This window comes from Rhodoferax sp. PAMC 29310 (assembly GCF_017948265.1).
Classification (GTDB): Bacteria; Pseudomonadota; Gammaproteobacteria; order Burkholderiales; family Burkholderiaceae_C; genus Rhodoferax.
The window spans coordinates 2,459,372-2,574,439 of sequence record NZ_CP072852.1 but is presented as its reverse complement, the minus strand read 5'-3'; the positions used below and the strand labels follow the sequence as shown (position 1 = coordinate 2,574,439).

The 115,068-nt window shown below is 59.6% G+C and carries 108 protein-coding genes, 1 other RNA gene and 1 pseudogene (2 of these 110 only partly in view); 78 read left to right on the top strand and 32 right to left on the bottom strand.

Features of this window, described 5'->3' with window-relative positions:
• The 8 genes from J8G15_RS11810 to J8G15_RS11775 form a co-directional block, all read left to right on the top strand.
• Positions 1-196 carry the 3' portion of an isovaleryl-CoA dehydrogenase gene (locus J8G15_RS11810; protein WP_210542209.1) on the top strand. The gene continues 986 nt to the left of window position 1, outside the view, so the window shows 196 of its 1,182 coding nt (coding positions 987-1,182); the start codon falls outside the window, past its left edge; it ends in the stop codon at positions 194-196.
• A gap of 313 nt (positions 197-509) precedes the next feature.
• Positions 510-1,451, top strand: a complete 942-nt coding sequence (locus tag J8G15_RS11805) for a sodium-dependent bicarbonate transport family permease (RefSeq protein WP_240538255.1) — start codon at positions 510-512, stop codon at positions 1,449-1,451.
• Positions 1,448-1,756, top strand: a complete 309-nt coding sequence (locus J8G15_RS11800; protein WP_210542208.1) for a transcriptional regulator — start codon at positions 1,448-1,450, stop codon at positions 1,754-1,756. Before J8G15_RS11805 ends, J8G15_RS11800 begins: the two co-directional genes overlap by 4 nt.
• An 80-nt stretch (positions 1,757-1,836) precedes the next feature.
• Positions 1,837-2,484 (top strand): carbonate dehydratase, encoded by a 648-nt coding sequence (can, locus tag J8G15_RS11795; RefSeq protein WP_210542207.1) that lies wholly within the window; start codon positions 1,837-1,839, stop codon positions 2,482-2,484.
• Between the two features lie 26 nt (positions 2,485-2,510).
• Positions 2,511-4,337, top strand: coding sequence for a bifunctional isocitrate dehydrogenase kinase/phosphatase (aceK, locus tag J8G15_RS11790; protein ID WP_210542206.1), 1,827 nt, complete (start codon positions 2,511-2,513; stop codon positions 4,335-4,337).
• 49 nt (positions 4,338-4,386) lie between these two features.
• A complete protein-coding gene (locus J8G15_RS11785; protein WP_210542205.1) occupies positions 4,387-5,568 on the top strand; it encodes an acetyl-CoA C-acyltransferase in 1,182 nt (393 codons plus the stop codon).
• Between the two features lie 64 nt (positions 5,569-5,632).
• Positions 5,633-6,301, top strand: coding sequence for an SDR family oxidoreductase (locus J8G15_RS11780; RefSeq protein WP_210542204.1), 669 nt, complete (start codon positions 5,633-5,635; stop codon positions 6,299-6,301).
• A 38-nt stretch (positions 6,302-6,339) separates the two neighbouring features.
• Entirely contained in the window at positions 6,340-7,470 is a 1,131-nt protein-coding gene (locus J8G15_RS11775) for an acyl-CoA dehydrogenase family protein (protein WP_210542202.1), read from the top strand.
• A 1,323-nt stretch (positions 7,471-8,793) separates the two neighbouring features.
• On the opposite strand, the gene J8G15_RS11770 is transcribed toward J8G15_RS11775, so the two are convergent.
• The 3 genes from J8G15_RS11770 to J8G15_RS11760 form a co-directional block, all read right to left on the bottom strand.
• A complete protein-coding gene (locus tag J8G15_RS11770) occupies positions 8,794-9,252 on the bottom strand; it encodes a hypothetical protein (protein WP_210542200.1) in 459 nt (152 codons plus the stop codon).
• A gap of 416 nt (positions 9,253-9,668) precedes the next feature.
• A complete protein-coding gene (locus J8G15_RS11765) occupies positions 9,669-11,063 on the bottom strand; it encodes a YihY/virulence factor BrkB family protein (RefSeq protein ID WP_210542198.1) in 1,395 nt (464 codons plus the stop codon).
• Positions 11,060-15,445, bottom strand: coding sequence for a DUF748 domain-containing protein (locus J8G15_RS11760; protein ID WP_210542196.1), 4,386 nt, complete (start codon positions 15,443-15,445; stop codon positions 11,060-11,062). The genes J8G15_RS11765 and J8G15_RS11760 overlap by 4 nt, the downstream gene beginning before the upstream one ends.
• Positions 15,446-15,601: 156 nt before the next feature.
• Between J8G15_RS11760 and trkA the strand changes: the two genes are divergently transcribed.
• From trkA to J8G15_RS11735, 5 genes are all read left to right on the top strand, one after another.
• On the top strand, positions 15,602-16,990 hold the full coding sequence (trkA, locus tag J8G15_RS11755) for a Trk system potassium transporter TrkA (RefSeq protein WP_210542195.1): 1,389 nt from the start codon (positions 15,602-15,604) through the stop codon (positions 16,988-16,990).
• Positions 16,991-17,002: 12 nt separating this feature from the next.
• Positions 17,003-18,463 (top strand): TrkH family potassium uptake protein, encoded by a 1,461-nt coding sequence (locus tag J8G15_RS11750; protein ID WP_210542194.1) that lies wholly within the window; start codon positions 17,003-17,005, stop codon positions 18,461-18,463.
• Between the two features lie 39 nt (positions 18,464-18,502).
• Positions 18,503-18,928 carry a rhodanese-like domain-containing protein gene (locus J8G15_RS11745; protein WP_210542193.1) on the top strand — a complete coding sequence of 142 codons (426 nt, stop codon included), beginning with the start codon at positions 18,503-18,505 and terminating at the stop codon, positions 18,926-18,928.
• 52 nt (positions 18,929-18,980) lie between these two features.
• Positions 18,981-19,643 (top strand): HAD family phosphatase, encoded by a 663-nt coding sequence (locus J8G15_RS11740; protein WP_210542192.1) that lies wholly within the window; start codon positions 18,981-18,983, stop codon positions 19,641-19,643.
• Positions 19,644-20,290: 647 nt separating this feature from the next.
• A complete protein-coding gene (locus tag J8G15_RS11735; RefSeq protein ID WP_210542191.1) occupies positions 20,291-20,698 on the top strand; it encodes a hypothetical protein in 408 nt (135 codons plus the stop codon).
• Positions 20,699-21,287: 589 nt separating this feature from the next.
• Here J8G15_RS11735 and J8G15_RS22130 read toward each other — a convergent pair.
• Together J8G15_RS22130 and J8G15_RS11725 are read right to left on the bottom strand one after the other, a co-directional pair.
• Positions 21,288-21,380, bottom strand: coding sequence for a PEP-CTERM sorting domain-containing protein (locus J8G15_RS22130; RefSeq protein WP_210542190.1), 93 nt, complete (start codon positions 21,378-21,380; stop codon positions 21,288-21,290).
• A complete protein-coding gene (locus tag J8G15_RS11725; RefSeq protein WP_210542189.1) occupies positions 21,381-21,944 on the bottom strand; it encodes a CHRD domain-containing protein in 564 nt (187 codons plus the stop codon). It lies immediately after the preceding gene.
• Between the two features lie 473 nt (positions 21,945-22,417).
• On the opposite strand from J8G15_RS11725, the gene J8G15_RS11720 reads away from it, so the two are divergent.
• Positions 22,418-22,702, top strand: coding sequence for a hypothetical protein (locus tag J8G15_RS11720; RefSeq protein ID WP_210542188.1), 285 nt, complete (start codon positions 22,418-22,420; stop codon positions 22,700-22,702).
• Positions 22,703-22,766: 64 nt separating this feature from the next.
• On the opposite strand, the gene J8G15_RS11715 is transcribed toward J8G15_RS11720, so the two are convergent.
• The 4 genes from J8G15_RS11715 to J8G15_RS11700 form a co-directional block, all read right to left on the bottom strand.
• Positions 22,767-23,639, bottom strand: coding sequence for a transglutaminase family protein (locus tag J8G15_RS11715; protein ID WP_210542187.1), 873 nt, complete (start codon positions 23,637-23,639; stop codon positions 22,767-22,769).
• 161 nt (positions 23,640-23,800) lie between these two features.
• A complete protein-coding gene (locus J8G15_RS11710; protein WP_210542185.1) occupies positions 23,801-24,460 on the bottom strand; it encodes a TetR/AcrR family transcriptional regulator in 660 nt (219 codons plus the stop codon).
• 11 nt (positions 24,461-24,471) lie between these two features.
• Positions 24,472-25,707 carry a patatin-like phospholipase family protein gene (locus J8G15_RS11705; protein ID WP_210542183.1) on the bottom strand — a complete coding sequence of 412 codons (1,236 nt, stop codon included), beginning with the start codon at positions 25,705-25,707 and terminating at the stop codon, positions 24,472-24,474.
• A gap of 169 nt (positions 25,708-25,876) precedes the next feature.
• Positions 25,877-26,500: a phasin family protein gene (locus J8G15_RS11700; RefSeq protein ID WP_210542181.1), complete on the bottom strand. Its 624-nt coding sequence runs from the start codon at positions 26,498-26,500 to the stop codon at positions 25,877-25,879.
• A 214-nt stretch (positions 26,501-26,714) separates the two neighbouring features.
• Between J8G15_RS11700 and J8G15_RS11695 the strand changes: the two genes are divergently transcribed.
• Positions 26,715-28,712, top strand: a complete 1,998-nt coding sequence (locus J8G15_RS11695; RefSeq protein WP_210542180.1) for an SDR family oxidoreductase — start codon at positions 26,715-26,717, stop codon at positions 28,710-28,712.
• 106 nt (positions 28,713-28,818) lie between these two features.
• Here the strand turns inward: J8G15_RS11695 and J8G15_RS11690 are convergent, their stop codons facing one another.
• Positions 28,819-29,130, bottom strand: coding sequence for an H-NS family nucleoid-associated regulatory protein (locus J8G15_RS11690; protein WP_210542177.1), 312 nt, complete (start codon positions 29,128-29,130; stop codon positions 28,819-28,821).
• A gap of 312 nt (positions 29,131-29,442) precedes the next feature.
• Here J8G15_RS11690 and argB point away from each other — a divergent pair, with 312 nt between their 5' ends.
• From argB to J8G15_RS11615, 15 genes are all read left to right on the top strand, one after another.
• Positions 29,443-30,333, top strand: a complete 891-nt coding sequence (argB, locus tag J8G15_RS11685; protein WP_210542176.1) for an acetylglutamate kinase — start codon at positions 29,443-29,445, stop codon at positions 30,331-30,333.
• Between the two features lie 4 nt (positions 30,334-30,337).
• Complete coding sequence (locus tag J8G15_RS11680; RefSeq protein ID WP_210542174.1) at positions 30,338-31,024, top strand: response regulator transcription factor; 687 nt, start codon at positions 30,338-30,340, stop codon at positions 31,022-31,024.
• Positions 31,025-31,036: 12 nt separating this feature from the next.
• On the top strand, positions 31,037-32,494 hold the full coding sequence (locus J8G15_RS11675) for a sensor histidine kinase (protein ID WP_240538254.1): 1,458 nt from the start codon (positions 31,037-31,039) through the stop codon (positions 32,492-32,494).
• A 61-nt stretch (positions 32,495-32,555) separates the two neighbouring features.
• Positions 32,556-33,245: a nucleoid occlusion factor SlmA gene (gene slmA, locus J8G15_RS11670; RefSeq protein WP_210542172.1), complete on the top strand. Its 690-nt coding sequence runs from the start codon at positions 32,556-32,558 to the stop codon at positions 33,243-33,245.
• Between the two features lie 3 nt (positions 33,246-33,248).
• A complete protein-coding gene (locus J8G15_RS11665; protein ID WP_210542171.1) occupies positions 33,249-34,097 on the top strand; it encodes a fumarylacetoacetate hydrolase family protein in 849 nt (282 codons plus the stop codon).
• A gap of 111 nt (positions 34,098-34,208) precedes the next feature.
• Positions 34,209-34,922 carry a TetR/AcrR family transcriptional regulator gene (locus J8G15_RS11660; RefSeq protein ID WP_210542169.1) on the top strand — a complete coding sequence of 238 codons (714 nt, stop codon included), beginning with the start codon at positions 34,209-34,211 and terminating at the stop codon, positions 34,920-34,922.
• A 5-nt stretch (positions 34,923-34,927) separates the two neighbouring features.
• Complete coding sequence (locus tag J8G15_RS11655; RefSeq protein WP_210542167.1) at positions 34,928-36,724, top strand: acyl-CoA dehydrogenase C-terminal domain-containing protein; 1,797 nt, start codon at positions 34,928-34,930, stop codon at positions 36,722-36,724.
• Between the two features lie 54 nt (positions 36,725-36,778).
• Entirely contained in the window at positions 36,779-37,210 is a 432-nt protein-coding gene (locus J8G15_RS11650) for a DUF2147 domain-containing protein (protein ID WP_210542165.1), read from the top strand.
• 19 nt (positions 37,211-37,229) lie between these two features.
• A complete protein-coding gene (locus J8G15_RS11645; protein ID WP_210542163.1) occupies positions 37,230-39,629 on the top strand; it encodes a 3-hydroxyacyl-CoA dehydrogenase/enoyl-CoA hydratase family protein in 2,400 nt (799 codons plus the stop codon).
• Between the two features lies 1 nt (position 39,630).
• Positions 39,631-40,164 (top strand): DUF4442 domain-containing protein, encoded by a 534-nt coding sequence (locus J8G15_RS11640; RefSeq protein ID WP_210542161.1) that lies wholly within the window; start codon positions 39,631-39,633, stop codon positions 40,162-40,164.
• Positions 40,161-41,357 (top strand): acetyl-CoA C-acyltransferase, encoded by a 1,197-nt coding sequence (locus J8G15_RS11635; protein ID WP_210542159.1) that lies wholly within the window; start codon positions 40,161-40,163, stop codon positions 41,355-41,357. Before J8G15_RS11640 ends, J8G15_RS11635 begins: the two co-directional genes overlap by 4 nt.
• A gap of 107 nt (positions 41,358-41,464) precedes the next feature.
• Entirely contained in the window at positions 41,465-42,286 is an 822-nt protein-coding gene (locus tag J8G15_RS11630; RefSeq protein ID WP_210542157.1) for an acyl-CoA thioesterase II, read from the top strand.
• A gap of 61 nt (positions 42,287-42,347) precedes the next feature.
• Positions 42,348-42,884, top strand: a complete 537-nt coding sequence (locus tag J8G15_RS11625; protein ID WP_370627417.1) for a 2-hydroxychromene-2-carboxylate isomerase — start codon at positions 42,348-42,350, stop codon at positions 42,882-42,884.
• Positions 42,885-42,902: 18 nt separating this feature from the next.
• On the top strand, positions 42,903-43,667 hold the full coding sequence (locus tag J8G15_RS11620; protein ID WP_210542156.1) for an enoyl-CoA hydratase: 765 nt from the start codon (positions 42,903-42,905) through the stop codon (positions 43,665-43,667).
• 221 nt (positions 43,668-43,888) lie between these two features.
• On the top strand, positions 43,889-44,374 hold the full coding sequence (locus J8G15_RS11615; protein WP_210542155.1) for a thioesterase family protein: 486 nt from the start codon (positions 43,889-43,891) through the stop codon (positions 44,372-44,374).
• An 82-nt stretch (positions 44,375-44,456) separates the two neighbouring features.
• Here the strand turns inward: J8G15_RS11615 and J8G15_RS11610 are convergent, their stop codons facing one another.
• Positions 44,457-46,157 carry a M14 family zinc carboxypeptidase gene (locus J8G15_RS11610; protein ID WP_210542154.1) on the bottom strand — a complete coding sequence of 567 codons (1,701 nt, stop codon included), beginning with the start codon at positions 46,155-46,157 and terminating at the stop codon, positions 44,457-44,459.
• A gap of 63 nt (positions 46,158-46,220) precedes the next feature.
• Positions 46,221-46,691: an acyl-CoA thioesterase gene (locus J8G15_RS11605; RefSeq protein WP_210542153.1), complete on the bottom strand. Its 471-nt coding sequence runs from the start codon at positions 46,689-46,691 to the stop codon at positions 46,221-46,223.
• Between the two features lie 40 nt (positions 46,692-46,731).
• On the opposite strand from J8G15_RS11605, the gene J8G15_RS11600 reads away from it, so the two are divergent.
• From J8G15_RS11600 to J8G15_RS11575, 6 genes are all read left to right on the top strand, one after another.
• A complete protein-coding gene (locus J8G15_RS11600) occupies positions 46,732-48,555 on the top strand; it encodes an ABC transporter ATP-binding protein/permease (RefSeq protein ID WP_210542152.1) in 1,824 nt (607 codons plus the stop codon).
• 33 nt (positions 48,556-48,588) lie between these two features.
• The gene (locus J8G15_RS11595; RefSeq protein WP_210542150.1) at positions 48,589-48,807 is read left to right on the top strand and encodes a hypothetical protein; all 219 of its coding nucleotides are present in this window, start codon (positions 48,589-48,591) and stop codon (positions 48,805-48,807) included.
• A 134-nt stretch (positions 48,808-48,941) separates the two neighbouring features.
• Positions 48,942-49,820, top strand: a complete 879-nt coding sequence (locus tag J8G15_RS11590; RefSeq protein WP_240538252.1) for a creatininase family protein — start codon at positions 48,942-48,944, stop codon at positions 49,818-49,820.
• A gap of 90 nt (positions 49,821-49,910) precedes the next feature.
• Complete coding sequence (locus J8G15_RS11585; RefSeq protein WP_240538561.1) at positions 49,911-51,107, top strand: YncE family protein; 1,197 nt, start codon at positions 49,911-49,913, stop codon at positions 51,105-51,107.
• Positions 51,108-51,158: 51 nt separating this feature from the next.
• Complete coding sequence (locus J8G15_RS11580; protein WP_210542149.1) at positions 51,159-51,560, top strand: hypothetical protein; 402 nt, start codon at positions 51,159-51,161, stop codon at positions 51,558-51,560.
• 72 nt (positions 51,561-51,632) lie between these two features.
• Positions 51,633-52,628, top strand: coding sequence for an aldo/keto reductase (locus J8G15_RS11575; RefSeq protein WP_210542147.1), 996 nt, complete (start codon positions 51,633-51,635; stop codon positions 52,626-52,628).
• 28 nt (positions 52,629-52,656) lie between these two features.
• On the opposite strand, the gene J8G15_RS11570 is transcribed toward J8G15_RS11575, so the two are convergent.
• From J8G15_RS11570 to J8G15_RS11555, 5 genes and pseudogenes are all read right to left on the bottom strand, one after another.
• Entirely contained in the window at positions 52,657-53,955 is a 1,299-nt protein-coding gene (locus tag J8G15_RS11570; RefSeq protein WP_210542146.1) for a diguanylate cyclase, read from the bottom strand.
• Between the two features lie 12 nt (positions 53,956-53,967).
• Positions 53,968-54,093 (bottom strand): 7TM-DISM domain-containing protein, encoded by a 126-nt coding sequence (locus J8G15_RS21880; RefSeq protein ID WP_255555766.1) that lies wholly within the window; start codon positions 54,091-54,093, stop codon positions 53,968-53,970.
• A gap of 64 nt (positions 54,094-54,157) precedes the next feature.
• Positions 54,158-54,352: pseudogene (locus J8G15_RS21875) on the bottom strand (7TM-DISM domain-containing protein); the annotation flags it as partial.
• A gap of 657 nt (positions 54,353-55,009) precedes the next feature.
• Positions 55,010-55,381, bottom strand: coding sequence for an oxygenase MpaB family protein (locus tag J8G15_RS11560; RefSeq protein ID WP_210542142.1), 372 nt, complete (start codon positions 55,379-55,381; stop codon positions 55,010-55,012).
• A complete protein-coding gene (locus tag J8G15_RS11555; protein WP_210542139.1) occupies positions 55,378-56,238 on the bottom strand; it encodes a carotenoid biosynthesis protein in 861 nt (286 codons plus the stop codon). The genes J8G15_RS11560 and J8G15_RS11555 overlap by 4 nt, the downstream gene beginning before the upstream one ends.
• Positions 56,239-56,392: 154 nt before the next feature.
• On the opposite strand from J8G15_RS11555, the gene J8G15_RS11550 reads away from it, so the two are divergent.
• From J8G15_RS11550 to J8G15_RS11515, 8 genes are all read left to right on the top strand, one after another.
• Positions 56,393-57,367 (top strand): LysR substrate-binding domain-containing protein, encoded by a 975-nt coding sequence (locus J8G15_RS11550; protein WP_210542137.1) that lies wholly within the window; start codon positions 56,393-56,395, stop codon positions 57,365-57,367.
• A 37-nt stretch (positions 57,368-57,404) separates the two neighbouring features.
• Positions 57,405-58,439, top strand: coding sequence for a dihydroorotase (pyrC, locus tag J8G15_RS11545; RefSeq protein ID WP_210542135.1), 1,035 nt, complete (start codon positions 57,405-57,407; stop codon positions 58,437-58,439).
• Between the two features lie 47 nt (positions 58,440-58,486).
• Positions 58,487-59,311 (top strand): NYN domain-containing protein, encoded by an 825-nt coding sequence (locus J8G15_RS11540; RefSeq protein WP_210542133.1) that lies wholly within the window; start codon positions 58,487-58,489, stop codon positions 59,309-59,311.
• Positions 59,308-60,102 carry a DUF3025 domain-containing protein gene (locus J8G15_RS11535; RefSeq protein WP_240538251.1) on the top strand — a complete coding sequence of 265 codons (795 nt, stop codon included), beginning with the start codon at positions 59,308-59,310 and terminating at the stop codon, positions 60,100-60,102. Before J8G15_RS11540 ends, J8G15_RS11535 begins: the two co-directional genes overlap by 4 nt.
• A gap of 69 nt (positions 60,103-60,171) precedes the next feature.
• Positions 60,172-61,047 (top strand): protease HtpX, encoded by an 876-nt coding sequence (htpX, locus tag J8G15_RS11530; RefSeq protein ID WP_210542131.1) that lies wholly within the window; start codon positions 60,172-60,174, stop codon positions 61,045-61,047.
• A gap of 9 nt (positions 61,048-61,056) precedes the next feature.
• Positions 61,057-61,680: a LysE family transporter gene (locus tag J8G15_RS11525; RefSeq protein ID WP_210542129.1), complete on the top strand. Its 624-nt coding sequence runs from the start codon at positions 61,057-61,059 to the stop codon at positions 61,678-61,680.
• Positions 61,681-61,812: 132 nt separating this feature from the next.
• On the top strand, positions 61,813-63,150 hold the full coding sequence (locus J8G15_RS11520) for a bifunctional diguanylate cyclase/phosphodiesterase (protein WP_210542127.1): 1,338 nt from the start codon (positions 61,813-61,815) through the stop codon (positions 63,148-63,150).
• Positions 63,074-64,240, top strand: a complete 1,167-nt coding sequence (locus J8G15_RS11515) for a bifunctional diguanylate cyclase/phosphodiesterase (protein WP_210542125.1) — start codon at positions 63,074-63,076, stop codon at positions 64,238-64,240. The genes J8G15_RS11520 and J8G15_RS11515 overlap by 77 nt, the downstream gene beginning before the upstream one ends.
• A 75-nt stretch (positions 64,241-64,315) precedes the next feature.
• Here the strand turns inward: J8G15_RS11515 and J8G15_RS11510 are convergent, their stop codons facing one another.
• Together J8G15_RS11510 and cysK are read right to left on the bottom strand one after the other, a co-directional pair.
• Positions 64,316-66,088 carry an NAD(P)/FAD-dependent oxidoreductase gene (locus tag J8G15_RS11510; protein WP_210542123.1) on the bottom strand — a complete coding sequence of 591 codons (1,773 nt, stop codon included), beginning with the start codon at positions 66,086-66,088 and terminating at the stop codon, positions 64,316-64,318.
• Between the two features lie 103 nt (positions 66,089-66,191).
• The gene (gene cysK / locus J8G15_RS11505; protein ID WP_210542121.1) at positions 66,192-67,109 is read right to left on the bottom strand and encodes a cysteine synthase A; all 918 of its coding nucleotides are present in this window, start codon (positions 67,107-67,109) and stop codon (positions 66,192-66,194) included.
• Positions 67,110-67,201: 92 nt separating this feature from the next.
• On the opposite strand from cysK, the gene rnpB reads away from it, so the two are divergent.
• Positions 67,202-67,557: RNase P RNA component class A (gene rnpB / locus J8G15_RS11500), an RNA gene on the top strand.
• Positions 67,558-67,596: 39 nt separating this feature from the next.
• On the opposite strand, the gene J8G15_RS11495 is transcribed toward rnpB, so the two are convergent.
• On the bottom strand, positions 67,597-68,136 hold the full coding sequence (locus J8G15_RS11495; RefSeq protein ID WP_210542119.1) for an Rrf2 family transcriptional regulator: 540 nt from the start codon (positions 68,134-68,136) through the stop codon (positions 67,597-67,599).
• Positions 68,137-68,274: 138 nt separating this feature from the next.
• On the opposite strand from J8G15_RS11495, the gene nhaR reads away from it, so the two are divergent.
• Positions 68,275-69,210 (top strand): transcriptional activator NhaR, encoded by a 936-nt coding sequence (nhaR, locus tag J8G15_RS11490; RefSeq protein WP_210542117.1) that lies wholly within the window; start codon positions 68,275-68,277, stop codon positions 69,208-69,210.
• Here nhaR and J8G15_RS11485 read toward each other — a convergent pair.
• The 3 genes from J8G15_RS11485 to J8G15_RS11475 form a co-directional block, all read right to left on the bottom strand.
• Complete coding sequence (locus J8G15_RS11485) at positions 69,207-69,995, bottom strand: RNA pseudouridine synthase (RefSeq protein ID WP_210542115.1); 789 nt, start codon at positions 69,993-69,995, stop codon at positions 69,207-69,209. The two genes, nhaR and J8G15_RS11485, sit on opposite strands and share 4 nt — an antisense overlap.
• Before the next feature lie 26 nt (positions 69,996-70,021).
• Positions 70,022-70,840, bottom strand: a complete 819-nt coding sequence (locus J8G15_RS11480) for a zinc-dependent peptidase (RefSeq protein WP_210542113.1) — start codon at positions 70,838-70,840, stop codon at positions 70,022-70,024.
• 82 nt (positions 70,841-70,922) lie between these two features.
• The gene (locus J8G15_RS11475; protein ID WP_210542111.1) at positions 70,923-72,578 is read right to left on the bottom strand and encodes an MBL fold metallo-hydrolase; all 1,656 of its coding nucleotides are present in this window, start codon (positions 72,576-72,578) and stop codon (positions 70,923-70,925) included.
• Positions 72,579-72,643: 65 nt separating this feature from the next.
• On the opposite strand from J8G15_RS11475, the gene dapF reads away from it, so the two are divergent.
• The 28 genes from dapF (at position 72,644) to J8G15_RS11335 (ending at position 102,409) form a co-directional block, all read left to right on the top strand.
• Positions 72,644-73,519 (top strand): diaminopimelate epimerase, encoded by an 876-nt coding sequence (gene dapF, locus J8G15_RS11470; protein WP_210542109.1) that lies wholly within the window; start codon positions 72,644-72,646, stop codon positions 73,517-73,519.
• Positions 73,516-74,202: a DUF484 family protein gene (locus tag J8G15_RS11465; RefSeq protein WP_210542108.1), complete on the top strand. Its 687-nt coding sequence runs from the start codon at positions 73,516-73,518 to the stop codon at positions 74,200-74,202. Before dapF ends, J8G15_RS11465 begins: the two co-directional genes overlap by 4 nt.
• A 35-nt stretch (positions 74,203-74,237) precedes the next feature.
• Positions 74,238-75,215 (top strand): tyrosine recombinase XerC, encoded by a 978-nt coding sequence (locus J8G15_RS11460; protein ID WP_210542106.1) that lies wholly within the window; start codon positions 74,238-74,240, stop codon positions 75,213-75,215.
• Positions 75,216-75,252: 37 nt separating this feature from the next.
• Positions 75,253-75,564, top strand: a complete 312-nt coding sequence (locus J8G15_RS11455; RefSeq protein WP_210542104.1) for a hypothetical protein — start codon at positions 75,253-75,255, stop codon at positions 75,562-75,564.
• Between the two features lie 57 nt (positions 75,565-75,621).
• Positions 75,622-76,803 (top strand): class I SAM-dependent rRNA methyltransferase, encoded by a 1,182-nt coding sequence (locus tag J8G15_RS11450; protein WP_210542102.1) that lies wholly within the window; start codon positions 75,622-75,624, stop codon positions 76,801-76,803.
• A gap of 120 nt (positions 76,804-76,923) precedes the next feature.
• Positions 76,924-77,973, top strand: a complete 1,050-nt coding sequence (locus tag J8G15_RS11445) for a GTP-binding protein (RefSeq protein WP_210542100.1) — start codon at positions 76,924-76,926, stop codon at positions 77,971-77,973.
• Positions 77,974-78,204: 231 nt separating this feature from the next.
• Positions 78,205-79,221, top strand: a complete 1,017-nt coding sequence (gene dksA, locus J8G15_RS11440) for an RNA polymerase-binding protein DksA (RefSeq protein WP_370627416.1) — start codon at positions 78,205-78,207, stop codon at positions 79,219-79,221.
• 37 nt (positions 79,222-79,258) lie between these two features.
• Positions 79,259-80,995, top strand: coding sequence for an STAS domain-containing protein (locus tag J8G15_RS11435; RefSeq protein WP_210542098.1), 1,737 nt, complete (start codon positions 79,259-79,261; stop codon positions 80,993-80,995).
• Between the two features lie 63 nt (positions 80,996-81,058).
• A complete protein-coding gene (gene hslV, locus J8G15_RS11430; protein ID WP_210542097.1) occupies positions 81,059-81,604 on the top strand; it encodes an ATP-dependent protease subunit HslV in 546 nt (181 codons plus the stop codon).
• A gap of 63 nt (positions 81,605-81,667) precedes the next feature.
• A complete protein-coding gene (gene hslU / locus J8G15_RS11425) occupies positions 81,668-82,999 on the top strand; it encodes an ATP-dependent protease ATPase subunit HslU (protein WP_210542095.1) in 1,332 nt (443 codons plus the stop codon).
• A gap of 257 nt (positions 83,000-83,256) precedes the next feature.
• Positions 83,257-83,685 carry a division/cell wall cluster transcriptional repressor MraZ gene (gene mraZ, locus J8G15_RS11420; RefSeq protein WP_210542092.1) on the top strand — a complete coding sequence of 143 codons (429 nt, stop codon included), beginning with the start codon at positions 83,257-83,259 and terminating at the stop codon, positions 83,683-83,685.
• Between the two features lie 6 nt (positions 83,686-83,691).
• Positions 83,692-84,636, top strand: a complete 945-nt coding sequence (rsmH, locus tag J8G15_RS11415; protein ID WP_210542091.1) for a 16S rRNA (cytosine(1402)-N(4))-methyltransferase RsmH — start codon at positions 83,692-83,694, stop codon at positions 84,634-84,636.
• On the top strand, positions 84,633-84,965 hold the full coding sequence (ftsL, locus tag J8G15_RS11410) for a cell division protein FtsL (protein WP_210542089.1): 333 nt from the start codon (positions 84,633-84,635) through the stop codon (positions 84,963-84,965). The genes rsmH and ftsL overlap by 4 nt, the downstream gene beginning before the upstream one ends.
• Complete coding sequence (locus J8G15_RS11405) at positions 84,962-86,695, top strand: penicillin-binding protein 2 (RefSeq protein WP_210542087.1); 1,734 nt, start codon at positions 84,962-84,964, stop codon at positions 86,693-86,695. Before ftsL ends, J8G15_RS11405 begins: the two co-directional genes overlap by 4 nt.
• On the top strand, positions 86,695-88,263 hold the full coding sequence (locus J8G15_RS11400) for a UDP-N-acetylmuramoyl-L-alanyl-D-glutamate--2,6-diaminopimelate ligase (protein WP_210542085.1): 1,569 nt from the start codon (positions 86,695-86,697) through the stop codon (positions 88,261-88,263). Before J8G15_RS11405 ends, J8G15_RS11400 begins: the two co-directional genes overlap by 1 nt.
• Before the next feature lies 1 nt (position 88,264).
• A complete protein-coding gene (gene murF, locus J8G15_RS11395) occupies positions 88,265-89,716 on the top strand; it encodes a UDP-N-acetylmuramoyl-tripeptide--D-alanyl-D-alanine ligase (RefSeq protein WP_210547558.1) in 1,452 nt (483 codons plus the stop codon).
• The gene (mraY, locus tag J8G15_RS11390) at positions 89,707-90,885 is read left to right on the top strand and encodes a phospho-N-acetylmuramoyl-pentapeptide-transferase (RefSeq protein WP_210542083.1); all 1,179 of its coding nucleotides are present in this window, start codon (positions 89,707-89,709) and stop codon (positions 90,883-90,885) included. The genes murF and mraY overlap by 10 nt, the downstream gene beginning before the upstream one ends.
• A 7-nt stretch (positions 90,886-90,892) precedes the next feature.
• Complete coding sequence (gene murD / locus J8G15_RS11385; RefSeq protein ID WP_210542081.1) at positions 90,893-92,410, top strand: UDP-N-acetylmuramoyl-L-alanine--D-glutamate ligase; 1,518 nt, start codon at positions 90,893-90,895, stop codon at positions 92,408-92,410.
• Positions 92,407-93,663, top strand: coding sequence for a putative lipid II flippase FtsW (ftsW, locus tag J8G15_RS11380; RefSeq protein WP_210542079.1), 1,257 nt, complete (start codon positions 92,407-92,409; stop codon positions 93,661-93,663). Before murD ends, ftsW begins: the two co-directional genes overlap by 4 nt.
• Positions 93,660-94,754: an undecaprenyldiphospho-muramoylpentapeptide beta-N-acetylglucosaminyltransferase gene (murG, locus tag J8G15_RS11375; RefSeq protein ID WP_210542077.1), complete on the top strand. Its 1,095-nt coding sequence runs from the start codon at positions 93,660-93,662 to the stop codon at positions 94,752-94,754. Before ftsW ends, murG begins: the two co-directional genes overlap by 4 nt.
• Positions 94,751-96,184, top strand: a complete 1,434-nt coding sequence (murC, locus tag J8G15_RS11370; protein WP_210542075.1) for a UDP-N-acetylmuramate--L-alanine ligase — start codon at positions 94,751-94,753, stop codon at positions 96,182-96,184. Before murG ends, murC begins: the two co-directional genes overlap by 4 nt.
• Positions 96,181-97,146 (top strand): D-alanine--D-alanine ligase, encoded by a 966-nt coding sequence (locus J8G15_RS11365; protein WP_210542073.1) that lies wholly within the window; start codon positions 96,181-96,183, stop codon positions 97,144-97,146. Before murC ends, J8G15_RS11365 begins: the two co-directional genes overlap by 4 nt.
• Positions 97,143-97,937: a cell division protein FtsQ/DivIB gene (locus J8G15_RS11360; RefSeq protein ID WP_210542072.1), complete on the top strand. Its 795-nt coding sequence runs from the start codon at positions 97,143-97,145 to the stop codon at positions 97,935-97,937. The genes J8G15_RS11365 and J8G15_RS11360 overlap by 4 nt, the downstream gene beginning before the upstream one ends.
• A 26-nt stretch (positions 97,938-97,963) precedes the next feature.
• A complete protein-coding gene (gene ftsA, locus J8G15_RS11355) occupies positions 97,964-99,193 on the top strand; it encodes a cell division protein FtsA (RefSeq protein WP_210542070.1) in 1,230 nt (409 codons plus the stop codon).
• A 141-nt stretch (positions 99,194-99,334) separates the two neighbouring features.
• A complete protein-coding gene (gene ftsZ / locus J8G15_RS11350) occupies positions 99,335-100,591 on the top strand; it encodes a cell division protein FtsZ (protein ID WP_210542068.1) in 1,257 nt (418 codons plus the stop codon).
• Positions 100,592-100,673: 82 nt separating this feature from the next.
• Positions 100,674-101,597, top strand: coding sequence for a UDP-3-O-acyl-N-acetylglucosamine deacetylase (gene lpxC, locus J8G15_RS11345; protein ID WP_210542066.1), 924 nt, complete (start codon positions 100,674-100,676; stop codon positions 101,595-101,597).
• 20 nt (positions 101,598-101,617) lie between these two features.
• Positions 101,618-101,794 (top strand): hypothetical protein, encoded by a 177-nt coding sequence (locus J8G15_RS11340; RefSeq protein ID WP_210542065.1) that lies wholly within the window; start codon positions 101,618-101,620, stop codon positions 101,792-101,794.
• A gap of 87 nt (positions 101,795-101,881) precedes the next feature.
• On the top strand, positions 101,882-102,409 hold the full coding sequence (locus tag J8G15_RS11335) for an SRPBCC family protein (RefSeq protein WP_210542063.1): 528 nt from the start codon (positions 101,882-101,884) through the stop codon (positions 102,407-102,409).
• A 53-nt stretch (positions 102,410-102,462) separates the two neighbouring features.
• On the opposite strand, the gene J8G15_RS11330 is transcribed toward J8G15_RS11335, so the two are convergent.
• From J8G15_RS11330 to J8G15_RS11290, 9 genes are all read right to left on the bottom strand, one after another.
• Positions 102,463-103,266, bottom strand: a complete 804-nt coding sequence (locus J8G15_RS11330; RefSeq protein ID WP_210542061.1) for a class III extradiol ring-cleavage dioxygenase — start codon at positions 103,264-103,266, stop codon at positions 102,463-102,465.
• 124 nt (positions 103,267-103,390) lie between these two features.
• Entirely contained in the window at positions 103,391-103,951 is a 561-nt protein-coding gene (gene ruvC, locus J8G15_RS11325) for a crossover junction endodeoxyribonuclease RuvC (RefSeq protein WP_210542059.1), read from the bottom strand.
• Positions 103,952-103,993: 42 nt separating this feature from the next.
• Complete coding sequence (locus tag J8G15_RS11320; protein WP_210542057.1) at positions 103,994-104,983, bottom strand: phosphatidate cytidylyltransferase; 990 nt, start codon at positions 104,981-104,983, stop codon at positions 103,994-103,996.
• A 2-nt stretch (positions 104,984-104,985) separates the two neighbouring features.
• Positions 104,986-105,597 carry a 1-acyl-sn-glycerol-3-phosphate acyltransferase gene (locus tag J8G15_RS11315; protein WP_210542055.1) on the bottom strand — a complete coding sequence of 204 codons (612 nt, stop codon included), beginning with the start codon at positions 105,595-105,597 and terminating at the stop codon, positions 104,986-104,988.
• A gap of 46 nt (positions 105,598-105,643) precedes the next feature.
• Complete coding sequence (locus J8G15_RS11310; RefSeq protein WP_210542053.1) at positions 105,644-106,387, bottom strand: transglycosylase domain-containing protein; 744 nt, start codon at positions 106,385-106,387, stop codon at positions 105,644-105,646.
• 14 nt (positions 106,388-106,401) lie between these two features.
• Positions 106,402-107,229 (bottom strand): shikimate dehydrogenase, encoded by an 828-nt coding sequence (gene aroE, locus J8G15_RS11305; RefSeq protein ID WP_210542051.1) that lies wholly within the window; start codon positions 107,227-107,229, stop codon positions 106,402-106,404.
• A 31-nt stretch (positions 107,230-107,260) separates the two neighbouring features.
• Positions 107,261-108,118, bottom strand: a complete 858-nt coding sequence (locus J8G15_RS11300) for an energy transducer TonB (protein ID WP_210542049.1) — start codon at positions 108,116-108,118, stop codon at positions 107,261-107,263.
• Positions 108,115-110,193, bottom strand: coding sequence for a ribonuclease catalytic domain-containing protein (locus tag J8G15_RS11295; RefSeq protein WP_210542048.1), 2,079 nt, complete (start codon positions 110,191-110,193; stop codon positions 108,115-108,117). The genes J8G15_RS11300 and J8G15_RS11295 overlap by 4 nt, the downstream gene beginning before the upstream one ends.
• A 47-nt stretch (positions 110,194-110,240) precedes the next feature.
• Complete coding sequence (locus tag J8G15_RS11290) at positions 110,241-110,864, bottom strand: YqiA/YcfP family alpha/beta fold hydrolase (protein ID WP_210542047.1); 624 nt, start codon at positions 110,862-110,864, stop codon at positions 110,241-110,243.
• Between the two features lie 68 nt (positions 110,865-110,932).
• Here J8G15_RS11290 and rodA point away from each other — a divergent pair, with 68 nt between their 5' ends.
• The 4 genes from rodA to J8G15_RS11270 form a co-directional block, all read left to right on the top strand.
• Positions 110,933-112,087: a rod shape-determining protein RodA gene (gene rodA / locus J8G15_RS11285; RefSeq protein WP_210542046.1), complete on the top strand. Its 1,155-nt coding sequence runs from the start codon at positions 110,933-110,935 to the stop codon at positions 112,085-112,087.
• Positions 112,084-112,977, top strand: coding sequence for an NAD(P)-dependent oxidoreductase (locus J8G15_RS11280; RefSeq protein WP_210542045.1), 894 nt, complete (start codon positions 112,084-112,086; stop codon positions 112,975-112,977). Before rodA ends, J8G15_RS11280 begins: the two co-directional genes overlap by 4 nt.
• A 9-nt stretch (positions 112,978-112,986) precedes the next feature.
• Positions 112,987-114,447, top strand: a complete 1,461-nt coding sequence (gene tldD, locus J8G15_RS11275) for a metalloprotease TldD (protein ID WP_210542044.1) — start codon at positions 112,987-112,989, stop codon at positions 114,445-114,447.
• 218 nt (positions 114,448-114,665) lie between these two features.
• Positions 114,666-115,068, top strand: the beginning of a protein-coding gene (locus J8G15_RS11270; protein WP_210542043.1) for a 3-deoxy-7-phosphoheptulonate synthase. The gene runs 737 nt beyond the window's last position; 403 of the gene's 1,140 nt are visible here — the first part of the coding sequence; its start codon is at positions 114,666-114,668; its stop codon lies off the right edge, out of view.

The following is a 115,068-nucleotide window of genomic DNA, read 5'->3' as shown; positions in this document are numbered from 1 at the left end:
CGTCATTTTGTGGACGGCCGAGAAAGCCACCTGGATGGCAGGCGAGGGCGTGCAGATTTTTGGCGGCAATGGGTACATCAACGAGTACCCGCTGGGCCGCCTGTGGCGCGACGCCAAGCTGTACGAAATTGGCGCTGGCACCAGCGAGATTCGCCGCATGCTGATTGGCCGGGAGTTGTTCGCGGAAACCATGTAAGCCCAGAGCGTCACAACTTTGACGCAGGGGATGGGGCGGGCCAGCAGCCCTTTTTGCCCTCTGGGCACGGCATGGCCGCGTGCAGGTTTGATTATGATGGGCTTCCCGAGCCGCTTTCATCGATTTCTCAAGCGCTGCCGCCATTCCGGCGGCGGGCTGATGAGCCGTGAGCGCTTGGGTTTCGTGACGACACCAAAAACTAAAAAAGCCCCAACCGGTGGATGGACTGTGCCAGCATCTGGTTCGTGGTCAGGCTGATCCCCGCGTTGGTCTCTCGCATGTATTCGCAGACCGATGGACGGAACTTCTCATCATGATTGACGCTGTCATTCTCTTTTTCTTGTTGGGCTTGGCCGGCGGACTCGTCCGCTCGGAACTCAAGCTTCCCCCCAGTCTGTATGAGGCCTTGACGGTTTTCCTGCTGCTCAGCATCGGACTCAAGGGTGGCGAAGGCTTGGCCAAGCAAGCCCTTGTACCGCTGTTGCCCCAGCTGGGCGCCGTGATGGTGCTGGGCGTGTTGCAAACGCTGATTGCGTTTGGTCTTTTGCGCCTGGCCGGGCGCCTTGGGCGGGCGGATGCTGCTTCCATGGCGGCCCACTATGGCTCGGTCAGCGTCGCCACCTTTGCGGTGGGCGCCAACTGGCTGGTGACGCGAAATATCGAATTTGAGCCTCAGTTGGCCATTTTTCTGGCGGTCATGGAAGTGCCCGCCATCATGGTGGGCATTGTGCTCGTGCGCGGTGTCAGCAAAGAAACAAACTGGCGCGCACTCGGGCATGAGACCTTGCTTGGCAAGGGGGTCACGCTGTTGCTGGGCGGCATGGCGATTGGCTGGGCCGCCGGCCCCGAAGGACTCGCGCCACTGAAACCCTTTTTCTATGACCTGTTCAAAGGCGCGCTGGCACTCTTCATGCTGGAGATGGGGCTGATCGTCAGTCGCCAGACCGATGAGCTGCGCCAGCGCGGGGTGTTGTTGGTCTCGTTTGGCGTGCTCATGCCGTTGCTGTCCGGCTTGCTGGGCTTGGGCTGCGGCCTGCTCTTGAATTTGTCGGTGGGCGGCATGACACTGTTGGCCACACTGGCTGCCAGCGCCTCCTACATTGCGGTGCCCGCCACCATGCGTCTCGCCGTGCCAGAAGCCAATCCGAGCCTGTCGCTGGCGGCGGTCCTCGGCGTGACATTTCCCTTCAATATTTTGGTCGGCATTCCGGTTTACCATTGGCTGGCCATGCAACTTGCCGGAGTTACACCATGACATTACAGACGGAAAAACGCACCGTACTCACGGTGATTACCGAGTCCGCCATTGAAAAAAACCTGTTGCGCGACCTGAAGCAAATGGGGGTTCGCGGCTACACCATCGTGGATGCCCGTGGTCAGGGTAGTCGAGGTGTGCGCACGGCGGCGATGGACGAGTCGGCCAATATCCGCATCGAGGTGATCTGCACGCGGGCCATGGCCGAAAAGGTGCTGGAGGACTTTTTGGCGCGCTACTACGACAACTTTGCGATGGTTGCCTATTTGCAGGACGTCGAAATCATCCGGCCGCATAAGTTTTGAGCGAGGCTGAATTGACTGCCAGAGGCCCCCAAGTCATCGACGGGGGTGTTTTTCAAGGGTTCTTCCAATGACACATCGCCATGCCACATAAGCTCTTTGCCCACAACCGTGCCTGGGCCGCGCAAATGGAGGCCGAGCGCCCCGGCTTCTTCACGGACCTCATGAGCCAGCAAAAGCCACGCTTCATGTGGATTGGCTGCTCTGACAGTCGTGTGCCCGCCAACCAGATCACCGGGCTGGAGCCGGGTGAGGTGTTTGTGCACCGCAATGTGGCCAATGTGGTAGTGCCCACCGACCTGAATTGCCTGTCCACCGTGCAATTTGCAGTGGACCAGCTCAAGGTGGAGCACCTCATGGTGGTGGGCCACTACGGCTGCGGTGGAGTGCGTGCGGCGTTGGAAAACGTGCGCGTGGGCTTGGCCGACAACTGGCTGCGCCACATCAAAGACGTGCGCGACCGCCACAGCGCCATTTTGGACCCCGCGCCCGAGTCTGCCCGGCTGGACATTTTGTGCGAGTTGAATGTCATTGAGCAGGTGATGAACGTCGCCCAAACCACCGTCATGCAAGACGCCTGGGGGCGCGGCCAAAAAGTGAGTTTGCACGGCTGGGTGTATGGCCTGAAAGATGGCTTGCTGAAGGATCTGAACATCACGATTGATGGCCTGGACGGCATGGCCCCGCTGCACCGTGCGGCCATCGCTGGCGTCGCCAGTGCCAGCCGCTAACCGCCCTCTTTACGCAACAGACCACCATGTTTCCCCAACGCCTTGACTCCACGGTAGCCTACCAAATTGCCAAGGCGATGATGGATGGCTTCAATCGTCACTACCGGCTGTTTCGCACCGAGTCCGCGCGCGCCAAACACCGTTTTGAGACTTGCGATTGGCATGGCCAGCAGCGCGCGCAGCGTGAGCGGATTGAGTTCTATGACCTGAGGGTGCGCGAGTGCTCGCGCCGGTTGGAGCGCGAGTTCAAGGCCGGCGAGCAGGCGATGGACATCTGGCAGCAAATCAAGCTGCACTACATCGGCCTGCTGGTGAACCACCACCAGCCCGAGCTGGCGGAAACCTTTTTCAACTCGGTCACCACCAAGATCCTGCACCGCAGCTACTTCCAGAACGACTTCATCTTTGTGCGCCCGGCGGTCAGCACCGAGTACATCGAAAACGGCGAGCCCGAGTCCCGCCCCACCTACCGCCCTTATTACCCCATCCGGGAAACCATGGGCGACGCGCTGGTGCGCATGGTGAATGACTTTGACCTCCGGGCTCAATTTGACGATCTGGCCGGCGACGTGGACCTGGTGGTGGCCTCCATGCTGGAGCGCTTGGGTGACGCCACGTTGCGCGCTAATTTTCAGGTGCAGGTGCTCACCGGCCTGTTCTTTCGCAACAAGGGTTGCTACATCGTCGGCAAGCTGATCAACGGCTTCAATGAATTTCCGTTTGCGCTGCCGGTGTTGTACGGCCCATCCGGCAAGCTGGTGATTGATGCCGCCTTGTTTGGCGAAGACGACCTATTGATGCTGTTCAGCTTTGCGCGGGCTTACTTTATGGTCGACATGGAGATTCCCAGCGCCTACGTGCAGTACCTGCGCAGCATGATGCCGCGCAAACCCCGCAACGAAATCTACAATGCCCTGGGGCTGGCCAAGCAGGGCAAGACCCTGTTTTACCGCGACTTTCTGCACCACCTGCGCCACTCCAGCGACAAGTTTCGCATCGCCCCCGGCATCAAGGGTATGGTCATGCTGGTGTTTGACCTGCCGTCTTTCCCCTATGTGTTCAAGGTCATCAAAGACTATTACCCGCCGCAAAAAGACACCACCCGCGAGCAGATCAAGGGCAAGTACCTGCTGGTCAAGCAGCACGACCGCGTGGGCCGTATGGCCGACACGCTGGAATACAGCGGCGTGGGCTTTCCGCGCAGCCGCTTCAGCGACGAGTTGATTGCCGAGATCGAAAAGTTTGCCCCCAGCCAGTTGGAGATCGTGGACCAAGACGGCGACGGCGAGCTGGAAGTCATCATCAAGCACGTCTATATTGAACGGCGCATGATTCCGCTCAACATCTACCTGCAAGAGGCGTTCGACGCCGGCGGCGCCAACCCCAACGACATCAGCCCGGCGGCGGCCAAGGCGCGTGAGCAGATTGAGCGCGGCGTGGTTGAGTACGGCAACGCCATCAAAGACCTGGTGGCCGCCAACATCTTCCCCGGCGACATGCTGTGGAAAAACTTTGGCATCACCCGCAACGGCAAGGTGGTGTTTTACGACTACGACGAAATCGAGTACATCACCGACTGCAACTTCCGCAAGGTGCCTGAACCCCGCAACGAAGAAGAAGAAATGTCGGGCGAGGTCTGGTACAGCGTCGGCCCCAAAGACGTGTTCCCTGAGACCTTTGGCCCCTTTTTGCTGGGCAACCCGGCGGTGCGCCAGATTTTCATGAAACACCACGCCGATTTGCTGGAGGCCGCCTTCTGGCAAGCCCACAAAGACCGGGTGCAGGCCGGCCATGTTTTCGACGTTTTTCCCTACGATCAGGACAAACGTTTTCACCGCGAACGGATCGAGTGATCCTCATCTTCGTTGGCGCTTTTTTGACTCATTGATAGGAGATTTTGCTATGACCGATTCCATCGTGATTGTGGGCGCCGCGCGCACCCCCATGGGCAGCTTCCAGGGCGAGTTGTCGTCTCTGGCCGCGCATGACCTGGGTGGCGCCGCCATCAAGGCCGCTGTGGAGCGCGCCGGCGTCGCGCCCGAGCAGGTCAACGAAGTGTTGTTTGGCAACTGCCTCATGGCCGGCCAAGGCCAGGCACCGGCCCGTCAGGCAGGCTTCAAAGGCGGCTTGCCCATCAGCGCCGGGGCTGTCACCCTGTCCAAAATGTGTGGCTCCGGCATGCGCGCGGCCATGTTTGGTTATGACCTGTTGATGGCCGGCAGTGCCGACGTGGTGGTGGCCGGCGGCATGGAAAGCATGACCAACGCCCCCTACCTGTTGCAAAAAGCGCGCGGGGGCTACCGCATTGGCCATGACCGCATGTTCGACCACATGATGCTTGACGGCCTGGAAGACGCCTACGAGGCCGGCCGCTCCATGGGCACCTTTGTCGAAGACTGCGCCGCCAAATACGGATTCACCCGCGAGCAGCAAGACGCTTTTGCCATCACCAGCGTCACCCGCGCGCAAGCCGCCACAAAATCTGGCGCATTTGCCGCCGAGATCACGCCGGTGACCATCAAGGGCCGCGCCGGCGACACCGTGTTGGCCACCGACGAAGCTCCGGGCCGCGTCAAGCTGGACAAAATCCCCAGCCTCAAACCCGCGTTCAAAAAAGACGGCACCATCACGGCCGCCAGCAGCTCCAGCATCAGCGACGGTGCGGCGGCTTTGGTGATGATGCGCGCGTCGACTGCCGAGGCCAAAGGCTTGAAACCCTTGGCCCGCATCGTCAGCCACGCTGTGTACGCCCAGGAGCCCAACTGGTTTGCCACCGCCCCCATGGGCGCGGTCACCAAGGCGCTGGAAAAAGCCGGCTGGTCGGTGGACGACGTGCAGCTGTGGGAGGTGAACGAAGCCTTTGCCGTGGTGCCCATGGCGCTGATGCACGAGCTGGGCCTGAGCCACGACATCGTCAACGTGAATGGCGGCGCCTGCGCGCTGGGCCACCCCATTGGCGCGTCCGGCGCCCGCATCATGGTCACGCTGATGTACGCGCTGCAAGCCCGCGGCCTCAAGCGTGGCCTAGCCACACTGTGTATTGGCGGCGGCGAAGCCACCGCCGTGACGATTGAGATGCTATGAAAAAAATAGCTGCTTGCGCAGGCTGCACTAGCGCTAGAGGCCTAAAAAGCTTGAAGGTTGGCTTGTGAGCACCGTACTCGTCATGGGCGCCTCACGCGGCATTGGGCTGGAGCTGGTGCGCCAGTACCGGGACGCGGGTGAGCGCGTCATTGCCACCGCGCGGGACACCGCAGGGCTGGACCGCTTGAAAGCGCTGGGTGCGCAGGCCCTGCGTTTGGACGTGACCGATCCCACCAGCTTGATCAGCCTGAGCGGGCGTCTGGAGGGCGAAAACATCGACCTGGCTCTGTACGTGGCGGGGGTGATGGACCGCGGCGACTCCCTGACGCCGCCCACGCGCCAGGCCTTTGACCACGTGATGCACGCCAATGTGCTGGGGCTGATGCAGGCCCTGCCGCAAGTGATGCCCAGGGTGCAAGCCGCTGGCGGTGTGTTTGGTGCGCTGTCCAGCGCCATGAGTCAGATTGGCAGCGTACCCAACAGCAGCGCTTGGCTGTACCGTGTGAGCAAAGCGGCTCTCAATATGGCGATCTGTAGCGCCCGTTTTGATTACCCCGGCGCCCGCTTGGTGGCGCTGGACCCTGGCTGGGTGCAAACCGACATGGGCGGCGCTGCGGCGGCGCTCACGCTGGAGAGCAGCGTGCACGGCCTGCGCACCACACTGGCCAGCGTTTCTGATGCTGACAATGGCCGCCTGCTGCACCACGACGGCCGCCGCGCCGAGCACTGGTAGGCCGCCCTCCCTCCGATTGAACTGATTCAGGACCCCCCATGCTGTTAACCCAAGACCAGGAAATGATTCGCGACGCCGTGCGCGACTTCGCCCAAGCCGAACTCTGGCCCCACGCCGCCCGCTGGGACAAAGAACACTACTTCCCCAAAGAGGCCCACAAAGGCCTGGCTGCCCTGGGCGCCTACGGCATTTGTGTGCCCGAAGAGTTCGGCGGCGCCAACCTCGACTACGTCACCCTGGCCCTGGTACTAGAAGAAATTGCCGCCGGCGACGGCGGCACCAGCACCGTTATCTCCGTTACCAACTGCCCGGTTAACGCCATCCTCATGCGCTACGGCAACGCCGCGCAAAAGAGGCAATGGCTGGTGCCGCTGGCCCAGGGTGAAATGCTGGGTGCGTTTTGCCTGACCGAGCCGCATGTGGGCTCCGACGCCTCCGCCCTGCGCACCACCGCCGTCAAGCAGGGTGACGAGTACATCATCAACGGCGTCAAACAGTTCATCACCAGCGGCAAATACGGCGACGTCGCCATCGTGCTGGCCGTCACCGACAAGAGCATGGGCAAAAAGGGCATGAGCGCCTTCCTGGTGCCCACCACCGCGCCCGGCTACGTCGTGGCCCGCCTGGAAGACAAACTCGGCCAGCACAGCAGTGACACGGCCCAGATCAACTTTGATAACTGCCGCATCCCGGTGGAGAACCTGATTGGTGCCGAGGGCGAGGGCTACAAAATTGCCCTGGGCGGGTTGGAGGGAGGCCGCATCGGCATTGCCGCGCAAAGCGTGGGCATGGCCCGCAGCGCTTTTGAAGTGGCCCTGGCCTACGCCAAAGAGCGTGAAAGCTTCGGCAGCCCCATCTTCAACCACCAGGCAGTGGGTTTTCGCCTGGCCGAGTGCGCCACCCAAATCGAAGCCGCTCGCCAACTCATCTGGCACGCCGCCGCCCTGCGCGACGCCAGCCGCCCTTGCTTGAAAGAAGCCGCCATGGCCAAGCTGTTTGCCAGCGAAATGGCAGAGAATGTATGCAGCGCTGCCATTCAAACCTTGGGTGGCTACGGCTATGTGAGCGACTTTCCGGTGGAGCGCATTTACCGGGACGTGCGGGTTTGCCAGATTTACGAAGGCACGTCTGACGTGCAGAAGATCATTATTCAGCGGGCGTTGGCGTAGGCCGGCTTGGTCATTTTTAAGTGACTTTTAGGGCTCTAGACTTTGCCTGTCATGCGCAGCTAGCTATTGAATATGTAGCTATTTTTGCGCTATAACCCCCACTCTCTCCCCTAACCCTCTCTCGCCCCGCCGGGCGAGAGAGGGAGCTCAACAGCCACATTTGGCCTCGTGTTGGAAGATTCGCAGTGCTTTGTCGGGTGAGTGTTGGTAGCCAGCGCTCGGCGGGCACACAGGGTTCTCTGTCGACAGAGTCGGAGGCCGCAGGCCCATTGCCGTCATTCACGCAGAACTGTCGTAAGTCAAGTGTGCAGCGTCAGGAGTCATTCTGGGTTTAGCCGTAAGCGACTCCAAGAGGTTGGGTCCTGTCATCCGACCTTTCGATTTGCCAGCTCCATAGCGGTCTTTGAAAGTACAGGTTTACGGTCGGAAATCTGGCGAAGAAATCGATGAGCGGAGCACCCCCATCCGGCCATAAGTTGCCCGCCGCCAGGAAAAGCCGATAGCGTGAGCGTGGCCGCCGTGTTTGCTGCGAATGCACACTGCCAATTTGGTGGGTCGCCCGATGGGCGCGTGCCAGTACGTTGGGCGGACTTGTCGAACATTTTGGATTGTGCGTTCCCGCCGCACTGGTGTTTGCGGTCATGATGCCGGGCGAACAAGGCGCATTGCCGCCGACGACTTATGGCTCGGTGCCTTCCGGCACGCGAGCATAGAGCACCTCGCGGCGGCGCACCCGGTCGATCCCGATAAATTCAGTGCGGCAGGGAAACCGGATCTCGAAGGTCGCAAAAGGCACGATGGGGGCAACCGTCGGTTTGCCGTTTATCAAGCGTTAGTGCCGCTTGAGGTTGGTGCCGTCAAACAGTCAAACACCCGATCCGTTGGCCAGCGACTTCGGTAGCAGCAGATCGGCGGGCTGCATCGACGACGCTTCCAGAAGCGTGTGCCGTTGTCGTTCATCACCAGCACCCGCCGCACGCGCACATCCTGCTCGTTGTAAGCGCGCAACCAAGTGCCCACCAGTCGCCGGCGGGTCGATTCGTCCGGATTGTCGGGTGGGGTGCTTTCACAGCCAGCAGAGTGCCTTGGTAGAATCCACCCAGCGCCGATATTTGCCCAGCTTGCGGGCGCTCAACAAGTACAGCTAAATACCGGCCGATGTCTTGTACATCTGATTCACGGCAATTCCTCATCCCATAAGCTGCCTGTCGTAAGCACCCGCTAACGTTGCGTTGCTGCCGATCACAGCGCCGGCGCCGGTCAAGCAATACGACCCCAGCAATGCGCCATAGGCCGGTGCCACGCCTCCTCGGCAGCTTCACATCAAACAACGATCAGACACCCCTTCAACGAACGCCCAGCATTTGTTATGCGCATGACCATAGAGTTTGAAAATGCATTGCCCTCGATGCAAATGACCTTCAGACTGGTTACCCGCGACATGAACTGCAAAATTGCATCGCCCGCCTCATCGTTTAGCGCGCATCCCACCATTCCAAATTCGGTTAAGTCGCTCGGCATGGAGGCCAAAATAGCGGCGGCGCCAGCCGCTCCCATCTCAGAGTTGTAACTTGCGCTAAATAAACGCAGTTGAAAATCGGTTTTCTTTGTGGCGAAAACAATGGCATTTGCCAGCGCGATGGCGTTTTCACCATCAAGTTTGGCGCTGCGCAGCTCAAGATCAAATACACGCGTATGCGCAACCGTATCGGCAAGACGTCCCGCTACCGCGACACACACTGGCAGATGGGTTTCCCTTAGGGCGGTAATGAGCGATTGCATGGCGTGAACACTTTCGTCCGCTGGCACATTTGAGGCAAACGACGAACGAATAGAAAAAAAAGCACCCAATAGCGCGACAGTGCTACCACTTACTAACTTTCGACGCATGCGATTTGGCATTCCCAAAAATCCCTAGATATATTTTCAGCGCAGTTTGACACTGCCGCTCGAACCCATGGGGTCTGAGCGGATCATAAAGCTGGTCAATCCACGGAACCGAGTCAACTCCATTACTGAGTTCCTCAGTGCATGCAAATGGGTTGCCAGGAAGCGGGCGTTAGCGACTGTCCGGTTTCGCTGCGTACATGACTTACGAAATTTCTCCGTGACCGGCGGCTATGTGTCTTCTAGAGTCGTTCAAGTCCAAAGCCCCACTGACTCCTAACGCCCGCATTGCAGACGCTCACCCTCGCCATTTAATGAGGCAGCAACGTCGGCTCAGTTCTCTCCTCTGCTCCATCGTCCAACACATCAACACTCTCCTCAGGCAGTCCCGCTAGATCGCGCAGGCTGACGGAGCCGGCGGCGGTTTCTACGGCGGTGCGGATTTGGGCGAGCACCTGGTCCACAGGGGCTGGGGTGGGGAGTTTGTCGGGGGAAAAGAAGCGGGCTTCGCCGGCGCTGCGAACGGCGTCCAGCACCTGGGTCACGCTAATCATCGAGGGGTCGCGGGCGGGCAGGTACAGGGGCGGGTCGTCGCCGGTTTGCTGCAACAGTTCGTTGTCTTGCAAGGCGGTCACCACGGCGCTGAGCACATGCATGGGCACGCGCATTTGCTGGGTGAACTGCTCTAGCGAGATGGCGGGCTGGCCAGCTAAAAAGCGGCTGGCTACGCGGCTCATGAGGGACAGGGCCAGGCGCTCGCGCACGCGGTTGCTCAGGCGCGGTTCGCCGCTGCCCAGGTACAGGTATTCGGGGTGCTGGGTGTAAAACGCCACGCTGGCGCCAAACAGCAGCACGAGCCAGCTCACATACAGCCAGATCATGAACAGCACCAGAATGGCAAAGCTCGAATAGATGGCCGCGTATTGGCCGGACGACGCCACAAACACCGCAAACAGCCAGCCCGAGGTCTGCCAGACGATGCCGCCGATGGTGCCGCCAAGTAGCGCGGCACCCAGCCGCACCCGCGTGTTCGGAATAAAGAGGTAGACAAAGGTGAAGGCGGCAATGATGAGCAGGTAGGGCACCAGGCGGCTGGCCACCTCAACGACCTGGCCCAGCGCGTCCACGGCCAGCAACTGGCGCACGGTGTCGATGTTCAGCACCGTGGCGGTGAGCCCGAGGGCGGAGAACACCAGAGTGGGGCCAATGATGAGCACGCTGAGGTAGCGGCTGAAGCGCTCGCCCAGACGGCGGGGCTGGGGAATGTGCCAGATGTAGTTGAGCGACTCTTCAATCTTTTGCACCAGCGAGACGGCGGTGTACAGCAGCAGCGCCAAGCCCACGGCGCCCAGCACGCCCACGTTCATGTTCTGGATGAATTCGCCAATGTGTTGGGCCACCTCCACACCTTTGTCGCCCAGCGGCTCCAGCAGGCTGCGCAGCATGGGTTGAATCTGGTTGTTAACCCCAAAGGCTTTGAGCACCGAGAAGCTCAGCGCCAGCAGCGGCACGATGGACAGCAGCGTGGTGTAAACCAGGCTCATGGCGCGCAGCGTGAGCTGGCCCATGGCCAGGTCACGCCCCAGAATCAGCACCGTGCGCACCAGACGCAGCGCGCCTTGTTGCCAGCGGGGCCGCTCCAACACCTGTTTGTCCCAGATCAGGGCTTCCAGGCGACTCAGAAGGTCGGCGTGGGCAGGTGTCATTTGGCGACCTCAAGTTGCAATTTCAGGGTGACGGATTGGGGGTCGGCGGCAGCGGCCGTTTCGGCCTTGCCCACAGACGTACGCGCGCCAGAAACACCAAGGGTTTGGGTGAGTTCTGTCACGATGGCGTCGCTGCGCTGGGTGGCCAGTTGAGCCAGCGCCTCGTCAGAAACGGGTTGCTCGCTCAGCAGGCGATCCAGCAAGCCTTGGTAGAAGGCGGTCGGGGGCTGGGGCGGTGCGTTGGCCGCAATGGGAGCCCCTGTTGCGGCATTGGTGGTGGGGGGCTGCGGCGCATCAGCGGGGCCGTTGACGGCCTGCATGGCCCGTGCCTTCAGGGCGGCCAGCACCTCAGGGGCGTAGCGGGTGCTGAACACCGCTTCAACCGCTTTTTGCGTGCGGGCGTTGGCCACATCCACCGGCCCGGGGTCTTCGCCGGGCGCCAGGGTGATGCCCATGGCGGTGATGATGTCGCGGCGCACGGCCAATGACTTCAGCACGGGCGTATCGAAGTCATCCGAGCGGGTGGGCGGCACCACCAGTTTCAGCGTGGGCCGCTCTTTCAGCGCCCGAGCGACGGCGGCGAGTTTCTGCCGCTCAGGCGGCGCCAGGGTGGCTGTTCCGGGCTCGAAAATCACGGTGTCCAATGTTTTCTCGCCACCGCCAAACAGGGCGGCCAGCGCTCTGAAAGGGTCGGTGACGATGCCGCCCAGCAGGTTACCAATGGCTTTGCCAATGACGGTGCCGTAGTCGAATTTCGGGTCGTTCAGGTCACCGCTCACCGGCAGGCCAATGTCAATCACGCCGTCCGAGTCGGACAGGATGGCAATGGCCAATTCCAGCGGCAGGTTCAGGGCGTTGGGGCTTTCCACCTTTTCGCCCAGCGCCACTTTCTTGAGCACCACCTTGTTTTCGCCCAGCAGCTTGCCGTCTTTGATGCGGTATTGAAGGTCCAGCCACAGACGCCCGGCGGCAATCCGGTAGCCGGCGAACTTGACGACGTAGGGGGACAGGGAGGTCATTTCCAGGTTGCGAAAAGAGATGTCAATCTCAGTCAGTTTTTCGGGGCTCATCAGGCCGATTTGCCCGCCAATTTTGGCCGAGCCGTATTGATCAACACGAGCATCCAGCTGCAATTTGGCACTCTGGTTGGGGTCGTTGCTGAGGCCGGTGACCACGCCTTTGAGCTCATGCATGCGGGCGGCAAACTGGGGGCGCAGGCTGGCGTCCGAAAACTCCAGCGTGCCGTCAGCGACGCGAACCCGCGCGATGCTGACCGGGAAGGGATCGGATGCCGCTGGGACGGCTTCGCTTGGGGTACTTTCCTTCGCTGGAGCTGGCTCGGACTCCGTTTTCTTCAGCACGTCGGTCAAGTTGATGGATTGGTCGGCGGCAATGATGAGGCGGCCCGAGGGCTGGTCGATGCGCAGCTCGGCCATGTCCAGCCGGTTGGGGTTCAGGGTCAGCACGATGTCGTCCGAGCCCAAGCCCGTCCAACCCAGGAACGGGCGCTGGGGTTCGACCTCGTTGAGCAAGAATTGGTTCACCGCCGCTTTGCCTTCGAAGATGAGTTGTGCACCCGCCCCCTGCGGGTCGCCGTAGCGCAACCGACCGCTGCTGCTTGCGGTGCCGCTGGCAAGTTGTAACTCGGCAAATTTGGAGAGATAGCCCTGTACTGGCGCCAGCGCGATGTTGTTCAAGGTGAGTTGCAGGTCGGCCGCGCCGGTGGTGGCGTGCGCCGTGCCAACTGCCTGAATCTCGCCGCCGCTGGCCAGCTTCGTGTTCAGGTCCAACTGAAGGGGTGCGCTTGCCCCGGTGTCCAGGTTCTTAACCTGTGCGCGGATAGGGTCCAACCGCAACGCCAAGGGCGGCTGCACCTGACGATCCTCAAACCCTAATACAAACGCATCCAGCGTGGTTTGCTTCACGGCAATGCGCCAAGGCGCGGCTGCGGCTGCCTTGCCGACGGCTGGTGCTGGAGCAGGTGAGGGCGTCGCGCCGGCTTTGGCGGGGCCGACCGTGTCAAACAGCTTGATGAGGCTGAACTGCCCATTGGCATCCAGCCAGGTATGGGCTTGGCCGTCGGCCAGCGTGAGGGTGTCCGCGGTGAACTGCTGCTGAGGCAGGCGCAGCACGCCACCGGCCAGCGCCGCTCGGCCCAGCTTGATCAGCTCCGTACCGTCGGCCGGGCTGTTCAACACGGTTTGGGTCAGCTCGGCGCTCAAGCCGTCGCCGGTGAGTTCAAGCGGGCCCTCGGGCAGGGTCAGTTGCAGCGACTGGGCGCTCATCGTCGCTTGGGCCACCTGGCCTAACTCACCCGGCGCGCCCAGCGCTTTGACAGACATGGTGCTCAAACTCAAAGCGGTGTCGCTCAAACGGGCTTGAAGAGCGCCCGTGGTGTCCAATGTGAGCTGGCGGGTAGCGAGCCCGCCGCTTGCCAGCGAGAGTCGGTTCTCACCTTGTTGGGCGTTGAGGCCAGTCAAATCCAGCGCGGCAGAGGTGCCGTTCAGCTGGACTTGCCCCTTGTCCAGCGTCAAGGCCAGTTGCTCGGCTTTGAGGTCAGCGCTGACAAGGGCGAGCGCATCATCGCCCTGCTTCAGTGCCGCGCCGCGACTGCCCACGGCGGTGGTCTGCAGGGTAGCGGAAAGAGATGTGTTGGCGCCTTGCTTCACCAAGGCCTTCGCGCCTTGAACGGTCAATTGGTCGAGTGCTGCGGACTCGGTGCCGCGCTGGGCTTTGAGCTGCGACAGCGTGCTGCCCCATTGGCTGATGTTGATATCCGTCTGGCCTGGCGCCAGGTTCAAGGTCAGCTCCTGGCCACGAACGGCGCCCTCTCCCAACGACGCGTCTTGCCCGTCCTGGCGAAACGTGGCGCCAGTCAAGGCCAGTTGAGTGCCGCTGAGCGAGGCTTGTGTGCTGGCACCTGATTGAGTCAGGGTGGCCCGGTCGGCTTGCAGCGAGGTGCTGGCCAGGGTGACGCGGTTGGTGGCGTCTTGGGCGCTCAGGCCTTTTGCGAGACCGATGTAGGGGGCGTCCAGGGACACTTTGAGTGCGTCAACGCCCTGGTTCAGGTTGGCCTGAGTCGCTTTGACCTCCAGCGCGGGCAGGGTGAGTTGTTGTCCGGGGCTTTCCAGCTGCACGCCAGTCACGGCCAGTTTGACGGGGCCAAGCTGCAAGGCCAGAGTCGAGGGGCCAAACTCGCCACGGGGTGCGGCGCTGAGCGCCACGGAGTCGATCTTGGCGCGCTGCCCTTGCTTCACATCTTGAAAGTTGACGGCCACTGAACTGATGGACGCGTTGGCAATGGACACCTGCCACGGGGGGGCTGCAGGCGGCTCGGGCGGGGTGTCAGGGCGGGCGCGAACCAGCGTTGCCCAGTCGAGTTGACCTTGCGCGTTGGTGGCGGCGTTGACCTGACCGTTGTTGAGCGCGAATCGCGCGACATGGATTTGCTGATTGACAAGGTCCACGCGGCCGTCCGTCAGGCTCATCTTTTCAAGCGCCAGCAAGGGCGCCGCGCCGCCGGGCGCAGAGATGGACAGGCCGGCTGCGTCCAGGCCCAGGTTTTGTAAAATGCCCGCCAGTTGATTTTGGGCGTTCACTGCCAGGTCAAAGTGGGCGTTGGCGGCGAGTAGACCGGCCGGAGCGTCGATGGCCACCCAGCGCGACAGGGCCCGCACCAGCGTGTTGACTTGAATGCCTTTGAGTGCCAGTTGGCCCTGCACCGCGATGGGCTTCAGGCTCAGGCTGCCTTCGCTGGTCAAGGATTCGCCCTGAGCGGTGGGCATCGTCAATTGGTAGCGGGTGGTTGGCTTGGCCCCTGTTGACAAGCCCTCGATGGACAAGGCCAGCGGGGCGATGCGTGAAATCAGGGGCTGGTCCAGCTGCTCGTCAGACACCTCCACGACACCGTCGGAGAGGGTCAGTCGCTGCACCGCCAGTCGTGGCAAGGGGCTGGACTCTTGCGGCGCCGTGTCGTCGCCTTGCAGTTTGGCCAGCAGGGCGCTGAAGTTGTGCTGGCCGTTCTTTAGTTGCGTGAATTGGAGCTGGGGGGCGTCAAGGGCGGCCTCGGAGAAGGTCCAGGTCTGGTCCACCAGGCTGCGCCACAACTCAAAATCAACCCACAGGCGTTGAAACCCCAGCAAGGCTTTTCCCTGCTCGTCAGCCAGAGCCAGGTCGCGCACTTCCAGTTGAAACACCAACGGGTTGAAGTGAATCTCGGCCACGCTCAGGTTTTGCCCCAGCTTCTCTCGCACCAGCTTTTCACCTTGCCATTTGACCAGCGCCGGCAGCCCCCAGAATCCGCCCGCCAGATAGAGCGAGCACAAGCCCGCTACCGATAATACGGGCAGGCTGAGCAGGAAGCGGCGTAGTTTCTGGAGCATGAGGGCAGTAGGTGCGGCACTCACAACGGGGGGTGAACAGCGGGGGCCGCTGTCGTACGCCGCGTTGGGTGGGGCGCTGCTGTTGTCTTGCCCCATCTTAAGCGTTGGCCGGGTTTTGTGCCCCCGCTATGATCCAAGTCCTTAGAAGGTTCACACATGCGCATCATCATCCTGGGTGCCGGACGGGTTGGCGAAAGCGTCGCCGAGAGTCTGGTTTCCGAGCAAAACGACATCACCCTGATTGACCCCGATCCCGAGCGGCTTCGCGTGCTGGAAGACCGGCTCGACCTGCGTGGTGTGGCCGGCAACGGTATTCAGCCGTCTGTACTTCGCAGTGCAGGCGCTGACGACGCTGACCTCTTTATTGCCTGCGCCTCGCTGGACGAAACCAATTTGGCCGCCTGCAAGGTGGCGCGCAGCGTCTTTGGCATTCAAACCACCATTGCCCGCCTGCGTTCGCCCGAGTTTGAAGAGGGCGACGAGTTGCTCAGCAACGCCGGCTTTGCGGTGGACCATGTGATCTGCCCTGAAGAGTCGGTGATGCGCTATATCAATCAACTCATAGATTTCCCCGAGGCACTGCAGGTGCTGGAGTTCTCACAAGGGCAGGCCAATCTGATTGCGGTGCGGGTGGCCGAGGGCAGCATTTTGGTGAATCACACCATTGGCGAATTCCGCGAGCTGTTTCCCGAGGCGCCCATGCGGGTCGTGGCGGTGTACCGTCAAGACGCCGAATTGCCGGTGGCGCCCGGCACCCGCGTGTTGCCGGGTGACGAGGTGTTTGTGCTGGCCGCCAAGAGCAAGATTCGCAAGGTGCTGGGCGCGATCCATAAAGACGACCGCCCGGTGCGGCGGATCATGATTGCCGGTGGCGGCAAAGTGGGGCTGCGACTGGCTCGCAACCTGGCCGCCAACTACCAGGTCAAGATCATTGAGTCCAACCGCAAGCGATGCGATTACCTGGCCGCCCAGTTGCCCTCGCAGGTGCTGGTGCTGGCGGGCGACTCGACTGACGAGGAATTGCTGATAGAGGAAAACGTCGGTGAGATGGATCTCTTCATTGCCCTGACCAGCGATGACGAGGACAACATCTTGTCCGCCATGCTGGCCAAGCGGCTGGGGGCACGCCGGGTGATGTCACTCATCAACCGCCGGGTGTATGCCGAGATGATGCAGGGCAGCGCGATTGACATTGCCCTGTCTCCCGCGCAAACCGTCATTGGTGAGTTGCTGGTGCATGTGCGCCGGGGCGATGTGGCCGCGGTGCACAGTCTGCGCCGGGGCGCGGCAGAGGCGATTGAGGGCGTGGCACGCGGCGATGAGCGAACCTCCAAACTGGTGGGGCGTCGCATTGAGGAAATTGTGCTGCCCACTGGCGCCCGCTTTGGCGCCATTGTGCGGGGCAAGGAAAGTGCCGCCGAAGTGCTCATGCCGTACCACGACCTCATTGTGCAGGAGGGCGATCACGTCATCATCTTCATCCCCAATAAACGCCTGATGCGTGCCGTGGAAAAGCTGTTCCAGGTCAGCGCCACCTTCTTCTAGTTTCAAGGCGCTATGTCCGGATTTCTTCCTGTTCTCAATGTGCTGGCCCGCATCATCCTGGGCTTTTCGTTGCTTTTTCTGGTGCCGCTGGGCTGGGCCACGATGTTGGACCATGAGCGCCTGAGTGATATCTGGCTGCAGGGCATGGGCCTGACTTTGGGGGCGGGCATGCTGCTCTTGCTGGTGACCCGGCACTACCGCCAGGAATTAATGCCGCGCGACGGTTTTTTGCTGGTCAATCTGGTTTGGCTGGTGCTGCCGGCGTTTGCCGCAGTGCCATTGATGCTGTCCATTGAAGGTTTGAGCTGGACCGACGCCTACTTTGAGGCCATGAGTGCGCTGACGGCCACCGGCGCCACGGTGCTGACGGGGCTGGACGCCTTGCCGGTGTCGGTGAACGTATGGCGTTGCTTTTTGCAGCTCATGGGCGGTCTGGGCATCATGCTGCTGGTGGTGGCAGTGCTGCCGTTGCTGGGGCTGGGCGGAGTCCAGCTGTACAAGGCAGAAACACCCGGCCCGATGAAAGACGCCCGCCTGACGCCGCGCATTGCCGAGACGGCACGGGGCTTGTGGGGGGTGTACTTTGCGTTTTCAGTGTTGTGCATGCTGGCTTACCGCTGGGTGGGCATGTCCTGGCCGGACGCCTTCATGCACATGTGCACCACCATGGGCCTGGGGGGCTTTTCTTCGCATGACGCGAGTTTTGGCTACTGGAATTCAGCGAAGGTCGAGGGCGTGGCCATTGTCTTTATGGCACTGGCCGGGGTGAGTTTTGCACGCTACTTTATTGTCTGGCGGGCGCGCTCGCTGATGTCTTTGCTGCGCGACGTGGAGGTGCGTACCTATGCTTTTGTGCTGGTGGCCTCCGTGGCTGGCTTGAGCATGGTGCTGGTCGCGCACGGCACTTACCCGGACTACCTGAGCGCCTTGCGAGCGTCAGCTTTTCACGTGGTGTCGTTGGCCACAACCACGGGTTATGCCTCGGCCGACTACGCCTTGTGGCCGGTGTTTGCCCCGGTACTGTTGTTATTTTTGGGCAGTTTTGTGTCGTGCGCGGGCTCCACGGGCGGTGGCATCAAGATGGTTCGCATGGTGCTCTTGATCAAACAGGCGCGCCGGGAGTTGGTGCGGGCGATTCACCCCCGGGTGGTCAACCCCGTCATCATGGGCCGCGCGCCCATCTCGGCCACCGTGATTGCCTCTGTGATGGCCTATATGCTGATTTACGGCGCCACCATTTTGGGACTGACCATGCTGATGCTGATCTCGGGGTTGGACATCGTCACCGCGTTCTCAGCGGTGGTGGCCACGGTGAACAATATCGGCCCCGGCCTGGGGCAGGTGGGTCCGTCCACCAGCTTTGGTGTGCTGACTGATTTTCAGACCTGGATTTGCACCGTTGGCATGCTGATGGGGCGTCTGGAACTGCTTGGCGTTATGGTGCTGTTTCTGCCCCAGTTCTGGCGCAAATAGGTTCTTTGTTTTTTGCTCACTCATCACAGGAGAGGTCACATGCCCATCACCAAAGGTTACCAACAGCTCGTCAATGAGGCCATGGCCGAGGTCAAAACCTATTCGGTGCCGCAGGCGCTGGCCAAGCTTAACGACGCCAAAGTGCAAATTGTTGACATTCGCGATATTCGCGAACTGGCGGAGGGCACGGTCGTGGGGGCATACCACGCGCCGCGCGGCATGCTGGAGTTTTGGGTGGACCCGGCCTCGCCGTATCACAAGCCGATGTTTGCCGACGAGTCCAAGGAATTCATCTTGTTCTGCGGCGCCGGTTGGCGCAGCGCGCTGGCCGCCAAGTCCTTGCAGGACATGGGCATGACTAATGTCGCCCATATTGATGGCGGTTACGCGGAATGGCTTAAGCAGGGTGCCCCCACGGAAACACTCGATGAGCAAAAAGCCCACCGTCAAGCCAAGAGTGGATGAATTTTTTGTATGAAATTGAGCTCTAGCCCAGGTGGGATAAGCGGAAGTAGCTATGAAATTTGATGCAGTTTTGTTTGATTGTGATGGGGTGTTGGTCGACAGCGAGGGACTCACCAACGCCGTGTTGCGCGATGCCTTGCAGGAACGGGGCTGGACGCTCTCAGCGGAAGAGTGCATGGCGCTTTTCGTGGGGAAAACCGTGCGCGAAGAGCGCGCCGCGATCGAGGCCCATACCGGCAAACCCTTCTCACAGGAATGGCTGGAAGAGTTTTACCAGCGGCGCAACCGCGCGCTTGAGGCCAGCCTGGAGATTGTTCCCGGCGCCCGAGAGGCCGTGGCCGCCGCCCAGGCCCATGCCGCGCTGGGCATTGCCTGCGCTTCAGGGGCAGACCGCTTCAAGGTGGAAATGCAGCTCGCCAAGGTTGGCTTGATGCCGTATTTTGAGGGCCACGTCTTCAGCGGCCATGAGATGCCCCGCTCCAAACCAGCGCCCGACGTGTATTTGGCTGCGGCACGCCACCTGAACGCGCAGCCCCAGCGCTGTCTGGTCATTGAAGACTCGGTGGCAGGAATTACCGCCGGTGTGGCCGCAGGCGCCACCGTCTGGGCGTATTGCCCTGCAATGGGCCATCAATCGGCAGACCTGCTGAGGCAGGCCGGAGCGCAGGCCGTGTTTGCGAACATGGGTGACTTGCCGGGATTGCTCGCCGCCTGAGTCCTGTTGTGCCACTTTGGCAGGCATCGCCCGCCAAGCCCCGCCAGTGCTGGCTTGGCGGGGCTTGTCCCGGGTGCTTTCCACAAAGTTGTCCACAGAAGTTGTGCATGACTGGTGGCGTTGGTGCTGCCGTGAGATCGTGGCACTCAGGCGAAAATTGGATGTGATGTTGGGGCTAAAATGCTCCTCCGGAAGTGCTCTCAAGATCAATTGAGGCAAGTTTGTGTGTTAGCCAAAAGGGTGGGAAAACCCAGATCAGACAGAGTTATTCTTTTTGCCTATATATTGGGCATCACGTCAGAGGCCGCATCAAATAAGGGTTTGATCGACTTCTCCACGCCCGGTCAACAAAGTTATCCACAAAAAATGTGGAAGGCTTTTTCCAAACCTGTTTTGTTGCACCATGTCCGCCGACATCTTGTTCGAATTGACGTCCGCGGTCGGATGGCGAGGCGCTGATCTCAGCGGTTGTCGCCCAATCGCTCGGACGTCTTGCCCCCGCGCAGGCCGCAGAGTGCAAGTTTTACACACACCAGCCGCCTTGCTTGCGTTCAGCTCAACTCGGCGACTGACGCGCAGGGCGTCCCGAGTCTGACTATGATCGCTCCCACCGCGTCTCAGTCCAGAAACGCGAGTTGGCTTCCCTCATGACTACTGCATCGCCCATTTTTCCCATCCGAACCGAATGCCCGCCCGGGGCCTGCATCTGCGGGCGGGACGCCTTGCTGGCGCAAACAGACGCTGACTTGCGGGTGTTGCGCTTGACTCGTGACGATGAGAAGCGCTTGTTGGAACGGCTGGAAAACCTGGGCAGCCTGAGCGATCTGAGACGCATGGAAGCGCGCATTGAGCAGCAGTTGGGCGTGCGACTTGAAATCAGCATCAGTCCCAATGTCGTGCGAACGCTGCGCGGCATCACCATTCTGGTGGTCGAACAACCGGGCCTGTGCCGCAAGACTCGTCAGGCTATTCCGGCCGCTATCAAACGCAGCCTGGAGCAACGCCCGGAGATTGCCTACGAGTTATTGAACGTGGGTGGTCTGTTCGAGGCTTAATAAGAGAGCCGCACAATGCGTTTTTGCATTCTCATGTGTTGCTGCTCGTTTAACAGGCATCGTCTTGAAAGCCGCGCCAACTGGCGCTTTGGCGGGCTTTTTCTGGGGGCTGTCCCCAAAGTTATGCACAGAAATTGTGGGGCGTAAAAATTAAATCCATCTGCAAGTCTCTCACCTTGACGCTGGAGTGAGGGCCCCGAATTTGCATTCAATTTTTATGACGACGCGCTGAATTGTCAAGGAATGTATGTTAGTCAACAGACAAATAATTTGTCTATTTTGAGAAGTTATGCGCAGTGCCTATTTAATGGGCAATGTGTTGAAACCCGCATGAAATATAGGCCTTCCGGCATCGGTTGCACCAGGATGCAAAAGTTATCCCCAAAAAATGTGGATCACTCAGAAACTCGTTTCTCATGGTGGAATGTCGGCGAATGGTGCTGGATGAGTCTGTGCAAATGAGCGGGCTGTCCGTCCACAGAAAGAGGCATCAAGTGCTTCGCAGGCCGCACCACGCCACGCTGGCGCCATCAACTTCAGGAGCAGTCAGTAAAGTTATCCACAAAAATGGCAGAGGCGTAAAAGGGGCTTAGGCCAAAAGGTTCGCATGGCCAAGGCGCCGGCACAAGGCCAAGCCCACCAGTCCCAACCCCTGCAGGGCTAGGCTGCCCGGTTCTGGCACTTATTGCTGAAGAAAGCCGCGGATCTCTCCACCGGGGAAGCGGCTGGTGTGGATGTTGAGGTAACTCGTACCATTGGAAAGCCCCGCGAAAATGGCTTGGCCGGCGTTTGCCACACCGCCTTGTGCGGTAACAAACGAGGGGTTGTAGAAACTGGGCAGAGCCATATCAAAAGTGAGATCGCCGACGCCGGCGTCGACACCCAAAGGAAAGCCGAGCAAGCTGGGAACGGCGGTTGCAGCGCCTGCGGTTCCGATGTCTGCGACGGCTGTGCAGCAGTGGATGTGTGCTGCCGTGGTTGACCCACTCAATCCCGAAAAGTTAAGATGGATTTCCATCGTCAGCGCGACGGTGTCGATTGTCACAGTGGCGGTGCCGACGCCCGTTGAACTGCTGGCGGGTGATTCATTGGCCCCGTTAAGCACTGCGTTGTAGGTTAGCACGTTGGCTTGTGCAGCCGTTGCGCCCCAAAGCAGCGCGACAAGTGAAAAAATCGCCCTTAAGGGTTTCATGGCAGGTCTCCGGTTGCTGTAGATTCCGTTCAGTTTGAGCGTCAGGAGGCGCAAATCGGGACACCAAGCAAATCGCGCGCCATGGCTCGCGTGGTTCAGGCCAACCCTTGCTGGCCCTGGCCCTGGCTTTGCGAGGGGGAGGGGCGCCTGCCCATATTGACCGGGTGAAAGTGTGTCAACTATGCCGACACAGTGAACCGGTTCATTCCGGCTGCTTGGGTGGCGTCCCAGATACTGCCATCTTGATAGGACGTAGCTCTGAAACCCTGCCTATGATTGGTGCTTGGCATGACTTTTCCTTGATGATTTCCACAAAGTTATCCACAGAATGGTCCGGCAGGTGAAATCCACCGGAGTTGCGGATGGGGAGGGTTTTTCCTAGTGCTATTGCACACCAAATCAATGAGATTTTTGGCGTAAACCCTCTAGTTCTTGCCTCAGTTCATGTTAGCCGTTGGCACTCGAAATTGGTTTTTCGCGGCAGTGGTTCGCGTTGCTTATTTTGGTGGAAAGCTGTTGCAACCCGCATGGATAAACAGTTTCATGAGAAATTGATGCTCATCATGGTGGAGTTGTCCACAAAAAATGTGGATACCTTCAAAGCGGGAGTTCGGGCGCGACTGTGCAGCGTGGATTCAAGTGTCATTGCGCCGGTCTTGGGTCTCGTTTCGGCCATATGTCTCAGGCCCAATCCTTGTGCAGCCCGCATCAAATCGGGCTTTGAGGTGCATTTTTCAGGAGCAGGCAGAAAAGTTATCCACAGATTCGGCGCGGAGTCGCGCCATGATCGATTAGCGAACGGGAAAACGTGACACCTGTTGGGATGCGGGTACCCCGAGGTCGCCCGACCTTTCCAAGGCGGCGCGATCAAGCCCGCTATCTCAACTGCTCCGGGCTCAGGTTGACCTCATCGGCCCAGACGTTGAAGCGTTGAAGCGTGTTGGAGCCAAAGGTGTTGGTGAGCGCCACATCGCAAGCGTCTCTGCCGCGAGCCATCAGGACCCTGCCAATGCGGGGCGTGTTGTTGCGCGGATCAAAGGTGTACCACCGATCGCCGAGGTAGGCTTCGAACCAGCCGGCAAAATCCATGGGGCCCGGCACCGCCGGGATGCGAATGTCACCGAGATAGCCCGTGCAATACCGGGCCGGAATGTTCAAGCTGCGGCAAAGGGCTATTCCAAGGTGCGCAAAGTCGCGACAAACGCCTTGCCGCTCGTTGAAAGCCTCAAGGGCCGATCGTGTTCGACGTGCATGGTGGTAGCCAAACTCAATGTGCTGGTTCACGAAGTCGCAAACAGCTTGAACACGTTCCCCGCCAGTCGGCCCGTTGCCAAACTGCGCCCACGCAAAGTCTGACAAGTGGTCGGTTTCGCAATAGCGGCTGCCCAACAAAAAGGTCAGGGCCGATTCGGGAAGGTATTCCACCGGCGTCTGGGGCACGCCAAACGCAGGCGTGTCCACCAGTCCTGGGTCTCTGAGTAGCGCAGTGGTGCTGATGACGAACCGCCCCGCGGGCGCGACCAAGCGGCTGCACCAATTGCCAAAGGGGTCTCGGTAGGCCGACATGGGCACGCTGGGTGTGGTGTGCAACTGGTCGGGTTGCACGAGGTCGGAGGCGCGTGAGTAATGAATGTTCAGCGCCAGCAACATGGGCGTCGGGCGGGGGCATTCATATTCCATTTCGAAGCCGACGCGCAGATGGAGCGCAGGATTCAGGGGTTGGCCTTGTAACGGCTGAGAGAGGGTCATGTGCCGGGCTCCTTAAACCATGCAGGTGGTGCCCAATGAAGGGATGTCAGCCCAGTCTATACCCATTGTTTTAAAACGGCGGTTCTTTCATGGGTCAGGGCGAGGTGCTTCAAGCCTTGCTCCGCCACTTGTGCCCCTCGCGTTAGCGTGGCGGCAGAGCGCTAAGAGGCGCTGTTGTAGGCCTCAACCAGCTGGAGCAGGTGGCTGCGCTGACTTTGTTCCAGGTAGGGCGCCAAGAGATTCAACACGTGGTGCGCGCCGCGCAGCAAGGCCAATTGGACGTTCTCTGCTTCCAATGCATGGCGAGGGTCCCGCACATATTCATAGCTGAGCCAGTAGGTCAGCACCACCACCATGCTGGTAGCGGTGGATTCGATTTCACGGGAGTCAATCTGAATAGCGCCAGACCGGCTCATGCCGCCCAGCATGGCCTTCACTGCACGGGTCTTGTTTTTCAGGATCAGCTGGAAGTGAGTTTCCAGGCGCCGGTTTTTGCTAAGCAAGTCATTCAGGTCGCGGTACAGGAAGCGGGACTGCCAGATGATTTCAAACAGCGTGTGCATGAAGAACCATGCGTCCTCAACATTGCGCACGTCTTCACCTGCATTGAGCAACTCGTTCAATGCTTGTTCATGCCGGTCAAACAAGGAGTTGATGAGCTCGTCCTTGGCCGGGTAGTGGTAGTAGAGGTTGCCAGGGCTGATGCCTAGTTCAGCCGAAATCAGGGTGGTGGAGACATTGGGCTCGCCAAACCGGTTGAACAGTGCGAGCGTGACCTCCAGAATCCGCTCTGCTGTCCTGCGCGGTGCCTTTTTTACCATGTCTCTCCCTTTCAATGCGCTGCTGATCTGACCACGTGGCTCAGGTCGTCCATGATTTCCTGCAGGCTGGCAATTGACCGCCCGATCCGGGTCGGTGATTGTGCCGGCGCACTCAGGTGCCGCTTGGGATCGTCCAGTGCCTGATGGTGCAGGGTAATGCCATGCTGCCACAGTTTGGCGGAAAGCCCGGTCTTGCGTGATCGCAACATATGCCGGGTTTGTTGATAGGCGTGTTCAGCCAACTCGCGGCGACGCGAATAACTGAAGGTATTCGCCAGGTAAAGCTCAGGGTCTCTTTGGTCGGGTTCAAACAGGATGATGTCTGTGTTGGGAAACAGATGCTCATACTGCTTCATGCCAAGCACCATTCGCGAATGGATCATGGAGCGAAAAGTCTGGCTGAGAACGGCTGGCAAGCCTCCGTCAACGATTCTCGGGATGTGGTGCTTCTCAGCAGGCAATCCACGTTGCATGACTTTGGCCACTTTGGGGGCTGTCGCATCAAAGGGGACCAGCGGGTTCAGGCACAGCATCAGGTCCACGCAGTCGTCCAGCGCGACGGAGGCGTGCATGGTCTTGATCAGAGCGCCATCCACAAAGTAGCTGTCCTCTATCTCTACAGGTGGGAACAAGCCGGGAAGTGCAGAGCTGGCTTGAACCGCCTGCGATATAGGAATGTGGTCCCAGCCCGGGCGGCCAAAAGGAATCGCCTCGCCGCTGTCCAGATTGGTGGCAACCAAAGTGAGTTGGGTCTTGAGTTTGCGAAAGTCGTTGGTGCGGCCATTTTTTGAGAACAGCCGGGTCAATTCAGAGTGAATTCGGGCGTTCGAGAAAATGCCGGTTGGCAGCATCGGGCCCAAGCGTTCCAGCGCGTGAGTCAGCGATTGGCCCCTGGCGCCAAGGTGCCATAAAGACGATAGCAACAGGCCCGGCACCATGATGGCCCGCCGCGCAAATTCGCCATAAGCCGGGGTCATCAACCATGATGGGTCAAAGCTGTCCTCGGACTCCGCGCCGTTCTCAATGAACAGGGCACACAGCTGCCGGGGTGTGAACCCGTTGGCAAGTCCGGCTGCGATAAAGCCGCCGGCCGACACGCCGACATAGTGCTGCAATTTGGTGAAGTCAATGCCGTTGAGAGACTCTTCCAGCGCGCACAAGGCCCCAATTTCATAAATAGCCCCCATGGGGCCTCCGCCTGACAAGGCCAGGCCAATTTTGGGTGACGATGGTGCGTTGTGAGTCATGAGGGGAAAGTGTAGGCTGGATCAGTCCAATCATTGCTGCGATGCAATAGCGATTGGATCGAGCGGCGATACCGGGGTGTCAGGTTGCAAAACCCAACACCACGTGCCGCCTGGATGCTGTCAAAACCACGGCCTCTGCGGCTGTAAGGGGCCGTGGCCGTGGTCGGTCTCAGGTTGCTGCAGGCTCGTTTGATGCCGATGCTGGCGCCACGACTGCTTTTACCGACTTACGGGCGGGAGCCCGCTTTGCAGCAGGTTTAGCGGCCGCCCGGACAGGCGCTTTGGCGGCGGTTTTTGGGGCCGCTTTAACCGGCTTTTTTGCTGCGGCCTTGGCGGGTGCCTTAACTGGTGTCGGCGTCGCCACCTTGGCTACGGGCTTGTGCGACAGCTTTTGAACGCTCTTGTTCAAGTCCTCAATGCGTTCGATCAGCGCTGCGACATCTTTGGAAGAGGGCACGCCCAGCTTATTCAATGCTTTGGCGACACGCTCTTCAAAAATGCTTTCCAGCTTGTCCCATTGGCCTGTTGCTTTATTGGTAATGCCACTGGCCATGCTGGTCATCTTGTTGGTGGCGTCAGAAATTCGCTCTTCCGCGGCCGATTGTGTTTTGCGTTGCAAGCTCACGCCTTCTTTGACCAAGACGTCAAATGCTTTGGTGCCTTCTGCCTGAGCCCGGCTGAATGCGCCCAAACCCGCTTGCCATATTTGTTGCGCCGAGTCTTTAACCGACCCGGTCAACGGGGCATTGGTTTTCTTGGCGGTAGTTGTTTTTTTTTCCAGTTTTTTGACCATCAGGTCCTCCATTCAAAATTTGTTTGCACACCATCTGCGCTTGCATTGACGAGCGCAGCATGCCAGATAAACCCCACTTTAAAGCCTCTGTCCGAAGAGGTGTAGGTGAATCCTCCTAATTTTTGAGCGCGTTTGTCAGCACCATCGCGGGTTAATGCTGACGACATGCGGCCATCATTTCGGCAAGAATGAAGGTCTATATTTTGGGGGATACATGCAGTACTTTGTCACCGGAGCCACTGGGTTCATTGGGAAAAGATTGGTCAAGAAGCTGCTGGAGCGCAAAGGGTCCGTGGTTCATTTTTTGATTCGCAAAGAAAGTGAATCCAAAGTGGCCGGGCTGCGTCAGTTCTGGGGCGCCAGTGCGGCGCGAGTTATTCCTGTCTTTGGTGACCTGACAGCGAAGAAACTCGGAGTTTCCAGCGAGGCAGCAAAGAAACTCAAAGGCCAAATTGATCATTTCTATCATTTGGCGGCGGTTTACGACATGGAGGCGGATGAAGCCAGCCAGGTTGCCGTCAATATTGAGGGCACGCGAAACACCGTCGAGTTAGCCAAAGCGATTGATGCCGGTCACTTTCACCATGTAAGTTCGATTGCCGCGGCCGGGCTGTACGAAGGTGTATTCCGCGAGGATATGTTTGAGGAGGCCGAGAACATCGACCACCCTTATTTCATGACCAAGCACGAAAGCGAAAAAATCGTGCGCAAGGAATGCAAGGTTCCCTGGTCGGTGTATCGCCCCGCCATGGTGGTTGGGGACAGCACCACGGGTGAAATGGACAAGGTGGACGGGCCTTATTATTTCTTTAAGCTGATTCAACGTATGCGCCAGTTGTTGCCGCCGTGGATGCCTTCGGTGGGGCTGGAGGGGGGACGCATCAATATTGTGCCGGTCGATTTTGTGGTCAATGCGTTGGCGCTCATCAGCCACCAGGCCAATATCGACAAGCGTTGTTATCACTTGGTAGACCCAGAGGGTTATCGTGTGGGCGACGTGTTGGATATTTTCAGCAAGGCCGCTCACGCGCCGAAGATGAACCTGTTCGTCAACGCTGCCTTGTTGGGCTTCATTCCCCGCAGCGTCACCAAAGGTTTGATGGCGCTGGCGCCGGTGCGCCGGGTGCGCAATGCGATCATGAAGGACTTGGGCCTGCCTGAGGACATGCTAACCTTTGTCAACTACCCCACCCGCTTTGACTGCCGAGACACTTTGACAGCGCTCAAAGGATCGGGTGTGGCGTGCCCCAACCTGAAGGACTATGCGTGGCGCCTGTGGGACTACTGGGAGCGTCACCTTGACCCGGACCTTCACATTGATCGCTCCCTGCGCGGCACCGTAGCCGGTAAAGTGGTCCTGATCACGGGGGGCTCCTCCGGCATTGGTCTGGCAACTGCGCATAAATTTGCAGAAGCCGGGGCGATCACCATCATTTGTGGTCGGGATCAGGACAAGCTGGACGAAGCGTGCAAGGAGGCCAAAGACAAGGGCTATAGCTTCGTGGCGTACTCGGCAGATATCGCTGACATGGTTGATTGCGACCGTTTTGTGAAACTGCTGGCAGATGAGCACGGCGGCGTTGACTTCCTGATCAACAACGCGGGACGATCAATCCGACGCGCTATTGAGGCCAGCTATGACCGCTTTCATGACTACGAGCGCACCATGCAGCTCAATTACTTCGGTTGTTTGCGTGTGACCATGGGATTTTTGCCCGGCATGGTGGCCAAGAAAAAGGGGCATGTCGTCAACATCAGCTCCATTGGAGTGTTGACTAATGCACCGCGTTTTAGTGCCTATGTTGCCTCTAAAGCCGCTTTGGATGCGTGGACGCGTTGTGCCTCCAGTGAGTTTGCTGATCAAGGTATTTCCTTCACCACCATCAATATGCCATTGGTGCGCACTCCGATGATTGCGCCTACCGGCCTGTACAACAACGTGCCTACTTTGTCGCCAGAAGAGGCGGCTGACATGATTGCCCAGGCCTGCATCTTTAAGCCCGTGCGTGTGGCAACCCGATTGGGCATTACTGGACAGGTCTTGCATGCCATGTTGCCAAGGGTCGCTCAAATCGCGATGAATACCAGCTTCCGCATGTTTCCAGACTCGTCGGCCGCCAAAGGTAGCAAGCCGGGTGACAAACCGGCCAAACAACAGTTATCTGCAGAGGCGATTGCCATGCAACAGATGATGCGAGGAATCCATTTTTAATCCACATCTATAGGATTGCAATTAAAAAGGCCCTGGGGTTTAATCCCCAAGGCCTTTTTGTTGAAACATCACTGGCAAGACGTCTCTTGCGGTGATGAGTACTTAATTAGTCCTTGATGGCGAACTCTTCGCGGGTTCTACCTTGTGCAACCAGTGCAGATAACCAGCGAGGCATCAAGCCACGACCGCTCCATGTTTCACCATTTGGGCCGCGAAACTTGGCGACTGCGGGCTTGCTGGAGGTCGACGCTTTGCGACCGCGACCTTTAATGGCTTCCAGATCTTTGAGCGTGATGCCAAAAGCTGTCATTTTGGTCAGAATGTCTTGCACAGTTTTATCAAACTCTTGTGCGCGGATTTCATTGGCCTGTTTTTGCAGCAGGTCAATCTGGTTTTGAATTTCTATCAAACTATTCATGGTAGACACCGTTATTTTAAGAACACTCCCTGATCGAGTTTTCTATTAAAAGAATTTTTTTAATTTGACGGATTATAAAGTCGAGATGATTGGTGAATGAATTTATTATTTTTTGACGGGGCTTTGTCGAAACATTTAGTTAGATCTATTTAATTCGCAGTAGGTAAAAAAGTCCGCTGCTACGAAATGAAAAGGAGTCTTTATGTGCCAGGCGGTTTCTACCGTGGCCCTCGTGGGGCGGGATTTCCCGCCCCACGAGGGCCTGACATGCGGCACAATTTACGCTTCCATTAGCTGCCCCTGCGAATAAACATGACCGACATCAGTTACATCCCGCCCCGAGATAAGGCCGAAATCCTGTCCCAAGCGCTTCCTTACATTCGCAAATTCCATGGGAAAACCATGGTAATTAAATACGGCGGTAACGCCATGACCGATCCTGCTTTGCAGGCCGATTTTGCCGAAGACGTGGTGCTACTCAAGTTGGTTGGTATCAATCCTGTGGTAGTGCATGGCGGTGGGCCTCAAATTGAAATGGCGCTGAAGCGATTGGGCAAACAAGGTGAATTTGTGCAGGGCATGCGGGTGACTGATGCTGAAACCATGGAGGTCGTGGAGTGGGTTCTGGCTGGTGAAGTGCAGCAAGACATTGTGGGTTTGATCAATCAGGCAGGCGGCAAGGCCGTGGGTTTGACGGGGCGCGATGGGGCCATGATTCGGGCTCGGAAGTTGCGATTGATTGACAGCCTGGACCCCTCCAAGGAGCACGATGTAGGTCAGGTCGGCGAAATCGTCAGCATTGACCCCAGCGTCGTGAAAGCCTTGCAGGACGATGCATTTATTCCGGTCATCAGCCCGATTGGCTTTGGCGAAAACAATGAGAGTTACAACATCAATGCCGATGTGGTGGCGGCCAAGCTGGCCACCGTCTTGCAGGCTGAGAAGCTGATGATGCTGACGAATATCAAGGGGGTGTTGGATAAGTCGGGCGAACTGCTGGTAGATTTGACAGCGCGCCAGATTGACGAGTTGTTTGCAGACGGCACGATCAGCGGCGGCATGTTGCCCAAGATCAGTGGTGCATTGGATGCCGCCAAAAGTGGCGTGAACGCGGTGCACATCATTGACGGTCGGGTGCCACATGCCTTGTTGCTTGAGATTCTGACGGATCAAGCTTTTGGCACCATGATTCGTTCGCACTGACGCCATGCGACTCCTTCTGGTTGAAGATGACCTCATGGTGGCCAGCGGCATCAAGCTGGGCCTCACTGACGCGGGCTACGCCGTTGACTGGCTTAGCAATGCGGAGCGGGCTCTTGAGGTGACGGCGAGTGAGTCGTTTGATATCGCGATACTGGATTTGGGATTGCCGGGCATGAATGGCCTGGCGCTGACGCAGCAACTGCGAAAGAACGGGCACACCATGCCGGTCATGATTCTGACCGCACGAGATGCACTGCATGACTGCGTGCAGGGCCTCGATATTGGGGCAGATGACTACATGATCAAGCCCTTTGAGTTGCCGGAGTTGTTGGCGAGATTGCGGGCTTTGCTGCGTCGCTCCCAGGCAGCTACCTCATCGGTGCTGAGCTTCGGTCCGCTGGAAATGGACACCTCCACCAGGGTGGCTTGTATTCAGCCTGAGGGATTGATTCTTGAGCTGGGCCCGCGCGAGTGGACGGTGATGGAGTATTTGTTGATTAACGCCCCCAAGCCGGCGAATAAAGACAAGCTGCTGCAGGCCTTGACGGGGTGGGACAAGGAAATCACACCCAACGCTGTTGAGGTCTATATCTCGCGACTGAGAGGCAAGCTTGAGCCTCACGGCATCGCATTGCGCTCCATTCGCGGCTTTGGATATCGCCTGGAGATGGCGACGGAGCTGGGCGACTAGGCCCTTGCACGGATGCAGTGGGCCCATCTGTTCAGCGGTTTGCAACGCCGGTTGTTGCTACTGCTGCTGGTGCCGCTGTGCATATTGGCCATCGTGAGTACGTGGTTTGACTACCGATCAGCCAGAAATGTCGCCCTGAAGCAGGATGAGCAGTTACTTGAGTTACTCCCGCTGGTTGCTGATTCCGTGCTGGCCACCGGTAACTCGCCGGACGATCCCCCTGTCATGCTCACCGCCCCCTCAGTTGAGGAGTTTTTAAAGTCACAAGACGGGCCTTCTGCATTCGCGGTGGCGACCTTGGGTGGCAAGGTGCTGTTGGGCGAGCCTTGGTTGTCCATCAGTACACCAGAAGAGACAGAACCGTTGTTTCGAAGCTGGGAAAACGGGGGGGTGACCTTTCGTATCGTGTACCAACGCGTTCAAACCTCGGCGGGCGAGCTCGTGGTCAGTCTGGCCGACGGTTCTGATCCTCGACAGCAATGGGTACAGCTTGTCTTGGTGAAGGTGCTCTTGCCCAACCTGGTGATGATGGTGCTGGCCGTTTTCGCCGTGAATTTCGCAGTCAAGCGTGCATTGCGCCCGTTGATGGACCTGCGGGACGCAGTTGAGCACCGGTCTCCGCGCGATTTGAGTCCCATGGACGAGCAGGCCTCCCCGGAAGAAGTGCGTCCGCTGGTTCGCTCCCTCAACCGGCTGTTTGAATTGGTGACGGCGCAGGCCGAAAGTCAGCGTCGCTTTGTGGCCGATGCGGCGCATCAGCTGCGCACCCCTTTGGCGGGTTTGCAGTCCCAGATTGAAGCCTGGGCACAGGCTGTCAACATTCCTGCCGCAGCGATGGCCTGGCGAGAAAAGTATGAGCCAAATCAGGGTCTTCCCCCCGTCCATGCATCGGAAAATGCTATTTATTTGAGAGCGGATCAACTTAACCATTTGCGAGATGCTGCCCGTCGCACTTCGCAACTGGCGAATCAGCTGCTGGCTTTGTCGCGGGCCGATGCGCGCAGCTTGAGCGCCCAGCCCTTGGAGCGCGTGGATCTCAAGGCCTTGTGCGAAACCATGCTGGAAGTCCACCTGGATGCTGCGAGCGCGAAGTCCATTGATCTGGGTCTGGATGCAAGCGCCGTCTACGTGTCTGGTCAAGAGTGGCTCTTGCGCGAACTGCTGAGCAACCTCGTTGACAACGCCTTGAAATACACCCCAGCGGGTGGTGCTGTCACCATCCGTTGCCACCGGTCGGGCGACATGGGCGGCGCCTTGCTGGAAGTTGAAGATGATGGCCCGGGTATTCCCATAGAGGAACGCAGCCATGTGCTAGAGCGCTTTTACCGGGTGCAGGGCACATTGAGCGAAGGCAACGGACTCGGCTTGGCCATTGCGGACGAAATTGCCCGCGCGCACCATGGTCAACTGATCGTGAGCGAGGGGGCGGGCGGTGCAGGGGCGCGGATTACCCTTGTTTTTCCGCGTTGACCCCCGCGAAAACCCTTGGATTCGCTATGAGAGAATCAATTCTCACCACCGCTTCTTGCTCATGCCCGACGTTGAATTAACCGCCCCCATTGCTGCTCCGCTTGACCCTGCCGAGTCTGAGTCTTTGACCTTGCCCGTCACGCGCAAGCGCCCCAAGCCGGGTGAGCGGCGGACTCAGATTCTGCAGGCCCTGGCAACCATGCTGGAGCAGCCCGGCGCTGAGCGCATCACGACAGCTTCCTTGGCGGCTCGGCTGGAGGTTAGCGAGGCAGCGCTTTACCGCCACTTTGCCAGCAAAGCCCAAATGTTTGAGGGGCTGATCGACTTCATCGAGCAAAGTGTGTTCACCCTCGTCAATCAAATTGCTCAACGGGAGACCGATGCACGTGCGCACGACGGCCCCGTTGATTCGGGTGTTCGCCAAGCGAGCCAGATTGTGCGAATGGTGATTCAATTCGCCGAGAAAAACCCAGGCATGACCCGCGTGATGGTGGGGGATGCCCTGGTGTTTGAAAACGAGCGCTTGCAGCAACGTATGAATCAGTTTTTTGACAAGCTGGAGTCCACCCTCAAGCAGTTGTTTCGTCCTGCTGCCACCCAAAGTGGCTCACCCACTCCCACGGTCGACGCGAACGTTAGGGCGTCCATATCGATGGCGTTTCTGACGGGGCGGCTGCAGCGCTTTACACGCTCCGGCTTCAAGCGACTGCCTTCCGAATTCCTTGATGAGAGCCTGGAGCTCCTGATATAAATCATGAAATTGCTGCGCTATGGCCCTGTGGGCAAAGAAAAACCGGGTTTGCTGGACGATGCCGGTGTGTTGCGTGATCTCAGCGCCATCGTGCCTGACATCAACGCTGAGGTTTTGAGTGACACGGGGTTAGCCAAACTTCGCAAGCTAGATCCGGCAACCTTGCCCCGTGTCAAAGGCACGCCGCGCATGGGCTGCCCGGTGGCAGGCATTGGAAAATTCATTGCCATTGGTCTGAACTACTCTGACCATGCGGCTGAAACCGGTTCGCCTATTCCTAAAGAGCCGATCGTTTTCATGAAGGCCATTTCATGTATTCAAGGGCCGAACGACCCGGTGATGCTGCCCAAGGGTTCGCAAAAAACCGACTGGGAAGTCGAGTTGGGCGTGGTGATCGGTACGCGTGCGCGCTATGTGACCCAAAAAGAAGCCCTGTTCCACGTGGCGGGTTATTGCCTGGTCAACGACATCAGCGAGCGCGAGTACCAGTTGGAGCGTGGTCCGCAATGGGACAAGGGAAAAGGCTGCGACACCTTTGGCCCCATCGGGCCTTGGTTGGTGACGCGTGACGACATCGCCAATCCGCAGAAATTGAATGCGTGGCTGGACCTCAATGGCCAGCGTCGCCAGACGGGCAACACCAAAACCATGATTTTTGGGGTGGCGAAGATCGTGAGCTATCTCAGCCAATTCATGACGCTCATGCCTGGCGATGTGATCACTACTGGCACCCCCCCCGGCGTGGGCTTGGGCATGACGCCACCGATGTACCTGAAAAAGGGCGATTTCATGGCCTTGGGGATTGACGGGCTGGGTGAGCAGCGTCAAAGCGTGGTGCCTTTTAAACGCTGATATCTAAGTACAAACCCTTGTTTCTCTTAGAAGGACGACCCTAGATAGGCCAAATTCAAGACATGTTTGGCCGACATGGTGCAAAATAGAACGATCGTTCTTTTATTTACCATGTCTACTATTGATTCTTCTCGCTCCACTGCCCGCACCGGCAGCCGCCCGGCTACCGGTGGGGCTCGCGCCCTGCAAAAAGGGCAGCAAACCAAGCAGGCCATTGTGGATGCTGCCTTGGGCTTGGCGGGTCAAATTGGGCTGGAAGGTTTGAGTATTGGCGCTTTGGCTGAAGTCACCCAGATGAGCAAGTCCGGTGTCTTTGCCCATTTTGGGTCACGCGAAGAGTTGCAGATCTCGGTAATTCGCGAGTACTACGCCCGTTTTGCTGACGAAGTTTTTTTCCCCGCCATGGATCAACCCCGTGGTTTGCCGCGTGTGCACGCGCTGTTCTCCAATTGGATGACGCGTGTGGCCGTTGAGATTCAGTCTGGCTGCATTTTCATCAGCGGCGCTGTGGAGTTTGATGACCGTCCCGGCCCCGTTCGCGACGCCTTGGCCAGCTCCGTCAAAACCTGGCTGAGCGCCATGTACCGGGCGGTCGTGCAAGCCAAAGCCGAAGGCCACCTGAACGCCGACGCCGACGAAGAGCAAATGGCGTTTGAAATTCACGGCTTGATTCTCGCAGCCCATTACGAGGCCCGATTTTTGAAAAACCCGGGCGCGACCGGACGCGCCGAAACCGGGTTCAAGAACATTCTTGCGCGCTACGGCAAGCCGGCCCCGGCACCGTCGTCGCCCATCCCATCGTCCCCATCTCATACCAAGGAGTAATTCGCATGCCTACTTACACCCCCCCCCTGCGCGACATGCAATTTGTGATGCACGAATTGCTCAACGTCACCGCTGAGCTTAAAACCATTCCGGCCCATGCCGATATGGATGCCGACACCATTAACGCGGTGTTGGAAGAGGGCGGCAAGTTTGCGGCCGAAGTGGCCTTTCCGCTGAACATCAGCGGCGACGCGCAAGGTTGCACGCTGAACAAGGAAACCCATGAGGTGACCACGCCTGCGGGCTTCAAGGAAGCCTATGCCAAATATGTCGAAGGGGGTTGGGCCGCGCTGGCCTGCGATCCGGCCTATGGCGGGCAGGGTCTGCCGCTGGTTGTGAATCAATGTTTTTATGAGATGTTGAACAGCGCCAACCAGGCGTGGACCATGTACCCCGGCCTCACACACGGTGCTTATGCGGCCCTGCATACCCATGGCACGGACGAGCAAAAGCAGACCTATCTGCACAAAATGACCAGCGGCGAGTGGACCGGCTCCATGTGCCTGACCGAGCCACATTGCGGCACCGATCTGGGCCTGATGCGCACCAAGGCCGAGCCTTTGGGCGACGGCACCTACAAGATCACCGGCAACAAGATTTTCATCAGCGCTGGTGAGCATGATTTGGCTGCCAACATCATTCACCTGGTGTTGGCCCGATTGCCCGATGCCCCCGCCGGCATCAAGGGCGTGAGTTTGTTCATCGTGCCCAAGTTCAACGTTAAGCCTGATGGCAGCCTGGGCACCCGCAATGGCATCTACTGCGGTGGTCTTGAGCACAAGATGGGCATCAACGGCAACGCCACCGCACAAATTGTGTTGGATGGCGCCGTAGGAACACTGGTGGGGCAGGCCAACAAAGGCATGCAGGGCATGTTCGTGATGATGAATGCCGCTCGTCTGGGCGTGGGCAACCAATCACTCGGTTTGACCGAAGTCGCTTTCCAGAATGCGTTGGCTTATGCCAAAGACCGCATCCAGATGCGTTCGCTGTCGGGCACCAAGTCGAAGGACCAGGCCGCCGACCCAATCATTGTTCACCCTGATGTGCGCAAAATGTTGCTGACCGCCAAGGCCTACGCCGAAGGCGGCCGGGCCCTTCTGTGCTACAGCTCCATGCTGTTGGAGAAAGAGCACGGCCACCCTGACGAAAAGGTTCGGGCCGAGTCCGGTGAGTTGCTGGCCATGCTGACGCCTATCGTCAAGGCCTTCATCACCGACAACGGCCATATCTCGACCAATGCTTGTATGCAAGTCTTTGGCGGCCACGGGTTCATCAAGGAATGGGGCATGGAGCAGTTTGTGCGGGACAACCGCATCAACATGATTTACGAAGGCACCAACACCATCCAGTCGCTGGACTTGCTGGGCCGCAAGATTTTGGGCAACAACGGCGCCACACTCAAGAAGTTTGGCAAGCTGGTGGGTGCGCTGGTGGCCGAAGAAGGTGTCAACGAGAAGATGGCTGAATTCATCACCCCCATTGCCATTCTGGGAGATCAAATGACCAAGTTCACCACCGAAATTGGCTTCAAGGGCTTTCAAAACCCGGATGAAGTGGGCGCCGCTGCCGTCGACTACCTGCGCGTGGCCGGCCACCTGGTGTTTGGCTACCTCTGGGCCCGTATGGCGCAAGTGGCCCTGCGCGAAATTGCCGCTGGCAATACCGATCCGTTTTATGTGGCCAAGTTGCAAACCGCGCGTTTCTATTTTGCCAAGCTGTTCCCCGAGACCGCCACGCTGATGCGTACCGCTCGCACCGGCAGCAAGGTCTTGATGGACACTGACGCCGCCTTGGCTTGATGCCTACCCCCGCCAGTTTGACTGGGTATATTGTTTTTTTGTCCGGAGGTTCTTATGTATAAAGCAATAATTGCTTCTGTTTTGATAGCACTCTCTGCCCCCGCCATGGCGCAAATGACGCCGGTTGGCGTTTGGCGCAGCATTGACGACAAAACCGAGCAGCCCAAAGCAGAAATTCGAATCTCCGCTGATGCCAATGGTGTCTTGTCCGGCATGGTCGAGAAAGCCCTGGCACCCAGTGCTGAGCCCAATTGCGATCTGTGCGCGGACGAACGCAAAGGAAAACCCAAGCTGGGGATGGAGATCATCCGCGGCGCCAAAAAGACCGAAGGCAGCACCCAGTGGGAAGGGGGCAAGATTTTGGACCCCGAAAACGGCAAGGAATATACCTTGCGCCTGACCCCGCTGGAGGGTGGAAAAAAACTGGAAGTGCGCGGCTACATCGCCTTCCTCTACCGAAACCAGACCTGGATTCGCGTGCAGTAACTCATTTACAGGAACCGATATGTCCCGTTTTACAGTCAAGAAAGTCGCCGTGCTGGGTGCCGGCGTGATGGGGGCGCAAATTGCTGCGCACCTCGCCAATGTCAAAGTACCCGTCATTTTGTTTGACCTCGCCGCCAAGGAAGGTCCCAAGAATGGCATCGTGACCAAGGCCGTGGAGGGTCTGAAGAAGCTCAAGCCTGCGCCCTTGGCAGACGTGGGAGATGCGGTGCTAATTCAGCAAGCCAACTACGAAGAGCATCTGGAGTTGCTCAAGGACTGCGATCTGGTCATCGAAGCGATTGCCGAGCGCATGGACTGGAAGCTCGACCTTTACAAAAAGATTGCACCTTTCCTGGCTCCCCGCGCCATCATTGCCAGCAATACCTCGGGCTTGTCGATCACCAAGCTGAGCGAAGCCCTGCCAGAAGCCATCAAGCCCAGCTTTTGCGGCATCCATTTCTTCAACCCACCCCGCTACATGATGCTGGTGGAGCTGATCAACACCCCCACCACCGAGCCCAAAATTCTGGACGACCTGGAAGCCTTTGTGACCAGCACGCTGGGCAAAGGCGTGGTTCGGGCCAAAGACTCGCCGAACTTCATCGCCAACCGCGTTGGCATCGCCGGCATGTTGGCCACCATGAAAGAGGTGGAAAACTTTGGCCTGACTTATGACGTGGTGGACGACCTGACTGGCAAGAAGCTGGGCCGCGCCAGTTCCGGCACCTTCCGCACGGCGGACGTGGTGGGCCTGGACACGATGGGTCATGTCATCAAGACGCTGCAGGACACCTTGAGCATTGAGACCGATCCGTTCTATGCCAGCTTTGCGACCCCCGAAGTGTTGAAGACGCTGTTGGAAATGGGCAAGCTGGGCCAAAAGACCAAAGGCGGTTTCTTTAAAAAAGTGGGGCGCGATATTTTGCGCTTTGACCTGGCCACCAAAGACTACGTGCCCGCCGGTCAAAAAGCCGACGAGGTGTACGGGCGCATGCTGAAAAAGCCAGCGGCTGAGCGTCTGCAACTGCTGCGCAACAGCGAAGGCGCGCAGGGTCAGTTCCTGTGGGCTATTTTGCGTAACAGCTTTCACTATGCCGCCGTGCATCTGGCATCAATTGCCGACAACGCCCGTGACGTCGACTTTTGTATGCGCTGGGGCTTTGGCTTGAAGCAAGGTCCGTTTGAGTTGTGGCAAGAAGCCGGTTGGTTGACCGTGGCCAATATGGTCAAGGAAGACATTGACGCTGGCAAAGCACTTTGCAACGCGCCTTTGCCGGAGTGGGTGTTCAAGGGCCCGGTGGCAGATGCCGGGGGTGTGCACACGCCGCAAGGCAGCTGGAACCCGACTACGGGCGAATTTGTGCAGCCGCGCGATTTGCCGGTATACGCCCGTCAGCACTTCCCCGAAAGCGTTTTGGGTGCCAATGCCCCCAAGGCAGAGGAAACGGGCAAGACCTTGCACGAAGACGAAGCCATCCGCCTGTGGACGCTCGATGACGAGGTGCTGATTGCCAGCATCAAGACCAAGATGCACGCTATCGGACCCGGTGTGGTCGAAGGCCTGTTGCAAGGGCTTGAAATGGCAGAGGCCGACTACCAGGGCATGGTGATCTGGTCGCCCGACGACATGTTCTCTGCCGGTGCTGATTTACAAGCCATGTTGCCTGCGTTCATGATGGCCGGTGTGAGCGCCATTGATGGCGCAGAAGCTGAGATGCAGCAGTGCATGCTCAAGCTGCGTTACGCCAATGTGCCCGTGGTCTCTGCCGTGCGCGGCTTGGCGCTGGGTGGTGGTTGCGAACTGGCGGTGTATTCGTCACGTCGCGTGGTGGCCATGGAAAGCTATATGGGCTTGGTCGAAGTCGGCGTGGGCCTGGTGCCCGGCGCGGGCGGCTTGACCTACATTGCCCGCCGTGCCGCTGAAAATGCGGAAACCTCCACAGGCAAAGACTTGCTGCCCTTCCTCACCGAAGGCTTCACGGCGGCGGCCATGGCCAAGGTCGGCACCAGCGCGCTGGAATCGCGCAAGTTGGGTTTTGTATTGCACAGCGATGTGATCGTGCCGCATAAGGACGAGCTTCTGTTTGTCGCCATCAACGAGGCCAAGAGCATGTTTAACGGCGGCTACCGTGCGCCCCACAAGCGCAAGTTTGCGGTGGCTGGGCGCAGTGGTGCGGCCACCATCAAGGGGTCGCTGGTCAATATGCGCGATGGTGGTTTTATTAGCGCCCATGACTTTCACATTGCCAGCCTGATTGCGGGCGTGGTGTGCGGCGGTGACGTGGATGCGGGCAGCCTGGTGGACGAGGACTACCTCATGACGCTGGAGCGTCGGGCATTCTGCTCATTGCTCACGCACCCCAAAACGCAGGAGCGCATCATGGGCATGATGTCCACCGGCAAACCGCTGCGCAACTGACATGACGCAATCGCTGGCTTCTGCACGACCCAACCGCTTGGTTCGCGCCTTGACCGGGCTGGAGCGGGTGCCCGCTTTTGCGCGGGGCTGGGTGCGCAACTGGGTGTTGCGCCGTGCGGTGCCGTTCACCGGCACAGCCCGCATGCAGTATGTCGAGATGTTGCCTCAGCGGGTGGAGATGGCCGTGGCCAACACGCGCCGCGTGCAAAACCACATCCAGGGCGTGCATGCCGTGGCCATGACCTTGTTGGCCGAAACTGCCACTGGCATGGTGGTCGGCATGAATGTGCGCGATGACTGTGTGCCCCTGGCCAAGCAACTCAAGGTGGCGTTCAAAAAACGCACCCAAGGCGCCATGCGCGCTGTGGCCACGCTCACCGACGAGCAGCGCGCACTCATGCAGTCCACGGACAAAGGCGAGGTCATAGTGGCCGTGCAAGTCAGCGATGAATCGGGCGCTCACCCGATTGAATGTGAATTTATCTGGGCCTGGATTCCGTCCGGTCCCCGCCAAAAATTGAAGGAGTCCCCATGAAACAAGTTCAAGACGCTTACATCGTCGCCGCCACACGCACGCCCATTGGGCGTTCGCACCGCGGCTTCTTCCGCAACACCCGTCCCGACGACTTGTTGGTCACAGCCCTGCAGGCAGCGTTGGCCCAAGTCCCAAATCTGGACCCTCAGTCGATTGAAGACCTGATCTGCGGTTGCGCCATTCCCGAGGCCCAGCAGGGCTTGAACATTGCACGCATTGGAGCCGTGCTGGCCGGCTTGCCTACCGGCGTAGGTGGCATCACCGTGAACCGCTTTTGTGCCTCGGGCTTGTCTGCTGTGCAGATGGCGGCCGACCGTATTCGGGTCGGCGAAGCCGATGTGATGATTGCAGCCGGTGTGGAGAGCATGAGCATGGTGCCCATGATGGGCAACTCGCCTTCCTTGTCACCGACCATGTTCAACAACGACGAAAACATTGGCATTGCCTACGGCATGGGCCTGACCGCCGAGAAAGTGGCCACGCAGTGGAAAGTCAGCCGCGAAGCGCAAGACGCCTTTGCCGTGGAGTCTCACCGTCGCGCCCTGGCCGCCCAAGCGGCCGGTCACTTCGCCGCCGAGATCACCCCGGTGAATGTGGTGGACCGCGCGCCTGATTTGTTGACGGGTGAAGTCATTGAGACCCAACGCACCGTCAGCATGGATGAAGGCGCACGCGCTGACACCTCCATGGAGGGACTGGCCAAGTTGCGTACTGTGTTTTCGGCGCGCGGCTCTGTCACAGCTGGCAACAGCTCGCAGACTTCAGACGGCGCAGGCGCCTTGATTCTGGTCAGCGAGAAAGCGCTCAAGCAATATGGCCTGACACCATTGGCACGCTTTGTGTCGTTCGCATCCAAAGGTGTGCCTCCGCACATCATGGGCATTGGCCCGATTGAGGCCATTCCCGCTGCCCTGCGCTACGCCGGCCTCAAGCAGGACGATATGGACTGGATTGAGTTGAATGAAGCCTTTGCAGCCCAGTCTTTGGCTGTGATCAATACGCTGGGTCTGGACCCTGCCAAAGTGAACCCCATGGGCGGCGCCATTGCGCTGGGCCACCCGCTGGGCGCCACCGGTGCCATTCGGTCGGCTACGGCCATCCATGCTTTGCAGCGCAACAAGCTCAAGTACGCCATGGTGTCCATGTGTGTGGGCATGGGGCAGGGAGCTGCCGGTATTTTCGAGCGCGTTTAACCGGCATTGCTCACGAACGACCGGGCGCCGTAGCTACGCCCGCGCCAGGTCCAATCGGCGTCACCCGCACGACTAAGAATCGCCACCAATTGATGGACACTGAGTGCATGACACATCACGCTTTTGATCAGGCCGTGCGCCTGACTCCATCCTCAATCGGTGTCTACACCGGTCACACGTCTGCGGGCTACTGGAACATGGTGGGCCCGTTTGGTGGTGCGACGGCCGCCACCGCCTTGAATGCGGTGTTGCAGCACCCGGACCTGCTGGGTGAACCCATTTCTCTCACGGTCAATTACGCGGGCCCGATTGCGGCCGGCGCATTCACAGTCACCGCCACACCCCGGCGCACCAACCGGTCCACCCAGCACTGGCTGGTGGAGTTGCTGCAAACCACCGCGGCCGGCGATGAGGATGTCATGCTGACCGCCACGGCGGTGACGGCTGCCCGCCGCACCACCTGGAGCCATGACGAGGCCACCGCGCCGTCGGTACCCCGGCCAGAAACGTTGGCCTCCGGAATGACGCTTGCGGCGCTGGAGTGGATCAACCGCTATGACTTGCGCTTTGCACAGGGCATGGTGCCCACCGATTGGGATGGGCAGGGCGACGCCAGCCTGTCACAGGTGTGGGTGCGCGACGAGCCGCCCCGTGCGCTGGATTTTTGCTCGCTCGCTGCCATGGCCGATGTCTTTTTCCCCCGCGTCTACCTGCGCCGGGCTTTGCCGGTGCCAGCGGGCACGGTGTCACTGACGGTGTACTTTCACGCCGATGGCGCGCAACTGCAACAATCAGCCACCGGGTTTCTGCTGGGGCAAGCGCAAGCCCAGGCCTTTCGCAACGGGTTTTTTGACCAGTCGTCGCAGCTCTGGAGCGAAGCCGGCGTGTTGCTGGCCACGAGCCATCAAATTGTTTACTTCAAGGAGTGATCCCCATGAGCAAGACCGTTGACTTCTACTTTGACTTCGTGAGCCCGGCGGCTTATCTGGCATGGACGCAGCTGCCCCAGATTTGCGCCACGGGTGGCGCCCAACTGGTCTACAAACCCATGTTGTTGGGGGGGTGTTTCAGGGGACGGGCAACCAGGCCCCGCTGGCGGTGCCCCTTAAGGGCGACTACGTCATGCTGGATTTCAAGCGCTGTGCGCGCCGCTTGGGTGTGCCTTTTCATGCCAACCCCCACTTCCCGTTCAACACCGTGAACCTGATGCGCATCGCGGTGGCCCTGCTTCAGCGCGGGGATGGCCGTTTTGGCGACTTCTGTGCAGCGGTCTTCCAGGCCATCTGGGTAAACTCGGCGGACCTGAGCGACCCCACCGCCGTTGCCGCCGTGTTGACTCACGCTGGCTTTGACCCGAAAGAATTGCTGGCGATGGCCAGCGAACCCGAAATCAAAGACGCGCTGAAAGCCGCGACCGATGCCGCCGTGCAGCGCGGCGTGTTTGGCGCCCCCACCATGTTTGTGGGCGACCATGTGTTTTGGGGCCAGGACCGACTCGACTTCGTGCGTGATGCACTTACCCATTAATTCAACTGAGAACACCCCATGGCCGACCTATTGATCGACATCACCGACGGTGTCTTGACCATCACTTTCAACCGGCTGGACAAGAAGAATTCCATTATTCGCACCATGTACGCGACCATGGCCGATGCTCTGGTGCAAGCCAGCGATGACGATGCGGTTCGCGCCGTCGTCTTTCAGGGCCACGAAACCATCTTCAGTTCCGGCAATGACATCGGTGACTTTTTGAGCCGCCCCCCGGCGTCCCCCGAGGCGCCCGTATTTCAGTTCCTGCGCGCCTTGAGCACCTTCCCCAAGCCGGTGCTGGCGGCGGTTTGCGGACCCGCGGTAGGCATTGGCACCACGATGCTGTTCCATTGCGACCTGGTCTACGCTGGCGACAATGCCGCCTTTTCCATGCCTTTCGTCAACCTGGGCCTGTGCCCGGAGGCCGCGTCCAGCCACTTGGCCCCTATGCGCATGGGCTATGGCCGTGCCGCAGAGGCTTTGCTGCTGGGCGAGCCCTTCATGGCCGAGGCCGCACTGGAGATGGGGTTGATTAGCCGCATTGTTCCGCCCTCGGAGGCCGCCGCACTGGCGCGCCGCCAGGCGATCAAGCTCGCCTCCAAACCCCTTGCCTCCATCATCGAGACCAAGCGGCTCATGAAGAAAAGTCAGGCCGGGGTGGTGGCCGAGCGCATGCAGGAAGAGGGTGCCAGTTTTGAGCGCTTGTTGCGTGAACCGGCTGCGCGGGAGGCGTTCACTGCGTTCATGGAAAAGCGCAAGCCAGATTTCACAACGCTGTAAGCCTTTTTGGGTTCTCCCCTTCGTTGGATGAGTGCGGGCAACTGTCAATTTGACAGTTGTTTTGGCACGAGCCAACACTAGGGGAAGTGGGCGTTCAGGACCCTGAGCCCGGTGCTGGCCAAACCCGGCGTTAATGGTTTGCGACACGACGGTGCGCGTGTCTGTGTCGCCTGGGTTCGCGTTGGCAAAACCGGGGCGCAGACGCTCTGCAACAATGCTGCATGACTTCTACCCCTGCTGCTACCGAAATTGTGTTTGAAGAAGAGTTCATGGCCGGACTGAGAACCATCTTCGAAGAAATGATTGTGTTCAACAAGGTGCTGGGCTTGCAGATCACCTCCATTGCCGCCAGCCAGGTTCGGGCGCGCTTGAATATGAAGCCCGAGTTGATTGGTCACTATGCCCACAAGCGCATTCACGGCGGCGCCATCAGTGCCAGCCTGGACGCCATGGGCGGGCTGGCGGTGATGGCGGCCATTGGCGCACGCCACATGGACGAGTCGCCCACGCAGCGCCTGCACCGTTTTGCCAAGCTGGGCACGATTGACCTGCGGGTGGATTACCTGCGCCCCGGCATTGGTGAGTTTTTCGAGATTCGCGCGGAGGTCATGCGGCTGGGTTCGCGCGTGGCGTCAACCCGCATGGAGTTTTATGGCGCCGACGGCACGCTGCTGTCCACTGGCTCGGCGGCCTACATCGTCTCTTAGCGCTGGCACCTCAGTTTTTGAGGGAAATTAGCCTCTAGCGCTTATCCCGTCGGCGGTAGTAGCTATTGAAAAAATAGCGAGTTCAGCGTTTCATAAGGGCTACCACCGGGTAGCGGCGCCACTCGGGTTCGCGGTGGCGCTGGCCGTGAGCAAACAAAAAGCCCAGCACCGCTTCTCCATCGCTCAGCAGCTCAGGGTGACTCAGTTTCCACTGCTCGAACTTGAGCCTTAGCGCGGGTTCGTCACGCAGCATCTGGGCGGCCGTGTCTTCGAACACGTAATCCGAGAAGTTCTCTTTCTTCTCCAGCACGCTGTTGAAAAATCCCCAGCGGAAAAAGCTGTCATGCGCAAAGGGTTCCAGCGTTTCCACCGCATAACGGGCGTGGGGCTGGTCCAGATCCAGCAGGTAATCGCCGGCGCGGGCGGCAATCATCTCGGTGTGGGTGCTTAACGTGACCTCGTCGTGAAACAGGTGGCCTTCATAAGCGTCGGGGCGGAAGGTGACGCGCTCGATGCGGTACACGCGGGCTTCCAGTGTCTGGTCCGCTACCAGTCGAGTCATGTGCACGCCGTTCCACTGCAGGCGCTCAATCACTTCTCGCCAGGCTTGGGGAATCAGGTAGGCGCGCGGCGCTTGAACGGTGTCTTGGGCATTGAAGCGGTTGACGTAGTCAATCTCTTTTTTCCACGGCTGGCTGCGGTCATAGCTCAGGCGGGTGTAGTTGCCCAAGAGGCTGGGGCTGTGAACGGCTTGGTAGCCTTTGAACAAAAAAGTGGACGGGCGACTGTAGTCCGGTGCCCAGGTCAGTGGCCAATGGGCGGGTCGGGCCGCCCGGGCTTGGGTACGCAGGTCTTGTATCTGCGTGGCATTTTTGACGGTGAACGCCAGCACGGTGGCCACCAGTGCGCCCATGGCCGCGACCCGGTCGGGGTAGGGTTTGAGCATGTGGGTCTCGGGCATGAAGCCAATCGTGTGGTGCAGCGCCGCAAAACCGGTTGAGAAGCGCGGCGTCTCCAGAAAGTCCTCAATGCCGTCGTCGGGCGTCTGCTTGATCGGGTTCACATAGGGGCAGGTGGGCCAGTCGCGCGCGGCCATGCCTTCAAAAATAGCGGGCACCATGGTGTCCCGCAAAAAGTCGCCCAAACCGCCGCCCAGCTTGTCGGACTGCGTGGGAATCAGCGTCATGGTGTAGCTGTAGTCCGCGCCGTTGGAGGTGTGGGTGTCGACCATCACGTCCGGGTCCCAGGCGGTGAAAAAGCGGTTGAACACCTGCGCGGCCAGGCTGTCGCATTTGATGAAGTCGCGGTTCAGGTCCAGGTGCAGTGCGTTGCCCCGAAAGCCAAACGACTCCGGCCCGTCCTGGTTCACCCGCGAGGTGGCTTGGCGGTTTTGGCCGCCGTCCACGTTGTAGACAGGGATGAACAAAAACACGGTACTGCCCAGTGCGGCCCGAGCAGGGGCGCTGGTGCAGAGGTCGCGCACCAGTGCCATGCAGGCGTCAATGCCTTCCGGCTCGCCAGGGTGAATGCCGTTGTTGTTAAAAAACACCGATCGGCCCTGCGCCATCAGCGTCTCGAGGTCCAGCACGCCGTCGGCGGTGATCACCCCTGCGTGCATCGGAATGCCGTTGTCGGAGGTGCCAATCTGCCAAAAGCGCAGTACCTGCGGAAAAGCCGCCGCCAAGTGCTCGTAAAACGCCACCGTCTGCGACCAGGTGGCGGTCTGGTTTGAGTTGCCTTGTTCAAAAGGCGTGGCGAACTCGGTGTGGGATGGAGCGGACATGGCAGCCTTTTTATATCAATAAAGGGCTGTAGCCCTTGTAGAGTAAGCGGTAGTAGCTATTTTTTAAGGAGCAAGGTTGTGTTTGGGTACCGGGCGCGGGTGACCCGCTTCGTCAATCGCCACATAGGTGAGCAAGGCCTCGGTGACCTTGCTGTAGGCGCCTTGAGTGCCAAATCGCTCGGCATAGACCTCAATCTTGACGGTGATGGAGGTGCGGCCGATGCGCACCAGCTTGGCAAAGAAGGACAAGATGTCGCCCACTCGCACGGGTTGCTTGAAAATAAACTCGTTCACCGCCACCGTGGCCATGCGCCCGCCCGCATAACGCGCGGGGACCACGGCCCCGGCGAGGTCCACCTGGGCCATCACCCAGCCGCCAAAAATGTCGCCGTTGGCGTTGCAGTCACCCGGCATGGGAATCACCTTGAGCACCAGCTCCTGGTCAGTCGGCAGGCTGACGCCGGTCGATCGGTCCTTGGGCACAGGCAGAGGCAGGTTCTGCGGGGGAGGGAGGGTGCTGGAATTCTCGGACATGGTCACAATCAGGGTTGTTTAAGCTTCAAGATTGTCCTCCATGCGTCGCTCTGGCGAACTCAGTCATCCCCACCCTGGCGCGTCCAGCGCCGCCGCCCCGGCCGCGCCCCGCACCGACTGGGCCACCTTGCGCCGTCTCTTTCCTTATTTGTGGGAGTACAAATGGCGCGTGATGGCCGCGCTGGCCTTCATGGTCGGCGCCAAGATGGCCAACGTGAGTGTGCCTCTGCTGCTCAAAGAGCTGATTGACACCATGAATCCCAAAGCGGGGCTGGACAGCACAGCTTTGCTGGTGGTTCCCGTGGCTTTGTTGGTGACCTATGGCCTGCTGCGTCTGTCCACCAGCCTGTTTGCCGAGTTGCGCGAATTAATTTTTGCCAAGGCCACCGAGGGCGCCTCGCGCACCATCTCGCTGCAGGTGTTTCGCCACCTGCACGCCATGAGCCTGCGCTTTCACTTGGAGCGCCAGACCGGCGGCATGACGCGCGACATTGAGCGCGGCACCCGCGCCGTCAACTCGCTCATCAGTTATTCGCTTTACAGCATCGTGCCAACCCTGATTGAAGTGGCCATGGTGCTGACCCTGCTGGCGGTCAAGTTCGACGTCTGGTTTGCGGGCATCACGATCATTGCGCTGGCTTTCTACATTACCTTCACTGTGACCGTGACCGAGTGGCGCACCCAGTTTCGCAAACAGATGAACGAGCTGGACTCCAGTGCCCACAGCCGGGCGGTGGATTCGCTGCTGAACTACGAAACCGTTAAATACTTTAACAACGAAGAGTTTGAGGCGCTTCGCTACGACGAGAATCTGGCCAAGTTCCGCAAGGCCGCACTCAAAAGCCAGCGCACCTTGAGTCTGCTCAACACCGGCCAACAGCTCATCATTGCCACCGGCCTGGTCGCCATGCTCTGGCGCGCCACCCAGGGCGTGGTGGACGGCCGCATGACGCTGGGCGACCTGGTCATGGTCAACGCCTTCATGATCCAGCTCTACATTCCGCTGGGTTTCTTGGGTGTGCTGTACCGCGAGATCAAACAAAGCCTGACCGACCTGGAAAAAATGTTCACCCTCATGGAGCGGGAGCGTGAGGTGGCTGACGAGCCTGGTGCCCAAGCCCTTGAGATCAACGAGGGCGTGGTGCGCTTTGAGCACGTCAACTTTGCCTACGACCCCGCCCGGCCCATCCTTCACGATGTGAGCTTTGAGGTGCCCGCTGGCAAAACCGTGGCGGTGGTGGGCCCGTCGGGCGCGGGCAAGTCCACGCTGGCACGCCTGTTGTTCCGCTTCTATGACGTGCAAAGCGGGCAGATTCTGTTTGACGGGCAGGACATTAAACAAGTCACCCAGTCCAGTGTGCGTCAGGCCATTGGCATCGTGCCGCAAGACACCGTGCTGTTCAACGACACGGTGGAATACAACATTGCCTACGGCCGCCCCGGCGCCACCCGAGAGCAAGTGGAAGGGGCCGCCCGCAGCGCCCACATCCACAACTTCATCAGCGCCACGCCCAGGGGCTATGACACCATGGTGGGTGAGCGCGGCTTGAAGCTCTCAGGCGGTGAAAAGCAGCGCGTGGCCATTGCCCGCACCCTGCTCAAAAACCCACCGATCCTGATTTTTGACGAAGCCACCTCCGCGCTGGACAGCGCCAACGAGCGAGCTATTCAGGCCGAGCTGCAAAGCGCGGCTCGCGGCAAAACCACGCTCGTCATTGCCCACCGTTTGTCCACCGTGGTTGACGCCCATGAAATCCTCGTGATGGATGCTGGCCGCATCATCGAGCGCGGCCGTCACGTCGCCTTGTTGGCGGCCAAAGGGCGCTATGCGGAAATGTGGGCGCTGCAGCAATCCAAGGAATAAGGGCGGTCGCCAATCGGCTGTGCCTGCATTGCGATGAAGCCTGACTCCATTGCCTCACCGATAGCCCGTGTGGCCATGGTGCTGCTCTGCGCCATGTGGACTGCCGCAGGCTGGTATTTGGTGGACGTGCAAACGTTTTCCACGCGACCCATTCGCTCCCCGTTCGTGACGGTGGTGGCTGGCCCGGGCGAAGTCTTTATGGGCGGGGTGTTTCTGCTGCTGGGGTTGATGAGCCTGGTCTTGTTTTTGTAAAGCCTGAAATGCAGCAAATTGACCCAATTCGCCTGTGCCGTTGTGTGGCTGCTGCTCCCATGGCGCAGTCTGACGCAATGGCTGTAGCCGGCGTGGTCGCCACTCCTACAATTGGCGCTTTCACGGCGAAACTCATGCAAAACACTTTCAATTCACGTCGATTCGCGGCACGGCTGGGTGCCAGTTTGCTGCCCGCCGTTAAGGCGTTTGGGCTGGTGGGTGTGTTGTTGTTGAGTCAACTGGCGCCTGCTATGGCTGCGGCCAACAATCGACTCGAAGAGATGACCTGGACCGAAGTGCGCGACCGGGTGGCCAGCGGATCGACCACTATTCTGATTCCGATTGGCGGCACCGAGCAGAACGGGCTACACATGGTTTTGGGCAAACACAATGTGCGGGTGCGGGTGCTGGCCGACGAGATCGCCAAGCACTTGGGCAACGCCTTGGTGGCACCGGTCATGGCCTATGTGCCCGAAGGCAGTATTTCTCCGCCGGTGGCGCACATGCGGTATGCGGGCACGGTTTCTATCTCGGATGCCGCTTTTGAGTCCATGCTGGAGTCCACCGCACGCAGTTTCAAACAACACGGTTTTCGCGACGTGGTGTTTCTGGGTGACCACGGCAGCTATCAAAAGAATGAAGAAAAAGTCGCGCAGCGGCTGAACCGGGAATGGGCCAAAGACCCGTCTTGCCGCGTTCATGCGCTGCTCGACTACTACCGCGTGACACAAACCACCTATGTTGCCGCGCTTCGCGCTAAAGGCTTCAGCGAGGGCGAAATTGGCCTGCACGCGGGCTTGGCAGACACCTCACTGGCACTGGCGGTTGATCCGGCGCTGGTGCGCAAGGACGCCATGACCAACGCTTCAAGCGCGGACAAGGCGTTGGGCGTCAGCGGGGATCCGCGCAAAGCCACGGCTGAGTTGGGTCAAATCGGTGTACAGCAAATTATTCAAACCTCGGTGGCCGCCATTGTGGGTTTCACGCGCAGCAAGCGCGATTCAGGGAAGTAGTCAAGAGTGAAGCAAGTCAATTCGAAATTCAGCAAAGTGTTGTGGGCCGTTACCTTCGTGGTGGGGGCGGGTGGGGTCTATGTGATGCCCATGGGGCTGGTTGCTGCGACCGCTCAGCCGGTGCCTGTCAAAGCGCCGGTACCCATCGCCACGGTGGCGGGCATGCCACCAGTGGTGGATGCGAGCAATCTCTACAGCGAAACGACCGCAGGCAAGTTAAGCCTCACGGTGCAAAACCACCTGCCGCGCATTTACGTGCCGAACCTGCGCTCCCATGATGTGTCGGTGATCGACCCGGCGACGATGAATGTGGTGGACCGGTTCAAGGTGGGCCGTGCGCCGCAGCACATCGTTCCGTCATGGGACATGAAGACGCTGTGGGTGGCCAATAACGCGGAGCGGCGCTCTACGGGCAGCTTGACGGCGATTGACCCGGTGACGGGCAAGCCGGGCCAGACGATTGACGTGGATGACCCCTACAACCTGTATTTCACGCCCGATGGCAAGTCCGCCATTGTGGTGGCCGAGGCCAAGGCCCGCTTGGACTTCAGAGACCCGCAGACGATGGCGCTGCAGTATTCGATTGAGGCCCCAGGGTGTGCGGGTATCAACCACGGTGAGTTCACCATCGATGGCAAATTGGCGTTCTTCACCTGCGAGTTCAAGGGCACGGTGGCCAAGATCAACCTGGAAACCCGAAAAGTCGAGGGTTACCTGAAGCTCTCGATGCCACAAACCCGCTTCAAAGTGACCAAAGAGCCGTTTGACCCGAGTCAGAGCGAGATTTGCACCTCCAAGAAAGGCATGCCTCAAGACATTCGCATTTCTCCGGAAGGCAAGCGCCTCTACATCGCGGACATGGATGCCGATGGCGTGCATGTGCTGGATGTGGCCAGTTTCACCCAAGTCGGCTTCATCCCCGTCGGCCCAGGCACCCATGGCCTCTACCCCAGTCGCGACGGCAAGAGTCTGTATATTTCCTTCCGTGGCACACACAAAATTCATGGTGTACCCAAGGGTCCCGGCGGCGTGGGGGTGTTGAATTTCGAAAGCGAAAAAATCACGGCCTATTGGTCCATTCCCGGTGGCGGCAGCCCTGACATGGGCAATGTCAGTGCGGACGGCCAATCTCTGTGGCTGTCGGGCCGCTATGACGACGTGGTTTACCGCATCAACACCAACAGCGGTGCCGTCGACAAGGTGAAGGTCGGGCAAGAGCCCCACGGGCTGACCGTCTGGCCTCAGCCGGGACGTTATTCGCTGGGGCATACCGGGAACATGCGTTAGGTCTTTCGCCCGCTCGCGCCTGGCGCGGCAATCCTTCAGGGAGTTCCAGTGATGAATGAGACATGGGCGCAGGAGTGGATCACGCTGCAAAACCAGCATGAGGCCTACGAACGCAGTGGGCTGCTGATCAAGTTGGTGGCAGTGGCGCTAGTTGCTGCGGGGTCATGGTTGTCACTGTCTGCTCCTGCTGCGGCAGCGTTGGTGCTGGTCCTGTGGGCACAAGAGGCCATCATGAAAACTTGGCAGACCCGCTTTGGGGTGCGTTTGTTGGCGGTCGAGGCGGCGTTGGGCGGCCAGACCACCAGCGAGACGCGGCCATTTCAGCTGCACACACAGTGGCAGGGGCAGCGCGCCGGGGCGGTGACTTTGCTGCGGGAATACGCCCAAAGTGCGCTGCGACCCACGGTGGCTTTTCCGTATGCGGTATTGGTGGTTTTGTCGATTTATCTGTAGCGCCCATCCGGCGACGGGCAAGTCTGCCCTGACATAGACTGAGGGGATCCGCCACTCCAAAGAAAGGCTCCCGTGCAGTACCGTCAACTTGGCAACAGCAACCTGAAGGTATCCGCCCTGTGTTTGGGCACGATGATGTTTGGCGACCAGACGGCCCAGCCTGCCGCGGCGGCGATCGTCGCTGACGCCCGCGCCAACGGCGTGAACTACATCGACACCGCCGACGTGTACACCAAGGGCGCCTCGGAGACCATGGTGGGCGATCTGCTCAAAGGGCAGCGTCAGGACTGGGTCCTGGCCACCAAGCTGGGCAACGCCATGTCTGATCAAGTGAATCAGGGGCACTATTCCCGCAGCTGGATGCTGCGCGAGGTGCATGCCTCGCTGTCGCGCCTGCAAACCGATTACGTCGACATTCTTTACCTGCACCGCGACTACAACGGCATGAACCTGGAGGAGCCATTGCGCGCGCTGGAGACCCTGTTGCGCAGCGGGCAGATCCGCTATTGGGGCGTGTCTAATTTTCGGGGCTGGCGTATTGCCGAGATGGTGCGCCTGGCCGGCCAGATGGGCATGCCCGTGCCGGTGGTGTGTCAGCCTTACTACAACCTGCTCAACCGCATGCCCGAGGTGGAGGTGCTGCCGGCCTGCTCTCACTTCGGCATTGGCGTCACCTCTTACAGCCCCATTGCCCGGGGCGTGCTCACCGGCAAGTACCCGCCGGGTCAGGTGCCGGATCCCTCCACCCGCGCTGGCCGCGCCGACAAGCGCATGGTGGAAACAGAGTTCCGGGAAGAGTCGCTGGTGATTGCCCAGCATTTGAAAGAGCATGCGGAACGGCAAGGCATCACAGTGGCGCAATTTGCCACGGCCTGGGTGCTGGCCAACCCCTCGGTCAGCTCGGTGATTGCCGGGCCACGCACGCTCAAACAATGGCAAGACTATCTGCCTGCGCTGGATTACGCCGTGACGAAGGAAGATGAGGCGCTGGTCGATGGCTATGTGAAGCCAGGCCATTCGTCAACGCCCGGCTACACCGACCCGGCCTACCCTCTGAACGGCCGCTGAGTTGCACCATTGCCGCGCCAGAAGCGGTTCACTGCGCCTCGTGCGCGGGGTTTTTGTCGGGGTGAGTCGGCGGCGCAAGTACGGGTGTGTCGATCAGTGGTTTTGCCCGTCGAACGCAGTGCTTCCCATCTTTTTTCCCTTGGTACATGGCCGCGTCGGCCTGTCTGAGCAGGTCAATGGCGTTGGCCCCATCCTGGGGTGAAAGGGCGTAGCCGACGGTTAATCCGATATGACAGGTTTGCGTGCTCAGGGCAAAGGGATCGTTGAATGCCATCAACAGCTTCTCTCCCCGCTCCCAGGCTTGCTGAATGCTGTTTAGTCCACTCGACATCACCACGAACTCGTCTCCACCCAGGCGGGCGATCACGTCGCTGGATCGCACGGTCGCACGCAGACGGGCGGCCACGGCGACCAGCAACTCGTCGCCGACCTCATGTCCGTAGCGGTCGTTGACTTGTTTGAAACCATCCAAATCCATCATGTAAATCGCGACGAGGTGATCTGGTTTGACCCGCTTGATGGCATTGGTCATGGCCGTATTGAGACCTCGCCGGTTGGGAAGATCCGTCAGCGGATCGGTGTGCGCCAGAGAGTGCAAGCTGTCCCGCTCCCGAATGGCGTGGTGCACGGCAGCTTTGAGCGCTTTGGTTCGCAGGCCTAGCACCCGCATGAACACCAGCATGTCGATGGTGGCTCCAAACTGGAACGAGTGGAGCGTCCAGAAGTTAACGCCGACGCGGCCTTTGATGACTTCGATCAGGAGCGCTGTTGTTGCGAAGTAAACCGCCCAGGCCAGCAAAAAGTAGCCACCAACGCTGTCTCCCCGGCGTGCACGGGCGATGGCTCCGGGCATGCCCAAGAGGGCGGGTGCCAGGCCCAATGTGCTGACGATGGCTGTGACGACGCGGATATCAATGAGGTCAAAGGCATAACACAGGGCGAAAAATAACGTCAAGACGGCACCGGTTTTCATGAGCCTGCTGAACCACGGCTTGGTGTCGGGGCCGGTCAGGGCTTGTTCAATGAAAAGAAACGATCCCGTGGAGGCGATCAGTGCTGACAAGCCCCCCGCATGGATTTCCATCCAAATATTGCCTGGCCAGACATATTGAGCGCCAACCCCGAACTGAAGCAGCGAAAACATCAGGCTGCCTGAGACAAGAATCGCGTATTTGGCGAATAGATGCTCCCCCAAACTGACCCACTGCGCCAAGCTGTACAGCAGCAGGCACAGGGCCAGACCGGTAAGTACGCCCTGCAGCATTTGTTCTTGCAGGGCCTTGGCATGAAACTCTGACGGTTTACTCAGGGTAATGGGCAAGATCATTGCGCCCTTGTTTTACACCCGAAGGTACAAGTCATAGCTGGTGCCGGGGGATAGCTTCAGTCCAAACGTGTGTGAACGACTGCGTACGGGGCGCTGTGCATAGGCCTCTAAATTGCCAAGCGTAGCCTGGTCTACGATGGTCTACGATGGTCTTGTCGTGGATCACATAGATTTCAATGTGATTGAGTGGTTGGTAATCGATGTCCAATGCCCACAGCCCATTGCTCTCGCTGGACACTGAGATGGGAATGCGAAGCCAAACGGCCTCTTTTTGCATACCGAGGGTGCCATGGGCTGTTTCGGGGGCCGCGAACCGGTGGGCGGCTTCTTGCACGTCGGCAATGCCAAGTTCTTTACTTGGATCAAAAAGCACTGTGACGGCCGGCCAGGCCTGCATCATGGGGTTCGAGTCCGACAGCGCCAAAGGTGCAGCCCATGAAACGGAGGTGACGCCCATCAAGACCCAGATGAGCACCAAAAGGAGGGCGTGTCGGAGCTTGCGCCAAACTGCAACCGGCCCGCCTTTGCCAAGCTTCAATAGCCTCCTAACTTTTGGAGGGTTCATTCCGGGGCCTGGTTGGGTCATTCTGTCTTCGAGTCGGTTTATCCAAAGAGGGGCTTTGGGATCGTAATTCCAAGCGCTGATGGTCTTGTTGGCGTGGCTCAGCAAATGCGCTGGCAGCTTCAGTGGGCGAGTTTGATCCATCAATAACCGGCTCATAAGGTGATAACCCAGCACACGAGTCAGGAATCTGGAGATCGAGAAATCAGCAGACACCGAACGTACCACGCCGTCCAGCCCTCTGGCAATTAGAATTAACAGTAAGAACAAGTCTCGCGATAAAAGTGGTACTTTCTTCGTGAGGCCAATATTCCTCGCCGTCTCCGGGCCACAAAGATGGCGGCTCATTAATGCAGGAAATGGCTTCAGCATGAGAAGCGGAATTGCACTTTCTATGGCCGCCATCAAGGCCTGACCCAGCGCAGGACGTGAGTCTGGTTGGGCCGCTTCGGCCCGGCCCCGTTTTTGAATTTTTGCAAACAAGGCTTCTGCCTAGTCCATCGTGTCCGCCAGGAGTTCCCGCCTGATGCCCAATACGTGCCGGACGACATTCCAGGCGTGGAGGTAGGCTTCCTCGTCGCTGGCCGGAAGGCCTAGCCCGAGGCGTCGCATGCTGCGCAAAAATACATACGAGAAAGTCAACAGCGTGTACGCCAACTCCTCTTGGTTGCAGGGCAAGCCGTCTTCGCCCACCTTCCAGCCATGCGCCCATAGTGCTTGGTACAGGGTGGCGCACTCGGGCCGGCGCAGGGCGGGAAGCTCTCCGGCCCCCGTGACGTGGTGTTGCCCGCCCAGAGCGAGCAGGGCATTTTCGGGGCTACCGCGAAGAAGGAGGTTGCGAATCGTGGCATGAATCAGTCTCACCGATAGGGCATGTGCGCCAGTCGATCGCTGGACACCGGGCTGATCACAGGCAAGGTGGCAGGCAATCGGCGCCAGCGTCGCCAACCCGCTAGTGCACAAAGAATGGGAATACCCATGGCAAACACCGCAATGGCGCGCGTCTCCAAGGGGTGCCCCACCAAAACCTGAAAGACCATGGCGCTTGCGTAGAGCGAGAGCGGCATGAGCGCGTGCCACTTGCCAAAGTCACCCGCGGGACGCAACACTTGTTTTTGCATGAAAAGTCGAACACTCAGCAGAATCACAAAACTGACGCCAACCCAACCGACAAAGCCCTGCAGGGTTTCCCCAAACCATCCGCCATCCGTCTTGGTCATCACCCAAGCCTTGAGCTGATAAACCATATAGGGGTCGGCTCCAAGGTCAAAGGCTGTGACGATCATGGCCGCCAAAAAGGACATGAAGACGACATCCGTGAAGCGGTTGGAGCCGTGTTTCGGGCTTTGCAAAACAATCAAGTTGCTGACCACGTAGCCCGTGTAGCAAAGCGAAAACCACATGAGTGGGATGACCGCAGGAACGTCTCCCAAGCGCCAGCCGAGCACATCGGTGTAAACATATTCGCCAAAAAACCAGCCATAGGACACCCCCATTTGCTCAGCAAACCAACCCAGTGCCGTCGCAACGATGACAAAGCCTGTGGCCGCACGCGGTCCCAGCAAGTGGCTGGCATTGGCCCAGCAAAACGCAAACATCAGGAGTGAGCTGGCGACAATGGCTGCAGTGGTTTCACTGCGGCTTCGGATGGCCATTGTGATCAAGTAGACCGCAAACAAGGCGTAGCTCAACCTGGGGATGGCGGCAAGACGTGAATTCATTGCGTTCCTGTGGATGCATAGGTGGCCCCAAAGCACCTTACAGGGTGGCTGGGTTTGTTTTTGTGGCGCAGTCTGAACCGTCAGCGTGACGAGGGCCTGTCAGCTACTGGTGTTTTGGGGGATATCTCATGCAATCCGCGCATAATCCCGATCCATGGAAACCAAATGGCTTGAAGATTTTGTGAGTTTGGCTGAAACGCGCAGTTTCAGCCGCTCCGCGCAATTGCGTCACGTGACGCAACCCGCATTCTCCCGGCGCATCCAGTCGCTGGAGGCGTGGGCGGGCACAGATTTGGTGGACCGAAGCAGTTATCCCACCCGACTCACGCCGGCGGGCGAGACGCTGTATGACCAGTCGCTGGAGGTGTTGCAGTCGCTGCAAAGCACCCGCGCCATGCTGCGGGGCCACACCGCGGCCGGGCGCGATGTGATTGAGTTTGCAGTGCCCCACACGCTGGCCTTTACGTTCTTCCCGGCTTGGTTGTCCAATCTGCGGGAAAAGTTTGGGCCCATGAAAAGCCGTTTGATTGCCCTCAATGTGCATGACGCTGTGATGCGCCTCGTAGAAGGCAGTTGTGACCTGCTGATTGCCTATCATCACCCCTCTCAGCCTTACCAGTTGGACGCAGAGCGCTATGAAATGGTGAGCTTGGGGGAGGAGGTCATCGCACCCTATGTGAAGCCTGATGCGGATGGCGCACCAGCATTTTTGTTGCCGGGTCGCCCCGGCCAGCCGCTGCCCTACCTCGCCTACGCGCCGGGCGCCTACCTCGGACAGATGGTAGATTTGATTCTCAAAGGTTCTGGCACGGCCATTCACTTTGACCGAGTGTATGAGACGGACATGGCAGAGGGTCTGAAGGCCATGGCGCTGGAAGGGCATGGCATTGCCTTTCTGCCCCACAGCGCGGTCAAGAAAGACTTGCGTGCCAAGCGACTGGTCAGTGCACAAGCGCCCGGCCTGGCCAATCTGCAAATCACCATGGAAGTCCGTCTGTACCGCGAACGCCCCACCGTCCGGGAGCCAGGGAAATCCGGCGTGCAGACCAACCGCAATGGGGCGCCCAGTGCCAAGCGCAACGCCCAGTCATTGTGGGACTTTTTGCTGACCCAACCGCCCGCGATGTGAGTTCACCCTTTCGTTTTCCATCTGCACCAATTCCCCCATGACACAAACTATTCAAATCACCCGCCCCGACGACTGGCATCTGCATGTGCGCGACGGCGACGCGCTCAATACCGTGGTGCCGCACACCGCCGCCCAGTTTGGTCGCGCCATCATCATGCCCAACCTGCGCCCACCGGTGACGACCACCGAGGCTGCACTCGCCTACAAGGCGCGTATCCAGGCAAGCGTTCCGCCCGGTGTGCAGTTTGAGCCGCTGATGACGCTTTACCTCACTGACAACCTGCCCGCTGACGAAATTGCCCGCGCCCATGCCGCCGGCATCGTCGCGGCCAAGTTGTATCCCGCGGGAGCCACCACCAACAGTGACGCGGGCGTGACCGATTTGCGCAACACTTATAAAACGCTGGAGGCGATGCAGCGCGCCGGCATGTTGCTGCTGGTGCACGGCGAGGTGACGTCCCCCGACATCGACCTGTTTGACCGGGAAGCCGTGTTCATTGACACCCAGCTCATTCCCTTGCGCCGCGATTTCCCTGAACTCAAAATTGTGTTTGAGCACATCACCACCAAAGACGCAGCGCAATATGTGCAGTCGGCAGACCGGTTTACTGCCGCCACAGTCACCGCCCATCACCTGCTCTACAACCGCAACGCCATCTTCACGGGCGGCATTCGCCCGCACTATTACTGCCTGCCGGTGCTCAAGCGCGAGTCGCATCGCCTGGCTTTGGTCGAGGCCGCCACCAGTGGCTCGGCCAAGTTCTTCCTGGGTACCGACAGCGCACCGCACCCGGCGCATCTGAAAGAGCACGCTTCGGGTTGCGCGGGCTGCTACACGGCCCACGCCGCCATGGAGTTGTACGCAGAAGCCTTTGACTCGGTCGGCGCCTTGCACCAGTTGGAATCCTTTGCCAGCTTCAATGGCGCTGACTTTTATGGCCTGCCCCGCAACACGGGCACCATCACCCTGGCCCGGACCAGCTGGACGCCACCCGAGAGCTATGCCTTTGGCGAGGCCGCGCTCAAGCCACTGCGATCGGGCGAGTCACTGCCCTGGAAAATGATCGCCTGACCTGCCGGTGGCGCGTTGGACCTGTCGCCGCCCTACAAGGAGTTGACGTGAACGTCTTTCTGATTGATGCCGACAACCTGAACTCGGGCGCCTGGATTGACGAGGCCTTTCGTGTGCTGCAAGAGTCAGAGGGCCCGCTGCCGGTGCGACGGGCCTATGGCAGCTCCGACAACCTGAAGAACCTGGCCGAGGTGCTGCGCGCCTGGGCTGTGCGGCCCTTTGTGAACCTTGCGTTGACCAAAAACACCACAGATATCGCCTTGGCGGTGGATGCCATGGAACTGGCATGCCAAAGTCCGCCGCCCAAATTGGTGGTGATTGGCTCAGGCGACGCCGATTTTCTGCCGCTGGTGGTGCGACTGCGTGAGCGCGGAATCCGCATGGTTTGTGTGTCAGAGCGCAGCAAAATGGGACGTGAGGCTGTGTCGGCGTATGACCGGGTGATTCTGGTGGGGTCGGCGCAAGAGCCGTTGCCGTCCCCTGAATCCGCCACTGAGAAGCCCGCACGAAAGACCGCCAAAGCGCCTGCCAAAAAAGTGGCGACCAAAACGGCAGCTCCCAAGGCCGCCGCTGCCAAAAAGACAACAGCCAAGAAAGTCAAACCCAATGCGCCTGCCGTGGAGCCCATCGACGGCACGGCGTCTGCCCAAGCGCTGCCCGATGTTGCTGCCATTCTTCAGGCCGTGCCGAGCTTGCAGGACGGGCAACCACACCCCTTGGCGGCGGTGGCCAAAGCCTTGTTGGACGCCAAACTGCGTGGCAAGAACACCACGGCCACCAAACTCTTGAAGAAGTTCCCACTCCACTTTTCCTTGTTGCCGCTGGAAAAGCCCAGAACGGTCAGCTACCACTTGCCTCAGGGGCCCGCTTGAGCGTCTTGGCTTCTCAGGAATTGGCCACCGTTGACTGGACCGCCCCCTGGCTTGCGCCCTATGTGGCGATGGGGCAGGGCGCCGCGACACAGGTTGGCGCCGGTGCGTCTAGTGCCCAAGCGCTGAACGCCGCGTCAGCATCGCAAGCGCCACTTGTGCAATTTGTGCCACAGAGCGACTTGCCGGCGGGCGAGGCCTATGAGAGTTATATTTTTCATAGCGGCTGTTGCCCGACCCGAGAGGGCTTGCATGACTTTTTTAATGGATTGGCATGGTTGCAGTTTCCCCAGACCAAGCGCCGCCTCAATCAATTGCATGTGGCGCAAATTGCGCAAACCGGCATCCAGCCGGTGCGCGGTCCGGCGAGGGACGGCCTGACCGTGTTTGATGAGAACGCCGCTTTTCTGCAAGCGCCTGATGCACTGTGGGACGCCTTGGCCGCCAAGGACTGGCAGCGCTTGTTTGTCGACCTTCGCCCGCTTTGGGCCCAGGCTCACTTGGTGATCTTTGGCCATGCCTTGATGGAAAAGCTGGTTTCACCCCGAAAAGCGATCACAGCCCACGTCTACCGTGCGCAAGTAGCTATTGATTCAATAGCAAATCTGGATGCCTGGATGGCAGCCGATCTGAGTGCCGACAAGCTCGCGGCCAAGCCGTTTGCGCACCTGCCGGTTCTGGGCGTGCCGGGCTGGTGGCCTGCCAATGAAGACCCGGCGTTTTACGACGACGCCAGCGTGTTTCGCCTGCCCAAACAAGTACTACATGTGGGGGATCTTCCCGTTCCGTCTTGAATTGGGATCGATACGCCCTAACATCCGCGCTGACTCCCCACCGGTAAGGGGAGGCTTCTGAAAGAAACAATGAAACGTATTGCTTTGTTCATCATGACCAACCTCGCGGTGGTGGTCGTCTTGGGAATTGTGGCCAATCTGTTGGGCGTGAATCGCTACCTGACGCCCAACGGGCTCGACTTGAAAGCCCTGATGGGGTTTGCGCTGATCATGGGTTTTGGCGGCGCCATCATCTCCTTGTTGATCAGCAAGCCCGTGGCCAAGTGGTCGTCGGGTGTGCGCGTCATCAACCAGGCCCAAAACGCCGACGAGGCCTGGATTGTCGAAACCGTGCGCAAGTTTGCGGAGAAGGCCGGCATTGGCATGCCTGAAGTCGGTATCTTTGAAGGCGCGCCCAACGCGTTTGCCACCGGCGCCTTCAAGAACTCGGCCCTCGTCGCTGTCAGCACCGGTTTGTTGCAAGGCATGACGCGTGAAGAGGTCGAGGCCGTGATTGGCCATGAAGTGGCCCACATCGCCAACGGCGACATGGTCACCATGACGCTGATCCAGGGCGTGATGAACACCTTTGTGGTGTTCCTGAGCCGGGTCATTGGTTACGCCATTGACAGCTTTTTGCGCAAGGGCGATGACCGCTCCAGCGGGCCTGGCATCGGCTACTTCATCACCACCATCGTGTTGGATATTCTGCTGGGCTTTGTGGCCGCCATCATCGTGGCCTGGTTCTCCCGCCAGCGCGAGTTTCGTGCGGACGCCGGCGCAGCCCAGTTGATGGGACGCCGCCAGCCCATGGTGAATGCCCTTGCCCGTTTGGGCGGCATGACGCCGGGCGAGTTGCCCAAGAGCATGGCGGCCATGGGGATCGCTGGTGGCATTGGCAAGTTGTTCTCGACTCACCCGCCGATTGAAGAGCGCATTGCCGCTTTGCAAAACGCACAGCCTTAAGGTCTTCGCATGCTGCTCTCCACCTGGTTGGCTTTCTTCGCTGCGTCCTGGGCCATCAGTATTTCGCCCGGCGCAGGTGCAGTGGCCGCCATGAGTGCAGGGTTGAACCATGGCTTTCGCCGAGGGTTTTTCACGATCTTTGGTTTGATTTTGGGTATCTGGACCCAGGTGACCGTGGTCGGCGCGGGGCTGGGTGCTTTGGTGGCTGCGTCCAGCACCGCTTTTTCAGTCGTGAAATGGCTGGGCGTGGCGTACCTGATCTGGCTGGGGATTTCGCAGTGGCGCGCGCCGGCACGGCCCCTGGTCGCGCAGACGGAAGGCGCGGTGCAAGTCACCCGCCGTTCGATGGTGCTGCGCGCCTGGATGATCAACACCGTCAACCCCAAGGGCACGGTCTTTCTGTTGGCTGTGGTACCCCAGTTCATGACCTTGTCGCAGCCCTTGCTGCCGCAATACTTGATCATTGGCGCCACGCTGGCATTCACCGACCTGGTGGTCATGGCTGGGTACTCTGCGCTGGCGGCCCGCGTGCTGGGCGCGCTCAAGTCGCCTGCGCACATCCGCGCCCTGAATCGCACCTTTGGCAGCCTCTTTGTCATGGCCGGGTCGCTGCTGGCGCTGTTCAAACGCTAGTGCTGCGAACCGCCAGTTTCCTCGCAGGGATGCTCATGTCTCTGCTGCGAAATGTGACCCTGCGATTAAAGGCGTCGGATCCCTCTGGGCTATAGTGCCGTGGTCGGTTTTAAATGACTTACTGGAGCATAGATGGGGGACGAAAAACGTTATGAACGGGTCTTCCATGTAAGCCCGATCTCGATGAGTCTGACCACTTTAAGGGAGGGTCGCTTTATCGACGTCAATGGGGCCATGGAGCGCATCACTGGATATACACGCGATGAAACGATCGGTCACACCAGCGTCGAGATGGGTATTTGGGTTGACCCCGAGGTGGCTCGTGCGGTGATTGTCGCGGACTTGGCTGCCAATGGCGTGGTGCGCGATCGGGAGTTGTTGATGCGCCTCAAGAGCGGTGAGCAGCGTATTTTCCTGATGGGAGCTGCGGTGATTGAGGATCCTGCCGAGCCGCTGATGATGGCCGGGTTTCAGGATGTCACCGAGCGCTATCGGCTTGACGAGGCGCTTAGGCAGTCGGAGGCTCGCTATCGTAGATTCATCGAAGACCTGCCCCTTGGCGTTGTCGTGACTCAACAGGGCGTCATCAGGTTTACCAATGCAACGGCGAGAACATTACTCGGGTTCTCGGCGGATGAGTTGCACGGCAAGCCCTTCCTGCCATTTGTGCTCGAGGAAGATCGTGCCTGGTTGGTTGATTTGCACCAGCGCCGCATGCGCGGGGAAGACGTACCCACGACCTACGAATGCCGTTTCGCGACCAAGTCGGGCGAGGTGCGCCATTGGAGCCTGGATACGCGTACGATCGATTGGGACGGCACGGCCGCCATCGCCACTGTCACCGATAACACCGAGACTAGGCGCACACAGTCTGAATTGAAGCTTGCCGCCAGCGTTTTCGCTCAGGCGAGCGAGGCGATCGTCATTACCGATGCTGATGCCACGGTCATCGCCGTGAACGACTCATTCACGCGGCTGACCGGTTACTCCCGCGAAGACGTGGTGGGGCGCGACGCGACCCTGTTCCGGTCACCTCAGCAGGATCTTGAGTTCTATGCCAACCGGCGACGAGTGCTCGAAGAGCGCGGCGAATGGAGGGGCGAGTTGTGGATTCAACGCAAAGGTGGTGGCCTTTTCGCGGTGAGTGAGTCGATCTCGCGCGTCCAGGATCTCAATGGTGCCGTCAGCCATTATGTTGCCCTGTTCTCCGATATCACCGAGGCCAAACGGCACCAGCAGCAGCTAGAGCATTTGGCCCATTTTGACTTCCTGACCAGCCTGCCGAACCGGGTTTTACTTGCCGACCGACTACAGCAGGCCATGGTCCAGAACATGCAATGTGGGCAGTCGCTGGCGGTGGTCTATCTTGATCTGGATGGGTTCAAGGCGGTGAATGACCTCTACGGCCACGACACCGGTGACCGATCTTCTGATCGCTCTCGCGCAGCGCCTGAAAACTGTATTGCGTGACGAGGATACTTTGTCTCGCATCGGTGGCGATGAATTTGTGGCGGTAATAGTCAATTTGGACCAACCGCAGACCTGTGAACCGATACTCGAACGGCTTTTGCAGGCTGCGGCAGGGCCTGTGATCGTCGATGATCTGGTTTTAGGTGTGTCTGCCAGTGTCGGGGTGACTTTCTACCCGCAGGACAATTCCGACGCTGAACGGCTTTTGCGTCATGCCGACCAGGCGATGTACCAGGCCAAGCAGATGGGGAGGAACCGGTACCATTTGTTCGATGTTGCTCAGGATGTGGCCGTCACGGTGCGCAATGAGAGCTTGGCCCGCATCCGTCGAGCGCTAGATGAAAGCGAGCTGGTGCTCTATTATCAGCCCAAGGTGAACATGAAAATGGGCAAGTTCATTGGGGTTGAAACCCTGATCCGATGGCAGCACCCGGAGCGCGGCCTGCTGCTGCCCGCCACTTTCCTGCCCAGCATTGAAGGGCATCCGATCAGTGTGGAGTTGGATGAATGGGTTATCAATGCGGCCATGACGCAGATCAGGACCTGGCATTCGGCAGGCTTGGAGATCCCGGTGAGCGTGAACATCGGCGCGCGCCAATTGCAGCAAAGAGCTTTTGTGGCACGACTCGCCGATTTGCTCGCCAGCCATCCGAAAGTGGATCCCGCCAATCTGGAATTGGAAATCCTGGAAAGCAGCGCGCTTGAGGACATGCTGTCGGTCGTCGAGGTCATGAACGCCTGCATTGCCCTTGGCGTCAGTTTCGCTCTGGATGACTTTGGAACGGGGTATTCCTCGCTGACTTACCTCAGGCGCTTGCCGGCAAAGTGTCTCAAGATTGACCGAAGCTTTGTGCTTGAAATGTTAGATGACCCGGACGATCTTGCCATCGTGCAAGGGGTCATTGGCCTGGCGACTGCATTTCGCCGTCAGGTGATTGCCGAAGGTGCTGAGACGGTCGCGCATGGCACCCAACTGTTGGCGCAAGGATGTGTGTTGGCGCAGGGGTTCGGTATTGCCAGGCCGATGCCTGCCTCTGAAGTGCTTGATTGGGTAGTCAAATGGCGGCCCGATGCAGCATGGACCGCTTGATACCCGGCAGACCCACCTGCCAGTTTTGCGGGCTTTCAACAGGGCGTAGCCAAAACAGGTTTTCTTTGCGACAAATCAGCCAATCAGGCTTCGTGCAACGGCCTCTGCCACTTTGATGCCATCGACCCCCGCCGACAAGATGCCACCGGCGTAGCTGGCGCCTTCCCCTGCAGGGTACAAGCCCTGGGTGTTGGTGCTTTGCAGGTCCTCGCCACGCGGAATTTTTAACGGGGAAGAAGTGCGCGTCTCCACACCGGTGAGCACCGCGTCGTGCATGTCAAAGCCGTTGATCTTCTGGGCAAACGCGGGCAGGGCTTCGCGAATCGCCTCAATGGCGTAGCCGGGTAGGGCGGCGTTCAGGCTGCCCAGGGTCACACCCGGTTTGTAAGACGGCTCGACGCCGCCGAGCTGGGTGGAGGACTGGTTTCGCACAAAGTCACCCACCAGTTGGCCGGGTGCGTTGTAGTCGCTGCCGCCCATGACATAGGCGTTGGATTCGAGCTGGCGTTGCAAAACAATGCCGGCCAGCGGGTGCTGTGCGCCACCCAATGTGTCCGGCGTGGCCACGTGCTCGCCCAGCGCCGCATGAAAGGCGACGGCGTCGACGGGAAAGTCGCTGGGGTCGATGCCGACCACGATGCCGGCATTGGCGTTGCGCTCGTTGCGCGAGTACTGGCTCATGCCATTGGTCACCACGCGGCCGGGCTCCGAGGTGGCGGCCACCACCGTGCCACCCGGGCACATGCAAAAGCTGTACACCGAGCGGCCGTTGTTGGCGTGGTGCACGAGTTTGTAGTCCGCTGCGCCCAGGCTGGGGTGGCCGGCGTGGCGGCCCCAGCGGGCGCGGTCGATCACGCCCTGCGGGTGCTCCACCCGAAAGCCGACCGAGAATGACTTGGCGTCCATCGCCACACCGCGCTGGAACAGCATGGCAAAGGTGTCACGCGAACTGTGGCCCAGCGCCATCACGACTTGGTGGGTCGCCAGTTCATAGGGCTGCCCGGTTTTGAGATTGATCACGGTGAGCCCGCGCACCTGACGGTTAGGTCCGTCGCCCTCAATGAACACGTCGCTGACGCGTTGCTCAAAACGGATTTCGCCGCCCAAAGCAATGATCTGCTCACGCAGGTGCTCCACGACTTTGACCAGTTTGAAGGTGCCAATGTGGGGGTGGGCTTCGGTCAAAATTTCTGCCGGCGCGCCGGCTTTGACGAACTCGTTCATCACCTTGCGGCCCAGAAAGCGCGGGTCTTTAATCTGGCTGTAGAGCTTGCCGTCTGAGAAAGTGCCGGCGCCGCCTTCGCCAAACTGCACATTCGACTCCGGGTTCAAGTCCCGCTTGCGCCACAAACCCCAGGTGTCCTTGGTGCGTTCTCGCACTGATTTGCCGCGCTCCAGCACGATGGGCTTGAACCCCATTTGGGCCAGCACCAGGGCGGCAAAAATGCCGCAGGGGCCAAAGCCGACCACCACCGGGCGCAACGGCAGATCAGCGGGCGCCTGGCCGACTGGCAGGTACACCATGTCGGGCGTGGCAAAAACCTGTGGGTGCGCCGGAAATTGGCTCAAGATCACCGGCTCCTGCGCGGCGTCGTTCAGCCGCACATCGACGATGTAGACCACGATCAACTCGGGCTTGCGCGCATCAAAGCTGCGTTTGAAGACCTGGAGGTCCGCAATGTCAGTCGCAGCAATACTCAGCACCTTGCCCGCCAGGTCACGCAGCGCGTCAATGGGGTGCGGGGTGGGCACGCGGTCGGCGTCGGTCTCTGAGGGTGCGTCGGCGGCGCGGCGCTCGTCAACGGGCAGGGCCGTGAGCGGCAGTTTGAGTTCTGTGAGTCGAATCATGGCTCGTGTTTATCAAGCAAAAGAAGGGCCGCCATCATACGTCGGGTGAGCGGCGTTTGAGGGCGGCCTTGCGGGGGCTCATGCGGCGCAGGCCGCTTCAGTGTCAGGCAGGCAAGAAGCCTTCAACGGACAGGTAGCGTTCACCCGTGTCGTAGTTGAAGCCCAACACGGTAGCGCCTGCCGGCAGTTCGCCCAGCTTCTGCGCGATTGCCGCCAGGGTGGCTCCGCTGGAGATGCCCACCAGCATGCCTTCTTCAGCAGCGCAGCGGCGGGCCATCTCGCGGGCTGGTTCGGCGTCGACCTGGATCACACCATCCAGCAATTCGGTGTTCAGGTTTTTGGGGATGAAGCCCGCGCCAATGCCTTGAATCGGGTGAGGGGCGGGCGCGCCGCCGGAGATCACGGGCGAGGCTACGGGCTCGACGGCAAACACCTTCAGATTCGGCCACTTGGCCTTGAGAACCTGTGCGCAGCCGGTGATGTGACCGCCCGTGCCCACGCCAGTGATCAACGCGTCCATGCCGTTGGGGAAGTCGGCCATGATTTCCTGCGCGGTGGTGCGCGCGTGCACGTCAATGTTGGCGGGGTTCTCAAACTGCTGCGGCATCCACGAATTGGGCGTGGCGGCAATCAACTCAGACGCACGGGCGATGGCGCCTTTCATGCCCTTTTCACGGGGGGTCAGGTCAAACGTGGCGCCGTAAGCCAGCATCAGTCGGCGGCGCTCAATGGACATGCTGTCGGGCATCACCAAGATGAGTTTGTAGCCCTTGACCGCGGCCACCATGGCCAAGCCGACACCGGTGTTGCCGGAGGTGGGCTCGATGATGGTGGCGCCGGGTTTGAGTTCGCCACTTTTTTCAGCCGCTTCGACCATGGACAGCGCGATGCGGTCTTTGATGGAGCCGCCGGGGTTGCTGCGCTCCGACTTGATCCACACGTTGTGGCCGCTGCCAAACAGACGGTTGATGCGCACGTGGGGTGTGTTGCCAATGGTCTGCAGAATGTTGTCAGCTTTCATGGGGTCTCCTTCGGTTGTTTGTCGCCCATTTTGGACGAATTAATGGATCGCTTTGGGTATATCGATATCGTTAGCCGTGATAATCGGGGTGTGAAGCCCGCCAGACTGTCGCTGGTGCGATCTGGGAAACCAGGCACTGGAGGAACGTCCGGACTGCATAGGGCAGCGTAGCAGCTAACGGCTGTCCATTGAAAGCCCATCACGCAAGTGAGGGGTATAAGGTGAGGATTAGAGCAACAGAGACGAGCCGATTTAGTTCGGGTGAAACGGGCAATCTCTACGCGCAGCAATACCAAGTAGGCACACGTTGACGGGGCCCCCGGAGTGTGCGGGTAGGTAGCACCGAGCTGTTGGGTGACCAACAGCCCAGATTAATGACAGTCACATGGAAAGTGGTCGCAAGACCGGTTTCCGTGCACAGAATCCGGCTTATCGGTGGGCTTCACACTTATTCACCACCTGCCTGAAGGCCTTGCGACCTCAGGTGTCAGGTACGACCCAGCAAAGACTGACCCAGCGCGAACACCGAGTTGGGCACGTTGGAGCGCAAGGCGTCCATCTTGGGCTTCTTGAACACGCCGCGGTTGGCAGCGGGCTTTTCCTCTATTTGAACGCCCTTGGCCAGTTGCTGCAGCACCAGGCTGCGCAACGAAATGGACTTCATGTAGTCCACCATGCGGGAATTCAAGCTGTCCCACAGGTCTTGCGTCATGTCTTGCCCGGCCGCTTGCGCCTTGGTGACGTTGACTTCCAGCTTCGCGGGGGCGGTGTCTTCTTCGACCGCGCCAATGATGTCCGCCACGGTGATGCCGTCGGCACGGTGACCCAAGGCGTAACCGCCACCGGGGCCGCGTGTGCTTTCAACCAGGCCGTGCTGGCGCAGCTTGCTGAACATTTGCTCCAGGTAGGACAGCGAAATTTGTTGACGTGCAGCGATGTCGGACAAGGGCACAGGCCCCAGCTTTTCGCGCAAGGCCACGTCAATCATGGCGTTGATGGCAAATCGTCCTTTGGTACTTAGTCGCATAGTTGTCTCCTGTCTAACTCATATCTATGAGCAAGGTTTAACTATAAAGTTCATATTACTTCGTGTAAATTCGTATTTCTAACAATTTAACTTCGAAAATTGCGAACTATCAAGGCCTGAAATCAAGGGTAAACGAGCATGAATTTCAAACATTTGCATTACTTCTGGGTCACCGCCAAGGCCGGCGGCATCATGCGTGCGGGCGAGCAGTTGCACACCACGCCGCAAACCCTGTCCGGCCAGATCAAACTGCTGGAACAATGGTTGGGGCGCCCGCTGTTTCGCAAAAGCGGCCGTCAACTGGAATTGACCGAGGACGGGCGAGTGGCTTTGGGCTACGCGGACCAAATTTTCGCCTTGAGCGCCGAGATGGAGGGTGCGTTGCGCCAACCCATTGGTGCACAACGTGTGCTGGATTTTCGGGTGGGAGTGGCGGATTCAGTGGCCAAATCGGTGGCCTATCGCTTGCTGGAGCCCGCCATGGCGGTGGCTGAGCCAGTCAAGCTCTTGTGCAGCGAGGGGAAGTTCACGGATTTGCTGGCCCAGTTGGCGCTGCACAAGTTGGATTTGGTGATTTCGGACGTGCCCTTGTCGCGTCACGTCAGTGTGAAAGCGTTTAACCACCCGCTTGGGGGCAGCCCGATGACGTTTTTTTGCGCACCCAGTTTGCGGCCTTTGCTCAAGGGCAGCTTTCCACACAACCTGAACGGCATGCCGATGCTGGTGCAGGGTGCCTCGGTGGCGGTGCGCCAGCAGTTGGAAAGCTGGTTGACCAAGCTGCAGGTCTATCCGCGTGTGATTGGCGAGTTTGATGACGCCGCACTGATGAAGGCCTTTGGTCGCGAAGGGCGGGGGGTGTTCATGGCGCCCACGGTGCTGGAGGAGGAAACCGTGGACCAGTTTGGCGTGGAAATCGTTGGTCGCACCGAAGAGTTGACGGAGGAGTTCTTTGCCGTATCGGTGGAGCGGCGCATTACCCACCCCTGCGTGGTAGCAATCACCGACGCAGCGCGGGGCCAGTTGTTCAGCGCCCGCATGGTGCGCCCGGCCCCGGGGCAGGCAAGTTCGGCTTAGAAGCGCTCGTGGTCCATCAGGTAGCGCCATTTGCCAGGCGCTAACTGGGTCATGGCCACACGGCCGACGCGCAAGCGCTTCATGCTCACAATTTGCAGGCCCACCCGCTCGCACAGGTAGGCAATCAAACCGGGGTGTGAGCCTTTGACGGCAAAGCGCAATTTGGATGTTTTCTCGTTGTCACTGTTCAGGCTGACTTTGACCGTGGGCAGCAGTTTGCCGTCGTTGGACAGGGTGTGATTCAATCGTTTGATGGTTTCTGGCGGCACTTCGCCTTCAACTTCCACGATGAATTCCTGCTCCATCACGCTCGCATCCTCAATCAGCTTGCGCGCCACGCGCCAGTCCTGCGTGAAGATCACCAAGCCGCTGGCGCCGGTCTCTAGCGGCACCGTTGCCTCCAGTTTGGAGAAATGGCGCTTCAGGACGCGGGTGCCTGAGGCGTCTTCTGCTGCGTGGGCGCCCACCAGCAGCAGTTGGTGGGCAGGTTTCACGTGTTTGCTCGCGTCGCCGGGCAAGGCCATGGCGTCATAGCCGGGCGGCTTGTTTAGCAGCAGGGTGACGTCGCTGAGCTCCATCAGGCTGGCGTCTTTGTCAATCTCCACCTTGTGGTTGGAGACCCGGAACATGGGTTCTTCCACCACTTGGCCGTTCACACTGACCCAGCCGCCTTCAATGTACTGCTCGGCCTCGCGGCGGGAGCAGGGGACGAGTTCGGCCACCCGTTTGGCCAGTCGTTCGTCTTCACGCGGCGCGCCGGGCGCCGATTTTTTGTTCGCAATCATGGGCGGGATGTTAACCGTGTGGCCATTTACCAGCTCAGCGGATTGAGTTGGTAGAACTGGGACAGTTCACGATATAGCGCGGGGTGCTCGTCGGCCATGCGCTGGGGTTGCTCAAAGAAAACCTCGGAAATCACGGCAAAGAATTCGGCGGGGTTGGTGGCGCCGTAGTCGCTGAACAGCGATGCCGTGCGATGGTCGGCCCGCGCCTGAAGCGCGGAAAACTCGGCCCCCAGCACTTCCGTCCAACGGGCGTAATGCGCGCGCCGCCCCAGGATCGGCGCACCATTGGCTACACCGGTTTCCTGATCGAGTTGATGGGCGAACTCGTGGATGGTGACGTTTTGGCCGTCCGTGGGGTTGGCGGCGCCTTCCAAGGTGTCGTGCCAGGACAGGATGACCTGGCCCTCAGACCAAGACTCGCCGGACAGTGCGCGGGGCTCGTGGTGGGCCACGCCCGCATAGTCGGTTTGCACCCGGTGCACCACAAAGCTGCCGGGGTACACCAGAATTTGTCGCAAACCGGGGTAGTAGGTGCCGGGCCGATTCAGCAGCAACAGACAGGCCTGAACGGCCACGGTGACGCGGATTTCATCGGTGATTTCCAGTCCGTCACAGCCGATAAAAGCCTTTTCCGCGAGAAAGACCAGCATGTGTTGCTTGAGCTGAAGCTGCAAATCGGCCGGCATGGCCCGCACATAAGGCACGCGCCGCTGAAGAATGCGCCGCCATTCGGTGGGGAAGGGTTGAGCCCGCAGGCGACGGCGCTTGTGCTCCGTCCAATAGGGTTGACCCATGAACCAGAGCACCAGAAGCAGGGCCAGGCAGGTGAGGATGAGGGCGGGCAACAGGGCTCCGGGTGGTTGGGTTAGACAGGTCCCTAGCTTGGCACGGCAGGTCGGCTTTTCAATAGGGAGTGTCGAGGCAGTGTCACGTCATTAAGCTTTCAAGGCGGGCGACATGGGCCATCAGTGAGCGTTTAGCCACCGGCCACATGCGCGGCGGCACGTCGTCATAGGCCAGCGCCACCCAGTCGTCCAGCGTGCCCTGTGGCGCGGTCTGCATGGCGCGCAAAATTTTGGCCTCGCGTTTCAAACGGTGCGCTTTGAGATGGCTGATGGCCTGCGCGGCTTCGCCGGTGGGCCCGCCCATGACGTAGCCATGGGCGGGCAGGATGTAGTCCAGCCGGTCTTGTTCGCCAAGCTCACTCAAGCGGTCCAGTGACTGAAGGTAAAGCGTCATGTCGCCATCCGGTGGGTCAATCACGGTGGTGCTGCCATTCAGAATATGGTCTCCACTGAACAGCAAGCCGTCCTCCAGCAAGATCAGGCACAGGTGGTTGGCGGCGTGGCCCGGCGTGTGAACGATTTTCAGTGTATGGGTCAAATCACCATCTGGCCCAAGTCCAGTGAGCGTGAGTAGCTCCTCATCTTGTAGCGCCCTGTCCGGGGTGAACTCACTGGCGGCGCGGGCGTTGGGGCCTGATGGCAGGCCCAGAATGGGCGGTTTTTGAGCGCAACGGGCTTGCAGTGGCAAAGCACCGGGTGAATGGTCGGGGTGAGAGTGGGTGCACACAATCAGCCGGATATCACCCCCTGCGGCGCGCCAGAGCTTGTCCAGGTGCTCCGCGTCGGCCGGGCCGGGATCGATCACGATGTAGCCCGTGGCGGGCTCACCCACCAAATAGCTGTTGGTGCCGGGGCCGGTCATCACGCCGGGGTTGGGCGCCGTCAGCCGTTGCACATTGTTCAACAGCGCCACGGGGTGCTCGGTCTGCCAGTCCAGTGCGTGCACGATTTGGCCGTCAGGGCACACCATTGCGAGTTCGCCAAACGGCAACTCATGCTCCATATAACGGGCCTCGCGCCCGGCCAGCAGGCCGGCGCGGGGGCAACTGGTCCACAACGGTTGCTCGTCCACCGCGCAGGCCTGCAACACGGCGTCAACGTCGGAGAAGTCCTGCAGCCGTTCCAGCGTGCGCAAGGTGGGAAAGATCATGAAAAAGCTGCCCGCCTTGTGTCGCGCCAAGGCATCGAAGGGGCGCACCCACTCGGGCTCAAACTGCTCGGTCTCGTCGGCCACCGGCATCTGACCTTCGGGCATGCGGGCGATCAAAAACGGCACATCAAAGCGGCGCGGCAAGTCGCGGTCGGTCACCCAGTGCGCCAGCACAAACACGTCTTGGGCCATCAAGGTCAGGCCGTGCGCCTTGCATTGGGCCACAAAGGGCTGGTGACGGTCCAGTGCGGCAATGTCGCTGTCGTCGGCCACGCGGCCGTCCGGGCGGCGCGCCAGCAGCACGCCCAATTCTTCGAAGCTTTCGCGAATGGCGGCAATGGCCTGCGTCAGGTGCAGGTCGCTCTGGCTGGGGCGCCGCGTGGCCTGCGAGTGGCTGGTGGCGTCCAGCGCGTCCACGCCGCCACCGGGGAATACATAGGCGCCGGGCGCAAAGCTGGCCGTGGTAGCGCGGCGGGTCATGAGCACTTCGACGCCCTGTGGGCCATCTCGCATGAGCAGCACCGTGGCGGCAGGGCGCGTGGGGGCTGGCGGGCGGGGCGGGTGAAGGAGTTGGTTTTGGCGGGGCATAATTTGATTTTGCAACGAATACCGGCGTTTGCCCCTGTCGCCAAGGATCAAGGGATAATTCCGGCATGCGAATTCCGTTCACCAAAATGCAGGGCGCCGGCAACGACTTTGTTGTGCTGGACGAAACCCAGGGCCGCGTCGGACTGACCACCGCGCACTACCGTTTCTTGGCAGACCGCCATTTTGGCGTCGGCGCGGACCAAATTTTGACGGTGCGCCCCGCGCTCGCACCGGGCATCGACTTTGAATACGTGATCCACAACGCCGATGGCGCCGAGGTGGAGCAGTGCGGCAATGGCTCCCGCTGCTTTGCCCGCTTTGTGGTGGACCGCGGCTTGACCACCAAGCATGCCATTCGCGTGCAAACCTTGGGAGGCGTCATTGAGCCCCGCCTCAACGATGACGGCCGTGTCACAGTGAACATGGGGTCGCCCGTGTTTGATCTGGCGGACATTCCCTTCGATGCGCAGGGCATCCAGCACGAGCCCTTGGGCTCATGGCAAAAATGGCCTCTGGCCCTTGCTGGACTGGCGCAGACAGCTCCTGTTTTGGTAGCGGTTGTTTCCATGGGCAACCCCCACGCGGTGCAAGTGGTGGACGATGTCGACACGGCGCCGGTGTTGACTCAGGGCCCATTGATCGAGCACCATGCCTGCTTCCCCCGCCGGGTGAATGCCGGTTTTATGCAGGTGGTCGACCGCGGCCACATTCGCCTGCGGGTGTTTGAGCGCGGCGCTGGCGAAACCCTGGCCTGCGGCACCGGCGCCTGTGCGGCGGTGGTCGCCGGCATTCGGCTGGGCCTGCTGGACGAGACTGTGGATGTGCAAACCCACGGTGGCGTGCTGACTATTTCCTGGGCCGGCGGTGCATCTTCTGTAATGATGACCGGTCCGGCTACGACCGTTTTCCATGGCGAAATTGACCTGCCCGAGACCTTATGACCACTACTTTGACCAACCCCATCACCGAAGACGACATCGCCAACTACCTGGCCAACACCCCTGACTTTTTTGAGCGCCATGCCGAACTGTTGGCCGCCGTTCACCTGAACAGCCCCCACAGCAACCGCGCTGTGAGCCTTCAGGAGCGTCAGGCGCAGATGCTGCGCGACAAGATCAAGGGCCTGGAGCACCGAATCATGGACATGATCCGCAATGGCAACGAGAACGTGATCCTGTCGGACAAGCTGTTGCGCTGGGCGCGCACCTTGTTCTCATCAAACGACGTGCTGGCACTGCCCGCACAGATCGCTGCAGAAATTCAAGACCAGTTCTCGATGCCGCAAGTAGGCATCAAGGTCTGGGATGTGGCGCCGCAGTTCGCCCATGCCGACTTCACGCAGGGGGTGAGCGACGACGCCAAGCTGTTTGCCTCCTCATTGATGGAGCCGTTTTGCGGCGTGAACAGCGGTTTTGAGGCGGTGAGCTGGCTGCCCGAGCCTCACCTGGCCGTCTCTCTGGCCATTCTGCCGCTGCGGGCCGGGCTGATTGGCTCGGCCACCCCGGCTTTTGGCATGCTGGTGTTGGCTTCACCTGATGCACAGCGCTTTGCCAGCTCCATGGGCACGGACTTTTTGGAGCGCATCGCCGAGTTGGCTAGTGCCGCCCTGACGCGCCTGCGTTGAGGATTGCGGCTCGGGCTTGATTGACGCATCAATCCATGGCTCAAGCCCGTGAGACCGCCGACACGCCAGCGCCCGGCGCGCTGAGTCCGCTGGTTGAGCGCTATTTGGAGCATGTGCGCGTCGAAAAGCGGCTGGCGGACCGCACTGTTACTTTGTACGCGCTGGATTTAACCAAGTTGAGCGACTTTGCCGCGCAAGTGCCAGTCGAGTTGATCCAGGTTCAAAACCACCACATCCGTCGCTGGGTGGCCAGCATGCACGGTGGCGGACGCAGTGGCCGTGGCATTGCCCTGATTTTGTCGGGCTGGCGGGGTTTTTACACCTGGCTTGGCCGCGAGGGCTTGGTGGCCAGCAATCCAGTGCAAGACGTGCGCGCCCCCAAAGCCGGTAAACCCTTGCCCAAGGCCCTGAGCGTGGACGACTCGGTTCAACTCGCCAGTTTTGAGGGCAAAGACCAGGGCCCTTGGCTGGAGGCGCGCGACGCGGCGCTGGTGGAGTTGTTGTATGGCGGCGGTCTGCGGGTGGGCGAGCTCACCGGGCTGGATGTTCATGCGTCAACGAGTGCACGTGGCTGGGTGGATGGGCAGGCGGGCGAGGCCCATGTGCTGGGCAAAGGCGGCAAGCGGCGCACCGTACCGGTCGGAGCGAAGGCCAGCGAGGCTTTACAGCGTTGGCTGGCGGTGCGCGATCCGGCTCACGCCTTCGACTCACAAGCGGCTCTGTTCATTGGCCGCAACGGCACTCGCCTGAGTGCGCAGTCGATCTGGCTGCGCTTGAAGCAGCGCAGCCAGCAGGCCGGCTTGGCCACCCCGGTGCATCCCCACATGCTGCGCCACTCCTTTGCCAGCCATTTACTGCAGTCCAGCGGCGACTTGAGGGCGGTTCAGGAATTGCTGGGCCATGCCAATATCAGCACCACGCAGGTCTACACCCGACTGGACTTTCAGCACCTGGCCAAGGCCTACGACGCCGCTCACCCGCGCGCCAAGATCAAGGGCAAGGACGCAGACTAAGGCAAACTAGCGACCTTCAATACAAAAAGGAGAGGCCATGCGCTCTCAAGTACGCGTCCTATTGGACAAAGGGGTGGAGTTCACATTCAACGTCAATGAGGCGGCGCCGATGGCGTCGGAGGCGGCCCGGCAATGGCTAGACGGCCAGTTCACTGAACTGGACTGCGAGCCGCTGCGTGCCAGTGGCAAGGTCTTGACCGCCGACAAAGTGTTGGTCGTCACCCAGGCGGCAGGTGCCTCATTGTTGTCCGATGCGGCCTGGGCGGCCAATTTCACGCAGGCCGTTCACGCCGCTTTGGGCAAGCCCATGATTCAGGTGGATGTGCCGAACATGGCCATCACCTATTGAGTCCAAAGTTTGACCTGATCGAACTTGGTGGGGGTGGTCAGGCGTCACAATCGGCCCATGAAAATTATTCGTTTAAGAGCCGGCAAAGAGCGCTCTCTTTTGCGCCGCCACCCCTGGATTTTTGAGTCCGCCATTGCCAATGGCAGTGCCGAATCGGGTGAAACGGTGCGAGTTGAATCGGCCGACGGTCAGTTCCTGGGCTGGGCTGCCTTCAGTCCCACGTCCAAGATACGGGCTCGGGTCTGGAGTTTTAACGAGACCAGGCCAATTGATACTTCGTTTTTGATAGCTACTGTCGCAGCCTCTGTGAGCGCTAGAGGTCGGTTTGATATCCATAGTGACAGTATGCGTCTGGTACACGGCGAGTCAGATGGCTTGCCGGGCGTGATCGTCGACCGTTACGGCGACACGCTGGTCGCCCAGTTTTTGTCCTGCGGCGCCGAGCGCTGGAAAGACGTGTTGGTCGATGCCTTGTTGGCTGCCACCGGACTGTCCCGCCTGTATGAGCGCTCAGACGCCAGTGGTCGCGCGCTGGAAGGTTTGCCTGAAGTTACGGGTTGGTTGCGAGGGGAGGGCCCACTGGATTTGGTGCTGCATGAGCATGACTGGCGCTTGGCCGTCAACATCGCCACCGGGCATAAAACCGGCTTTTACCTGGATCAGCGTGACAGCCGCCAGCGTTTTGCCCAGTACGCCAAGCGACTGAACTTCCAGCGTGTTTTGAATTGCTACTGCTACACCGGCGGCTTCACCGTGGCGGCCCTGACCGGTGGCGCTGCCCACGTCACGTCCATCGACTCGTCGGGCCCGGCCATTGAGAAAGCGGCGGCCAACGTGGCCTTGAACGGCTTTGACGCCAGCCGGGCGACTTTTATGGATGCGGATGTCAACGCTTCCTTGCGCCAGTTTGTCGCTGAAGGGCGCACCTTTGATGCCATCGTGCTGGACCCGCCCAAGTTTGCGCCGACGGTGACCCATGCCGAGCGCGCTGCGCGGGCTTACAAAGACATCAATCGCCTGGCCTTCAAGCTGCTGGAACCGGGCGGGGTGCTGTTTACTTACTCTTGCTCAGGGGGCATCAGCGCGGATTTGTTTCACAAAATTGTTGCCTCAGCAGGCATTGACGCCTCCGTGGATGGGTACATCACCGAGCGCATGGGCGGTGCGCCCGATCACCCCATGACCATTGAGTTTCCGGAAGGGGAATACCTGAAAGGGCTTGTTGTCATGCGTAAGTGAGCTGTCGGCCATTGACCAGTACACTCCCGGCTTCCAAGTTCCGGATCCCAGCGGGGCAGATCACCGGTCAACAGTCCGAGTGTGATGCTCCATCACCATGGCAACCGATTGAGAAAAGTGATGAGTCTTATACCTGTAACCATCCTGACGGGCTTTTTGGGCTCGGGCAAAACCACCCTGCTCAAGCGCGTGCTGAGCGAGGCCCACGGTCAGAAAATCGCCGTCATCGAGAACGAGTTCGGCGAAGAAAATATTGACAGTGACATCCTTGTGTCCGACACTCAGGAGCAGATCATTCAAATGAGCAATGGCTGCATTTGCTGCACCATTCGCGAAGACCTGCGCAATACCCTGCGCGATCTGGCTGAGAAAAAGCGCAAAGGCGAGCTTGATTTTGAGCGCGTGGTGATCGAAACCACCGGTGTGGCCGACCCCGGCCCGGTGGCTCAGACCTTTTTCATGGATGAAGAAATTGCCGAGAGCTACCTGCTGGACTCCATCCTGACTCTGGTAGACGCCAAACATGCGACCACCCAACTGAACGATCGCCAGGAAGCAAGGCGTCAGGTGGGTTTTGCCGACCAAATCTTCATCAGTAAGACGGATTTGGTGAGCAAAGACGAAGTCGACGCCCTGACGCATCGGCTCAAGCACATGAACCCGCGCGCGCCGCAAAAAGCAGTGCATTTTGGCGAAGTGGCTTTGTCAGAGGTGTTTGACCTGCGTGGCTTCAACCTGAATGCGAAGTTGGATATCGATCCGGACTTCCTTAAGGACGAAGAACACGACCACGCCGGACATGACCACGAGCACGGCGAGGCCTGCGACCACCCCTCCCATCAGCATGAAAGCGGTCACCATCACCATCACGACGACGACGTCAAAAGCTTTGTATTCAAGTCAGATCGTGCTTTTGACCCCGCCAAGCTGGAGGATTTTCTGGGCGCGATTGTCAATATCTATGGACCCCGGATGCTGCGTTACAAAGGCGTGCTCTATATGAAGGGCACTGACCGCAAGGTCATTTTCCAGGGGGTTCACCAGCTCATGGGTAGTGACCTCGGGCCAGCATGGGCCGATGGTGAGCAGCGGTGCAGCAAGATGGTGTTTATTGGGATTGACTTGCCCAAAGATATTTTCCTGCAAGGCATGGAGCAAAGCCTGGTTTGATTCACTCCTCTCGATAGGGATGCATGACGATGTTTGTCTCGCTTTTGCAACTTTTTGGTTTTCCGGTGTCGAAAGCGGTACACTCGCCCGCGAATGAAATCCCCCGCCAAGGAGCGTCGAAAGCTCTCGGGGGGAGCAGATGCAGCCACTGTGAGACCCGCAAAAGCGGGCGCACAGGCTGCGACTGGCAAAGTCAAAGACGCACCGGCAAAACCTGCGAGGAGGCAAGTAGTGAAAGTGCAATCTGGACCCATCAAAGGGGTCGAAAAGGTGTTGCCATTGGCGACCAAGACGCCAACCAAGCCGCAGTCCAAGGCTAAATTGGCTGCGCCAGTGCCCGTCAAACGCCCGGTTGAGTCCGCTGCGTTCACCAAGGCTTCACCCAAGGTCAAAAAAATCAAGCCAACGTCTGACCGCCCAGCGGCCGAGGCAAAGGCCACATCCAAATCAAGCAGCTCTGTAAAGTTGCCCGCCAAAGTTCAAGTAAAGGAAGCTGTGAAAACATCGATCGTGAAAGCCGCCAAACCAGAAGTGGCCGTAACCAAAGCCAAAGTGACGCACTCAGTTGCCTCCGGAACCATGAGCAAGGCGGCGGTCAGCAAGCCCGTTGCCGAGCCCGTTGCATCGTCTTCAGATCAGTCAGTGCCTGTGCGCTCGGGGCGACCTTCGTCGCGATTGGCTCAGTTGACCGTTCCTTCCATGGCCCAGTCCGTAGCGTCAACGGCTGCCAAGGCTAGCTTTGCGCAGGATCCATCACCTCAGCCGATCATTCCGCCGCTGGCGTCTGCGATCAAGAAAGACCCCAAGTTGGCCAACAATTGGAAGACCAAGTCGGTTGACCAATTGAACGACGCGGAAATGATCGCCATGTCGGATGACGAGTACATGAACGACACACAGATGGCCTATTTCCGCCGCAAGTTGTCAATTCTCAAACAGGAAATTTTGAGCAGCGCAGGGCAGACAACCGAGCATCTGCGTGAAGACACCGTGGTGGTGCCGGATCCTGCTGACCGCGCCACGATTGAAGAAGAGCATGCGTTGGAGTTGCGCACGAGAGACCGGGAACGCAAGCTGTTGAAAAAGATCGAGCAATCCATTGTGCGAATTGACGGTGGCGATTATGGCTATTGCGATGAAACGGGTGAGCCGATTGGCATTGGCCGCCTCCTGGCCCGCCCCACAGCGACGCTGTCTCTTGAGGCGCAGCAACGCCGCGAATTGAAGCAGAAAATGTTTGGAGATTGAGTATTCGTTCCCAAATATCTCATCAACTCTCCGGCACATGATCCCAAAAGAAACTAACGCGGGCCTGTTGTCCAAGATGGCGAAGTTCGTCCGCAATCCGACCAAGGATTGGTCGGAGCTGGACGCGCCGGAAGCGCAGAGTGATGGAGGCTACAGCAAGGCGGCTCTCAAGGAGATGATTGAGCGCAAGCGCCAAAACGACTTTGTTCGTCGGCGTGAGTTCGATGTGCTGCGCAAATTGCGTCGCAATGAGCCGGTGGCGCCATCTGACCTGGGCAGTCGGCCCTCATTTTTTCACAGCAGTCTGAATGCCAATCATGGCGAGCGCGCAATGACGATCAAGAAGATCGACGAAATCGAAGCGCAAATGTCCAAACAGTGGTGGAAGGGTAAACAGGATGGGCCTGCCGACGCAGCCAAACCCGCTCCCGTCGCTGATCAAGCGAATGTCACCACTTCAGCCCCCAGTGGGGCTGTCAGCACGTTTGCGCCGACGCAAGCTGACGATGGTGGCCCTGCATTCGTTGTGCCACAACAAGACTTTGAGCCGACCCGCACGGGTGGTGAGGAGTTGATGGCCAATCGTCAACACATCCCTGTGGGCAGGGCCTCTGGCGCAAGTGACGGCAGTGTTTTCTCTAGTTTTGACTTGTTTTCGGTCGAACTGAAGGACGACTTGGCGGACCCTGACCTTGAAGAAGCGGCCATCCGCTTTGCCAACGGCGATGATGCTGGCGCTGAGGCAGCTCTGCTGGGTGCTTTGCAGGCAGACAACGTTCAAGCCTCCATGGCCGATATATGGGCCACAGCGCTGTTTGACCTCTATCGTGCCACCGGGCAGGAGTTCAGTTTTGATCGGGTGGCGATCGAGTACGCCCAGCGGTATGGGCGGTCTGCCCCCGCTTGGTTCTCCACGCCCGAGTTGCTGGGGAAGCCCAATGCCGCAACACCTGTGTCGCCTGTTGGGAGTCCGGGGCAACAGTTCGCGTGGGTCTGCCCGGCGGATCTCAATGTAGATTCGTTGGTGGAGTTGCGCGCCGAATTGGCGACCGCTGCCATACCTTGGCAATTTAACTGGGGACTGTTTTCCAATGCCACAGACACTGCTGCTGACGAACTGGCGTCACTTTTTTCTCAGTGGTGCGATCAGCCCGTCAAACTGAAGTTCGATGGGGTTGAGGCGTTCCAGACCATCTTGCGTGCGAAAACGCCATCAGGCGACGCTGGCGTTGGCTTGTGTTGGTGGCAGCTTCGGTTGAACCTGATGCGGCTGATGGCTCAGCAGGATGACTTTGAGTTGGCAGCCCTAGACTACTGTGTCACTTATGAAGTCTCCCCGCCACCCTGGCGTACGACACAGTGTGAGCATGTTCTAAATCGCGTGGGGCTGAATTTGGGCGCCGCCGAAGGAGCGCTCCCACAGGAGCGTCGACCACCCAGTCAGTCATCGGATGGCAATCAGTTTCCGACCCTGTCGGCAGACTTATACGCGTTGCCCAATGCAGAGTTGGAGTTGTCAGGTGAGGTTCTCGGCGACGCCATGGCGGCACTGGGTCAATTCGAAGCTGGCGCTGGGAAAGGTTGCCTGGTTGTGTCCTGCGCACGCCTGATCCGGGTGGATTTTTCGGCCGCGGGTAGTATTCTGAATTGGGTGTCTGGGCGAGTCGCAGACGGTTACGAAGTTCGCTTTATCGAGGTGCCTCGCCTAGTGGCGGCCTTCTTCAATGTCATCGGCATTAGCGAACACGCTCGCATCATTCTTCGCAATCGGTAACACGGTTTTCTGAATTTTCCTCGACCGCTCAGCCGGTGGAGCGAACCTGAGTTAAAAACAAGCATGGAACAATTTCACGGCACCACCATTATTTCCGTTCGTCGAATGACCCCGCAAGGCGTTCAGGTAGCGATTGGCGGCGATGGGCAAGTTACGCTGGGTAATATCGTTGTCAAAGGAACCGCCAGAAAGGTCCGCAAGCTCTATCACGGCAAGGTGTTGGCGGGCTTTGCCGGCGCAACCGCCGACGCGTTTACGCTGTTTGAGCGCTTTGAGGCCAAGCTCGAAAAGCATCAGGGACACTTGGTGCGTGCGGCCATTGAGTTGACCAAGGATTGGCGCACTGATCGGGTGTTGCGGCGTTTGGAGGCCATGCTCGCTGTGGCGGACCAGGAGGCTTCCTTGATTATCACGGGCAATGGTGATGTTCTGGAGCCTGAGAACGGCATTGTCACGATTGGGTCGGGCGGCGCCTTTGCGCAGGCCGCAGCAGTCGCGCTGTTGAATAACACCGAACTATCGGCACAAGAGATTGTGAAGAAGTCACTGGAGATCGCGGGGGAGTTGTGTATCTATACCAATATGAATCACACCATCGAAACTCTGTGACCCCCCGCTTGTCGAACCTGCCATCGGCCTCGCGCCACCATCCCCAATTTTTCGAGTAACCCTATGTCGTCCATGACTCCGCAAGAAATCGTCATTGAACTTGACCGCTACATTGTTGGCCAGCAGCAGGCCAAACGAGCGGTCGCCATTGCACTGCGCAATCGCTGGCGGCGTCAGCAGGTGGAGCCAGGCTTGCGCGCCGAGATCACGCCCAAAAATATTCTCATGATTGGCCCAACTGGGGTCGGTAAAACCGAAATTGCCCGTCGTCTGGCCCGGTTGGCGGATGCGCCGTTTATCAAGGTCGAGGCGACCAAATTCACGGAAGTTGGTTATGTGGGCAAGGATGTGGATGCCATCATTCGTGACTTGGCCGACATCGCGGTGAAGCAGACCCGGGTTGTTGAAATGGCCAAGGTTCGCGCCCGGGCCGAAGATGCCGCGGAAGAGCGTGTGCTGGACATCCTAGTCCCACAACCCAGGGGTGAATTCGGAGTCAACCCGGGTTCGGAGCCTGAAAGCACGGCGCGCCAGACTTTTCGCAAGAAATTGCGTGAAGGGCAGTTGGCAGACAAGGAGATTGAAATTGACCTGGCCCAACCTTCTCAGGCGCTGGAGATCATGGGCCCTGCCGGCATGGAAGAGATGACCGAGCAGTTGCGCGGCATGTTTGGTCAGATGGGGCATACCAAGCGCCAGGCACGGAAGTTGACAATCTCTGAGGCCTTGAAGCTTCTGGTCGATGAAGAGGCCGCCAAACTGGTGAACGAGGAAGACATCAAGGTTCAGGCCCTGCACATGCTGGAGCAAAACGGCATTGTGTTCATCGATGAGATGGATAAAGTCACCTCGCGTTCGGAGGGGAGTGGCTCCGAGGTGTCGCGCCAAGGTGTTCAGCGCGACTTGCTCCCACTGGTCGAGGGAACCACGGTGTCCACCAAATACGGGGCGGTCAAAACCGACCACATTTTGTTCATTGCCTCTGGCGCTTTTCATTTGAGCAAGCCGAGTGACCTTATTCCTGAGCTGCAGGGGCGTTTTCCGATTCGTGTGGAACTGCAGTCTTTGTCTGTGGAGGATTTCGTTGCCATCCTCACGCAAACCCATGTCTCGTTGGTCAAGCAGTACCAGGCGTTGCTGGCCACCGAAAACGTCACCATCGAGTTTCTGGATGAGGGTATCGCCCGTTTGGCTCACATTGCTTTTGATGTCAATGAGCGAACTGAAAACATTGGCGCCCGACGCCTGTCAACGGTGATGGAGCGCTTGCTGGACGAAGTGAGTTTTGACGCGACCCAATTGGCGGGGCAAACCATTCAAGTCGACGCCGCTTATGTGGATGCTCGATTGGGTGAGTTGAGTCGGGATGAGGATCTATCTCGTTACATTTTGTAAATATACCGCCGGGCCACGACCCGGTGTGTTCGTGCATCACTTGCACAAGATGACCTAAGTGCTTAATTTAGAACGTTTTTTCAAAGCGTTCTGCCTTCAGAGTCACAGCTAAGTCCTTGATTTCATTGAAAAATTGTTGCAAGTGTCCTTGCATTACTTGCATTTGCTGATACAGTGCAAAAAAGTGCAATTAAGTGGTAAAAAGTGCCCGCGTAGAGATTTGCTCCCGCGGTTTCATTGAAAAAGGGTGAGTTGTTGTGTTCCAAGGCGCTTCGTCATTGACTCTGGATGCGAAGGGTCGGCTGTCTGTGCCGACCCGGTATCGTGACGTCTTGAGCGCCACGGCTGCGGGTCAATTGACGCTCACCAAACACCCTCATGGCTGCCTCATGGTGTTCCCTCGGCCTGAGTGGGAGAAGTTCCGCGAACGCATTGCCACCCTGCCGATGTCGGCCCAGTGGTGGAAGCGGATCTTTCTGGGCAATGCCATGGATGTGGATATGGATGGCACCGGGCGAATTTTGGTCTCCCCTGAATTGCGAGAGGCCGCAGGCATCAGCCGCGACACCGTGCTGCTGGGCATGGGGAATCATTTTGAGCTGTGGGACAAGGCCACGTACGACGCCCAAGAGGCGAAGGCGATGCAGGGCGAGATGCCCGACGTCTTTAAAGATTTTTCTTTCTAAAGGTTGATGGTGGACACCACATGGACACACACCACCGTTTTGTTGAATGAAGCTGCCGACGCGTTACTCAACAATCCGGATGCTGCCCCGGCTGACTTGGAGTCGGCTTCGCAGACCTACGTCGACGCCACGTTTGGCCGTGGCGGACACTCCCGTCTGATTCTGTCGCGTTTGTCGCCCCAGGGGCGGCTGATCGCTTACGACAAAGATCTGGATGCATTGGCAGAAGCCGCCACGATCGCTGACGAGCGATTCTCAATTCGCCACCAGGGGTTCTCCCATCTAGGGGAACTCCCCAAAGCCAGCGTGGCTGGAGTGTTGCTGGATTTGGGCATCAGTTCCCCCCAAATTGACAACCCGGATCGGGGGTTTAGTTTCAGGTTTGAAGGCCCACTGGATATGCGCATGGACACGACGCGCGGTGAAAGCGTGGCCGAGTGGTTGGTGGATGCTGAAGTTGACAAAATTGCGGAGGTGATACGTGACTATGGTGAAGAACGGTTTGCTGGGCCAATTGCAAAGGCGATTGTTGCTCGCCGACAGGAGCGGGGGCCAATTTCAACCACCACCGAGCTGGCCCAGCTCGTGGCTGACACGGTCAAAACCCGCGAGCAGGGCCAGAACCCTGCAACGCGCACATTTCAGGCTTTTCGGATTTTCATCAACGCCGAGCTTGAGGAGTTGCAACAGGCGCTAGAAGCCAGTCTGGATGTGCTGGCGCCGGGCGGACGATTGGTGGTGATCAGCTTTCACTCGCTGGAGGATCGCATCGTCAAGCAATTCATCGCCAAGCACTCGCGCGATGTCTATGACCGCCGAAACCCGTTTGCACAGCCCAAGGTGATGCAATTGAAGGCGCTGGATCGCGTGAAGCCCAGTGTGGCGGAAGTTTCTGGCAATAAGCGATCCCGCAGTGCCATCATGCGTGTGGCGCAGAGGACCGGTGCGTGATCCGAGTCAACCTCGTCTTGTTGCTGGCTGTTTTGGCCAGCGCCCTGTACTTGGTCAATGTGCAGTACGAGTCACGTCGACTGTTTTCCGACCTCGATAAAGCACGCTCGGAGTCCCGACGGATCGCGACGGACAGTGAGCGGCTGCAAGTGGAAAACCGCGAGCAGTCCACGCCTTTGAGGGTGGAGGCGCTGGCCAAGTCGAAACTGCAGATGCGCACGGCAACACCGGCCATCACCCACTATGTCAGCTATCAAGGTGCACCACAGCCAGAGGCTGTCAAAGACACCGTCACTGGTCAGATCGTTGAGGCGGGGCGCAAGCCATGAGCCGCAGCATCGCCTACACCTCCAGCCCTTTGCTGGCCAGTCGCACGCCGGTGTGGCGCAGCAAATTCATTGTCGCGGCCATCGCATTGGGCTTTCTCGCCTTGGCGGTCAGGGCGAGTTACATCCAGATCATTGCCAATGATTTCTTTCAACGCCAGGGAGAGGTTCGCTTTGGTCGTACCCTGACCCTTCCTGCCAATCGGGGGCGCGTGCTGGACCGCAACGGACTGATTCTGGCGTCCAGTATTCCGGCACCCAGCATCTGGGCCATTCCCGAAGACGTCGAACGCGATGCGGTCCGGTTGCGCAAGCTGGCCAAACTGCTGGAGATGTCGCCCGCGGATTTGGACAGGCGACTGGCCGATGAAGACAAGACTTTTGTCTGGCTGAAGCGGCAGGTGGATGAGTCAGTGGCGCAGCAGATCACCGCACTCGACATCAAGGGCATTTACCAGCGCAAGGAATACAAGCGGCAGTACCCAGAAGGTGAGGCCGTCGCGCACGTCGTGGGGTTCACCAATATTGAGGACAAAGGCCAGGAGGGTGTGGAGCTGACCTTCAACAAGGAGTTGGCGGGGCGCAGTGGTTCCCGTCGCGTGATCAAAGACCGTTTGGGTCGTGTGGTGGAGGCCGTGGGCGAGACCGTGGCACCGGTTGAGGGCAAGGATTTACAACTCAGCATCGACAGCAAGATTCAATTTTTCGCCTACCAGAAGCTGCGCGACGCGGTGCTGTTGCAGAAGGCCAAGGCAGGCAGTGTCGTGGTACTGGATGTCCGATCCGGCGAAGTGTTGGCGTTGGCCAATTACCCCAGCTATGCGCCAGACAAGCGCGAAAACCTCAGCGGCGGGCAGCTCAGAAACCGGGCCCTGACGGATACGTTTGAGCCGGGCTCAACGATGAAGCCATTTGTTGTCGGCTTGGCGCTGGAAAAAGGCCTGGTGACTCCCACGACGGCTATTCAAACCGCACCCGGACGCATCAGCATTGGCAACTCCACTATCAGCGACTCGCATCCGCAAGGCATTCTGACGGTCAACGAAGTGATTCAGAAGTCGAGCAATGTTGGCACGGTCAAGATTGCGATGCAAATGCAGCCCCGCGACATGTGGGAGATGTACACCAAGGTCGGGTTTGGGCAAAAGCCGGACGTGCCGTTTCCCGGCGCTGTCAGCGGTCGTTTGCGGGCCTACAAAACCTGGAAACCGATTGAGCAGGCCACGATGAGCTATGGCTATGGACTGTCTGCCAGCCTGTTTCAGTTGGCCCATGCCTACACCGTATTCGCGCGAGACGGCGACTTGGTGCCGGTCACCATGATCAAGTCACCGGAACGGGTCGAGGGCGTCCCCGTCATGTCCGCGGCCAATGCCAGCGCGGTGCGCAATATGTTGCACATGGTGGCTGGGCCAGGCGGTACGGCACCGCTGGCGCAAACCATGGGTTACTCCGTGGGCGGAAAAACCGGCACGGCGCACAAGCAGGAAGGGCGTGGTTACGCTGACAAAAAATACCGCGGCTTCTTTGTCGGCATTGCGCCGATCGAGAATCCGCGCATTGTGGTAGCCGTCATCATCGATGAGCCGAACAATGGCAAGTACTTTGGGGGATTGGTGGCGGCGCCGGTGTTCAGTGACACCGTGCAGCAGACGCTTCGCATGCTGGGCGTTCAACCAGACATCTCAGTCAAACCCCAAATCGTTGCGGAAGCCGTCGAGGAAAGCTTCTAATGCGACAGCTACACACTCCCTCAGAAGCAGCTCAATGGCTGAGCAGCCGCGTGACGGGCACTCTGCAGACCGACAACCGGCAAGTTCAGCCGGGTGACGGCTTCATTGCCTGGCCGGGTGCCGCGACCGATGCGCGCGAGCATGTGGCCGGCGCCTTGGCGCGCGGTGCTGCCGCTTGTCTTGTGGAACATGAAGGTGTCACCAGCTTCAAATTTGAAGACGAAAGAGTCGCAAGCTTCGGTCAGCTCAAGGCGGCCAGCGGCCCCGTTGCTGCCACCTATTTTTCCCAGCCGTCAGAACGGTTAACAGTGGTGGCCGTCACCGGAACCAACGGTAAAACGTCCGTGGCCTGGTGGTTGGCGCAGGCGCTATCAAATGTGAAGCAGTCTGCGCGGATTCCCTGCGGATTAGTGGGTACTTTGGGTATTGGTCGCCCGCCTCAGCCTGGCCGTTCAGCCGTTGACGCACCAGGCGCTGCACCGGCCCTGTTGAGCACCGGCATGACGACGCCCGACCCCGTGTTGCTGCAATACCACTTCAACCAGTTTTTGCAAAATGGCGTGCAAGCCTGCGCCATTGAGGCGTCATCCATCGGCATTGAAGAACGTCGCCTGGACGGCACCCGGATTCACACCGCCATCTTCACCAATTTCACGCAGGACCACTTGGATTACCACGGCACCATGGCGGCCTACTGGCAGGCCAAGGCCCAACTCTTCGTCTGGCCGGGCCTGCAAGCGGCGGTGATCAATGTTGACGATGTTCAGGGTGCTGAATTGGCGGCAGCCCTGGTGGGCAAGCTCCCGCAGATCTGGACCACATCCTGTGCGGGCCCGGCACGCTTGCAGGCTGACCACATCAGCTACGACGCCCAAGGGCTGCGCTTTACTTTGATCGAGACGCTGGCAGACGGCGTACGCGAGAGCCATGCCTTGCAGACCCGACTCATAGGGACTTACAACTTGGCCAACTTGCTGGGCGTGATTGGTGCGATGCGCTCGCTGGGTGTCCCGCTGGCCGCTGCGGCTGATGTGTGCGGCGACTTGAGCCCGGTTCCCGGGCGCATGGAATGCGTGGGTGGTGTGAATCAACCCCTGGCGGTGGTGGACTACGCCCACACGCCTGACGCCGTGGGCAAAGCGCTGGAGGCCCTTCGCCCACTCGCGCTGCAACGTGGAGGCCGGTTGTGGTGTCTGTTGGGCTGTGGCGGCAACCGTGATGCCGGCAAGCGCCCCTTGATTGGCGCCATGGCAGGTCGTCATGCTGACCATGTGGTGGTCACCAGTGACAACCCCCGCAACGAAAAGCCCGAGACCATCATCAGTCAGATTTTGTTGGGTTTGAGCGGTCACCACTCTCTGACCGTGTTGCCAGACCGCGCTGAGGCGATTGCCCATGCGGTCAGCCACGCGGCCCCCGAGGATGTGTTGCTGATTGCAGGCAAAGGCCATGAGGACTACCAGGAGGTGGCGGGAGCCCGTTTGCCCTTCTCTGATCTGACGCAGGTGCGCCACGCCCTTTCGGTCTGGATCGCACCTCAGGTTGAGGCGGAGTCACGCCATGCATGACATGATGAATTTGCAACAGGTGATGGATTGGCTGGGAGGCGCCCGCTTGGTGGCGCACGACACAGATGCCTCCGCCGTGACTATTCGGCGTGTGCACACCGACACCCGGACCATTGAGCCGGGAGATCTTTTTGTGGCGTTGCGCGGTGAGCGCTTTGACGCCAACGATTTTTTGGCCGAGGCCAAAGCACGCGGTGCGGTGGCGGCCCTGTGTCAAGGAGAGGCCGACGCGCGCCTGATCGATGCCGGTCTGCCGGGCCTGGTGGTGCCGGACGCCAAGCTGGCGCTGGGCGTGTTGGCCACGCAGTGGCGGGCGCAGTTCACCTTGCCGCTGATTGCCGTGACCGGCAGCAACGGCAAGACCACGGTCACCCAAATGATTGCGGCCATCCTAAAGGCCTTCAAACCCGAGGCTTGTTTGGCGACGCAGGGCAATTTGAACAACGACATTGGTGTGCCCTTGACGGTGCTTCGCCTGCGCGCTCGCCATGCAATTGCCGTGGTTGAACTGGGCATGAACCATCCCGGCGAAATCGCCACTTTGGCCGCTATCGCCCAACCCACCGTGGCTTTGGTCAACAACGCACAGCGTGAGCATCTGGAGTTCATGGCCACGGTTGAGGCTGCGGCTCAGGAAAACGGCGCCGTGATCGATGCCCTGGCTGCATCGGGCCACGCGGTGTTTCCTGCCGACGAACCCTATACCCCGCTGTGGGCCGACAAAGCCGGCGCTCGCTCTGTGACTTCATTTGGTGCGGCAGACCCGGCCAGCGTTTACGCCTCTCAAGCCCAATGGGCTGGCGACGCGTGGCAAGTCACCACGGAAACGCCGGTTGGCGTGGCTCGCTATGGCTTGCACATTGCCGGATTGCACAACGTCAGAAACTCACTCGCGGCCACGGCCTGTGCGTTGGCGGCGGGTGTGCCCGTTGCTTGCATTCAGCAGGGCTTGTCGGATTTCGAACCCGTCAAAGGCCGATCCCGTGCCATGGTGTTGCCCTGTGGCAATCGTGACATCACGCTGATTGACGACACCTACAACGCCAATCCAGACTCGGTGGCGGCTGCCATTGATGTATTGGCAGGCTTGCCCGGCCCCCGCCTGCTGGTGTTGGGTGACATGGGCGAGGTTGGCGACCAGGGGCCTCAATTTCACGCCGAAGCCGGGGCATTGGCCCAGCAACGCGGCATTGAGATGCTGTTCGCCTTGGGTGAGCTATCTATCGCTGCCGTCGCGCCCTTTGGCGCCACGGCGCGCCATTTTGAATCCATGGAGTTGCTGCAAACCGCAGTGATTGCCGAGTTGCCCGCCACCGCCAGTGTGTTGGTCAAGGGCTCGCGCTTCATGAAGATGGAGCGAGTCGTTGCGACCGTGAGTGCCCATCTGCCAACTGACAAGGAAACCACGCGTATGTCCGTCCCATCCACCGCCGGGAACACGCCATGTTGCTGAGTTTGGCGCAATGGTTGCAGTCCATCGATGCCGAGTTCGGCTTTATGCGGGTGTTTCAGTACCAGACCTTTCGCGCCCTCATGGCCGCCTTGACGGCCCTGTTGATGGGCTTGATTGCCGGACCGTTCGTGATTCGCCGTCTGGCAGAACTCAAAATTGGTCAACCCGTGCGCGGCTACGGCATGGAGTCCCATTTGAGCAAAAGCGGCACCCCCACCATGGGCGGCGTGCTGATTCTGCTTTGCATCGCGATTTCCACACTCTTGTGGGTTGACCTGAGCAACCGTTTTGTCTGGATCGTTCTGCTGGTGACCTTGGGGTTTGGCGCCATTGGCTGGGTCGATGACTGGCGCAAAGTGGTGCACAAAGATCCCGAGGGCATGCGTTCACGGGAAAAGTACCTTTGGCAGTCGGTGATTGGTCTGGTGGCAGCTTTGTATTTGGCTTTCAGCATTTCCGAGAGTTCGAACGGACGCGTGCTGGAATTGTTCTTGGCCTGGATTCAATCCGGCTTTGACATGACATTGCCATCCAAAGCCGGCCTGCTGGTGCCGTTCTTCAAGGAAATCAGCTACCCGCTGGGCGTGCTGGGCTTTGTGATCCTGACCTACCTGGTCATTGTCGGATCGAGCAATGCGGTGAACCTGACGGACGGCCTGGACGGTTTGGCCATCATGCCCGTGGTGTTGGTGGGGGCGGCCTTGGGCCTGTTTGCCTATGTGACGGGCAGTTCTGTGTTCTCCCGATATCTCTTTCTGCCCCACATTGCAGGGGCAGGTGAACTGCTGATCTTCTGCTCCGCCATGGCGGGTGCCGGGTTGGCCTTTTTGTGGTTCAACACCCACCCGGCCCAAGTGTTTATGGGCGATGTGGGGGCGCTGGCACTAGGCGGCGCCTTGGGCACGGTGGCGGTGATCGTTCGTCAGGAAATTGTGTTGGCCATCATGGGCGGCATTTTTGTCGTCGAGGCCCTGTCGGTGATGCTGCAGGTCAGCTGGTTCAAGTTCACCAAAAAGCGCTATGGGCAGGGTCGGCGCTTGCTCAAGATGGCACCTTTGCACCACCACTTTGAGAAAAGTGGCTGGAAAGAAACTCAGGTGGTGGTCCGTTTCTGGATCATCACCATTCTGCTGTGTCTGGTGGGCTTGTCCACCCTTAAGCTAAGGTAAGCCGGGCATGAATCGACTTCACGATCAACACGTTCTCATTCTGGGCTTGGGTGCATCCGGCCTGGCGATGGCGCGTTGGTGTGCGCGCTCGGGCGCGCAGGTGACCGTGGCGGATACAAGGGCCAACCCGCCTCAGTTGGCCGCCTTGCAGCGCGACCTTCCAGCGGCCCGGTTTGTGAGCGGCCCGTTTAATGCGGCCATGGTGGACGGCACCGACATCCGGGCGGTGTTTCGCAGCCCAGGTTTGGCGCCGAGCGATCTTGCTATTGTTTTGGAATCAGCTCCCGCTCTGGGGCTGTGGATCAGCGGCGAATTAGGCTTGTTTTCACAGGCTCTGCTTGACCTGAATAGGTCCCAAGGCTACGCGCCCCAGGTGTTGGCCGTCACCGGTACCAACGGCAAAACGACTGTGACATCGCTCAGCGGTCAACTGGTTCAACGCGCCGGAAAAACTGTTGCGGTGGCCGGCAACATTGGTCCCTCGTTGCTCGACACCTTGTCTGCGCAATTGGAGACAGATGCATTGCCCGAAGTCTGGGTGCTGGAGCTGTCAAGCTTCCAACTCGACGGTGAAGCCAACTTTGAGCCCAGCGCCGCCACCGTCCTCAACATCACCCAAGATCATCTGGACTGGCACGGCAGCATGGCCGGTTATGTGCAGGCCAAGGCCCGCATTTTTGGGCAACAGTCGCTGATGGTGTTGAATCGTGATGACCCGGTGGTGATGGGCTTGTTGCCCAAGCCCCTGCGGGTCAAGTTGCAGCGCCCCGTCGTGCGTTCCCATGTCACGTTTGGTGGCGACATGCCCCAGCGCCCGGGAGACTTTGGCATCGAAGAAGTCAACGGCATGGTGTGGCTGGTGCGCGCCCTGGAAGCGGATGAGACCCGGAAAAAACGCAAAGGTGAAGAGGAAGAGATTCACATCCAGCGCCTGATGCCTGCCGACGCTCTGCGGATTCGGGGCCGGCACAACGCCATCAACGCCCTGGCCGCTTTAGCCTTGACCTGCTCCGCTGGCTGTGCGTTGGGCCCTGTGCTGTATGGCCTGCGGGAGTACCGGGGTGAGCGTCACCGGGTCGAACCCATAGGCATGGTCAACGAGGTCGAGTTTTTTGACGACAGCAAAGGCACCAACGTCGGTGCCACCGTGGCCGCCTTGAATGGCCTGGGCGCCGACCGCAAGGTGGTGATTATTCTGGGCGGCGAGGGCAAGGGACAAGACTTCTCGCCATTGACTGAGCCTGTGACTCGCCATGCGCGCGCCGTGGTTTTGATTGGTCGCGATGCACCACTGATTCGTGCGGTGCTCGAGGACAGCGGCGTTCCCCTGATGCTGGCTGAGTCCATGGGCGACGCCGTGGTGCTCGCCAACGGTCAGGCCCATGCGGGAGACGCTGTGCTGATGTCGCCGGCCTGCGCCAGCTTTGACATGTTTGACAACTACGAGCACCGGGCAGAGGTGTTTGTACAGGCGGTGGTCGATTTGGCAAGTGCCGCCGGGGTAGAACTGGAGGGCGCGGTATGAGTGGCGTCGCCAGTCGAATTTCCACCTGGTTTTCCAGTCTGACGACGCCTGCCGGCGACGTTTTGCCGGTGCGCCTTGGCATGAGTCGCCGCGCCTCGACGGGCAGTGTGCCCTCGGGCAACACCGGCTTCGACCAACCCTTGGTCTGGGTCACTGTGGCCTTGCTGGCCTGGGGCTTGGTGATGGTCTATTCGGCCTCAATTGCCATGCCGGAGAACCCCCGTTTTGCGCGCTACACCCACACCTACTTTTTGGTTCGCCATGCAGCCTGGCTGGTGATTGCCTTTGTGGCGGCATTGTTGGCCTTTCAGGTGCCGGTGGCCACTTGGGAAAAGTCGGCCCGGGGTTTGTTCATTCTCTCGCTGGTGTTGCTGGCGCTGGTGCTGGTGCCGCATGTGGGCAAGGTGGTTTACGGTGCGCGTCGCTGGATTTCAGTGGGGCCGTTGAGCTTTCAACCCTCGGAGTTGGCCAAGTTCACGGTGCTGCTGTACGCCGCTGACTACATGGTGCGCAAGATGGACGTGAAGGAGCGCTTCTTCCGCGCCGTGTTGCCCATGGGCGCGGCGGTGGCGGTAGTTGGCGTGTTGTTGCTGGCCGAGCCTGATATGGGTGCGTTTATGGTGATTGCCGTGATCGCCATGGGGATTTTGTTTCTCGGCGGCGTGAATGCCCGCATGTTTTTCCTGATCGCCACCATCCTTTTGGTGGCCTTTGGCTTGATGATTGCCATGAGCGATTGGCGGCGTGAACGCATTTTTGCCTATCTGGACCCCTGGAGTGAGGCCAACGCACTCGCCAAGGGTTATCAGCTCACCCACTCCCTGATTGCCATCGGGCGGGGTGAGATTTTTGGCGTCGGCCTGGGTGGCAGCATTGAAAAGCTGCATTGGTTGCCGGAGGCCCATACCGACTTTTTGCTGGCCGTGATTGGCGAGGAGTTCGGCCTGGTGGGGGTGGTCTGCGTGATTGGACTGTTCTTCTGGATGACCCGCCGCCTGATACACATTGGTCGCCAAGCCATCGCGCTGGACCGCGTGTTTGCGGGCCTGGTTGCTCAGGGCGTGGGCATCTGGATGGGTTTTCAGGCCTTCATCAACATGGGTGTGAACCTGGGCGCCTTGCCCACCAAGGGCCTGACTTTGCCGCTCATGAGCTACGGAGGCTCGGCCATTTTGGTCAATCTGATTGCGATTGCCGTGGTGCTGCGCATTGACTATGAGAGCCGCTCCATGATGCATGGAGGCCGCGTATGACTGCTGCCAACACCCGTCAACGCTGCGCTCTGGTCATGGCCGGGGGCACGGGCGGCCACATTTTTCCAGGGCTGGCCGTGGCGCAAGCCCTGATCGAGCGCGGCTGGCGCGTGCACTGGTTGGGCGGCACCGGCACCGCCGAGCACCCCAGCATGGAAAGCCAGTTGATTCCGCCCCATGGCATTCCCTTTGAGTCGCTTGATTTCTCGGGTGTGCGTGGCAAAGGTGTGAAAACACTGGTGATGCTGCCGCTGCGCTTGCTGCGCGCCTTCTGGCAAAGCATCCAGGTCGTTCGCCGGGTCAAGCCCGATGTGGTGCTGGGCCTGGGTGGCTACATCACCTTTCCGGCCGGCATGATGAGCGTCTTGTTGGGCAAGCCCTTGGTGCTACACGAGCAGAACTCGGTCGCAGGCATGGCCAATAGAGTGTTGGCAGGCGTGGCCGACCGCATTTTTACAGCCTTTCCTCAGGTGTTCAAAAAAGGTCACTGGGTGGGCAACCCCTTGCGGCAATCGTTTTTGGCCGTGCCCGACCCAGTGACGCGCTTTGCAGGGCGCAGCGGCCCCTTGCGCGTGTTGGTGGTGGGCGGCAGTTTGGGTGCTCGCATCTTGAATGAGGTGGTGCCGCAAGCCTTGGCGCTTATTCCAGAGAGCGAGCGACCCATCGTGATTCACCAAAGTGGCGCCAAACAGATTGATGCGCTGCGGGCCAATTACGCCCGCGCGGGCGTGCAGGCCGAGTTGACGCCCTTCATTGACAACACTGCGCAGGCCTTTGCGGATGCTGACCTGGTGATCTGCCGCGCCGGTGCGAGCACGGTGACCGAATTGGCCGCAGTGGGCGCCGCGGCGTTGCTGGTGCCGTTTCCGTCGGCGGTGGACGATCACCAAACCACAAACGCCCGATTTTTAGCCGACGCCGGCGCCGGTTGGCTCTGGCCACAGACCGATTTGACCCCCGAGCATCTGGCTAAAATGCTACAAAAAACAGAGCGTTTTTCACTGCTTGAACGAGGGCTTAAGGCCAAAACATTACAGAAATTGGAAGCAAGCGCCCAGATCGTGGCGGCTTGTGAGGAGATTTGTCCATGAAACACGCGGTTCGTCACATTCATTTTGTTGGTATTGGAGGGGTCGGCATGTCCGGCATCGCCGAGGTCTTGTTCAATTTGGGCTACACCATTTCCGGGTCAGACCTGTCCGACAGCGTCACCCTCAAGCGCCTGGCCGCCTTGGGTATCACCACCTACGTGGGCCATGTGGCCAGCAACGTGGCCAATGCCGACGCGGTGGTGACTTCGACTGCCGTTCAGCAAGACAATCCGGAAGTCATCATGGCGCGCGAGAAGCGCATTCCTGTGGTGCCCCGCGCGCTGATGTTGGCGGAACTGATGCGCCTCAAACAAGGCATCGCGATTGCCGGCACGCACGGCAAGACCACCACCACCAGTTTGGTGGCCAGCGTGTTGGCTCAGGCGGGGCTGGACCCTACTTTTGTCATTGGCGGTCGACTCAATAGTGCCGGCGTGAATGCCCAGTTGGGGCAGGGCGACTACATCGTGGTCGAAGCGGATGAGTCCGACGCGTCGTTCCTGAACCTGCTGCCCATCATGGCGGTGGTCACCAATATTGATGCTGACCACATGGAGACCTATGGTCATGATTTCTCCCGTTTGAAGGGGGCGTTCGTGGAGTTTTTGCATCGCATGCCGTTTTATGGCGTGGCGATTCTCTGCACCGATGACCCGGCCGTGCGCGACATCGTGCCCCAAGTCACCTGCCCGATCACCAGTTACGGATTTGAGGAAGGCGCAGAAGTGCGGGGCGTGAACGTGCGCGCGGTCGATGGACAGATGCATTTCACCGTCGAGCGTCGCAATGGTTTGGTGCTACCGGACATGGACATCGTGCTGAACTTGCCAGGCCGTCACAACGTGCTCAACGCGCTGTCGGCCATTGCCGTGGCGGTTGAACTGAATATCGCGGACGAAGCTGTGCAGCAGGCACTGGCCAACTTCAAGGGTGTGGGCCGGCGCTTTCAGCGCTACGGCGAGGTGGACGCACGCGACGGCGGCACATTCACCCTGGTAGATGACTACGGTCACCACCCGGTGGAAATGGCGGCCACGATTGCCGCCGCAAGGGGTGCTTTCCCGGATCGCCGTCTGGTGTTGGCATTTCAGCCGCACCGTTACAGCCGCACCCGCGACTGTTTTGAAGATTTCGTCAAGGTCATTGGTCAGGCCGATGCCGTGTTGCTGACCGAGGTGTATGCAGCCGGGGAATCCCCCATCGTCGCTGCTGACGGTCGCAGCCTGACTCGCGCGTTGCGGGTGGCTGGGCGTATCGAGCCTTTGTTTGTCGACGACGTGGCCGATCTGCCGCAAGCGATTTGGGACAGCGCCCGCGAGGGCGACGTGGTGTTGTGCATGGGCGCCGGCTCTATCGGAGCGGTGCCGGGAAAAGTACTGGAGTTGCTACAAACGTCAGAGCAGTTGGTGCTGGAAGGACAAGGGCGATGAGTCAGTTGAATTCAAATTTTGGCAAAGTGGCGGTGCTCATGGGGGGCGCCTCCGCTGAGCGTGAGGTGTCCTTGATGTCGGGGCAAGGGGTGTTGCAGGCACTGCGCTCCCAGGGCGTCGATGCGCACGCGTTCGACCCCTCTGAGCGCGACCTCGCTGACCTCAAGCGTGACGGGTTTGAGCGTTGCTTTATTGCGTTGCATGGTCGCTTTGGCGAGGACGGCACGGTTCAGGGCGCCCTGGAGTTGCTGGGCATTGCCTACACGGGTTCGGGCGTCATGGCGTCCAGCATCTCGATTGACAAGGTGATGACCAAGCGCATTTGGCGCGCCGAAGGTTTGCCCACACCGGCATGGCAGCCCGTCAGCAGTGGCGCGGCCACTCAGGCCGCATTTGCCGAACTGGGTTCGCCCATGATCGTCAAGCCCGCTCGTGAAGGGTCCACCATTGGTTTGACCAAGGTCACCTCGCTGGACCAATGTGAGGCCGCCTACGCCTTGGCCGCACAGCACGATACCGAAGTGCTGTGCGAGCAGTTCATCAGTGGCGACGAGGTCACCATCCCTGTGCTGGGCACCGGGCAGGCTGCCCGCGCCTTGCCGGTCATCCGCATCGTGGCGCCAGACGGCAACTACGACTATCAGAACAAGTACTTCACCGACACCACGCAATACCTGGTGCCCTGCGGTCTGCCTGAAGGGGAAGAAGCCCATATTCAACAACTGGTGCTCGACGCCTATCGCACCCTGGGTTGCCGGGGTTGGGCGCGGGCCGATGTGATGATTGATGCCAAAACCCGCAAGCCCTATTTGCTGGAAATCAACACGGCCCCTGGCATGACCAGCCATTCGCTGGTGCCCATGTCCGCCAAGGCTTCCGGCATGGACTACCCATCCCTGTGTGTCGAAATCTTGCGTCACGCCACCCGTGACTACGCCGCTGCAGGGACGATCGCCCCATGAGCCAAAACCTGCCCACCCCGCTGGACGTGAAACTCATGAACATCACGGCCTATGCCTTGATGCTGGGTTTCGTGATCCTGCTCGTGGGCACGGTCAGCGTTTGGGCCGCTGGACACAAGTTGTTCGCGGTGCGGGGGATCACTGTGACGGGCGATGTGCAGCACAGCAACGCCGTCTCGCTGCGGGCCAACGTGGCTCCCCGCTTGAGCGGAACGTTTTTTACCTTGGACATCAATGCGGCCCGGCAGGCTTTCGAGTCAGTTTCCTGGGTGCGCAGCGCCCAAGTCCATCGCGACTTTCCGAATCGGCTCAAGGTCACCCTGGAAGAGCACCAGGCCGTGGCTTATTGGGGGCGCGAAAGCGACTCGGCCTTGGTTAACAGCTACGGTGAAGTGTTTGAGGCCAATGTGGGCGAACTGGATCAAGACAGCTTGCCCCGCCTGTTTGGCCCAACAGGCAGCGCGGCCAAGGTGTTGGTCATGGAACAGACTTTGCAGCCCCACTTTGCCGCCTTGAGTCTGAATATCGAGCAGCTGGAGATGACGGCGCACGGCGGCTGGCGCGTGCGTTTGGACACCGATGGCGTGATTGAGCTGGGCAGCGGCTCCACCACCCAGGTGTTGGCGCGCGCAGACCGATTTTTGAAAACATTGACCCAGGTCGTGTCCCGGTATGGGCGCACGCCAGAGGCACTGGAGACCGCCGATTTGCGGCATGAAGACGGGTATGCGATTCGGCTGCGCGGCGTTACGACGCTGACAGCCGATGCACAGAAGAAACAAGCGCGGTAGCGGACATAGAAGCAACAGGTGAATACATGGCAAAAGAATACAAAGACCTGGTCGTAGGACTGGACATTGGCACCGCCAAGGTCATGGCCGTCGTAGCCGAGGTCATGCCCAACGGCCAGCTCAAGTTGGCTGGGTTGGGCTTTGCTCCGAGCAATGGTCTCAAGCGCGGAGTCGTCGTCAATATCGACGCCACCGTCCAAAGCATTCAGCAGGCACTGAAAGAGGCCGAATTGATGGCCGATTGCAAGATCACCCGTGTCTACACCGGCATCACCGGTAGCCACATTCGCGGCATCAATTCCAGTGGCATGGTCGCCATCAAGGACCGCGAAGTGACTGCTGCTGACGTGGCCCGGGTGGTGGAAACCGCCAAAGCCATCAATATTTCGACAGACCAGCGCTTGCTGCTGGTCGAGCCGCAAGAGTTCATCATTGATGGTCAGGACGTGAAAGAGCCCATTGGCATGAGTGGCATTCGCCTAGAGGCGAAGGTGCATATCGTGACCGGCGCGCAGAGTGCGGCCGAGAACATCATCAAATGTGTGCGCCGCTGCGGCCTGGAGGTCGAGCAATTGATGCTCAATCCGCTGGCGAGCAGCTTGTCCATCCTGACGGAAGACGAGCGCGAGTTGGGTGTGGCGCTGGTTGATATTGGCGCCGGCACCACTGATGTCGCCATCTTCACCAATGGCGCGATTCGCCATACCGCGGTGATCCCGATTGCCGGTGATTTGATCACCAGCGACATCGCGATGGCGCTGCGCACCCCCACCAAAGACGCGGAAGACATCAAGGTCGAGCACGGCTATGCCAAGCAGATGCTGGCCGACCCCGAGTCGCAGGTCGAGGTGCCCGGTTTGGGTGACCGCAGCCCGCGCATGCTGAGCCGTCAGGCATTGGCAGGGGTGATTGAACCTCGCGTGGAAGAAATTTTCACCCTCGTGCACCAGGTGATGCGCGAGTCAGGATTTGAAGAGATGTTGTCCAGTGGCATTGTGCTCACCGGTGGCAGCAGCCTGATGCCCGGCATGGTGGAGTTGGGTGAGGATATTTTCCTCAAGCCCGTGCGCCGCGGCATTCCCAAATATTCCAGCTCGCTGGCCGACATGGTGGCTCAGCCCCGGGCGGCCACGGTCATGGGCTTGCTGGAAGAGGCGCGCACGGCGCGTCTGCGTGGCTTCAAGGTGGCGCAGAAAAACGGCTCCATGAAGACGGCCTTCGGACAGGTCAAAGACTGGTTTGTGGGGAACTTCTAGCCATGAAAAAAATGCATTGGCTCGCTCGCGCCAGTCCCCACTGGCGATGGCCTTGTAACGGCCCACCGGATATACCGCCTCGAATTGTGAAATTAGAAGAATCGGCAAGAGCCACACCACTGAAACTTAAGGAGAGAACAAATGCCTATCGAAATGATTGAAGAAGAAGCCTTTAACCTCGGCACACAGATCAAGGTCATCGGTGTCGGCGGCGGCGGCGGCAATGCCGTGGGCCACATGATTGGTTGTGGCGTGCAGGGTGTGGAATTCATCTGCGCCAATACCGACGCGCAAGCGCTGGTTCGCAGTGATGCCCACAAAAGCATTCAATTGGGCACCAGTGGTCTGGGCGCTGGTAGCAAGCCTGACAAAGGCCGTGAAGCCGCGGAACTGGCTGTGGACGACATTCGTGCCTCGATTGAAGGCGCGCACATGTTGTTCATCACCGCCGGTATGGGTGGTGGCACCGGCACCGGCGCTGCGCCCGTAATTGCCCGCGTGGCACGCGAGATGGGCATTCTGACCGTAGGTGTGGTCACCAAGCCTTTCGAGTTTGAGGGCGGTCGCCGCATGACCAATGCCGACAACGGTTTGGCTGAACTGGAGGCCAATGTCGACTCCCTGATCGTGGTGCTGAACGAAAAGCTGCTGGATGTATTGGGTGACGATGTGACCCAGGACCAGGCTTTTGCCCACGCCAACGACGTGCTGAAAAACGCCGTGGGCGGTATTGCCGAGATCATCAATGTGCCTGGCCATGTGAACGTCGACTTTGAAGACGTACGCACGGTAATGGGTGAGCCTGGCAAAGCCATGATGGGCACTGCCGTGGCCTCCGGCCCCGACCGTGCGCGCATCGCTGCCGAGCAGGCGGTTGCTTGTCCCTTGCTGGAAGGCATCGACTTGTCGGGCGCCAAGGGTGTGTTGGTGCTGATCACTGCAGCCAAAGGTTCCCTCAAGCTGGCCGAGTCCAAGCTGGCCATGAACACCATCCGTGCCTACGCCTCGCCTGACGCCCATGTCATCTATGGCACCGCTTACGACGACGGCTTGGGCGAAGAAATTCGTGTGACCGTGGTTGCGACGGGCTTGAGCCGTCAAGGCGTGCGCCGTGCATCCGTGCCTTTGCAGGTGCTGCGCACGGGTACCGACAACGTGCCTTTCCATGTGCCCACCTTGAACTCGCCTTTGAGCAGCGTCGCGTCAACCGGTTCAGCCAACAATATGGCGGCGCCGACCATGGGCGGTCACAACCAGCCTGACTACGCCGGCATGGCCACTCCAAGCGTCTGGCGCACCCGTGACCGCACGCAAGCCGCCGCCAAGGTGGACGCGTTGGCTTCTGGCGGCATGGATGACTTCGAAATCCCGGCCTTTCTGCGCAAGCAAGCCGACTAACCGGACCTGGCAGTCCCTTAACTGAGCAGGGTGTGTTGCCGTTATCCGGTGGCACACCCTGTTCGCCTTTTACAATGCCACTGTGCTGAAACAAAGAACACTCAAAGCCCTGAGCCGTGCCGTTGGCGTCGGCCTCCACAGCGGTCAGCGCGTGGAGCTCACGTTGCGCCCGGCAGCGCCGGACACCGGCATCGTGTTTCGCCGGGTGGATTTGCCTGAGCCGGTGGACATTCCCGTGTCGGCCACGGCCGTCACGGACACGCGTCTGGCATCGACCCTTTCCAACGGCAATGCCAAGGTGCACACGGTGGAGCACCTCATGTCGGCCTGCGCCGGCTTGGGCATTGACAACCTGTATGTGGATATCACCGCCGAAGAGGTCCCCATTTTGGATGGCTCGGCGGCTTCCTTTGTTTACTTATTGCAAAGTGCAGGCATTGAGCTGCAAAATGCGCCAAAACGGTTTTTGAGACTTCTCAAGCCTGTGGAGGTCCGCCAAGGCGAAGGAGCGAATGAAAAATGGGCCCGACTGGAGCCGTTTCATGGCTACAAACTGAGCTTTGAGATTGATTTTGACCACCCTGCAGTGGATTCAACGGGCCAGCGGGTCATGTTTGACATGAGCGAGCAGTCCTACTCCCGTGACATTGCACGTGCCCGTACCTTTGGCTTCACCAAAGATGTGGAAATGATGCGCGCCAACGGCCTGGCGCTGGGCGGCGGCTTGGACAACGCCATCGTCATGGACGATTACAAAGTGCTTAACGTCGGCGGCTTGCGGTACGACGACGAGTTCGTGAAACACAAAATTCTCGACGCAATGGGCGACCTTTATGTGGTCGGCAAACCGCTGCTGGCCAGCTACAGCGCGTTTCGATCCGGCCACGGACTGAACAACCTGCTGCTGCGGGAACTGCTGGCCCATCCCGATGCCTGGGACATCGTGACCTTCGACAACGAAAAACTCGCCCCCAAAGGCTTTGCCCAACCGGCAAGGGCCTGGTAGGCGTCCCAGGCAACCCACATATGGTCTTCTTCCGCGCCCTTTTTTTCATTCTGTTGCTGGGGGTGATTGTGTGCTTTGGCCTGTTCATCTATACGGGCGACGCGCGATACAAGCGCTATGGGCTGATGACCCTCAAATGGATTTTCTTTGCCGGCTTTGGCTTCTTTGGCGTGTTGATCCTGCAAAAAATACTCTGAAGCCAGAGCGTGCTTGGCGGGTCCAAGCCGCATTGGTGTTTCGGACGGATGATCGCCATAATTCACTCCCATTCAAGGAGTGTGACCATGAACGCCATTGACCACGCCAATCCCCAACTGGACTTGAGTTTTTCCCGCATTGTGTATGTGCCCCGGTCGCTGATTTGGCGCGCCTGGACCGAGCCGGAGCGGCTCAAACCCTGGTTTTGCCCGCTTCCATGGACCACCATCGCCTGCGAGATCGATTTGCGCCCCGGCGGCGTGTTTCGCACCACCATGCAATCGCCCGAAGGTCAAACATTCCCCAACGAAGGTTGCTACCTCGCCGTGGTTCCCAATGAAAAACTGGTGTGGACCAACGCCTTGCTCGCGGGCTACCGGCCCAGCGCGGCGTCAGACACCTGTGGGTCGGCAGACGCCAGTTTCATGTTCACCGCGACGATTGAACTGGCGGACGACCCACAAGGCACGCGCTATACCGCCACGGTGATTCATGCTGACGAGGCCGGCTGCAAGCAACACGCGGCCATGGGCTTTGAGGCGGGGTGGGGCGCAGCACTGGATCAGTTGGTGGCGATGATCAAACGCGAGGCCCAACAGGGTTCGCCTTTATGACCCTGTTTCTACTGATGGCCAATTATTCATGGATGCGACGGCGGCGAGAGCCGTTAGGCGGGGCCGAATCGGAAACTCGAAACCGTCACCGCGCCGAAAAAAGTCGCTTCGTGATAGGGGCAGGTGGCCGCGTCGTCACCGGCCGCGCCCACCGCCACCATGAGCGGTAGCAGGTGTTCTTCACGCGGATGGGCTTGGCGGGCGGCCGGGGCGGTGGCCCAGGCGCGCAGATTTTTTTCGCGGTCGTGCGGGTGGGCCTGCACCACACTGCTTTGAAGCCAGGCATCAAACGCGGCAGAAGGTGCCTGCCCTTTTGGACCGAGCTCGCGCAGGTTGTGGTAGCTAAGACCGCTGCCCACGATCAAAATGCCTTCGTCCCGCAGCGGGCGCAGCGCACGTCCTGCGGCCAGGTGCGCCTCCGGGTCAAGCCCCTGTTTCAACGACAGTTGAAGCACCGGGATGTTGGCTTGAGGGAACATGACTGCCAGCGGTGAATAAGTGCCGTGATCGAAGCCGCGTTCTGCGTCTTCGTCTGCCGCAATGCCGGCTTGGGTCAGCAGGGTTTTGACCCGCTTTGCAACGTCTGGTGCGCCGGGGGCCGGGTACGTGACTTCATAGGTATGGGCCGGAAAGCCCGAATAGTCATAAATCATGCCCGGCTGGGCGGCGGTTTGGACCGTGAAGTTGGCCTCTTCCCAGTGGGCCGACACCATCAAAATGGCTTTGGGAGGGGTCGGCAAGCTGGCGGACATGGCTTGCAAAGCCGCTGCGAGTTTTGCGTAGCCACCCGCCTGGTCCTGCATCCAGGGCCAGGGGCCACCACCGTGGGAGATGAAATAGGTCGGCAGGGTGTTCATGGTGAAGCCTCGGGAATCGGTTGAGTGGCTTTAACTGTAGGCCTTTCGTCCGTCGCCGTATCGATGCTGCTTTGCAGACACTATTCAAAGCGGATGAACGATCGACGCCCCTGGTGGAAACTGCCTACCGGCTTCTTCCGGCTTTGTAAGCTGCCTTTTGGGTCTGAATTTGAGCGCCACCCAAGCCTTTGGCCTGCGCTAGGCGGGCAATCGAGGTGGCCGCGTGGGCATGGGTAATGGCCAGTCCCAAAGCGTCCGCGGCATCAGACCCCGGCAAGCCGGGCAGGGCCAACAGACGCTTCACCATTTCCTGAATTTGGGTTTTGTCCGCCCGTCCATAACCCACCACCGCCTGTTTCATCTGCAGAGCCGTGTACTCCGCCACGGGCAAGTCTCGCGACACCAGGGCCGTCACGGCCGCGCCTCGTGCTTGTCCCAGCAGCAAAGTGGATTGGGGGTTGACGTTGACGAACACAATTTCAACCGAGGCCGAGTCGGGCTCGTAGCGGTCCACCACCTCGCGGATGCCGTCATACAGCACCTTGAGCCGGGCTGGTAGTTGGTCTTTTTCGATGTGCATGGTGCTGATAGTGCCGCTGGCCACGTAGCCGAGGTGGGGGCCATCCACATCAATCACGCCAAAACCGGTGACACGCAGGCCGGGGTCAATGCCGAGAATTCTCATTTGCTCCAATTTTTATAGCGTCTTGCGCAGGTTATACGGAGGCTACAGCCCGAAATACCATCGAACCGAATGAAAAAACACAGGGGCGGCAAAGCACAGACCATCAACCCGGTCCAGCAAGCCGCCAGCGCCGGTGGTCGCGCGGCCCTCGTTTTGCCAGAGCGGCACCCCCCGGTCGCGTTTGATGGCCTTCATGACCAAGTGGCCCAGTGTGCCGGCCACACAGGCCACAAAGGCCATGGCAAAGGCCTGGCCCGGCATAAACGGTGTGATGCCCGCCAGCGCCATGCCCAGCAGGCTGCCCGCGGCCAGACCGGCCCCCCAACTCGGCCAGTTGAAGCTGTGGCTGATGGCCGGGGCGGTGGGCGCCCGCTTGAGCTTGCGGGACACCAGGTGCTGGGTAACCATGGCGGTTTGCACCACCAGCACCAGGAAGAACACCAGAAACGCGCTTTTGCCGTTGTACTTGGGGAAGGTCAGCAAAAGCAGCGCCGGCACATGGCTCATGCCGTAAATGCACACCATGATGCCCCACTGCAGTTTGGCGTTGCGCTCCAGAAACCGCAGCGGGTCATTGGCCAGGGCGCTGGCAACCGGAATGGCCAGGAACACATAGACCGGAATAAACACAGAGAACAGATTGAAGTGCCGGGTGCCAACCAGCCAGTACTGAAACGGCAGCACCACAAAAAAGGCCAACACCAGGCTGCGATGGTCTCCGCGTCGGGTGGGCGAGAGGGTCATGAATTCCCTCAGGGCAAAAAACGACACCAGCGCAAACAGCACTAGCGCGACCGAGTCACCCGCCAGCCAGCCGATCCAGAACACAAGAACCATGACCCAACTGGTGCGCAGCACGCCTTCGGCATTGTCCAAATCATTGCGCCGCTGCAGCGCAATAGCATCGTCTTCGGGCTCGCGCAATGACAGGACCACCATGACGGCGGTGATCAGTGCCAATAGGCCAAATACCAGAAAGAAGAGGGCGCCGACTTGTTGGGAGGCTGTGAGGTTTTTGAGGGACTGATACATGATTAAACGTCCCGCAGGGCAATGACGGCGCTGCGGGCGCGGTCCAGGAACACACGACGTTCTTCGTCAGCTTGAAGGCGAATCGGGGCGCCAAAGGTCACCGAGCAGAGCACCGGCACGGGAACCACTTCCCCTTTGGGCATGACGCGCTGCACGTTGTTGATCCAGGCCGGAATCAATTCAATCTTTGGGTATTTCAGGGCTAGGTTATAGAGGCCGGCCTTGAAGGGTTGAGGCTCCTCCGCGTGGCCGCGGGTGCCCTCCGGAAACAGGATAATGGAGTCACCATGGTCCAGCGCTTCAAATAGCGGCTCCAACGGATCTTCGTCGCTGCTGCGGTCCCGGGCCACATAAATGACATTGAAAACAGCGGAGGTGATCCATTGTCGAAACGGGGTTTTGGTCCAGTAGTCCCTGGCTGCAATGGCCCGGGTTCGGCCGCGAAGCTCTTTGGGCAGGGCGGCCCAAATCATGACCAGGTCCGCGTGGCTCTGGTGATTGGAAAAATAAATTCGCTGTTCGGCCTTGGGGGGGCAGCCCCACCAGCGGGCTTGCGACCCGGTCAAAAAGCGGATCAAGCCCAGCAGGAAGTAACTCATCAAGGTGGCACGCATGCCGGGCATCATACAGAGCCGCCGCGACCGGTCGGGGTGGCCGGGTTCAGGGAACGCTGGCGTCGCCCATGCGGCCGACGATGACGCTGGCGCGCCCGGCGATGTAGCTGGAGTTGGGCAGTTTTTCGAAGTACTTGGGGCGGGGCAGCATCACGGCCAGTCGGGCCGCCTCATAAGCTTGTAGTTTGGCGGCGGGCTTGCGGAAGTAATGCTGTGCAGCGGCCTCGGCGCCAAAAATGCCCTCGCCCCATTCCACGCTGTTGAGGTAAATCTCCAGAATGCGCTCCTTGCTGAGCAGCGCCTCCAGCAGCATCGTCAGCACAAACTCCTGCCCTTTGCGCAGCAGGGTGCGCTCGCCTGACAAAAACAAATTCTTCGCCAGTTGCTGGGTGATGGTCGAGCCGCCAATGACTTTGGGCGCACGTGTCTGGGTCTTGCCCTTGGCGGCAGCGGCTTCGGCGCGTTTCTCTGCACTGGCCTCGGCCCTGGCGTTTTTCTGCCAAGCTTTCTCCAAAGCGTCCCAGTCCACACCGTCGTGGTTGCTGAAGCCGTCATCTTCGCTGGCGACCACGGCACGCTTCAGGTGATTGGAGATTTGCGAGTAGGGCACCCACTCCTGCCGCCAAGGCAGGCGGGTCTGTTCATTGACGACCCGCCAGGCCTCCGAGCGCTGAAAGGCCGTGGACTGCGGGGCTATCACCGCCATGGCGGCAATGCGCGCCACAAAATACAGCTGCAACACCAGCATCGCCAGCACAGCCAGACCTAACCAGCGAAGTAGGGGTTTCATAGCGATCGCCTTGCTCAGGCCAGCGTGGCCCGCATTTCGGACAACACTTGCTGGGAGGGGGGGCGCACACCGCGCCAGATCAAAAAGGCCTCGGCGGCCTGCTCGACCAACATGCCCAGACCATCGCGCGGCTGGGCGCCATGCTCCTTTGCCCAGGTCATGAAGCCCTGGGCAGAAGGGCCATACATCATGTCGTAGGCCAAAGCGCCCGGCTTCAATGTGCTGGCAGGCACCGGCACCGCGTCACCGCCCAGGCTGCTGGTGGTGGCGTTGATGATGACATCAAAATCGGCCCCCGGTCCTTTCAGGGCCTGCGCGAGAAGCTCTGTTTTTTGTAGCAAGCCCAGCGTGGCATGGCGGTCGACCAGAGACTGTGCTTTTTCCACCGTGCGGTTGGCCACCGTGATGCTGGCCGGTTGCGTCTCAATCAGCCGGGCCAAGACGCCGGCACTGGCACCGCCAGCGCCAATCAGCAAAATGCGCCGGCCTGCCAGATCAAAGCCGGCGTTGCCCTGAATGTCGTTGACCAGGCCGGCCCCATCCGTGTTGTCGGCCCGCAGGGTGCCGTCCTGAAAGCTCAGGGTGTTGGCGGCCTGCGCCAGTTGGGCCCGCTCGCTGGTGTGATCGGCCAAGCGGGCCGCTTCAAATTTGAACGGTGCAGTCACGTTGCAGCCCCGACCGCCTTGAGCGAAGAACTGCTGCACGGCGTTGGCAAAGCCATCCAATGGCACCAATTGCTTGTCGTATTGAAGCGACTGGCCGGTCAGCTCGGCAAAGCGGGCGTGAATCCACGGCGACTTGCTGTGGCCGATGGGGTGGCCCATGACGCAATAGTGATCCATGAGGGTCTGAATATTTAAAGCGGTTGGGAGACTATTTGGCCGTCAGCCGGGTCTCCAGAACTTCATCACGCGTGAAGCGAAAACGCGAGACGACGACGATTTGATCGGCCTTGCGGCGCATTTCGTCCGAGAAGTTGCCAAACGGGCCGGCGCTGCGGGAAATGGCTTCGGCGCGGCGGTCCAGTGTGCGGTTGCCCGAGCTCTGCACGATTTCGGTGTGCAGCACCCGACCGTCAAAATTCACCGTGACCAACATGGTCAACTCGCCATAGATTTTTTTGCCACCGACTTCCGGAAAGTTCTCGGTGCCCCGGTTTTCGATGGCGCGGCGCAGGTTGTCGTAATAAATCGCGTAAGCCACTTCCTTGGTTGACGGGCTCACATAGCGTTTCTTGGGGCGGGCGTTTTCTTCGTTGATGCGACGCTCAATCTCGGCCAGGATTTTGATCAACTGGCGGCGCCGCTCCTCGCGCTCGACCTGCTCGGGCGAGGCGTTGGCCTGATGAGGCTTGGGGGGCGGCAGCTTGGCCAGTTCGCGCTTGATTTGCGCCAGCATCAGGCTTTGCTGCTCTTGCAGGTTTTGCAATTCCCGTCGCGTCTGCTCTTCGACGTCGTCACCCGCTTTGGCCACCAGTGCCGGGGGCAGGGGGCTGGTGGCGCGGCCTTTTTCGGCCTCGCCACCGCCGGCCATCGAGGTTTGAGCCAGCGCCTTGGCCTTGTCGGGCCGCTCGGACGTTTTGGCGTTGACCAGAATCACCTCCAGCGGCGTGTCTTCAAAGACCCGGTTAAAGGCCTGTGGGTCGACGAAGCGCACCGTCAGCAGGGCCGCATGCACGGCCACTGAGACGCCCAAGGCGATTTGCAGTGTGCTGAAGGATCTAAAGTTCACGGGGCTGGATTGTCGCCGGGCGGCGCCTTGTCCTCTGAGGCGCCTTCGCTCATGTCCATGGCAATGGCGATGGGGCCTGAGATGGCGTCATCGTCTTCCCCGTTGCCGTTGCCGCTGTCGTCTTGGTCGCTGCCGTCATCCGTTGGGGTATCCAGACGCTCGATCACCGTGCCCATGATGTCGAGCGATACCTCGTCAATCTCGCCCAGCTTGACCCGAACGCGCGCATGGCGTGGCAGGTCTTTGGCGCCCAGCACGGGCAACACCAGCGGCATGTGGTCGGCGCGAACCATGTTTTCTTTGAACAAGGTGGCCTCGATCTCGGTCAGTCCTTGCTGCTGCACGTACTTCAATATCCAGAAACGCTCCATGGCGCCCTGGAAACCGTTGTAGGCAAAGTAGGCCGAATCAAAGCCCGAGATGATCGAAAACAACTCCGCATCCTTGGGTTTGAACGGCGCGACCAGCGCGGCCGTCTTGCCGTGGCGGGCGCAGGCAATGATTTGCCACTGGTTCACCAAATCGGTGTAACGACGCAGCGGTGAGGTGCTCCAGGCGTAGGCTTTCACCCCCAGACCGGCGTGTGGCAAGGCCTTGGTGCCCATGCGCACTTTCACGCCAGGCAGCATCGAGGCCTGGCTGCGGTAAATGCCGGGCACCCCCATCTCGGCCATCCACAGGCCCCAGGTGCTGTTGGCCAGAATCATGGCCTCGGAGACAATCAGGTCTAGCGCCGCGCCACGCTGGCGCACGCTGATCTGCACTTCTTCCGTGCCTTGAGGCTCCGCGCCGTCGTTGCCGATCAGGCGAAAGTTGTAATCCGGGCGGTTGAAGTTCTCGGGTTTGCCGCGAATGATTTCACGACCGGCCTTCAGGTGTCTGGCCAAGCGGTGCAAAAATGAGAGCGGTGCGCGCTCGTCCAGCAAGCGCTTCGGGTCGTTTTCATGGTTGAAGCTGGGGTCTTCCAGCCAGTCGGTGGTGACCACCGCGTCGAGCTGGTCATGGCGCAAATTGGCCGTGATCAGCACCCGCTCCAGGCGGGTTTCGCTGGACTGGATTTCCAGCGTGGCCTCATTCATCGTCACATACAAGGAAACCGCCGGGCACTCCCGACCTTCCATCAGCGTGTAGGTTTGCACCACGTCGTCCGGCAACATGGTGATTTTGTAACCCGGCATATAGACCGTGGACAGGCGGTTGCGCCCCACCTGGTCAATCGGACTGCCCGGCAAAATGGCCAGACCCGGCGCGGCAATGTGAATGCCCAGCACCACGGTGCCACTGCCCAGGCCTTGCACCGAGAGCGCATCGTCAATTTCGGTCGTGGCCGAATCGTCAATCGAGAAGGCACGCGCTGTGGACAAGGGCAACTCGTCCTTGATGAGCGGGGCTTCCAGCTTGGCAAAGCCGGTTCCTTTGGGAAAGTTCTCCAGCAAAAACCGTTTCCAGTGGAACTGGTAGGGCGAGTCGATGGCGCCGGCCTTGATCAGCAGCTCCAGCGGGCCCAGATGGGTGGCGCGCGAGGCTTCGACCACGGCCTTGTACTCGGGCGCGTTTTTGTCGGGCTTGAACAGAATCTTGTACAGCTGCTCGCGAACGGCGTCCGGGCAAACGCCCTCGCTCAGGTCTTTGACCCATTGATCGACCTGCAAAGCCAGTTGTTTCTTTTTCTCGATGGCGGCCAGTGCCTGCGCAATGATGTCGGCCGCGGCCTTGCGGAAACGCCCTTTGCCGGCGCGGCGAAAGTAGTGGGGGGCCTCAAACAGACGCACCAACATGCCGGCCTGCTCTTCCTGACTGGCTTTGTCACTGAAATAGTCGCGTGCCAGGTCGGCAAAGCCAAACTCTTCTTCGGGCGCAAACTCCCAGGCCATCTCCAGTTCAATGGTCTCACCCATCGCTTGCGCCTTGGCCATGAAATCGGCTGGCGACGGTTTTTCGAACTTCATCAGGAAGTTGGCGGCCTTCACCTTGACGCGTTTGCCGCTGTCCAACTCCACCTGCGCAGACGACTCCGCCTCCGACAGTACCCGACCGGCCATGAATTTTCCGGCTTCTTCAAACAATAAAAACATGGGGGGGATTGTCCCAGCAAATGCGCCGCCGCCAAAAAGGCCGGCATTCAAGGCCTCAGCGTAGGCCCAGAAAGGCCCAGAAAGGCCATGATGGCCGGCAAGTGGTCCTCAAAGTCGCTCAGCGCGTGATCCCCGCCGGTCAGCAATCGCACCGCGCCTTCTGCGTACCGGGCGTGCATTTCCCGCCAGTCCAGCACCTCATCGCCTTTGGCAATGATGGCCAGGTAGTGCGACGGATCAGCCAGAGCACCGCATCGCAATTTTTCCAATTCCTGCACGTACTCGGCCTGGAAGAAAAAGTGCTCGTCCGGGTCATGCCAACTGGTCTGCTCGCCGATGTACTTGGCCAAGTCCCGCGCCGGGTCGACCGCTGGGTTGAGCAACACGGCCTTGCAGCCGGTTCGCTCAGCAACCGCTGTGGCGTAAAACCCGCCCAACGAGGAGCCCATCACCGCCATAGATTTCCGGGGCCACTCCTTCATCCCGTCCATCAGCATCACCATGGCCGCGTGGGGCGACGGCGGCAGTTGCGGACACCACCAGTGCACCGTTGGATGCTGCGTCGCCATGTGCTGCGCCATCAAGCGGGCCTTGGCGGACTGGGGCGAAGAGCGAAAACCGTGCAAATAGAGCAGGTGGGTCGGTGCAGAGTGAGGCTGGGCGTGGGACATGGCCGGAATGATAGGGGAACTCCTCCAGCCCTCGGGCCCACGCTGTGGCTTGGCGGGATAATTCACCCATGGCGCACAAATTTGGAAATATTCACCCCTTGCAGAGAATCCTGCCCTTGTTTCGGGGTTTTGACGGGCCCTTGGCTTTTGCGGTGTTTCTGTTGGTGTGCGCGGGTTTGCTGACCATGTACTCGGCTGGTTTTGACCACGGCACCCGCTTTGAGGACCACGGACGAAACATGCTGATTGCCGGCAGCATCATGTTTGTGGTGGCGCAAATCAACCCGCAGCGGCTGATGACGATGGCGGTGCCGCTGTATCTGTTTGGGGTCGGGCTCTTGGTGGCGGTGGCCCTGTTTGGCATTTCCAAAAAGGGCGCGCAACGCTGGCTCAATGTGGGGGTGGTCATTCAGCCCAGTGAGATTTTGAAGATTGCCATGCCGCTGATGTTGGCCTGGTGGTTTCAAAAGCGGGAAGGGCAGTTGCGCCCGTTGGACTTTCTGGTGGGGGGCTTGCTACTGCTGGTACCTGTGGGCTTGATCATGAAGCAACCGGACTTGGGCACCTCGCTGCTGGTTCTGGCCACTGGGCTGTCGGTGATCTTTTTTGCGGGGTTGAGTTGGCGCCTGGTGGTGCCGCCCTTGGTGCTCGCTGTAATCGCCATTAGCCTGGTGGTGTATTTCGAGCCGGACCTGTGTGCTGAAGGCGTGCGTTGGTCGGTGCTGCGCGACTATCAGCAGCAGCGAATCTGCACTTTGCTCGATCCTGGAAAAGACCCCTTAGGCAAGGGATTTCACATCATTCAGGGAATGATCGCCATTGGCTCGGGCGGGTTTTGGGGCAAGGGTTTCATGCAGGGCACGCAAACCCACCTTGAGTTCATTCCGGAACGCACGACTGACTTTATTTTTGCGGCGTTCTCGGAAGAGTTTGGCCTGTTAGGCAACTTGCTGCTGATCGTGTCTTTCCTCTTTTTGATTCTTCGCGCCATGATGATTTCATTGGCGGCGCCGACCGTGTTTTCGCGTCTGCTGGCGGGCGCGGTGGCGATGATGTTCTTCTCGTACGCCTTTGTGAATATGGGCATGGTCAGCGGCATCTTGCCGGTGGTGGGCGTGCCGCTGCCCTTCATCAGTTATGGCGGCACCGCGATGGTCACGCTGGGCCTGGGGCTGGGTATTCTGATGTCGATTGCCAAGTCCAAGCGACTCGTTCAGTCATGAGCGTCGAGCCCAGCGCAGCGTTCCCGGTCGCCATCGTTGGAGTGGGCAATATGGGGGCCGGTATGGCCCGGCGCTTGTTGGGTCTGGGCTGGCCAGTGCAGGTGTGTGACCTGGACGCCGCCAAGATGCAAAGTTTGGCGTCTTTTGGGGCTCAAGCCCATGAATTACCTGCGCAAGCATCTATCAATTCGGTAGTGGTGATCGTGGCGGTGGTGGATGCGGCGCAGACTGAATTGGTGTTGTTTGGCGAGCATGGCATCGCGCACGTCATGGCGAACGGGCAAACGGTGGCGCTGTGCCCCACGCTGTCGCCGCAAGACGTCGAAGGGTTTGCCCGGCGGCTGGCGTCCATGGGTCTGCGCATGATCGATGCACCCATGTCGGGTGGCCCCCAGCGGGCGCTGTACGGCACCATGAGTTTGATGGTCGCCTGCGAGGAGGCCGTTTTTCTGCGCCATGCCGGCTTGCTCGCGACGCTGTCCAGCCAGGTGTTTCGCATCAGCGAGCGCGTGGGTGACGGCGCGCGAACCAAGCTGGTGAACAACCTAGCGGCCGGCATTAATTTGGTGGGCGCAGCCGAAGTTTTGGCCATGGCCCGCGCCATGGGGCTGGATCTGGCAACCACCCAACGGGTGATCGAGCAGTCCAGCGGGCATAGCTGGATTGGGTCAGACCGCATGCGTCGCGCCATTGACGGTGACTTTGCCCCGCGCGCCCACATGACTTTGTTGGAGAAAGACACGCGCCTGGCGGTGGATGCGGCTCAGGCGGCCGGCTTTGAGGGACCACTGGGCACGACTGCCCGCCAGGTGTTCGCTGCGGCCAGTGCGAGCGGCTTGGCGGGACAAGACGATGGCGCTCTTCTGAAGTGGTTAAGCCGCGGCGCCTAAAATGACCGCATGATCTCTCGCGAACCCACCATTGAACGCTTGGCCATTGCCAAGTCCCTGTTGCTGACCCCGTTTGGTCTGGATGAGTCCCATCTGGCCCGAGCCCTGGCTGAAATCAAGGCGCACCAGGTAGACGAAGCCGACCTGTACTTTCAGTACACCCGTTCTGAGGGCTGGAGCCTGGAAGAGGGCATTGTCAAAACTGGTTCGTTCAGCATTGACCAAGGCGTGGGCGTGCGAGCGGTGAGCGGGGAGAAAACTGCGTTTGCCTACTCGGACGATATTTCTGAAGCGTCGCTGTTGGATGCGGCGCGCACCGTGCGCACTATTTCCAGTGCTGCCCAGGCGGGCCGCAAGAAAGTACCTTCCAAAAAGATTGCCCCGGCGCGTGCTTTGTACCAAGGCTTGGACCCGATTGCCACGCTGGACAGCACCGCCAAGGTGAAACTGCTGGAGCGGGTTGAACAAGCCGCCCGTGCCAAAGACCCGCGCGTGGCGCAAGTCATGGCGGGCCTCGCCGCTGAATACGATGTGGTCATGGTCGCCCGCGCTGACGGCACTCTGGCCGCCGACGTGCGACCGCTGGTGCGCCTGAGCGTGACGGTGATTGCCGAGCAAAAAGGGCGCCGCGAGGTGGGCTCAGCTGGTGGCGGCGGGCGTTTTGGCTTGGCCTACTTCGACGATGCTTTGATCGCTCAATATGTGGGCGAAGCGGTCCATGCGGCCTTGACCAATCTAGAGGCGCGTCCCGCACCGGCTGGCGAAATGACGGTGGTGCTGGGGTCCGGTTGGCCGGGCATTTTGTTGCATGAAGCCATTGGCCACGGCCTGGAAGGCGACTTCAACCGCAAGGGTTCCAGCGCGTTCAGCGGCCGCATGGGCCAGCGCGTGGCCGCCAAGGGCGTGACCGTGCTGGACGACGGCACCATTCCCGATCGCCGTGGCTCTCTGAATGTAGATGACGAAGGCAACGCCAGCCAGCGCAACGTGCTGATTGAAGACGGCATTCTGACGGGCTACATCCAGGACTCCATGAACGCCCGCTTGATGGGCGTGGCCCCCACCGGCAATGGCCGGCGCGAAAGCTACGCCCATGTACCCATGCCCCGCATGACCAACACCTATATGTTGGGTGGCGACAAGGCGCCAGAAGAGATTGTGGCCAGTATCAAAAAAGGCCTTTACGCGACCAATTTTGGTGGTGGACAGGTCGACATCACCTCCGGCAAGTTTGTGTTTTCCGCCAGCGAAGCCTATTGGGTCGAAAACGGCAAGATTCTGTACCCCGTCAAAGGCGCCACGCTGGTGGGCAGTGGCCCCGAGTGCCTCAAGCGCGTCAGCATGATCGGCAACGACATGAAGCTCGACAGCGGTGTGGGCACCTGCGGCAAAGAAGGGCAGAGCGTGCCGGTGGGCGTGGGTCAACCGACCCTGCGCATCGATGGCTTGACGGTGGGCGGCACTGCCTGAGTCAGTTTCGCGCGATTTCAGTGTGCTACATTCCAACTCATGAATTCGGTCCGTTTTTTCTTTAGCTACTTTTGGTTCTCAAGCGCCTGCGGCGGTAGAGAGATCTGAACGTACCCAAAGAAAACGTCCTGACCTCACAAAAACCGCCGGCACACCCGGCGGTTTTTTTTGCCTTTTTGTTTTTGTCACCTTCAATTGTTTGAATTAGGAGCCTCACCATGACTGCCAAAGCCACCGTCGCCACCACTGATGCCTGGTATGCCAATCCTGTCAACCGCCCCGCCGACCGCACCAGCCAGACAGACGACGCCCGCATCAAGGACATCACCGTGTTGCCTCCTCCCGAGCATTTGATTCGCTTCTTTCCCATTCAGGGCTCCCCTGTGGAGTCGCTGATCAGTCGCACCCGCCAGAGCATTCACAACATCATGGCCGGCAAGGACGACCGTCTGCTGGTCATCATCGGCCCCTGCTCCATCCATGATCCGGCGGCCGCGCTGGACTACGCCCGCCAACTCAAAGTGCAGCGCGAGAAGTACGCCGACACGCTGGAAATCGTGATGCGGGTGTATTTCGAGAAGCCCCGCACCACCGTCGGCTGGAAGGGCTTGATCAACGACC

Coding starts and splice junctions, on each gene's coding strand:
- J8G15_RS11805 (WP_240538255.1), top strand. CDS start 510: ATGATTGACGCTGTCATTCTCTTTTTCTTGTTGGGCTTGGCCGGCGGA.
- J8G15_RS11800 (WP_210542208.1), top strand. CDS start 1,448: ATGACATTACAGACGGAAAAACGCACCGTACTCACGGTGATTACCGAG.
- can (WP_210542207.1), top strand. CDS start 1,837: ATGCCACATAAGCTCTTTGCCCACAACCGTGCCTGGGCCGCGCAAATG.
- aceK (WP_210542206.1), top strand. CDS start 2,511: ATGTTTCCCCAACGCCTTGACTCCACGGTAGCCTACCAAATTGCCAAG.
- J8G15_RS11785 (WP_210542205.1), top strand. CDS start 4,387: ATGACCGATTCCATCGTGATTGTGGGCGCCGCGCGCACCCCCATGGGC.
- J8G15_RS11775 (WP_210542202.1), top strand. CDS start 6,340: ATGCTGTTAACCCAAGACCAGGAAATGATTCGCGACGCCGTGCGCGAC.
- J8G15_RS11770 (WP_210542200.1), bottom strand. CDS start 9,252: ATGCAATCGCTCATTACCGCCCTAAGGGAAACCCATCTGCCAGTGTGT.
- J8G15_RS11765 (WP_210542198.1), bottom strand. CDS start 11,063: ATGACACCTGCCCACGCCGACCTTCTGAGTCGCCTGGAAGCCCTGATC.
- J8G15_RS11760 (WP_210542196.1), bottom strand. CDS start 15,445: ATGCTCCAGAAACTACGCCGCTTCCTGCTCAGCCTGCCCGTATTATCG.
- trkA (WP_210542195.1), top strand. CDS start 15,602: ATGCGCATCATCATCCTGGGTGCCGGACGGGTTGGCGAAAGCGTCGCC.
- J8G15_RS11750 (WP_210542194.1), top strand. CDS start 17,003: ATGTCCGGATTTCTTCCTGTTCTCAATGTGCTGGCCCGCATCATCCTG.
- J8G15_RS11745 (WP_210542193.1), top strand. CDS start 18,503: ATGCCCATCACCAAAGGTTACCAACAGCTCGTCAATGAGGCCATGGCC.
- J8G15_RS11740 (WP_210542192.1), top strand. CDS start 18,981: ATGAAATTTGATGCAGTTTTGTTTGATTGTGATGGGGTGTTGGTCGAC.
- J8G15_RS11735 (WP_210542191.1), top strand. CDS start 20,291: ATGACTACTGCATCGCCCATTTTTCCCATCCGAACCGAATGCCCGCCC.
- J8G15_RS11720 (WP_210542188.1), top strand. CDS start 22,418: ATGGATAAACAGTTTCATGAGAAATTGATGCTCATCATGGTGGAGTTG.
- J8G15_RS11715 (WP_210542187.1), bottom strand. CDS start 23,639: ATGACCCTCTCTCAGCCGTTACAAGGCCAACCCCTGAATCCTGCGCTC.
- J8G15_RS11710 (WP_210542185.1), bottom strand. CDS start 24,460: ATGGTAAAAAAGGCACCGCGCAGGACAGCAGAGCGGATTCTGGAGGTC.
- J8G15_RS11705 (WP_210542183.1), bottom strand. CDS start 25,707: ATGACTCACAACGCACCATCGTCACCCAAAATTGGCCTGGCCTTGTCA.
- J8G15_RS11700 (WP_210542181.1), bottom strand. CDS start 26,500: ATGGTCAAAAAACTGGAAAAAAAAACAACTACCGCCAAGAAAACCAAT.
- J8G15_RS11695 (WP_210542180.1), top strand. CDS start 26,715: ATGCAGTACTTTGTCACCGGAGCCACTGGGTTCATTGGGAAAAGATTG.
- J8G15_RS11690 (WP_210542177.1), bottom strand. CDS start 29,130: ATGAATAGTTTGATAGAAATTCAAAACCAGATTGACCTGCTGCAAAAA.
- argB (WP_210542176.1), top strand. CDS start 29,443: ATGACCGACATCAGTTACATCCCGCCCCGAGATAAGGCCGAAATCCTG.
- J8G15_RS11680 (WP_210542174.1), top strand. CDS start 30,338: ATGCGACTCCTTCTGGTTGAAGATGACCTCATGGTGGCCAGCGGCATC.
- J8G15_RS11675 (WP_240538254.1), top strand. CDS start 31,037: ATGCAGTGGGCCCATCTGTTCAGCGGTTTGCAACGCCGGTTGTTGCTA.
- slmA (WP_210542172.1), top strand. CDS start 32,556: ATGCCCGACGTTGAATTAACCGCCCCCATTGCTGCTCCGCTTGACCCT.
- J8G15_RS11665 (WP_210542171.1), top strand. CDS start 33,249: ATGAAATTGCTGCGCTATGGCCCTGTGGGCAAAGAAAAACCGGGTTTG.
- J8G15_RS11660 (WP_210542169.1), top strand. CDS start 34,209: ATGTCTACTATTGATTCTTCTCGCTCCACTGCCCGCACCGGCAGCCGC.
- J8G15_RS11655 (WP_210542167.1), top strand. CDS start 34,928: ATGCCTACTTACACCCCCCCCCTGCGCGACATGCAATTTGTGATGCAC.
- J8G15_RS11650 (WP_210542165.1), top strand. CDS start 36,779: ATGTATAAAGCAATAATTGCTTCTGTTTTGATAGCACTCTCTGCCCCC.
- J8G15_RS11645 (WP_210542163.1), top strand. CDS start 37,230: ATGTCCCGTTTTACAGTCAAGAAAGTCGCCGTGCTGGGTGCCGGCGTG.
- J8G15_RS11640 (WP_210542161.1), top strand. CDS start 39,631: ATGACGCAATCGCTGGCTTCTGCACGACCCAACCGCTTGGTTCGCGCC.
- J8G15_RS11635 (WP_210542159.1), top strand. CDS start 40,161: ATGAAACAAGTTCAAGACGCTTACATCGTCGCCGCCACACGCACGCCC.
- J8G15_RS11630 (WP_210542157.1), top strand. CDS start 41,465: ATGACACATCACGCTTTTGATCAGGCCGTGCGCCTGACTCCATCCTCA.
- J8G15_RS11625 (WP_370627417.1), top strand. CDS start 42,348: ATGGACGCAGCTGCCCCAGATTTGCGCCACGGGTGGCGCCCAACTGGT.
- J8G15_RS11620 (WP_210542156.1), top strand. CDS start 42,903: ATGGCCGACCTATTGATCGACATCACCGACGGTGTCTTGACCATCACT.
- J8G15_RS11615 (WP_210542155.1), top strand. CDS start 43,889: ATGACTTCTACCCCTGCTGCTACCGAAATTGTGTTTGAAGAAGAGTTC.
- J8G15_RS11610 (WP_210542154.1), bottom strand. CDS start 46,157: ATGTCCGCTCCATCCCACACCGAGTTCGCCACGCCTTTTGAACAAGGC.
- J8G15_RS11605 (WP_210542153.1), bottom strand. CDS start 46,691: ATGTCCGAGAATTCCAGCACCCTCCCTCCCCCGCAGAACCTGCCTCTG.
- J8G15_RS11600 (WP_210542152.1), top strand. CDS start 46,732: ATGCGTCGCTCTGGCGAACTCAGTCATCCCCACCCTGGCGCGTCCAGC.
- J8G15_RS11595 (WP_210542150.1), top strand. CDS start 48,589: ATGAAGCCTGACTCCATTGCCTCACCGATAGCCCGTGTGGCCATGGTG.
- J8G15_RS11590 (WP_240538252.1), top strand. CDS start 48,942: ATGCAAAACACTTTCAATTCACGTCGATTCGCGGCACGGCTGGGTGCC.
- J8G15_RS11585 (WP_240538561.1), top strand. CDS start 49,911: ATGGGGCTGGTTGCTGCGACCGCTCAGCCGGTGCCTGTCAAAGCGCCG.
- J8G15_RS11580 (WP_210542149.1), top strand. CDS start 51,159: ATGAATGAGACATGGGCGCAGGAGTGGATCACGCTGCAAAACCAGCAT.
- J8G15_RS11570 (WP_210542146.1), bottom strand. CDS start 53,955: ATGATCTTGCCCATTACCCTGAGTAAACCGTCAGAGTTTCATGCCAAG.
- J8G15_RS11555 (WP_210542139.1), bottom strand. CDS start 56,238: ATGAATTCACGTCTTGCCGCCATCCCCAGGTTGAGCTACGCCTTGTTT.
- J8G15_RS11550 (WP_210542137.1), top strand. CDS start 56,393: ATGGAAACCAAATGGCTTGAAGATTTTGTGAGTTTGGCTGAAACGCGC.
- pyrC (WP_210542135.1), top strand. CDS start 57,405: ATGACACAAACTATTCAAATCACCCGCCCCGACGACTGGCATCTGCAT.
- htpX (WP_210542131.1), top strand. CDS start 60,172: ATGAAACGTATTGCTTTGTTCATCATGACCAACCTCGCGGTGGTGGTC.
- J8G15_RS11525 (WP_210542129.1), top strand. CDS start 61,057: ATGCTGCTCTCCACCTGGTTGGCTTTCTTCGCTGCGTCCTGGGCCATC.
- J8G15_RS11520 (WP_210542127.1), top strand. CDS start 61,813: ATGGGGGACGAAAAACGTTATGAACGGGTCTTCCATGTAAGCCCGATC.
- J8G15_RS11515 (WP_210542125.1), top strand. CDS start 63,074: ATGACCTCTACGGCCACGACACCGGTGACCGATCTTCTGATCGCTCTC.
- J8G15_RS11510 (WP_210542123.1), bottom strand. CDS start 66,088: ATGATTCGACTCACAGAACTCAAACTGCCGCTCACGGCCCTGCCCGTT.
- cysK (WP_210542121.1), bottom strand. CDS start 67,109: ATGAAAGCTGACAACATTCTGCAGACCATTGGCAACACACCCCACGTG.
- J8G15_RS11495 (WP_210542119.1), bottom strand. CDS start 68,136: ATGCGACTAAGTACCAAAGGACGATTTGCCATCAACGCCATGATTGAC.
- nhaR (WP_210542117.1), top strand. CDS start 68,275: ATGAATTTCAAACATTTGCATTACTTCTGGGTCACCGCCAAGGCCGGC.
- J8G15_RS11485 (WP_210542115.1), bottom strand. CDS start 69,995: ATGATTGCGAACAAAAAATCGGCGCCCGGCGCGCCGCGTGAAGACGAA.
- J8G15_RS11475 (WP_210542111.1), bottom strand. CDS start 72,578: ATGCCCCGCCAAAACCAACTCCTTCACCCGCCCCGCCCGCCAGCCCCC.
- dapF (WP_210542109.1), top strand. CDS start 72,644: ATGCGAATTCCGTTCACCAAAATGCAGGGCGCCGGCAACGACTTTGTT.
- J8G15_RS11465 (WP_210542108.1), top strand. CDS start 73,516: ATGACCACTACTTTGACCAACCCCATCACCGAAGACGACATCGCCAAC.
- J8G15_RS11460 (WP_210542106.1), top strand. CDS start 74,238: ATGGCTCAAGCCCGTGAGACCGCCGACACGCCAGCGCCCGGCGCGCTG.
- J8G15_RS11455 (WP_210542104.1), top strand. CDS start 75,253: ATGCGCTCTCAAGTACGCGTCCTATTGGACAAAGGGGTGGAGTTCACA.
- J8G15_RS11450 (WP_210542102.1), top strand. CDS start 75,622: ATGAAAATTATTCGTTTAAGAGCCGGCAAAGAGCGCTCTCTTTTGCGC.
- J8G15_RS11445 (WP_210542100.1), top strand. CDS start 76,924: ATGAGTCTTATACCTGTAACCATCCTGACGGGCTTTTTGGGCTCGGGC.
- J8G15_RS11435 (WP_210542098.1), top strand. CDS start 79,259: ATGATCCCAAAAGAAACTAACGCGGGCCTGTTGTCCAAGATGGCGAAG.
- hslV (WP_210542097.1), top strand. CDS start 81,059: ATGGAACAATTTCACGGCACCACCATTATTTCCGTTCGTCGAATGACC.
- hslU (WP_210542095.1), top strand. CDS start 81,668: ATGTCGTCCATGACTCCGCAAGAAATCGTCATTGAACTTGACCGCTAC.
- rsmH (WP_210542091.1), top strand. CDS start 83,692: ATGGTGGACACCACATGGACACACACCACCGTTTTGTTGAATGAAGCT.
- J8G15_RS11405 (WP_210542087.1), top strand. CDS start 84,962: ATGAGCCGCAGCATCGCCTACACCTCCAGCCCTTTGCTGGCCAGTCGC.
- J8G15_RS11400 (WP_210542085.1), top strand. CDS start 86,695: ATGCGACAGCTACACACTCCCTCAGAAGCAGCTCAATGGCTGAGCAGC.
- murF (WP_210547558.1), top strand. CDS start 88,265: ATGATGAATTTGCAACAGGTGATGGATTGGCTGGGAGGCGCCCGCTTG.
- mraY (WP_210542083.1), top strand. CDS start 89,707: ATGTTGCTGAGTTTGGCGCAATGGTTGCAGTCCATCGATGCCGAGTTC.
- murD (WP_210542081.1), top strand. CDS start 90,893: ATGAATCGACTTCACGATCAACACGTTCTCATTCTGGGCTTGGGTGCA.
- ftsW (WP_210542079.1), top strand. CDS start 92,407: ATGAGTGGCGTCGCCAGTCGAATTTCCACCTGGTTTTCCAGTCTGACG.
- murG (WP_210542077.1), top strand. CDS start 93,660: ATGACTGCTGCCAACACCCGTCAACGCTGCGCTCTGGTCATGGCCGGG.
- murC (WP_210542075.1), top strand. CDS start 94,751: ATGAAACACGCGGTTCGTCACATTCATTTTGTTGGTATTGGAGGGGTC.
- J8G15_RS11365 (WP_210542073.1), top strand. CDS start 96,181: ATGAGTCAGTTGAATTCAAATTTTGGCAAAGTGGCGGTGCTCATGGGG.
- J8G15_RS11360 (WP_210542072.1), top strand. CDS start 97,143: ATGAGCCAAAACCTGCCCACCCCGCTGGACGTGAAACTCATGAACATC.
- ftsA (WP_210542070.1), top strand. CDS start 97,964: ATGGCAAAAGAATACAAAGACCTGGTCGTAGGACTGGACATTGGCACC.
- ftsZ (WP_210542068.1), top strand. CDS start 99,335: ATGCCTATCGAAATGATTGAAGAAGAAGCCTTTAACCTCGGCACACAG.
- J8G15_RS11340 (WP_210542065.1), top strand. CDS start 101,618: ATGGTCTTCTTCCGCGCCCTTTTTTTCATTCTGTTGCTGGGGGTGATT.
- J8G15_RS11335 (WP_210542063.1), top strand. CDS start 101,882: ATGAACGCCATTGACCACGCCAATCCCCAACTGGACTTGAGTTTTTCC.
- J8G15_RS11330 (WP_210542061.1), bottom strand. CDS start 103,266: ATGAACACCCTGCCGACCTATTTCATCTCCCACGGTGGTGGCCCCTGG.
- ruvC (WP_210542059.1), bottom strand. CDS start 103,951: ATGAGAATTCTCGGCATTGACCCCGGCCTGCGTGTCACCGGTTTTGGC.
- J8G15_RS11320 (WP_210542057.1), bottom strand. CDS start 104,983: ATGTATCAGTCCCTCAAAAACCTCACAGCCTCCCAACAAGTCGGCGCC.
- J8G15_RS11315 (WP_210542055.1), bottom strand. CDS start 105,597: ATGCGTGCCACCTTGATGAGTTACTTCCTGCTGGGCTTGATCCGCTTT.
- J8G15_RS11310 (WP_210542053.1), bottom strand. CDS start 106,387: ATGAAACCCCTACTTCGCTGGTTAGGTCTGGCTGTGCTGGCGATGCTG.
- aroE (WP_210542051.1), bottom strand. CDS start 107,229: ATGGATCACTATTGCGTCATGGGCCACCCCATCGGCCACAGCAAGTCG.
- J8G15_RS11295 (WP_210542048.1), bottom strand. CDS start 110,193: ATGTTTTTATTGTTTGAAGAAGCCGGAAAATTCATGGCCGGTCGGGTA.
- J8G15_RS11290 (WP_210542047.1), bottom strand. CDS start 110,864: ATGTCCCACGCCCAGCCTCACTCTGCACCGACCCACCTGCTCTATTTG.
- rodA (WP_210542046.1), top strand. CDS start 110,933: ATGGCGCACAAATTTGGAAATATTCACCCCTTGCAGAGAATCCTGCCC.
- J8G15_RS11280 (WP_210542045.1), top strand. CDS start 112,084: ATGAGCGTCGAGCCCAGCGCAGCGTTCCCGGTCGCCATCGTTGGAGTG.
- tldD (WP_210542044.1), top strand. CDS start 112,987: ATGATCTCTCGCGAACCCACCATTGAACGCTTGGCCATTGCCAAGTCC.